Source organism: Amorphus sp. 3PC139-8, assembly GCF_040750475.1.
GTDB lineage: Bacteria > Pseudomonadota > Alphaproteobacteria > Rhizobiales > Amorphaceae > Amorphus.
This window is the reverse complement of sequence record NZ_JABJVY010000025.1, coordinates 1-87,110: the sequence shown is the minus strand read 5'-3', so window position 1 is coordinate 87,110 and position 87,110 is coordinate 1. Positions and strand designations below refer to the sequence as shown.

General features: G+C 64.9%; 81 protein-coding genes. 36 read left to right on the top strand and 45 right to left on the bottom strand.

Features of this window, described 5'->3' with window-relative positions; genetic code table 11:
• Nucleotides 1–154: 154 nt before the first annotated feature.
• Nucleotides 155–1,084, bottom strand: a complete 930-nt coding sequence (locus HNS03_RS20290; protein ID WP_367197871.1) for a YihY/virulence factor BrkB family protein — start codon at nucleotides 1,082–1,084, stop codon at nucleotides 155–157.
• A 230-nt stretch (nucleotides 1,085–1,314) separates the two neighbouring features.
• Between HNS03_RS20290 and HNS03_RS20285 the strand changes: the two genes are divergently transcribed.
• A complete protein-coding gene (locus tag HNS03_RS20285; protein ID WP_367197870.1) occupies nucleotides 1,315–2,997 on the top strand; it encodes an acyl-CoA dehydrogenase family protein in 1,683 nt (560 codons plus the stop codon).
• 19 nt (nucleotides 2,998–3,016) lie between these two features.
• Here HNS03_RS20285 and HNS03_RS20280 read toward each other — a convergent pair whose 3' ends face one another.
• Nucleotides 3,017–3,508 carry a winged helix-turn-helix transcriptional regulator gene (locus HNS03_RS20280; protein ID WP_367197869.1) on the bottom strand — a complete coding sequence of 164 codons (492 nt, stop codon included), beginning with the start codon at nucleotides 3,506–3,508 and terminating at the stop codon, nucleotides 3,017–3,019.
• Nucleotides 3,509–3,599: 91 nt separating this feature from the next.
• Between HNS03_RS20280 and HNS03_RS20275 the strand changes: the two genes are divergently transcribed.
• A complete protein-coding gene (locus HNS03_RS20275) occupies nucleotides 3,600–4,259 on the top strand; it encodes a glutathione S-transferase family protein (protein ID WP_367197868.1) in 660 nt (219 codons plus the stop codon).
• 27 nt (nucleotides 4,260–4,286) lie between these two features.
• On the opposite strand, the gene HNS03_RS20270 is transcribed toward HNS03_RS20275, so the two are convergent.
• Nucleotides 4,287–5,711, bottom strand: a complete 1,425-nt coding sequence (locus HNS03_RS20270) for a glutamate synthase subunit beta (RefSeq protein ID WP_367197867.1) — start codon at nucleotides 5,709–5,711, stop codon at nucleotides 4,287–4,289.
• 211 nt (nucleotides 5,712–5,922) lie between these two features.
• On the bottom strand, nucleotides 5,923–10,587 hold the full coding sequence (gene gltB / locus HNS03_RS20265; RefSeq protein WP_367197875.1) for a glutamate synthase large subunit: 4,665 nt from the start codon (nucleotides 10,585–10,587) through the stop codon (nucleotides 5,923–5,925).
• 675 nt (nucleotides 10,588–11,262) lie between these two features.
• Between gltB and acs the strand changes: the two genes are divergently transcribed.
• Together acs and HNS03_RS20255 are read left to right on the top strand one after the other, a co-directional pair.
• Entirely contained in the window at nucleotides 11,263–13,209 is a 1,947-nt protein-coding gene (gene acs / locus HNS03_RS20260; protein WP_367197866.1) for an acetate--CoA ligase, read from the top strand.
• Nucleotides 13,210–13,213: 4 nt separating this feature from the next.
• The gene (locus HNS03_RS20255; RefSeq protein WP_367197865.1) at nucleotides 13,214–13,942 is read left to right on the top strand and encodes a M15 family metallopeptidase; all 729 of its coding nucleotides are present in this window, start codon (nucleotides 13,214–13,216) and stop codon (nucleotides 13,940–13,942) included.
• Between the two features lie 12 nt (nucleotides 13,943–13,954).
• Here HNS03_RS20255 and HNS03_RS20250 read toward each other — a convergent pair whose 3' ends face one another.
• The gene (locus HNS03_RS20250) at nucleotides 13,955–14,545 is read right to left on the bottom strand and encodes a septation protein A (protein WP_367197864.1); all 591 of its coding nucleotides are present in this window, start codon (nucleotides 14,543–14,545) and stop codon (nucleotides 13,955–13,957) included.
• Nucleotides 14,546–14,803: 258 nt separating this feature from the next.
• Between HNS03_RS20250 and lptB the strand changes: the two genes are divergently transcribed.
• From lptB to leuC, 5 genes are all read left to right on the top strand, one after another.
• Nucleotides 14,804–15,682 (top strand): LPS export ABC transporter ATP-binding protein, encoded by an 879-nt coding sequence (gene lptB, locus HNS03_RS20245; RefSeq protein WP_367197863.1) that lies wholly within the window; start codon nucleotides 14,804–14,806, stop codon nucleotides 15,680–15,682.
• Nucleotides 15,683–15,876: 194 nt separating this feature from the next.
• Complete coding sequence (rpoN, locus tag HNS03_RS20240; protein WP_367197874.1) at nucleotides 15,877–17,385, top strand: RNA polymerase factor sigma-54; 1,509 nt, start codon at nucleotides 15,877–15,879, stop codon at nucleotides 17,383–17,385.
• Nucleotides 17,386–17,678: 293 nt separating this feature from the next.
• Nucleotides 17,679–18,257 carry a ribosome-associated translation inhibitor RaiA gene (gene raiA / locus HNS03_RS20235; RefSeq protein ID WP_367197862.1) on the top strand — a complete coding sequence of 193 codons (579 nt, stop codon included), beginning with the start codon at nucleotides 17,679–17,681 and terminating at the stop codon, nucleotides 18,255–18,257.
• 83 nt (nucleotides 18,258–18,340) lie between these two features.
• Complete coding sequence (gene ptsN / locus HNS03_RS20230) at nucleotides 18,341–18,802, top strand: PTS IIA-like nitrogen regulatory protein PtsN (RefSeq protein ID WP_367197861.1); 462 nt, start codon at nucleotides 18,341–18,343, stop codon at nucleotides 18,800–18,802.
• Nucleotides 18,803–18,905: 103 nt separating this feature from the next.
• Nucleotides 18,906–20,318 carry a 3-isopropylmalate dehydratase large subunit gene (leuC, locus tag HNS03_RS20225; RefSeq protein ID WP_367197860.1) on the top strand — a complete coding sequence of 471 codons (1,413 nt, stop codon included), beginning with the start codon at nucleotides 18,906–18,908 and terminating at the stop codon, nucleotides 20,316–20,318.
• 190 nt (nucleotides 20,319–20,508) lie between these two features.
• Here the strand turns inward: leuC and HNS03_RS20220 are convergent, their stop codons facing one another.
• Nucleotides 20,509–20,865 (bottom strand): hypothetical protein, encoded by a 357-nt coding sequence (locus HNS03_RS20220; RefSeq protein WP_367197859.1) that lies wholly within the window; start codon nucleotides 20,863–20,865, stop codon nucleotides 20,509–20,511.
• Between the two features lie 318 nt (nucleotides 20,866–21,183).
• Between HNS03_RS20220 and HNS03_RS20215 the strand changes: the two genes are divergently transcribed.
• Nucleotides 21,184–21,636, top strand: a complete 453-nt coding sequence (locus HNS03_RS20215; protein WP_367197858.1) for an N-acetyltransferase family protein — start codon at nucleotides 21,184–21,186, stop codon at nucleotides 21,634–21,636.
• 16 nt (nucleotides 21,637–21,652) lie between these two features.
• Here HNS03_RS20215 and HNS03_RS20210 read toward each other — a convergent pair whose 3' ends face one another.
• On the bottom strand, nucleotides 21,653–22,546 hold the full coding sequence (locus HNS03_RS20210) for a polyprenyl synthetase family protein (protein WP_367197857.1): 894 nt from the start codon (nucleotides 22,544–22,546) through the stop codon (nucleotides 21,653–21,655).
• Nucleotides 22,547–22,759: 213 nt separating this feature from the next.
• On the opposite strand from HNS03_RS20210, the gene mtgA reads away from it, so the two are divergent.
• The 4 genes from mtgA to HNS03_RS20190 all read left to right on the top strand — a co-directional run bounded on the left by mtgA (nucleotide 22,760) and on the right by HNS03_RS20190 (nucleotide 24,716).
• Nucleotides 22,760–23,464 carry a monofunctional biosynthetic peptidoglycan transglycosylase gene (gene mtgA / locus HNS03_RS20205; RefSeq protein WP_367197856.1) on the top strand — a complete coding sequence of 235 codons (705 nt, stop codon included), beginning with the start codon at nucleotides 22,760–22,762 and terminating at the stop codon, nucleotides 23,462–23,464.
• 152 nt (nucleotides 23,465–23,616) lie between these two features.
• Entirely contained in the window at nucleotides 23,617–23,799 is a 183-nt protein-coding gene (gene rpmF / locus HNS03_RS20200; protein ID WP_367197855.1) for a 50S ribosomal protein L32, read from the top strand.
• A 104-nt stretch (nucleotides 23,800–23,903) separates the two neighbouring features.
• Nucleotides 23,904–24,323, top strand: a complete 420-nt coding sequence (locus HNS03_RS20195) for a hypothetical protein (protein ID WP_367197854.1) — start codon at nucleotides 23,904–23,906, stop codon at nucleotides 24,321–24,323.
• A 156-nt stretch (nucleotides 24,324–24,479) separates the two neighbouring features.
• Nucleotides 24,480–24,716 (top strand): YdcH family protein, encoded by a 237-nt coding sequence (locus HNS03_RS20190; protein ID WP_367197853.1) that lies wholly within the window; start codon nucleotides 24,480–24,482, stop codon nucleotides 24,714–24,716.
• A gap of 63 nt (nucleotides 24,717–24,779) precedes the next feature.
• Here the strand turns inward: HNS03_RS20190 and HNS03_RS20185 are convergent, their stop codons facing one another.
• Together HNS03_RS20185 and phaR are read right to left on the bottom strand one after the other, a co-directional pair.
• Entirely contained in the window at nucleotides 24,780–25,211 is a 432-nt protein-coding gene (locus tag HNS03_RS20185; RefSeq protein WP_367197852.1) for a heme-binding protein, read from the bottom strand.
• Between the two features lie 193 nt (nucleotides 25,212–25,404).
• Nucleotides 25,405–26,013, bottom strand: a complete 609-nt coding sequence (gene phaR, locus HNS03_RS20180; RefSeq protein ID WP_367197851.1) for a polyhydroxyalkanoate synthesis repressor PhaR — start codon at nucleotides 26,011–26,013, stop codon at nucleotides 25,405–25,407.
• Between the two features lie 313 nt (nucleotides 26,014–26,326).
• Here phaR and HNS03_RS20175 point away from each other — a divergent pair, with 313 nt between their 5' ends.
• From HNS03_RS20175 to HNS03_RS20165, 3 genes are all read left to right on the top strand, one after another.
• Complete coding sequence (locus tag HNS03_RS20175) at nucleotides 26,327–27,508, top strand: acetyl-CoA C-acetyltransferase (protein WP_367197850.1); 1,182 nt, start codon at nucleotides 26,327–26,329, stop codon at nucleotides 27,506–27,508.
• A 420-nt stretch (nucleotides 27,509–27,928) separates the two neighbouring features.
• Entirely contained in the window at nucleotides 27,929–28,657 is a 729-nt protein-coding gene (phbB, locus tag HNS03_RS20170; protein WP_367197849.1) for an acetoacetyl-CoA reductase, read from the top strand.
• A gap of 242 nt (nucleotides 28,658–28,899) precedes the next feature.
• Nucleotides 28,900–29,157 carry a YjhX family toxin gene (locus tag HNS03_RS20165; RefSeq protein WP_367197848.1) on the top strand — a complete coding sequence of 86 codons (258 nt, stop codon included), beginning with the start codon at nucleotides 28,900–28,902 and terminating at the stop codon, nucleotides 29,155–29,157.
• Nucleotides 29,158–29,169: 12 nt separating this feature from the next.
• Here HNS03_RS20165 and HNS03_RS20160 read toward each other — a convergent pair whose 3' ends face one another.
• From HNS03_RS20160 to hemN, 11 genes are all read right to left on the bottom strand, one after another.
• Complete coding sequence (locus HNS03_RS20160; RefSeq protein ID WP_367197847.1) at nucleotides 29,170–29,712, bottom strand: methylated-DNA--[protein]-cysteine S-methyltransferase; 543 nt, start codon at nucleotides 29,710–29,712, stop codon at nucleotides 29,170–29,172.
• Between the two features lie 175 nt (nucleotides 29,713–29,887).
• Complete coding sequence (blaOXA, locus tag HNS03_RS20155; RefSeq protein ID WP_367197846.1) at nucleotides 29,888–30,688, bottom strand: class D beta-lactamase; 801 nt, start codon at nucleotides 30,686–30,688, stop codon at nucleotides 29,888–29,890.
• Nucleotides 30,689–30,755: 67 nt separating this feature from the next.
• Entirely contained in the window at nucleotides 30,756–31,388 is a 633-nt protein-coding gene (gene ureG / locus HNS03_RS20150; protein ID WP_367197845.1) for an urease accessory protein UreG, read from the bottom strand.
• Nucleotides 31,385–32,260, bottom strand: coding sequence for an urease accessory protein UreF (locus HNS03_RS20145; RefSeq protein ID WP_367197844.1), 876 nt, complete (start codon nucleotides 32,258–32,260; stop codon nucleotides 31,385–31,387). The genes ureG and HNS03_RS20145 overlap by 4 nt, the downstream gene beginning before the upstream one ends.
• On the bottom strand, nucleotides 32,250–32,837 hold the full coding sequence (ureE, locus tag HNS03_RS20140) for an urease accessory protein UreE (RefSeq protein WP_367197843.1): 588 nt from the start codon (nucleotides 32,835–32,837) through the stop codon (nucleotides 32,250–32,252). Before ureE ends, HNS03_RS20145 begins: the two co-directional genes overlap by 11 nt.
• Before the next feature lie 253 nt (nucleotides 32,838–33,090).
• Entirely contained in the window at nucleotides 33,091–34,800 is a 1,710-nt protein-coding gene (ureC, locus tag HNS03_RS20135) for an urease subunit alpha (protein WP_367197842.1), read from the bottom strand.
• 103 nt (nucleotides 34,801–34,903) lie between these two features.
• On the bottom strand, nucleotides 34,904–35,398 hold the full coding sequence (locus HNS03_RS20130; RefSeq protein WP_367197841.1) for a GFA family protein: 495 nt from the start codon (nucleotides 35,396–35,398) through the stop codon (nucleotides 34,904–34,906).
• Between the two features lie 58 nt (nucleotides 35,399–35,456).
• Nucleotides 35,457–35,762, bottom strand: a complete 306-nt coding sequence (locus HNS03_RS20125; protein WP_367197840.1) for an urease subunit beta — start codon at nucleotides 35,760–35,762, stop codon at nucleotides 35,457–35,459.
• Nucleotides 35,763–35,836: 74 nt separating this feature from the next.
• A complete protein-coding gene (locus HNS03_RS20120; RefSeq protein WP_367197839.1) occupies nucleotides 35,837–36,139 on the bottom strand; it encodes an urease subunit gamma in 303 nt (100 codons plus the stop codon).
• A 42-nt stretch (nucleotides 36,140–36,181) separates the two neighbouring features.
• A complete protein-coding gene (locus HNS03_RS20115; protein WP_367197838.1) occupies nucleotides 36,182–37,042 on the bottom strand; it encodes an urease accessory protein UreD in 861 nt (286 codons plus the stop codon).
• Nucleotides 37,043–37,150: 108 nt separating this feature from the next.
• Complete coding sequence (hemN, locus tag HNS03_RS20110; protein WP_367197837.1) at nucleotides 37,151–38,503, bottom strand: oxygen-independent coproporphyrinogen III oxidase; 1,353 nt, start codon at nucleotides 38,501–38,503, stop codon at nucleotides 37,151–37,153.
• A gap of 167 nt (nucleotides 38,504–38,670) precedes the next feature.
• Here hemN and HNS03_RS20105 point away from each other — a divergent pair, with 167 nt between their 5' ends.
• From HNS03_RS20105 to ccoP, 5 genes are all read left to right on the top strand, one after another.
• Nucleotides 38,671–39,711 (top strand): AbrB family transcriptional regulator, encoded by a 1,041-nt coding sequence (locus tag HNS03_RS20105; protein WP_367197836.1) that lies wholly within the window; start codon nucleotides 38,671–38,673, stop codon nucleotides 39,709–39,711.
• A gap of 269 nt (nucleotides 39,712–39,980) precedes the next feature.
• Nucleotides 39,981–41,612, top strand: coding sequence for a cytochrome-c oxidase, cbb3-type subunit I (gene ccoN / locus HNS03_RS20100; RefSeq protein ID WP_367197873.1), 1,632 nt, complete (start codon nucleotides 39,981–39,983; stop codon nucleotides 41,610–41,612).
• Nucleotides 41,613–41,627: 15 nt separating this feature from the next.
• Nucleotides 41,628–42,362 carry a cytochrome-c oxidase, cbb3-type subunit II gene (gene ccoO, locus HNS03_RS20095; RefSeq protein ID WP_367197835.1) on the top strand — a complete coding sequence of 245 codons (735 nt, stop codon included), beginning with the start codon at nucleotides 41,628–41,630 and terminating at the stop codon, nucleotides 42,360–42,362.
• Between the two features lie 4 nt (nucleotides 42,363–42,366).
• Complete coding sequence (locus tag HNS03_RS20090; protein WP_367197834.1) at nucleotides 42,367–42,558, top strand: cbb3-type cytochrome c oxidase subunit 3; 192 nt, start codon at nucleotides 42,367–42,369, stop codon at nucleotides 42,556–42,558.
• A gap of 6 nt (nucleotides 42,559–42,564) precedes the next feature.
• On the top strand, nucleotides 42,565–43,437 hold the full coding sequence (ccoP, locus tag HNS03_RS20085) for a cytochrome-c oxidase, cbb3-type subunit III (protein WP_367197833.1): 873 nt from the start codon (nucleotides 42,565–42,567) through the stop codon (nucleotides 43,435–43,437).
• Between the two features lie 189 nt (nucleotides 43,438–43,626).
• Here ccoP and HNS03_RS20080 read toward each other — a convergent pair whose 3' ends face one another.
• Complete coding sequence (locus HNS03_RS20080) at nucleotides 43,627–44,502, bottom strand: aldo/keto reductase family oxidoreductase (protein ID WP_367197832.1); 876 nt, start codon at nucleotides 44,500–44,502, stop codon at nucleotides 43,627–43,629.
• Between the two features lie 106 nt (nucleotides 44,503–44,608).
• Between HNS03_RS20080 and HNS03_RS20075 the strand changes: the two genes are divergently transcribed.
• On the top strand, nucleotides 44,609–45,526 hold the full coding sequence (locus tag HNS03_RS20075; protein WP_367197831.1) for a LysR family transcriptional regulator: 918 nt from the start codon (nucleotides 44,609–44,611) through the stop codon (nucleotides 45,524–45,526).
• A 58-nt stretch (nucleotides 45,527–45,584) separates the two neighbouring features.
• Here HNS03_RS20075 and tsaA read toward each other — a convergent pair whose 3' ends face one another.
• Nucleotides 45,585–46,031 (bottom strand): tRNA (N6-threonylcarbamoyladenosine(37)-N6)-methyltransferase TrmO, encoded by a 447-nt coding sequence (tsaA, locus tag HNS03_RS20070; RefSeq protein WP_367197830.1) that lies wholly within the window; start codon nucleotides 46,029–46,031, stop codon nucleotides 45,585–45,587.
• A gap of 116 nt (nucleotides 46,032–46,147) precedes the next feature.
• On the opposite strand from tsaA, the gene HNS03_RS20065 reads away from it, so the two are divergent.
• From HNS03_RS20065 to HNS03_RS20055, 3 genes are all read left to right on the top strand, one after another.
• A complete protein-coding gene (locus tag HNS03_RS20065) occupies nucleotides 46,148–47,026 on the top strand; it encodes a DMT family transporter (RefSeq protein WP_367197829.1) in 879 nt (292 codons plus the stop codon).
• Between the two features lie 186 nt (nucleotides 47,027–47,212).
• On the top strand, nucleotides 47,213–48,106 hold the full coding sequence (locus HNS03_RS20060) for an amidohydrolase (RefSeq protein WP_367197828.1): 894 nt from the start codon (nucleotides 47,213–47,215) through the stop codon (nucleotides 48,104–48,106).
• A gap of 51 nt (nucleotides 48,107–48,157) precedes the next feature.
• Nucleotides 48,158–48,844, top strand: coding sequence for a dienelactone hydrolase family protein (locus HNS03_RS20055; protein ID WP_367197827.1), 687 nt, complete (start codon nucleotides 48,158–48,160; stop codon nucleotides 48,842–48,844).
• A 37-nt stretch (nucleotides 48,845–48,881) separates the two neighbouring features.
• Here HNS03_RS20055 and HNS03_RS20050 read toward each other — a convergent pair whose 3' ends face one another.
• From HNS03_RS20050 to HNS03_RS20025, 6 genes are all read right to left on the bottom strand, one after another.
• Nucleotides 48,882–49,580: a hypothetical protein gene (locus HNS03_RS20050; protein WP_367197826.1), complete on the bottom strand. Its 699-nt coding sequence runs from the start codon at nucleotides 49,578–49,580 to the stop codon at nucleotides 48,882–48,884.
• A gap of 172 nt (nucleotides 49,581–49,752) precedes the next feature.
• Entirely contained in the window at nucleotides 49,753–50,382 is a 630-nt protein-coding gene (locus HNS03_RS20045) for a class I SAM-dependent methyltransferase (protein ID WP_367197825.1), read from the bottom strand.
• Nucleotides 50,375–51,595 carry a LysR family transcriptional regulator gene (locus HNS03_RS20040; protein ID WP_367197824.1) on the bottom strand — a complete coding sequence of 407 codons (1,221 nt, stop codon included), beginning with the start codon at nucleotides 51,593–51,595 and terminating at the stop codon, nucleotides 50,375–50,377. The genes HNS03_RS20045 and HNS03_RS20040 overlap by 8 nt, the downstream gene beginning before the upstream one ends.
• A gap of 157 nt (nucleotides 51,596–51,752) precedes the next feature.
• On the bottom strand, nucleotides 51,753–52,811 hold the full coding sequence (locus HNS03_RS20035) for a 4-oxalomesaconate tautomerase (RefSeq protein WP_367197823.1): 1,059 nt from the start codon (nucleotides 52,809–52,811) through the stop codon (nucleotides 51,753–51,755).
• A gap of 10 nt (nucleotides 52,812–52,821) precedes the next feature.
• Complete coding sequence (locus HNS03_RS20030) at nucleotides 52,822–53,514, bottom strand: 4-carboxy-4-hydroxy-2-oxoadipate aldolase/oxaloacetate decarboxylase (protein ID WP_367197822.1); 693 nt, start codon at nucleotides 53,512–53,514, stop codon at nucleotides 52,822–52,824.
• A complete protein-coding gene (locus HNS03_RS20025) occupies nucleotides 53,514–54,242 on the bottom strand; it encodes a PIG-L deacetylase family protein (protein WP_367197821.1) in 729 nt (242 codons plus the stop codon). Before HNS03_RS20025 ends, HNS03_RS20030 begins: the two co-directional genes overlap by 1 nt.
• A gap of 372 nt (nucleotides 54,243–54,614) precedes the next feature.
• Between HNS03_RS20025 and HNS03_RS20020 the strand changes: the two genes are divergently transcribed.
• Nucleotides 54,615–55,445: a sulfite exporter TauE/SafE family protein gene (locus tag HNS03_RS20020; protein ID WP_367197820.1), complete on the top strand. Its 831-nt coding sequence runs from the start codon at nucleotides 54,615–54,617 to the stop codon at nucleotides 55,443–55,445.
• A gap of 59 nt (nucleotides 55,446–55,504) precedes the next feature.
• On the opposite strand, the gene HNS03_RS20015 is transcribed toward HNS03_RS20020, so the two are convergent.
• The 7 genes from HNS03_RS20015 to HNS03_RS19985 form a co-directional block, all read right to left on the bottom strand.
• Entirely contained in the window at nucleotides 55,505–56,458 is a 954-nt protein-coding gene (locus tag HNS03_RS20015) for a Gfo/Idh/MocA family protein (RefSeq protein WP_367197819.1), read from the bottom strand.
• A 132-nt stretch (nucleotides 56,459–56,590) separates the two neighbouring features.
• Nucleotides 56,591–58,939, bottom strand: coding sequence for a mechanosensitive ion channel domain-containing protein (locus HNS03_RS20010; protein ID WP_367197818.1), 2,349 nt, complete (start codon nucleotides 58,937–58,939; stop codon nucleotides 56,591–56,593).
• A gap of 145 nt (nucleotides 58,940–59,084) precedes the next feature.
• Nucleotides 59,085–60,596, bottom strand: a complete 1,512-nt coding sequence (locus tag HNS03_RS20005) for a serine hydrolase (RefSeq protein WP_367197817.1) — start codon at nucleotides 60,594–60,596, stop codon at nucleotides 59,085–59,087.
• 295 nt (nucleotides 60,597–60,891) lie between these two features.
• The gene (locus HNS03_RS20000; RefSeq protein WP_367197816.1) at nucleotides 60,892–61,431 is read right to left on the bottom strand and encodes a peroxiredoxin; all 540 of its coding nucleotides are present in this window, start codon (nucleotides 61,429–61,431) and stop codon (nucleotides 60,892–60,894) included.
• Nucleotides 61,432–61,481: 50 nt separating this feature from the next.
• The gene (locus HNS03_RS19995) at nucleotides 61,482–62,039 is read right to left on the bottom strand and encodes a carboxymuconolactone decarboxylase family protein (protein WP_367197815.1); all 558 of its coding nucleotides are present in this window, start codon (nucleotides 62,037–62,039) and stop codon (nucleotides 61,482–61,484) included.
• A gap of 534 nt (nucleotides 62,040–62,573) precedes the next feature.
• On the bottom strand, nucleotides 62,574–64,148 hold the full coding sequence (locus HNS03_RS19990) for a DHA2 family efflux MFS transporter permease subunit (protein WP_367197814.1): 1,575 nt from the start codon (nucleotides 64,146–64,148) through the stop codon (nucleotides 62,574–62,576).
• A 9-nt stretch (nucleotides 64,149–64,157) separates the two neighbouring features.
• Nucleotides 64,158–65,699 carry an efflux RND transporter periplasmic adaptor subunit gene (locus HNS03_RS19985; protein ID WP_367197813.1) on the bottom strand — a complete coding sequence of 514 codons (1,542 nt, stop codon included), beginning with the start codon at nucleotides 65,697–65,699 and terminating at the stop codon, nucleotides 64,158–64,160.
• Nucleotides 65,700–66,000: 301 nt separating this feature from the next.
• Here HNS03_RS19985 and HNS03_RS19980 point away from each other — a divergent pair, with 301 nt between their 5' ends.
• From HNS03_RS19980 to HNS03_RS19970, 3 genes are all read left to right on the top strand, one after another.
• Nucleotides 66,001–66,654, top strand: coding sequence for a TetR/AcrR family transcriptional regulator (locus tag HNS03_RS19980; RefSeq protein WP_367197812.1), 654 nt, complete (start codon nucleotides 66,001–66,003; stop codon nucleotides 66,652–66,654).
• A 457-nt stretch (nucleotides 66,655–67,111) separates the two neighbouring features.
• Nucleotides 67,112–68,494 (top strand): phenylacetate--CoA ligase family protein, encoded by a 1,383-nt coding sequence (locus HNS03_RS19975; RefSeq protein WP_367197811.1) that lies wholly within the window; start codon nucleotides 67,112–67,114, stop codon nucleotides 68,492–68,494.
• A gap of 254 nt (nucleotides 68,495–68,748) precedes the next feature.
• A complete protein-coding gene (locus HNS03_RS19970) occupies nucleotides 68,749–69,909 on the top strand; it encodes an epoxyalkane--coenzyme M transferase (RefSeq protein ID WP_367197810.1) in 1,161 nt (386 codons plus the stop codon).
• A gap of 68 nt (nucleotides 69,910–69,977) precedes the next feature.
• On the opposite strand, the gene HNS03_RS19965 is transcribed toward HNS03_RS19970, so the two are convergent.
• Nucleotides 69,978–70,772: an IclR family transcriptional regulator gene (locus HNS03_RS19965; RefSeq protein ID WP_367197809.1), complete on the bottom strand. Its 795-nt coding sequence runs from the start codon at nucleotides 70,770–70,772 to the stop codon at nucleotides 69,978–69,980.
• Nucleotides 70,753–71,196: an acyl-CoA thioesterase gene (locus HNS03_RS19960; RefSeq protein WP_367197808.1), complete on the bottom strand. Its 444-nt coding sequence runs from the start codon at nucleotides 71,194–71,196 to the stop codon at nucleotides 70,753–70,755. Before HNS03_RS19960 ends, HNS03_RS19965 begins: the two co-directional genes overlap by 20 nt.
• A 210-nt stretch (nucleotides 71,197–71,406) precedes the next feature.
• Here HNS03_RS19960 and HNS03_RS19955 point away from each other — a divergent pair, with 210 nt between their 5' ends.
• From HNS03_RS19955 to HNS03_RS19945, 3 genes are read left to right on the top strand one after another with little or no spacing between them, the layout of a single operon-like run.
• Nucleotides 71,407–74,172 (top strand): benzoate-CoA ligase family protein, encoded by a 2,766-nt coding sequence (locus HNS03_RS19955; protein WP_367197807.1) that lies wholly within the window; start codon nucleotides 71,407–71,409, stop codon nucleotides 74,170–74,172.
• A gap of 54 nt (nucleotides 74,173–74,226) precedes the next feature.
• Nucleotides 74,227–75,267 (top strand): cupin domain-containing protein, encoded by a 1,041-nt coding sequence (locus HNS03_RS19950; protein ID WP_367197806.1) that lies wholly within the window; start codon nucleotides 74,227–74,229, stop codon nucleotides 75,265–75,267.
• Nucleotides 75,264–75,971, top strand: coding sequence for a fumarylacetoacetate hydrolase family protein (locus HNS03_RS19945; RefSeq protein ID WP_367197805.1), 708 nt, complete (start codon nucleotides 75,264–75,266; stop codon nucleotides 75,969–75,971). Before HNS03_RS19950 ends, HNS03_RS19945 begins: the two co-directional genes overlap by 4 nt.
• Before the next feature lie 196 nt (nucleotides 75,972–76,167).
• Here HNS03_RS19945 and HNS03_RS19940 read toward each other — a convergent pair whose 3' ends face one another.
• From HNS03_RS19940 to HNS03_RS19910, 7 genes are all read right to left on the bottom strand, one after another.
• Nucleotides 76,168–76,383 carry a hypothetical protein gene (locus tag HNS03_RS19940; RefSeq protein WP_367197804.1) on the bottom strand — a complete coding sequence of 72 codons (216 nt, stop codon included), beginning with the start codon at nucleotides 76,381–76,383 and terminating at the stop codon, nucleotides 76,168–76,170.
• A 146-nt stretch (nucleotides 76,384–76,529) separates the two neighbouring features.
• A complete protein-coding gene (locus HNS03_RS19935) occupies nucleotides 76,530–77,540 on the bottom strand; it encodes a dipeptide ABC transporter ATP-binding protein (protein ID WP_367197803.1) in 1,011 nt (336 codons plus the stop codon).
• Nucleotides 77,537–78,511 (bottom strand): ABC transporter ATP-binding protein, encoded by a 975-nt coding sequence (locus HNS03_RS19930; protein WP_367197802.1) that lies wholly within the window; start codon nucleotides 78,509–78,511, stop codon nucleotides 77,537–77,539. Before HNS03_RS19930 ends, HNS03_RS19935 begins: the two co-directional genes overlap by 4 nt.
• Nucleotides 78,511–79,008 carry a hypothetical protein gene (locus tag HNS03_RS19925; RefSeq protein WP_367197801.1) on the bottom strand — a complete coding sequence of 166 codons (498 nt, stop codon included), beginning with the start codon at nucleotides 79,006–79,008 and terminating at the stop codon, nucleotides 78,511–78,513. The genes HNS03_RS19930 and HNS03_RS19925 overlap by 1 nt, the downstream gene beginning before the upstream one ends.
• Before the next feature lie 2 nt (nucleotides 79,009–79,010).
• Nucleotides 79,011–79,865 carry an ABC transporter permease subunit gene (locus tag HNS03_RS19920; protein WP_367197872.1) on the bottom strand — a complete coding sequence of 285 codons (855 nt, stop codon included), beginning with the start codon at nucleotides 79,863–79,865 and terminating at the stop codon, nucleotides 79,011–79,013.
• Nucleotides 79,866–79,947: 82 nt separating this feature from the next.
• Nucleotides 79,948–80,955, bottom strand: coding sequence for an ABC transporter permease subunit (locus HNS03_RS19915; RefSeq protein WP_367197800.1), 1,008 nt, complete (start codon nucleotides 80,953–80,955; stop codon nucleotides 79,948–79,950).
• Nucleotides 80,956–81,045: 90 nt separating this feature from the next.
• Nucleotides 81,046–82,647, bottom strand: coding sequence for an ABC transporter substrate-binding protein (locus HNS03_RS19910; protein ID WP_367197799.1), 1,602 nt, complete (start codon nucleotides 82,645–82,647; stop codon nucleotides 81,046–81,048).
• A gap of 268 nt (nucleotides 82,648–82,915) precedes the next feature.
• Between HNS03_RS19910 and HNS03_RS19905 the strand changes: the two genes are divergently transcribed.
• Together HNS03_RS19905 and HNS03_RS19900 are read left to right on the top strand one after the other, a co-directional pair.
• A complete protein-coding gene (locus tag HNS03_RS19905; protein WP_367197798.1) occupies nucleotides 82,916–83,551 on the top strand; it encodes a TetR/AcrR family transcriptional regulator in 636 nt (211 codons plus the stop codon).
• Entirely contained in the window at nucleotides 83,548–84,054 is a 507-nt protein-coding gene (locus HNS03_RS19900; RefSeq protein ID WP_367197797.1) for a GNAT family N-acetyltransferase, read from the top strand. The genes HNS03_RS19905 and HNS03_RS19900 overlap by 4 nt, the downstream gene beginning before the upstream one ends.
• 150 nt (nucleotides 84,055–84,204) lie before the next feature.
• Here HNS03_RS19900 and HNS03_RS19895 read toward each other — a convergent pair whose 3' ends face one another.
• A complete protein-coding gene (locus tag HNS03_RS19895) occupies nucleotides 84,205–85,704 on the bottom strand; it encodes an MFS transporter (protein ID WP_367197796.1) in 1,500 nt (499 codons plus the stop codon).
• A gap of 108 nt (nucleotides 85,705–85,812) precedes the next feature.
• Between HNS03_RS19895 and HNS03_RS19890 the strand changes: the two genes are divergently transcribed.
• Nucleotides 85,813–86,652, top strand: a complete 840-nt coding sequence (locus tag HNS03_RS19890; protein WP_367197795.1) for a universal stress protein — start codon at nucleotides 85,813–85,815, stop codon at nucleotides 86,650–86,652.
• The last annotated feature ends 458 nt before the right edge of the window (nucleotides 86,653–87,110 follow it).

Sequence of the window (87,110 nt, the reverse complement as noted above, 5' to 3'; positions counted from 1 at the left end):
ACCGGTTTTCCGCCCGCATCCCGCTCTAAGAATGAAAGGCGATCAACTTATCCCTTCGGTCCGAAGGGGTTGATCTTGCGGGATGAGGAAAAGTGGGCACCGGTTTTCCGCCCGCATCCCGCTCCCCAGGGTCTCGGGCCAATGAAAGCCGAATTCACCGTGATCGAGGTTCCGGTGGCGGCTGCAGCGCGCGGTTGGCGAGATAGCGCAGCCGCGCGGCGTTGATCTCCGCCCCCAGGATCAACAGTCCTGCGGAAAGGTAGAGGAACACGATCGAGGTCATGACCCCGGCGAGCCCGGCATAGGTGGCAGCGTAGTTGGCGAAATCCTTCAGGTAGTAGCCGAAGCCCGCCGCGCCCGCCATCCACAGCACCAGCGTCGCCAGAATGCCCGGCAGCAGGTCCACGAAGCGCCGCCGGCCGGCCGGCAGCCAGACGTGCGCGGCAATCAATGCAATCACCAAGATCATCGCAGCCAGAAAAAATCGGCCGAAATGGAACACGCCGGAAAAGCTGCCGAGCCAGGGCACATAGCTAAGTGCCGTCGACCAAACGATCGGCCCCAGCACCAAAAGCAACCCGACCACCAGTAGCGCGATCGAGCCCATGGCCACGAAAGCGAGGCTCTGGAGCCTGCGAAACACGGGATTGCGGTCCTCGCTCGAGCGATAAGCGCGATTGAGCGCCAGCCGGAGCGCCTCGATGCCGTTGGAGGCGACCCAGATAGAGGCCAGAAAGCTGAGCGTGAGCAAGCCGCTGCGTGGGCGCTCCAGCACGGCATTGACCTCGCTGGAAATCGGATCGGACACTCCTTTCGGCCAGGTGGACAGCACCAGCTGGGCGGCTTCCGTCGCCATTTCCCGCGTTCCCACCAGGGCTGCGAGCGTTCCCAGAATCACCAGGAACGGAAACAGAGACAACAGCATCGACAGCGCGACGTGGCTTGCGATCGCCCATCCATCGTCGACGTTGAAGCGCACGGCGGCGCTCGCCACCACCGACCAGGTGGCGCCAAGCACCGGGATCCGGCGGACTGCCCGCCCGGCCCGATCGCTCCATGACCCGAAGGAGTGTCGAAACGCCATCACCTTCCCGTCGCACCTCCCGTTGCCCTGCCCGGCCGGTCCCATCGCAGTGCACAATAAGATTTGCCCCGACCCGTGCCCTGTCTATATCGTCTCCTCGTGTCGATGCCACACCGCGCCTGGTTCGGAGAGGGCCGGATTTCAGAGGCGGGATCGGTCGACGGATCGATTTTCTCCCGCGATCGAGCTTGTACTCGTGCTCGAAAACGTGGGTTGGCTGGGAGGTTGCCATGCTCGCCGAAGGTCTCGCGACCGAGATTTCCGATGAGGCGCTCATTGAGCGCGCCCGCGAGGCCGTTTCGGCCATCGACGGGCTTGCCGTGCGCGCGAAAGGCGCGGTGCGCGAACGGCTCGTGGTCGACGGCAAGATCGACCCGACCCGGCTGGAAGCCGAGCAGCACGCCGTCCACGGCCTCGCCTGGCTGTCCACCTATGCCGAAGCGCTACGCCAGCTTGCCGACTACGCCGCCCGGCTGAGCGATGAAGGTCGCCTCACCGCCGTCGAAGGGCTGATCGTGCGGGTCGGTTTCGGCGAATATCTGGCTCAGGTCTTCGGCGGCATTCCGATGAACCAGGGCGAGATCATCCGGCTTGCCGATCTCGGCCTGGACGAGGCCAACATCGCGGCCGCCCGCAGCGAGGCCGTCGGCTGGTTCCTGTCCTCCGGCAACACGCGCGAGACCCGCGCCGCGTTGGCCGATATCCTGAAAGCTCACGATGTCGGCGAGCCCGTCGGCGCGCTCGGGCTGGACGAGACCATCTCGGCGATGCGCAACGAGATCCACCGCTTCGCCGAGGCTGAGGTCGTCCCCTACGCGCACGACTGGCACCTGGAAAACGCCTACATCCCGATGGATGTGGTGGCGAAGATGTCGGAGCTCGGCGTCTTCGGCCTGACCATCCCGGAGAACTATGGCGGCCTGGAGCTGGGCAAAGAGTCCATGTGCGTGGTCTCCGAGGAGCTGTCGCGCGCCTATATCGGAGTCGGCTCGCTCGGCACCCGCTCCGAAATCGCCGCCGAGCTGATCCTGGGTGGCGGCACGGAGGAGCAGAAGGCGCACTGGCTGCCGAAGATCGCCTCTGGCGAGGTGCTGCCGACGGCCGTGTTCACCGAGCCCAACACCGGCTCCGACCTCGCCTCGCTGAAGACCCGGGCGACGAAGGACGGCGACGTCTACAAGGTCACCGGCAACAAGACCTGGATTACCCATCCCGTCCGCGCCGACCTGATGACGCTGCTGGCGCGCACCAACCCGGAAGATCCGGGCTATCGTGGCCTGTCGATGCTTCTGGCGGAAAAGCCGCGCGGCAGCGACGACAACCCGTTCCCGGCCGACGGCATGTCCGGGGGTGAGATCGAAGTCCTCGGCTACCGGGGCATGAAGGAATACGAGATCGCCTTCGACGAGTTTGAAGTCCCTGCGGGCTCGCTCCTTGGCGGAGTCGAGGGCCAGGGCTTCAAGCAGCTCATGCAGACCTTCGAGTCCGCCCGCATCCAGACCGCCGCGCGCGCCGTCGGCGTTGCCCAGTGTGCGTTCGAGCTGGGGCTGCGCTATGCCCGCGAGCGGATTCAATTCGCCAAGCCGATTGTCGCCTTCCCACGAGTGGCCGACAAGCTGGTGATGATGGCGGTGGAAATCGCGATCGCCCGTCAGCTTACCTACTTCTCCGCTCGCCAGAAGGATTCCGGCCGGCGCTGCGACCTGGAAGCGGGGATGGCCAAGCTGCTCGCCGCCCGCGTCGCCTGGGCCGCGGCCGACAACGCCGTGCAAATCCATGGCGGCAACGGCTTCGCGCTGGAATATCCGATCTCCCGCGTGCTGTGCGACGCGCGCATCCTCAACATTTTCGAGGGTGCCGGCGAGATCCAGGCTCAGGTGATCGCGCGGAGGCTGTTGGACGGGACGAATTGATTGGAGAATTTTGCTCCGCTCATTCCCGCTCCGCCATCGCCTCCTCATAGGCGGCCCGCAGCTCGCCGAAGACGGAGCGCTCGGGCTTGGGTGCGCCCAGATGCAGGTGGCGCAGCTCATCCATGAAAGCGTCCCAGAGCTCCGGCCCGCCTTCCTCCAGAAGCTCGGCACGCACCGAAAGCTCCCGGCTCGGCCGCGTGTGACGTATGCCCCACGCTCCCATGTGGGCGAGCAACGGCACGAGCTCGATTGATGCCTCGGTCAGGCTGTAGATCGCCTTCTGCCGATGAGACGGGTCTGGTGCGCGGTCCAAGAGGCCGGCTTCGACAAGCCGCTTCAGCCGATCCGCGAGGATGTTGGAGGCAATGCCCTCCTCGTTCCGGGACAAGAGCTCGCCATAGCTGCGCCGATTCCCGAACATGACGTCGCGGATGACGATCAGGCTCCAGCGGTCGCCGAGGTGCTCGAGGGTGAGATTGATCGGACAGCCCGATCGACCTTTCTGCGACATGCGACTCACTCCGGAGGAACTACTTGCAAAACGCAAGTTGATGATTTAGCCCTCATCCAGTTGCAATATGCAAGTGGATTGGAGGTCCGCCATGTCTCTCGCGCTCTATGGTCACCCATTCTCTTCCTACACACAGAAGGTCCTGATCGCGCTCTACGAGAACGAGACTCCGTTTGAATTCCAGCTGATTGAACCGGATCAGTCTGAGAATACCGCCGAATGGCTGCGCCGCTGGCCCCTGCGCAAGTTTCCGCTGCTGGTCGACGGGGATCGCACGGTTGTGGAATCCTCCATCATCATCGAGCACCTTCATCTGAGACACCCTGGACCCGTTCGGCTTCTCCCGGACGATCCTGCGGCCGCGCTCGACGTTCGCTTTCTCGATCGCTTTTTCGATTACCACGTCATGGACGCCATGCAGGTCGCCGTCGAAGCGGCAATCGATCGGCTGCCCATGTCGACCGAAGCGGGACTTGCGATCGCCACAGAGCGTCTCGAGAGGGCTTACGGCTGGCTCGAAGGCGCGCTCACCGAGCGCACATGGGCCGTGGGCGAGGACTTCACGATGGCCGATTGCGCAGCCGCACCTTCGCTCTTTTATGCGGACTGGACCTATCCGATCCCCGAGGGCTACCCCCTTGTCCGCGCATACCGGGCGCGCCTGCTCGCCCGCCCGTCATTTGCACGCGCGGTCGAGGGCGGTCGGCCGTACCGGAGCTATTTCCCGCTGGGCACACCCGAGCGGGATTAACTCAGCCCAAAAGCTTCAGGGGCCCGATTACCTCGGCAGCGTCGACGAGCCCATCAAATATTCGTCGATGGAGCGGGCCGCCTGGCGGCCTTCCTTGATCGCCCAGACCACCAGCGACTGGCCGCGCCGAACGTCGCCGGCTGCAAACACCTTGTCGATGTTGGTCTTGTAGTCGGTCATGGTGGCGGCGACGTTGCCGCGGCGGTCGCGCTCCAGCCCGGAGAGCTCTTCCAGATAGGTGCCCTCGGCCGGACCGGTGAAGCCGATAGCGATCAGCACCAGGTCGGCCTTGATCAGGAACTCTGTGCCGGGGATCGGCGCACGCTTTTCGTCCACCCGCGAGCACTGGACATGGGTCGCCCGCCCGTTCTTGCCGACCACGCCGAGGGTGGCGGCGGAGAATTCGCGCTCGGCGCCTTCCGCCTGGCTGGAGGAGGTGCGGAACTTCGTCGGCCAATACGGCCAGACCGTCAGCTTGTCCTCCTTCAGCGGTGGCATCGGGCGGATGTCGAGCTGGGTCACGCGCAGCGCGCCCTGGCGGAACGAGGTACCGATGCAGTCCGACGCGGTGTCGCCGCCGCCGATCACCACGACGTGCTTGCCGCCGGCGAGGATCGGCGCCTCGTGGATCGGCTCGCCGCCGATGCGACGGTTCTGCTGCACCAGGAACGGCATGGCGTAGTGGACGCCGGACAGCTCCATGCCCGGCAGGCCGGGATCGCGCGGCTTTTCCGCGCCGCAGGCGATCAGCACGGCATCGTGGCCGTCGATCAGCTCCTGCATGGTGGTGGAGACGCCGATATTGGCCCCGAAGTGGAAGGTCACGCCCTCCGCTTCCATCTGGCGCACGCGGCGCTCGATATGGTGCTTCTCCATCTTGAAGTCGGGGATGCCATAGCGCAGCAGGCCACCGGCCTTCGGCTCGCGCTCATAGACATGGACCGTGTGGCCCACTCGGGCGAGCTGCTGAGCTGCGGCGAGTCCGGCCGAACCGGCACCGATCACCGCCACCTTGCGGCCGGTGTGATGGGTCGGCGGCTGCGGCCGCACCCAGCCGTTCGCCCAAGCCTTGTCGGCGATCGCCTGTTCCACCGTCTTGATGGCGACCGGCACGTCTTCCAGGTTCAGCGTGCACGCCTCCTCGCACGGGGCGGGGCAGATACGGCCGGTGAACTCCGGGAAGTTGTTGGTGGAATGCAGGTCGAACGCCGCATTCTCCCAGTCGCCGGAGTAGACCAGATCGTTCCAGTCTGGGATCTGGTTGTCGACCGGGCACCCTTGCGGTCCATGGCAATAGGGAATGCCGCAGTCCATGCATCGCGCCGCCTGGCGCTGCACCTCCGGATCGGTGAGCGGCAGGGTGAATTCCCGAAAATGGCGCACGCGGTCGGCAGCCGGCTGGTACTTCTGCTCCTGCCGGTCGATCTCGAGGAAACCCGTCACCTTACCCATTCGGTCAATCCCACCTTACCCACGCCCGCCGTCAGCTTCGGTCGAACGCACTTTTAGTTGGATGAAGTCTAAGACGCCAGCAGTCCAGTCCCGAAGGTGCCGACACCATCGGCGCCTCCGGCTTGAATGGCCGCTGGCCCAGCTTGTTCATTGATCGGCGATCAGCCGTCCCCCGAGGAGGACGGCCAACCGTTCAGGCACGGCTGCCGCCTCACTCGGCCGCCACGCCGACGCGCGCCTGCTCCATCTCGCGAAGCGCCCGGCGATACTCGACCGGCATCACCTTCACGAACTTCGGCCGGAAGGTCTCCCAGTTGTCGAGGATCATCTGGCCGCGGGTCGAGCCGGTATAGCGCACATGCGCCGCGATCAGCATGCGCAGCCGCTCGTCATCGTGATGGGTCATATCGCTGGAGACGTCGACGCGGCCCTTGGTTTCCACGTCACCACCATGGTGGTGCAGCTTCTCCAGGAGGTCGTCTTCCTCCACCACAGGCTCCAGATCGACCATGGCGAGGTTGCAGCGCTCCTTGAAGTCGCCGGCCTCGTCGAGCACGTAGGCGACACCGCCGGACATGCCGGCCGCGAAGTTGCGCCCGGTCTGGCCGAGCACGACCACCACGCCGCCGGTCATATACTCGCAGCCGTGATCGCCGGCGCCTTCCACCACCGCGATCGCGCCGGAGTTGCGCACCGCGAAGCGCTCGCCGGCAACGCCACGGAAGTAGCACTCGCCCTCGATCGCGCCATAGAGCACGGTGTTGCCGACAATCATCGAGTTCTCCGGCACGAACTGCACGTTGTCCGCCGGCCGCACGATGATCTTGCCGCCCGAAAGGCCCTTGCCGACATAGTCGTTGCCGTCGCCGATCAGCTCCAGCGTCACGCCCTTCATCAGCCAGGCACCGAACGCCTGTCCCGCCGTGCCGGTGAGCGTGATGTGGATGGTGTCGTCCGGCAGCCCGTCATGGCCGTGATGTTTGGCGATTTCGCCCGACAGCATCGCGCCCACCGAGCGGTCGACGTTGGTCACGTTGGTTTCGATCTTCACCGGCGTCGCATGAGCAATGCCCGACACCGCCTGCTTGATCAGCGTACGATCGAGCACCTCCGCGATCGGATGGCTCTGATGGGAGGTGTGATAGAGGTCCTCCGGCCGGGCCGCTTCCGCCTGGAAGAACACCCGCTCGAAATTCAGGCTCTTGGCCTTGAAGTGGTCGATCAGCTTGGCCTGGTCGAGATGCTTGGTCTTGCCGATCAGCTCGTTCAAGGTCCTCACCCCCATCTTCGCCATCAGCTCGCGCGCCTCTTCGGCGACGAAGAAGAAGAAGTTGATGACGTCCTCGGGCGTGCCCTTGAAGCGCTTGCGCAGCACCGGGTCCTGGGTGGCGATACCGACCGGGCAGGTGTTCAGGTGGCACTTGCGCATCATCAGGCAGCCGGTCGCGATCAGCGGCGCCGTCGCGAAGCCGAATTCGTCGGCCCCGAGGATGGCGCCGATGACCACATCGCGGCCGGTCCGCATGCCGCCGTCGACCTGCAGCGCCACGCGCGATCGCAGGCCGTTGAGCACCAGAGTCTGGTGCGCTTCCGCCAGGCCCATCTCCCACGGGCTGCCGGCGTGCTTGATGGAAGTCAGCGGCGAGGCGCCGGTGCCCCCCTCGTAGCCGGCGATCGTGATGTGGTCCGCCCGCGCCTTGGCGACGCCGGCCGCAACCGTGCCCACGCCCACCTCGGACACGAGCTTCACGGAGATGTCGGCTTCCGGGTTCACGTTCTTCAGGTCGAAGATGAGCTGGGCCAGATCCTCGATCGAATAGATGTCGTGATGCGGCGGCGGCGAAATCAGGCCGACGCCCGGCGTCGAATGCCGCACCTTGGCGATGATGGCATCGACCTTGTGGCCGGGAAGCTGACCGCCCTCGCCCGGCTTGGCGCCCTGGGCCATCTTGATCTGGATCTGGTCGGCGTTGACCAGATACTCCGTGGTCACGCCGAACCGGCCGGACGCCACCTGCTTGATCGCGGAGCGCTTGGAGTCCCCGTTGGGAAGCGTCAGGAACCGGTCGGATTCCTCGCCGCCCTCGCCGGTGTTCGACTTGCCGCCGATCCGGTTCATGGCTACCGCCAGCGTCTCGTGGCTCTCCTTGGAGATCGCCCCGAACGACATGGCCCCGGTCGCAAACCGCTTCACGATCTCCACCGCCGGCTCGACTTCGTCGATCGGCACCGGCTGAGCGCCGAGTTCCTCCGCCGGCCGAAGACGGAACAGACCGCGGATCGTGTAGCGTCCGGCCTCCTCGTTCACGAGCCGGCTGTAGGTCAGATATTCGTCGGTCTGCTTAGTGCGCACGGCGTGCTGGAGGTGAGCGATCACCTCCGGCGTCCACATGTGCTGCTCGCCGCGGGTGCGATAGGCGTACTCGCCGCCGGTCTCCAACGTGCGGACCAGAAGCGGATCCTCGCCGAACGCCGAGACATGCCTGCGCACCGTCTCCTCGGCGATCTCAGCAAGACCCATGCCGTCGATGGTGGTCGCCGTGCCGAAGAAGAAGCGGTCGACGAGTTCGTCCGACAGGCCGACGGCATCGAAAATCTGCGCGCCGCAATAGGACTGGTAGGTGGAGATGCCCATCTTGGACATCACCTTCAGGATGCCCTTGTCGATCGACTTGATGTAGCGCAGCACCACCTCTTCGTCGTCGACCTCCTCCGGGAAGCCCGACTTCATCGCCGCCAGCGTCTCGAAGGCGAGATAGGGGTTGATCGCCTCCGCGCCGTAGCCGGCGAGGACGCAGAAATGATGGATCTCGCGCGGCTCGCCCGATTCCACCACCAGACCGACCGAGGTGCGAAGCCCCTTTCGGATCAGGTGATGGTGCACGCCCGCGGTGGCGAGCAGCGCGGGAATCGCGATCCGCTGTCTCGAGACCAGCCGGTCCGACAGGATGATGATGTTGTAGCCGTCGGCAACCGCCTTCTCCGCCCGCTCGCACAGCCGCTCGATCGCCGCCGCCATGCCGTCGGCGCCGAACTGGGCGGAATAGGTGCAGTCGAGCGTAATGGTCTGGAACTGGTTGTCGGCGATGTCGCCGATTTCCCGGATCTTCTCCAGATCATGGTTGGTCAGGATCGGCTGGCGCACTTCCAGCCGCTTGCGCGTCGACAGCCCCTTGAGGTCGAACAGGTTCGGCCGCGGACCGATGAACGACACCAGGCTCATGACGAGCTCTTCGCGGATCGGGTCGATCGGCGGGTTCGTCACCTGGGCGAAGTTCTGCTTGAAATAGGTGTAGAGCAGCTTCGGCCGGTCGGAGAGCACCGACAGCGGCGTGTCGGTCCCCATCGAGCCGATCGCCTCCTGGCCGATCGTCGCCATCGGCGCGAGCAGGAACTTCAGGTCTTCCTGGGTGTAGCCGAACGCCTGCTGGCGATCGAGCAGACTCTCGTTGGTGGTCGGCGTGCGTCCGCGCACCGGCACCATCTCTTCCAGCACCGTCTGGGTGCGGCCGAGCCACTCGCGATAGGGGTTGGCCGTGGCGAGCTGACGCTTCACCTCCTCGTCGGAGATGATACGGCCCTCCTCGGTGTCGATCAGGAGCATGCGGCCGGGCTGTAGCCGCCACTTGGACACGATCTTCTCTTCCGGAATCGGAAGCACGCCCGCTTCCGACGCCATCACCACGAGGCCGTCCTCGGTGACCACGTAGCGCGCGGGACGCAGGCCGTTGCGGTCGAGGGTGGCGCCGATCTGGCGACCATCGGTGAAGGCGACGGCGGCCGGCCCGTCCCACGGCTCCATCAGAGCTGCGTGATACTCATAGAAGGCCTTGCGGTCGTCATCCATCAGCGGATTGCCGGCCCAGGCTTCCGGGATCAGCATCATGACCGCGTGGGCGAGCGAGTAGCCGCCCTGAACCAGGAACTCCAGCGCGTTGTCGAAGCACGCCGTGTCGGACTGTCCCTCATAGGAGATCGGCCACAGCTTGCTGATATCGGAGCCGTAGAGTTCCGATTCCGCACTCGCCTGACGCGCCGCCATCCAGTTGACGTTGCCGCGCAGCGTGTTGATCTCGCCGTTGTGGGCAACCATCCGATACGGGTGGGCAAGCCGCCAGGACGGGAACGTGTTGGTGGAGAAGCGCTGATGCACCAGCGCCATCGCGGATTCGAAGCGCGGGTCGGTCAGGTCGTCATAGTAGCTGCCCAGCTGGTGGGCCAGGAACATGCCCTTGTAGACCACCGTGCGCGAGCTCATGGAGACGATATAGAAGTCCGTCTCCTCGCCCTCGGTCTCGCGATAGATCGTGTTGGAGATGACCTTGCGCAGGATGTAGAGGCGACGCTCGAAGGTCTCGTCGTCGACATCGGCCTCGCCGCGTCCGATGAAGACCTGGGTGTGGACCGGCTCCACATCGGTCACGAGCGAGGACAGGCCGGAGTTGTCGACCGGCACCCGGCGCCAGCCGATCAGCGAATGGCCTTCCTTCTCGACCGCCTGGGTGATGATCTCCTCGCAGTGGGCCCGCAGCGCGTCGTCCTTCGGCATAAACACCATGCCGACGGCGTATTGGCCGGGCTCCGGCAGCGTGAAGCCGAGCTCCGCGCAAACCTCCGTGTAGAAGCCGTGCGGGATCTGGCAGAGCATACCGGCGCCGTCACCCACCAGCGGATCGGCCCCAACGGCACCACGGTGCGTCAGGTTGACCAGGACTTCCAGGCCCTGCTCCACGATGCGGTGGGACTTGCGGCCGTGCAGATCGCAGACGAAGCCGACGCCACAGGCATCATGCTCCTTGCCGGGACGGTAGAGCCCGGCTTTGGCGGCTTGAGACCGAGCATCGTGGGAAGTGGTCGAACGGGTCGCCGCATTCATCGCCGCAACGCCGCCATAGTCACCCGTTCTTCTCTCACTCATGGTCCGCATGCCTCGTCTGGAGCCGCGCGCAATCGGGCCCTCGGCCAGATCCGCCCTGTCACTCGCTTTCCAAAGAGCCAGAACCGTGCGGTCTTGCTGCCGCGAAGGCCCTGACGGCGGGCGTCCGGCCGACCTCCGTCATCGGGTCGCATCTCCACCCGGGAGATTGCGGCTCGATCGATCGGTCGACCGGTGCCGGTGCAATGCGCGAATTCAGCCATCGCTTCGGAAACGCTCGCGCTGACGTTCCGTTTGGGTTCGGCACTGACGTATCTGAAACCACGTCGGCGCCGAGCCATCGGCTCCTGCCATCATCCAACCGGTCCGCGCGAAATTCCAGCCCCGACGCGTGATCCGGCCACTTTACGACAGTAGTCCTGTCCTAATGCGAGCGCGAAAGGTGCCAGAAGTGGGCCGCGACCGCAAGATCTTGTGTAAGTCTCCGTGCCGTTCAGCCCGCCAAGTGGCCGCAGAGCCGGAGTTCGCACCCAAACCGATGCCACGACTTTCTTCTCCGCGACTGGTTCGCGCAAGCCGCCGCCACGTGTAGACGTGGCCGGGGCGGATTCGCATAATGCGCGCCAACGTCGGAGCCGGCCCTGCAAAGGGTCCGCCGCTTAAGGGAGGAAACGCATGTCGGAGACGATCATTCCCGTGCCTGAGGCGACCGCCAAGGCGGCCTATGTCGACCAAGCCGGCTACGAGGAGATGTACCAGAAGTCGGTGCAGGATCCGGTCGCTTTCTGGAGCGAGCAGGCCAAGCGGATCGAATGGATCAAGCCGTTTACGAAGGTGAAGAACACCTCCTTCGACCCGCACAACGTGTCCATCAAGTGGTTCGAGGACGGAACCCTCAACGTCTCCTATAACTGTGTCGACCGGCACGCGGAGACGAAGGGCGATCAGCCCGCGATCATCTGGGAAGGCGACGACCCGAACGAGAGCCTGGTCATCACCTATCGCGAGCTGAAGGAGCACGTCTCCCGCTTCGCCAACGTACTCAAGGCCCACGGCGTCGGCCGTGGCGACCGGGTCACCATCTATCTGCCGATGATCCCGGAAGCGGCCTACGCCATGCTCGGCTGCGCCCGCATCGGCGCGATCCATTCCGTGGTGTTCGCCGGCTTCTCCCCGGACTCGCTCGCCGGCCGCATCCAGGACTGCGATTCCAAGGTGGTGATCACCGCCGACGAAGGCCTGCGCGGCGGGCGCACCATCCCGCTCAAGGCTAACACCGACGCCGCCTGCGACAAGTCGCCGAGCGTGGAGACTGTCATCGTGGTGCGCCGCACCGGCGGCACCATCGACATGAAGGACGGCCGCGACGTCTGGTATCACGAGGTGGCGGAGAACGTCTCCTCAAGCTGCCCGCCGGTGGAGATGGGCGCGGAAGATCCGCTGTTCATCCTCTACACTTCCGGTTCGACCGGCAGCCCGAAGGGCGTGCTGCACACCTCCGGCGGCTACCTCGTCTACACCTCGATGACGCACCAGTACGTGTTCGACTACAAGCCGGGCGAGATCTACTGGTGCACCGCCGACGTCGGCTGGGTCACCGGCCACTCCTACATCGTCTACGGCCCGCTCGCGAACGGCGCGACCACCGTGATGTTCGAGGGCGTCCCCACCTACCCGACCGCCGCGCGCCATTGGGAGGTGATCGACAAGCACGATGTGGCGATCTACTACACCGCGCCGACGGCAATCCGTGCGCTGATGGGCGCCGGCGACGACTATGTGAAGAAGACCTCGCGCGCCTCGCTGAGGATTCTCGGCTCGGTCGGCGAGCCGATCAATGCCGCCGCCTGGATGTGGTATCGCGACGTGGTCGGCGACGGTCGCTGCCCGGTGGTCGACACCTGGTGGCAGACGGAAACCGGCGGCATTCTGATCACGCCGCTGCCCGGCGCGACGCCGCTGAAGCCCGGCTCCGCCACCAAGCCCTTTTTCGGGGTGCAGCCGGCGGTGGTCGATGCCAACGGCAACGTTCTGGAAGGCGCGACGGAAGGCAATCTGGTCATCACCGACTCCTGGCCGGGTCAGATGCGCACGGTCTACGGCGATCACGACCGCTTCGTGCAGACCTACTTCTCCGCCTATCCCGGCAACTACTTCTCCGGTGACGGCTGCCGACGCGACGAAGACGGTTACTACTGGATCACCGGCCGCGTCGACGACGTCATCAACGTCTCCGGCCATCGCATGGGCACGGCGGAGATCGAATCGGCGCTGGTGGCCCACTCCAAGGTCGCCGAGGCGGCCGTGGTCGGCTATCCGCACGATCTGAAGGGCCAAGGCATCTACGCCTATGTGACCCTGATGGAAGGCGAGGAGCCGACCGAGGAGCTGCGCAAGGAGCTGGTGCAGTGGGTGCGCAAGGAGATCGGCCCGATCGCCTCGCCGGACCTGATCCAGTTCGCGCCGGGGCTGCCGAAAACCCGCTCCGGCAAGATCATGCGCCGCATCCTGCGCAAGATCGCCGAGGATTCGTTCGAGAATCTGGGCGACACCTCGACGCTGGCGGACCCGACGGTGGTCGACAGCCTGGTCGAGCACCGGATGAACCGCGCGGCCGGGTGACGCCGTGCGGCGAACCGGTCCGGCCGCTCTTGCGTTCGCCATTCTGGCCGCGGCGGCACCCGCCGCGGCAGACGGGATGCCGGACGACTTCGTCCGCCTGTCGGAGGCCGCCCCGACGGTCCGCCAGGATATCCGCTATTTCGGGGCGGACAACTTCACAGGCGCGCCGGTGCCCGGCTACGAGGCACCACAGTGCGTGCTCACGCGGCCGGCTGCTGCAGCGCTCGCCAAGGTCCAGACCGAACTTGCCGACAAGGGCTACGAGCTGATCGTGTTCGACTGCTACCGGCCGGAAAAGGCGGTTGCCGCCTTCATGGACTGGAGCCGCTCGGACAATCCCGGCAAGCCCTACTTTTATCCCGGCATCGAAAAAAGCGCGATCATCCCCGACGGCTATGTCGCCGAACGCTCGGGACACTCGCGGGGCAGCACCGTCGATCTCGGCATCGTGAGGCTCGACCGCGACACGGACACGTTTCCGCCGCGCGCTCAGCGTTGCGACGAAAGCTCGATGAGTTCCCTCGGCTTGGAGATGGGGACCGACTTCGACTGCTTCTCGCCGCGATCGGCAACCGCCACCGAGGAGGTCTCGGAGGACGCCCAAGCCAACCGCAAGGTCCTTCTCGACGCCATGACCGACGCCGGGTTCGTGAACTACCCGAAGGAATGGTGGCACTACACGCTGGGCAACGAGCCCTACCCGGACCGCTATTTCGATTTCGACGTCGAATAGAGCGTCGAGAGCTCAGGACCCGGATTCAGACCCGTCCGAGGAGCTGCCGTCGAGCCGATGGCGCTCGATCATCGGGATCTGGGCGAGCGCGAACGCCATCGTGATCGGCATGATACCGAACACCTTGAACGACACCCAGGTGTCGGACGAGAAATTGCGCCAGACGATCTCGTTCAGAACCGCCAGGAACAGGAAGAACCACGCCCAGCGCAGGGTAAGCTTGCGCCAACCGTCGGCATCGATGGCGATCACGGAGCCGAGCACGAGGCCCAGCAACGGCTTCTTCCAAATCAACAGCCCGCCGAACAGAACGGCCGCGAACAGGCAGTTCACGATCGTCGGCTTGAGCTTGATGAAAAGCTCGTCCTGCAGGACCAGGGTCAACCCGCCGAACACCAGCACCACCACTCCGGTCACCACCGGCATCAAGGGCAGCGTGCGTTGCAACGCATAGGAGACAGCCAGCGCGATCAGCGTCGCCACCATGAACGCGCCCGTTGCCACGAACAGGTCGGCCCGGGCATTGGCGACGAAAAAGACAGCCAGCGGCCCGAGTTCGAGCGCAAGCTTGAGGAGGGGTTGGATCGGTTTCGCGTCTTCCATGCCCTCATCTGACAAGGCGCGGCCGTGCGATCAAGCCGAAATTCCGATCGCGCTTTGCCGGGCCTCCCGAAATTGTTGGCTGTGCGGCGGCGGCGACGTTCCTATATGTCCGGTTCGTCGATTCGGGTCTCTCCTTGTCGTGGAGAGGCCAGCCGCCTGCGGCGTCCCTGCCATCCGTTTTCCTCAAATCGGGTGTTTTCACCGCGGTGCGGGATGGACTAACAGGTTTAGAATGAAACCAATTTGGGAGCGCACGACGTGAACAGCCAGGAGCCGCCGCGCCGCCGCCGTCCGGCCTCACGTCCCGCCGATGTTCAGCCCGCCGAGGCCGGCGAACAGACGCGGCCGGTCCGTCCGAAACGCCGCCCGCAAGGCCAGCGGCCGCGGCGCCCCAGCTGGCAGGACACGGCTCGCGAGGGCATTCTCGCCGTCCACGCAATTGCAAAGAGCTATCGCCGACGCACGGTCGCCCACGGTATTTCCATTCATGTCCGCCGCGGCGAAGCCGTTGGCCTGCTCGGCCCGAACGGCGCTGGCAAGACCACGGTGTTCTATATGATCACCGGGCTGATCAAGCCGGACGCCGGCAAGATCAGCCTCGACGGCTTCGACATCACCGGCCTGCCGATGTACCGCCGCGCCCGGCTTGGGATCGGCTATCTCCCCCAGGAAGCCTCGATCTTTCGCGGGCTGACGGTGCAGAACAACATCATGTCGGTACTGGAGGTGGTGGAACCCAACCGCAAGAAGCGCAAGGCGGAGCTGGAGAGCCTGCTGTCGGAGTTCGGCATCACCCATCTGCGCGATGCGCCGGCCACCGCGCTTTCGGGCGGCGAGCGGCGACGCTGCGAAATCGCCCGCGCGCTGGCCAGCCGACCGTCCTTCATGCTGCTCGACGAGCCGTTCGCTGGTATCGACCCGATCGCGGTGGGCGACATTCAGGATCTTGTCCGCCATCTGACCCAGCGCGGAATCGGTGTCTTGATCACCGACCACAACGTGCGCGAGACCCTCGGTCTGATCGACCGCGCCTATATTATCGCCTCCGGCGAGATGCTCACCGAAGGCAGCCCCGACGAGGTGGTCGCCCATCCCGACGTGCGGCGTCTTTACCTTGGCGAACAATTTACGCTTTGACTCGCCTGCGGTTGTCGCTACCAATATGCAGGTACGCAAGAATTGGACCAGGCTGGGGTGAACGAAGCTGACCGGGGTCCGATCCGCCACTCGCGCCCCGCTCTAACTCGCTCGCGGGGAAGAGGTTTGTGCATTTTCTTCGTTGTGAATTGAATTCTTGTTAACCTAGGAAATCGTGGCGGCCACCTGTGCCGATCAGTCTCGCGCCTCGCCTTGATCTGCGGACCACGCAGACCCTGATCATGACACCGCAGCTGATGCAGGCCATCAAGCTGCTGCAGCTCACCAATTTGGAACTGTCGGCTGTCATCGATCGGGAGCTGGAGGAAAATCCCCTCCTGGAACGGGCCGACAACGACGTCGACGAGGGCGCGGATGCGCCCGACGATGCTCTACCCGATCGCAGCGGCGATGTGGTCGAAGCCGGCACCGAGGGCTTCGAAGGCGAAGCGCTGGCCGATCTCGACGTGCCGGCGAGCGCGATCGATCCGGAAGGCGAGACGAGACAGGACGTCAGCGCCGAGGCGCTGGCCGGCGATCCCTGGCGCACGGTCGGCGCCGGCGGAAACCTGCCCGACGAAGGCTTCGAACCCACGGAGACCCGCCCGCCGAGCCTGCGCGATCATCTGATCGAACAGATCCGGCTCGGCTTCGCCGACGACGCGACCCGGGTGGTCGCGCTGTACCTGGTCGACTGCCTGGACCCCGACGGCTATCTCCGGGACGATCCGGACGATCTGTGCCGACGGCTCGGCCTCGACGCGGACGGGCTCAATGCGGTGATCGAACGCTGCCAGGGCCTCGATCCTGCGGGCGTATTCGCCCGCGACCTCACCGAATGCCTGGCCCTGCAGCTTGCCGACGCCGGCTGTCTCGACGGCCCGATGCGCCAGCTTCTCGCCAATCTGGAGCTGGTGGCGCGGCGCGATTTCGTGGCGCTGGAACGCACCTGCGCGGTCGACGGGCGTCAACTCGCCGAGATGCTCGCGGAACTGAAGGCGCTGGACCCGCGCCCCGGCCGGCGCTTCGACAGCGAACCGGTGCGCGCCATCGTGCCCGACGTCCTGGTGATGCCGGACGGCGAAGGCGGTTTCCGTATCGAACTCAACAGCGAAACGCTGCCGAAGGTGCTGGTGAACCGCGGCATCTATCAGACCGCCGTTCATGCCTCCCGCAATCCCGACGACAAGGCCTATCTCAGCGAGCGCCTGCAGGCCGCAAACTGGCTGGTCAAGAGCCTCGACCAGCGCGCCAACACCATTCTCCGGGTCGCCGCCGTGATCGTGAAACAGCAGCGCGGCTTTCTGGAGCACGGCATCTCGCAGTTGAAGCCGCTTACGCTCAAAATGGTCGCCGACGAGATCGGCATTCACGAATCGACCGTGAGCCGCGTGACCGCGAACAAATATCTCGCCTGCCCTCGCGGGCTGTTCGAGCTCAAGACTTTCTTTTCCGCCGCGATCGCGGCCTCCGACGGCAACGAGGCACACTCAACCGCGGCGGTGCGCCACCGGATCCGGCTCATGATCGAGGCGGAGGGCGCCGACAGCGTGTTGTCGGACGATCAGATCGTGAAGCAGCTCAAGGCCGACGGCGTCGACATTGCCCGGAGAACCGTGGCGAAGTATCGCGAGGCGATGCACATCCCCTCCTCCGTTCAACGCCGGCGCGAAAAGCTGCACGCACAGAGGACCTCGAGCTAGAAGCTGGCGGTGTGGACGCGCCGGCGTTGACAGCACGATGACACACTCGTAGAACCGCGCGAATTTCTCGGGCCCGCCGCTGCAGGCCTGGTGAGGATATGCGGGAACTTTTGTTCCGCCCGCATGCTATTGTAAGCGAATTCATCCGATCACGATCCTTGACCTTTTTTGGGTCGAGATTTTCGTGATCCTGGATCATTGAGCAGCCGGCGAGTGCAACATCGCGCCGGTCCGACGAATCGACAATAAAGGGCGCGGCGATCCGCGACCCGGTGAGCGACCGACATCTCCCCATGTTGAAAATTTCCGGCAAGAACCTCGATATCGGCAACGCCTTGCGCGAGCGCATCCAGGAGCGGATCGAAGAGGCTGTCCGCAAATATTTCGATGGTGGCTACAGCGGCCAGGTGGTCGTCGAGCCGGAAGGATTCGGTTTCAAGACCGATTGCGCGATCCATCTCGACACCGGCGTGGTGCTGAAGACGTCGGCGAACGCCGCCGATGCCACCGTCAGCTTCGACCAGGCCGCCGAGCGTGTGGAGAAGCGTCTGCGCCGCTACAAGCGCCGCCTGAAGTCGCATCATCCGCAGCAGAATGGCGAAGCCATCGAGGCGCAGAGCTTCGTTCTCGCCACTCCGGAGGAGGACGAGGAGGTTCCGGTCGACTACTCGCCGGTGGTGGTTGCGGAGACGGCAACGCACATTCGGACCATGACCGTTGGCATGGCCGTCCTCGATCTCGACTTGACCGAATCCCCCGTGGTGGTGTTCCGCTCGGCCGCGAACGGCACCATCAACGTCGTCTACCGGCGCTCCGACGGCAATGTCGGTTGGATCGATCCGGCCTTCGATAACGACACGCCCAAGAGCTGATCCCGAGTCTATCGATCGGCCCGCAGCCGCAGCGCGAACGTCCACCGTGTCGGAAACCGCCGCGGCCGGTTAGGGATATCGTCATGGAACTCAACGACCTCTTGAGCCTCGAGGGTGTCGTGCCCGCCCTGAAAGCGCAGAGCAAGAAGCAGGTGCTTCAGGAGCTCGCGGCCAAGGCGGCGGCCATTACCAAGCTGCCGGAGCGCGAGATCTTCGACACGCTCCTGCAGCGCGAGCGGCTGGGCTCCACCGGCATCGGCGACGGGATCGCGATCCCGCACGGCAAGCTGGTCTCGCTCAACGGGATCGTCGGCGTGTTCGCCCGGCTCGATCGTCCCGTGGAGTTCGATGCCCTGGACGAGCAGCCAGTCGATCTGGTGTTTTTGCTGCTCGCGCCTGAGGGCGCCGGCGCCGATCACCTTAAGGCGCTCGCCCGCATCGCTCGGGTGCTGCGCGACGGAGAGACAGCGGCTAAACTCCGCGCCTCGCGCGATCCGGCCGCCCTCTACGCGCTCCTGACCCAGCCCTCGGCCACGGTCGAGTGAGCCGTAAGGCCGGCCACGGTCGAGTGAGCCGTAAGGCCGGCCACGGTCGAATCCGAGTATCGACGGACTTGCCTTTTTCTTCGAGGCGACAGAAGTAAGTGCCATGACGAAGCCACGCACACTCTACGACAAGATCTGGGACGACCATGTGGTCGAGCGTCAGGAGGACGGCACCACCCTCCTGTACATCGACCGGCACCTGGTTCACGAGGTCACAAGCCCGCAGGCCTTCGAGGGTCTGCGCCTCACCGGGCGCAAGGTGCGCGCGCCGCAGCGTACGCTCGCCGTTGTCGACCACAACGTGCCGACCACGGACCGCAGCCACGGCATCGAGGATCCGGAATCGGCCGTGCAGGTCGCGACCCTCGGCGACAATGCCAAGCAGTTCGGGATCGAGTACTACAACGAGCTCGATCCGCGGCAGGGCATCGTGCACATCGTCGGTCCCGAGCAGGGCTTCACCCTGCCGGGCATGACCATCGTGTGCGGCGACAGCCACACCTCCACCCATGGCGCGTTCGGCGCGCTTGCCCATGGTATCGGCACCAGCGAGGTCGAGCATGTGCTCGCCACGCAGACGCTGATCCAGCGCAAGGCGAAGAATATGCGCGTCTCCGTCGAGGGCGAGCTGCCCGAAGGGGTGACCGCGAAGGACATCGTGCTGTCGATCATCGGCACCATCGGCACCGCCGGTGGCACCGGCCACGTGATCGAATACGCCGGCGAGGCCATCCGCGCGCTTTCCATGGAAGGCCGCATGACCGTCTGCAACATGTCGATCGAGGGCGGAGCCCGCGCCGGCATGATCGCGCCGGACGAGACCACCTACGCCTACATCAAGGATCGCCATCGGGCCCCGAAGGGCGCGGCCTGGGATGCCGCTCGCGCCTACTGGGAGAGCCTTCCCTCCGACGAGGGCGCGGAGTTCGACACCGAGATCAAGCTCGACGTGGCGAGCCTGCCACCGATCGTGACCTGGGGCACTTCGCCGGAAGCGGTGGCCTCGATCGAAGGTGTCGTGCCGGATCCGGCCGACGCGCCGAACGAGCATAAGCGGCGCGCCATGGAACGCGCGCTGGAGTATATGGGTCTGGTTCCGGGCACGAAGATCACCGACATCGCTATCGACCGGGCCTTTATCGGCTCGTGCACGAACGGGCGCATCGAGGATCTGCGAGCCGCGGCCAAGATCGTCGAGGGCCACAAGGTTCACGAGTCGGTCAACGCGCTCGTGGTGCCGGGCTCCGGCCTGGTGAAAGAGCAGGCGGAAGCGGAAGGCCTCGACAAGATCTTCCTGGCCGCCGGCTTCGAGTGGCGCGAGCCGGGTTGCTCCATGTGCCTGGCCATGAACGCCGACCGGCTTTCGCCCGGTGAGCGCTGCGCCTCGACCTCGAACCGCAACTTCGAGGGCCGTCAGGGCTTCCGCGGCCGCACGCATCTGGTGTCGCCGGGCATGGCGGCGGCGGCGGCGATCGCCGGCCGCTTTGTGGACGTTCGCCAGTTCGGCCGGGACTGATCGCACCTGTCGCGTTTCGAGGCCAAGTGGACCCCGTTGGCTGTCCGGAAGCGCGTCGAAACGAGAACTTAGACCGACTCCGCGCTTCCGATAAACGCGGAACGGGCCCTGAGCTCAGGTGACTGACAAATCGGGCCGCTGCGTGCAAATGGCGCAGCGGCCCGTTTTCTATTGGCAGCATTGGATTGCGTCAGCGCCAATGCCGGCGGGGACCACCGAAGCCGCAGGTCTTCTGACGTTCGATCCGGACGACCTTACCGAACGGGGTCCAGCGCACGACCTTCACCGGACGAACCGTGCAGCCCCGGGAGAAGCGCGGGCCGTGGTGGTATCCGCGGCCGTGGTGTCCGCGACCACGGTGGTAGTCGCGCCGGTCGCCTCGATAGTCGCGGCCGTGTCGGTTGCCGACCTTGATGACAGACGCTTCGCTCGACTGTGCGATCGCGGCGACGGGTCCGGCCGAAGGACCTGCGGCAAGGGCGGGCGACAACGCCGACGCACCCAGCGTGGCGGCGGTGGCAAGAGCAATCAGGGTGGAACGGATCATCGTTTCGTCTCCTCTTCGTTTCCGGCAGCGCCGATCGCTGCCAACGAGTGGGAGACTAGAGGGCCGGGGCTGAACCCGATCTGAGCCGACCATTTAGGCACTGTTCAGAATTGGAAGGCTCCCAAGCGGGCATGGCGCCCCCCCCTCGTGCACCGCACAAAAGGCCGCTATGGTCGCGCCGCTTAAGCGTTTCCAGGCCAAGTGGAAACCGGTCGGCCGTCCGGAAACGCATCGAAATAATAACCCAGAGCCGCTCTGCGAATCCGTGAAATGCGGAACGGCCCCATGTGCACGAGACATCCTTTCGGAAGGAGAGCCATGCAGCTCGAAATCGGCAAGATCGGCCAGGAATCAGCTCACCAGCTCGCTCCGCTGATTGCAGCCTATGCCCAGGAGATGCGCCGTGGCGCGCCTCGCCGGCCCGACGAATATTATGCCGAGCTCCTGCTAGCCGACCCCACCGCCGAGCTTCTCGGCGCCCACAGCGACAACGCCCTGGTCGGCTTCGCCATCTATTTCGACCTGCCGGAGACGATCACCGGCCACCGCGCCGGCCAGCTCGACGACCTCTATGTCGCGCCAGGCGCGCGCGATCACGGCGTGGCGAGGCGCATGATCGAGGCGCTGGTGGAAATCGGCCGGGCCCGGGAATGGGCGCATCTGCGCTGGCTGGTCCCTGAGACCAACGCCGCCGCAATCGGGCTCTACGAGCGCGTGGCGAAACCGGCGCCGTGGAAAAGCTACGTCATCCCGATCATCGAGCGGGACTAAACCCCACGAAATTTGTTCAGGCTTTCCGCTCGGCGACGAAGCGGGCAGCCGCCACGAGCGTTTCGGCCCTGGCGCCATAGGGCGCCAGGATCTCGGAGGCTTCGGCGACCAGTTCGGCCAAACGCGTCCTGGCCCAGGTCTCCCCGTGGATGGACACCAGCGTCGCCTTGCCGCGATCGGCGTCCTTTCCGATCCGCTTGCCGACCGCCGCCTCGTCGCCGGTCACATCGAGCAGGTCGTCGGCGAGTTGAAACGCCGCCCCCACGATCTGTCCGAACCGCACCAGGCGCGCACGATCGTCCGCAGAAGCACCTGCCAGGATCGCTCCGGCCTCGCATGCGGCCGCGATCAGCGCTCCGGTCTTCATCGCCTGCAGGCGGCGAATGTCCGCCTCTCCCAGCGGAACGTCCGCCGTTTCCGCAGCGAGATCCAGCACCTGACCGCCAACCATGCCGCCCGCGCCGGCTGCCCGCGCCAGACACAGCGCGAGCTCGGCCCGCGCGCTTGGATCCGACACCTGTGCCGGGTCGCCGAGGATCTCGAAGGCAAAGGTCAAAAGCGCGTCACCCGCCAGGATCGCTGTCGCCTCGTCGAATGCCTTGTGCACGGTCGGCCGCCCACGGCGCATATCGTCATCGTCCATCGCCGGCAAGTCGTCGTGAACCAGGCTGTAGCAGTGCACGCACTCGAACGCGGCACCGACCGCCACCGCGGCCTCTGGATCGCCACCGGCCAGCCGAGCCGATTCGATCGCCAAAAACGGGCGGAACCGCTTGCCGCCGCCAAGCGTTGCGTAGCGCATCGCCTCGGCGAGCGTTTCGGGAACGACGGCCACCGTCGGCAGCAGCCGTTCCAGGGCTGCCTCGACAGCGGCAGCGGCCGATTCCAGCCGAGTGTCAAACGCGGTCATCGATACGGGTCCGCCTCTGGATACGCGACACGGGAGAAGGCTGGCGCAGCGGCCCCTTCCTCGCTTTCGTGTGGGCCGGAGAGGGAGACACGTCAAGCACATGCCTGTCGCGCGCCATTCGGCCGCTTTCAATTGACCGAACGCCCCGTTGCCGCCACACCCGTCGCGATGACGTCGCCGACGTCGCCCCCCCGAGAGATCCGGATCATCGTCTTGGCCAACCGCAAAGCCCGCTCGCGCTTCGGGATCTTTCGCCGCCTTAGGCAAGCGCTCGTCATTCTGATCGCGAGTCCGCTCGTGCTGTCGATGCTCTATTCCGTCGTCAATCCGGTCTCCACGTTGATGCTGGCGCGCTGGGCGACCGGCCAGCCGGTGGAGCGAAGCTGGCTCCCACTCGACGCGATCTCGCCGAACCTGATTCGGGCAGTGGTGATCTCGGAGGATGCCCGCTACTGCATGCATTGGGGCGTCGACCCGACGGAGCTTCGCAAGGTTCTGGACGCTTTCATGGCCGGCGAAGAGACCCGCGGGGCAAGCACAATCTCCATGCAGACCGCCAAGAATCTCTTCCTCTGGCCCGGCCGCTCCTATGTCCGCAAGGCGTTGGAGCTCCCGCTCGCGCTATGGCTCGACCTAGTGCTTTCCAAGGACCGGCTGCTCGCGATCTACCTCAATGTCGCGGAATGGGCGCCGGGCGTGTTCGGAGCAGAAGCCGCCGCACGTCATTATTTCAACCGGTCCGCCGCCGAACTCGGTCCCAACCAAGCCGCGTTGCTGGCCACCACCCTCCCCGACCCGGATGGACGCAATCCGGCCGCCCCCTCCGCAGGCCAGCGCCGCCTGGCCCAGCGGCTCAATCGCGAAGTCGCCCGCTCGGACTGGGTGTTCGATTGCCTGGGACCAAATATCCAACCCTGATTTTTTGGCGCAACCCGTCTTTCCAAGCCGCTTGGCAGTTTGTATATACACCGGCTCGATATCCAACTTTGAATGGATGGTGGATCACGCTCGGGCTTCGGCTCTGGGCTGCGGGGTCGGTTTGGCCCGCACCGTCCGATAAGGAGACGACGATGGCAGTTCCGAAGCGCAAAACGTCGCGCATGAAGCGGGGCTTTCGCCGTTCGGCTGATGCGCTGAAGCAGCCGAGCTACATTGAGGACAAGCAGTCGGGCGAGCTGCGCCGGTCGCATCATATCGACCTGAAGACCGGGATGTACCGCGGTCGCCAGGTTCTCGAGCCGAAGGGCGAGTGACGGTCACCCCCGTCCCGTTCCGGCGTGCGCGGCGACTTCGTCGCCGATTCGATTATTGATCGAAAGCGCGCCCAAGCTCCGCGAACCGGCCCTCGGAGGTCCGCATGATCGCCGCAGTCCCGCTGACCATCGTCCCGTTGATCCTCTACAACGTGATTGCGTTCGTATTTGCGGGTGGCAGCGCGACGTCGCCGATCTGGCAGAGCGAACTGTTCACGCTGACGCTGGTCTCCGGCCAGGCGTGGGTGCCGAATCTTGCCGACCTGATCGCCGTCGTCGCCGTGATCCTCCTGGGTACGGAAGTGATCAAGGCGACGCGGGTGCATCGGCGCTCGGTGTTGGATCACCTGGTCTCGACCGTGGTGATGGTGGTGTACGTGGTCGAATTTCTGGCCGTCGGCGCGGCCGCGACCTCGACCTTCTTCCTGCTGACCGTGATTGCCGTCGTCGATGTGATGGCCGGCTTCACGATCTCGCTCGGCGCCGCCCGGCGCGACATTTCCGTCGACCAGGGCGAAGCGTAGAGCCTCCGACCTTCTCCCCGCGAGAAGGCTCCAAGCCGTATCTTGAAACCACTGCGGGTGGGGCATCAGTCCCACTTTCCTGGACTGCGCTCAAATGGCCGCCGATCTCTGTCGGCCCCGACCCGACCTTCGAAAAAGAAAAGCTGAGCACGCGCGATGTCGAACACGCCCCACGAACTGGCGGAAGAATTTCCCGAGCACGTCGAAAAGATGCATCGGCTGAAGGCAGAAAACGCCCACTTCGCCAAGCTCTTCGACGAGTATCATGAGGTCAACCGCGCCATCCACCGTGCCGAGACCGACGTGGAGCCGACTGACGACGCGCACATGGAAGAGATGCGCAAGAGCCGGATGGCGCTGAAGGACGAAATCTACGCGCTTCTGAAAGCCTAGGGCCAGGACGCCGGCCTTCGCCGGCATCGGCGAAGGCCCCGTTTCTGCTTTTCCAAAGTGGGCTCAGTCCACGATGGCCACGAGGCCGGCTGCTTCGATACCGGCAACGGCGCAGGCTTCGTCATTGTCCGAGGTGTCGCCGGATACGCCAACCCCGCCGAGCGCCCGACCCTCGGTATCCTTGATGACGACTCCGCCCGGCACCGGGACCATGCGTCCCCCGGCCACACCCGAAAGGGCCGCGACGAAGTGCGGCCGCTCGATCGCCGCATCGTTCAGAAAGCGGCTGCCGCGTCCAACGCCGATGGCGCCATAGGCTTTGCCGCCGGCAATATCGAGACGCATGAAGCTCGAGCCGTCCTGGCGCATCATCGCGACCGGGTGGCCGCCGGCGTCGAGCACGACGACGCCCAACGGCTTCAGGCCGAGCTCCTCGCCCTTGGCGAAGGCGGTTTCGATAATCGTCCGAGCATGGTCGAGGGTCAGTTCCGTCATCGACGGCCTCCGATAACAGTCAGAATCTAAGAATTCGGGCGGCTTGGAGCAGATCCGCTCGCTCTGATGTCTCCATCTGAGCGGAAAGGCTTAGACTCGTTCCGCTTTTCTCGGAATCGCAGAGCGGGTCTAAATTATTGTTTCGACGCATTTCCGGACGGCCAACGGTTTCCACTTGGCCTGTGAAAACGCTCTAGGACGACGAGGACGAGCCGCCGCCGGCCAGGTTGTTGAGCTGCTTCTGCATCTCCGCAAGCTGGCGTTTCATCTCGTCAAGGTCGCTTTTGGATTCGCCGGGTGCCGTGGCTTGACCGGGATCGGCATGTCCCGGTCGCTCGCCGCCCTCGCCACCGGCGCCGAACGGCATGAACATGCGCATGGCACGCTCGAACATCTCGGTGTTGCGCCGCACCTGTTCGTCGAGCGTATCGAACGGACTGACGCCGAAGGTCGAGGCCATCTGCTGGCGGAACTTCTCCTGGTCGCGCACGAACGATTCCAGCGAATATTCCAGATAGGGCGGCACCAGCGTCTGCATGGAATCGCCGTAGAAGCGGATGAGCTGGCGCAGGAAGGAGATCGGTAGCAGATTCTGCCCCTTGTTCTCCTGCTCGAAGATGATCTGGGTCAGCACCGAGCGCGTAATGTCTTCGCTGGTCTTGGCATCGAAGACAATGAAGTCCTCCTCGGCCTTCACCATCTCGGCGAGGTCCTCGAGCGTGACGTAGGTGCTGGTCCCGGTGTTATAGAGCCGCCTGTTGGCGTACTTTTTGATGACAGTGGGCTCGTCTGTCTTCGCCATTGCGTGCGTCGACCTCCCTTTACCCGGCCCGGTCGGGCCTGTTGGGGGTACGATACGGGTTCGCTTGCCGCGATGCCACATCACAATTTGCAATGCCGCAACAGAGCCAGTCCGCAGGCATGAGCAGCGACGTTGACAGGCGGGCGATGGCCGGTCTCTAGTCAGCGCGAACCGACGCCTCAGGGGGCAGGTTCACCGGCGGACCAAGACGCCCCACATAAGGACCACGACCTCGACGGGTCGCCGATCCGACCGCCGGAGAGGCGGTCGAGAGGCTGCGGCCCCAAGCTCTCTCAACCCTCGGAGGTATCCGATGAGCCAGGATTCAATCGTGATTGCCAGCGGCGCCCGCACGGCGATCGGCGCGTTCAACGGCTCCTTCGCCACCACCCCGGCGGCCGATCTCGGCAAGATCGCCATTTCCGGCGCGATCGAGCGTGCCGGCATCGCCCCGGACGAGGTCGACGAAGTGATCATGGGCCAGGTGCTGACGGCGGCACAGGGCATGAACCCCGCCCGCCAGGCGGCCATACATGCCGGCGTGCCGAAGGAGAAAACCGCCTGGACGCTGAACCAGGTTTGCGGCTCGGGCCTGCGCACCGTCTGCATCGGCATGCAGCAGATCGCCACCGGCGACGCCGACATCATCGTGGCCGGCGGCCAGGAGAACATGACGCTATCGCCCCATGCCGCCCATCTGCGCGCCGGTCACAAGATGGGCGACGTGTCGTTCATCGACACCATGATCAAGGACGGTCTCTGGGACATCTTCAACGGCTACCACATGGGCGGCACCGCGGAGAACGTGGCGCGCCAGTGGCAGATCACCCGCGAGATGCAGGACGAATTCGCCGTCGCCTCCCAGAACAAGGCCGAAGCCGCTCAGAAGGCCGGTAAGTTCAAGGACGAGATCATTCCCGTCACCATCAAAGAGCGCAAGGGCGAGAAGATCGTCGAGGACGACGAGTATATTCGCCTCGGCGCGACCCTCGAAGGCGTGGCCAAGCTGCGCCCGGCGTTCGAGAAGGACGGCACCGTGACCGCCGGCAATGCCTCCGGCATCAACGACGGCGGCTCGGCCGTTGTGCTGATGCGCGGCGCGGATGCGGCCAAGCGCGGCGTGGAGCCGCTTGCGCGAATCGTGTCCTGGGCGACGGCCGGCGTCGATCCGTCGATCATGGGCTCCGGCCCGATCCCCGCCTCGCGCAAGGCGCTGGAGAAGGCCGGCTGGAAGCCGGAAGATCTTGAGCTGGTCGAAGCCAACGAGGCCTTCGCCGCTCAGGCCTGCGCGGTCAACAAGGACATGGGCTGGGATCCGGCGATCGTGAACGTCAATGGCGGCGCGATCGCGCTTGGCCACCCGATCGGCGCCTCGGGCAACCGCGTGCTCATCACGCTCCTGTTCGAGATGAAGCGCCGCGGCGCCAAGAAGGGTCTCGCCACGCTGTGCATCGGCGGCGGCATGGGCGTGGCCATGTGCGTCGAGCGCGACTGACGTTTCGTCCCGGATCCGCAAGCACGGGGGCCGTCCGCAGGGCGGCCCCTTTTTTGTGCGTGAGCAATCCGGTTTCGGACACCTTATCGCTTTACGCCGCGTCTCGATCGGCTACGGTCCCATTGACCGTTGGACGACCGCGCCAATCCGACGCAACGGTGTAGCAGGCGGAATTTGCGCGCGATCAAACCAGCGGCACGTCAGGGAGGTTAGCGGAAGGTCGGAGCGGGCGGCGGCGTCCACTTCGGGTTCGGCCTGCGAAGAAAGCGGTTCCGGATCATGAAGTTAAGGCACGTTCGCCGCATTATTCGGCATTGGAATGTCACGGTTCCGGGTTAGATGTACGCGCGCTCGCACAGCCCGCGGCATCATCATCACCCACCCAAATCGCAGACAGTCCACCAATTGGAGGGAGGCAGTATGAGTAAGGTTGCGCTCGTCACCGGGGGAACCCGCGGTATCGGAGCCGCCATTTCCAAAGGCCTGAAGGACGCAGGCTATACCGTCGCGGCCAACTTTGCCGGCAACGTCGAAAAGGCCGAGGCATTCAAGGCCGAAACCGGAATCGAGATCTTCAAGTTCGATGTGAGCGATCACGAAGCCGCCGAGGCCGGCGTGGCCCAGGTGGAGGCCGCGCTCGGCCCGATCGACGTGCTCGTCAACAATGCCGGCATCACGCGCGACGCCACGCTCCACAAGATGAGCTGGGAGCAGTGGAAAGAGGTCATCGACACCAACCTGTCGTCGATGTTCTGCATGACGCGTCCGGTGATCAACGGCATGCGCGATCGCGGCTATGGTCGCATCGTCAACATTTCGTCGATCAACGGCCAGAAGGGCCAGATGGGCCAGGCCAATTACTCCGCCGCCAAGGCCGGCGTGATCGGCTTCACCAAGGCCATCGCCCAGGAGAATGCTCGCAAGGGCATCACCGTCAACGCCATCTGTCCAGGCTATATCGATACCGACATGGTCGCGGCCGTGCCGGAGAAAGTGCTGGAAAGCATTGTCGCCCAGATCCCGGTCGGCCGGCTCGGCAAGGCGGAAGAGATCGCCGCGATCGTGGTGTTCCTGGCCTCGGAGGGCGCATCCTTCATGACCGGCTCGGTGGTCACGGCCAACGGCGCCCAGTACATCGCCAACGGTTAAAGCCTTATCCGATCAGGTGGAGACGGCTGGATCCGTTCCACGATTGACGTGAAGCGCCGGCACTCTTGCGTTTGCCGGCGCATACACCACCTAACGCTTCTCATTCTCGGAGCGTTTATGCGCACATTTTCGGAGTCCCAGTAAGGGCCCGGTCGCACTGGCCGGGCCTTGCGAAACAACAGCTCTCGCATGCGTCGGCTGCGAGACGCGTCGTGTTGTCCGCATGTGGGCTTCGAATTCTCATGGATATTTCAAAGGACGAGCAGCGGGTTCTGCACCTGCTCGCTCAAGGCGGCGTGCTCCAGGTCCAAAAGGACGACCGGGGCAAAGTCGCGGACTGCATCGTCGTCACTCGTGACGGCTGGCATTGGCGCGGATGCTCCCTCCCGCTGTTCCGGAAGTTGAAACGTCGCAGGCTCGTGATCTCGCGGGGCGGAGCGCCCTACCGGATCACGGAACTCGGTCTCAGGCGCGTGCGCGCGCAACTCGATAACCGGTAACCGGAGACCACCCTACCCGAACAGGTCCGCCTGGTCGGGTAGGGCCCCTTCGATCACCAGAATTCGGCGCTTGAGCGCAACGCCGCCGGTGGCGGAAAAGCCCACCATCCTACCGTCGGCGCCCAGCACCCGATGGCACGGCACGATCGGCGGAAAGGGGTTCTTTCCGAGCGCCACGCCGACCGCCCGCGACTGAGACACATCGCCAAGCCGGAACGCGACATCGCCGTAGGTGAGCGTCTTCCCGCGCGGGATCTCCCGGCAGATGCGATAGACGCCGCGCTCAAACGCCGCCAGCGCGCTGGTGTCGATCTCAACCCAAGACAGGTCGGCGTTCTCCCCACGCAAAAGTGCCGACACCTGATCGGCGGCAATCCGCAAGCCTTCGGGAAGCGGCGCGACCACGATCCGGTGTCCATCCTGGCCAAGACGGGCCAGAACCGCCTCCGGGTCCGCCTCTGGCAGGCACGCACGCACGATGCCGGCCTCGCCCCAGGCAAAGCCGCACCAGCCAAGCGGCGTCTCAAAGGCCGCACCATTGACCGAATCCGTCATCTTCATCTCCGCTCCGACACCGAGCGGTCGAAGCCGGGGATTAGACGGCGGGGCCGTCCCACTCGCAACCCGATTAGAGTCGTTCAGCTTTTCACGGAATCGCGGAACGGCTCTAACCCTTTATTTTGGCGCATTTCCGGACGGCCAACCGGTCTCCACTTGGCCTGGAAATGCTTTAGAGCCGTTCAGCCCGCTCCGGCCATGCCGCAATGAAGGCATCGCGCGCGCGAAAGCCGGGCGGTGAGGACTGTTTGCTCTCGTCCCGAATCAAATGGGCGAAGACATAGGTCCGATCCCCTTTGCTCGCCCAGCCGACATACCAACCCCAGGGGCGGCCGCGCACGATCTCGCCGGCGGCCGTCTTCGAGGCGGCGGCCCCGGTTTTGCCGTGGATGGTCCAGCCATCCCCCGCCGGCCGGGTCTCGACAATCTCACGGGTCAGCGCCATCGCCTGCTCAGACACCGGGAGCCTTCCGGCGACGAGCTTCTGCAGGAAGGTCACCTGCTCCCTGGGTGCGATTTTCAACGACGAGGCGATCCAGGCACGATCGAGGCCGTTGTTCTTTCCAAAATCGCCGGAGACGTCGGCATTCCCGTAGTCGAACGCCTGAGCGTAGCGACGGAACCTCTCCATGCCGAGCGAATGGGCGATTTGCTGGGAGTACCAGACCACGGAATATTTCAGCCAGGAGGTGGGATCGGTCGGCTGTTTCCACTCCTTGCGCCAGGCGACGTAGCCCTCTTTGAACGGGAGCACAGGATCGTGCGACCCTTTCAGGACACCCGCATCGAAACCCATGACGGCGAGCGCGACCTTGAAGGTGGAGGCCGGAGTCACGCGGGTGTCGCAGTCGCCCTCCTCCAGAACGACTCCACCGCTGGCCGCATCAGCCACGATCGTGCAGACGTCCGCCGCCCGCGCCGAGAGTGTCCCGCACCACACCAGGATAAAAACTGCCGCCGCCCGTAAAATCATCCCGTTCGCTCCATTTGCGCCTCCGATGAACGGGCAAGTGGCAGCGAAAGGCGGCGAGGATCGGATATCAGGCTGCCTTCGACGGCGTCAGCCCACCCTTTTCGACCAGGAAGGTTAATACCGTTTCCAGCCCCTCCCCGGTTTTCAGATTGGTGAAAACGTAAGGCCGCTCGCCGCGCATACGCTTGGTGTCGGCGTCCATCACCTCCAGCGAGGCGCCGACCATGTCGGCAAGGTCGATCTTGTTGATGACCAGAAGATCGGAGCGGGTGATGCCGGGGCCGCCTTTGCGGGGGATCTTTTCACCTGCCGACACGTCGATGACGTAGATGGTGAGGTCCGCCAGCTCAGGCGAGAAGGTGGCGGCGAGATTGTCGCCCCCGGATTCGATCAACACCACGTCGAGGTCTGGAAACTTACCGCGCATTTCAGCGATCGCGGCGAGATTGATGGAGGCGTCCTCGCGGATCGCGGTGTGCGGGCAACCGCCGGTTTCCACGCCCAGGATCCGCTCCACGGGCAACGCGCCGGCGCGCGTCAGGATCAGCGCGTCTTCCTTGGTGTAGATGTCGTTGGTGATCGCCGCGATGTCGTAGCGCTCGCGCATCGCCTTGCACAGCGCCTCCATCAGCGCCGTCTTGCCGGAGCCGACGGGACCGCCGATGCCGACGCGAAGAGGACCGTTCGGGGAGCTGGTCATGTGCGGAACAACCTCGTGTACTGGGTCTCGTGACGCATCGACGCGATGTCGGCGAGGAGCGCAGAGCCACCGAGATCGTCGAGGGTGGAGGCGTTGGCGGCCGCGGCGACTTCGGCAATCGGGCGCTCGAGCTGGGCGATCGCGCGCTGACCGTCGCTCTGGCCGAGCGGGATCAGCCGAACCCCGGCGGACACGATATTGGCGGCGAAGGCGTGCAAATAGGCCGTCAGCGTGGCGGACAGGCCGACCTCATGGTCGGCGGCAGCGATCGCAACCGCGACCGGATAGGCGAGCGGGCCCTCGGGCCAGGGGTGGGCAGCGGGCCAGGCGGTTTCGGTGATCTTTTTGAAGGCCTCACCCTGGGAAATCGTCTCCGTCCGGCGTTCCTTCGACGGGTTCAGGGCCGCGGCAAGCTCGATGACATCGGTAAGGGAGAGGGCCTCCCCCCAATCTCCGCTCATTCCCGCGAAAGCGGGAATCCATAGGGCATCTGCCGTAGGGCTCGACGTCCAAGGCGTTTGCGCATGGCCAGCCGGACCTTCGGAGGTATCAACAAACCCTTGAGCTCCACCTTCAGCTCCCCACGGCTTCCCGCTGTCGCGGGAATGAGCGGAGGATGGGGCCAAGTCCTGAGGTAGATGGCCGACATCACGCCGCCGTGCCCGCCAAGCCTCGGCAAGCAGGATGGCATCCTGCCGGCCGGCACCATGGGCGAGGACATCTTCGACCCAGGCGACCAGAGCGTGGACGTCACCGACCGTGCCCTCCTCCACCACCCATTCCAGGCCATGGCTGAGGGTGAACGCCCCCACCGGATAGGAGGGCGAGAGCCAGGCCATCAGCCGGTAGAGGCCAGCGGCGTCAGTGCTCATGGCCTTCGCCGGCCCCATGGGCGTGCGCATGGCTGTGGCTGTGGCTGTGCGAATGCCCGTGACCATGGGAATGGCTGTGCGTGTGGCTGTGGGTCTCGCTGTGGCTGTGGGCGTGGCTGTGGGTCTCGCTGTGGCTGTGGGCGTGGGAATGACCGCCATAGGCGCCGCCTTCGGGATCGAACGGCGCCTCGATGTCAGTGACCTCGCCGCCCAGCCCGCGCACCATGTCGGAGATGACGTGATCGCGCCGGATCAGGATGCGGCCGTCTTCGATCATCGCCGGCAGGTGCCGGTTGCCGAGATGCCAGGCCAACCGCAGCAGATGATGCGGATCTGCGGCCGTGACCTGGGTCAGCGGTTCCGGTGCGGCTTCGACGGCCACCACCCGGCCGTCCTCCAGAAGCAGCCCGTCGCCATGGCGCAGCGCCACTGCTTCCGGCAGATCCAATAGGAAGGAGAGCCCGCCATTGCCGGTGAGCGCGATCCGGCGGCGATGCCGGCCGTCATGGTCGAGCGTGACGGCGTCGACGGGATCGGCGTAGCTACCGGCGAGGAGGACGGTGGAGGCTTTCAGCATGGCCCGGTCATCTCACACTTGGGAGAATGAGCGCCGGCAGGTCCACACACTCCGCTCATTCCCGCGAAAGCGGGAATCCATCGGGCTGCTGCGGTCCGACGGGGCGACTGCGGCTTTCGTTCCACAAGAAGAAGCCCACGACACTCACCGCCGAAATGCTGCGTTCTCTCTCCAACTCCCCATGGATTCCCGCTTTCGCGGGAATGAGCGGAGATCTGATTTTTCGTCATGCCCATCGGACCATCACCAGCACTCAAAACAGAAAATAGCGCTGCGCCATCGGCAGAACCTCCAGCGGCGGGCAGGTCAGAAGCTCGCCGTTCGCCCGCACCTCGTAGGTCTCCGGGTCGACGTCCACCTCCGGCGTGGCGTTGTTGAGCACCATGGAGGCCTTGGAGATGTCGCGGGTGTTCTCCACCCCGATCATCGCCTTGGCGGTGCCGAGCTCGGCGGCGAGGCCCGCATCCAGCGACGCCTTGGACACGAAGGAGACGGCGGACGCCCCGAGCGCCTTGCCGAAGGCGCCGAACATTGGCCGGTAGTGCACCGGCTGCGGCGTCGGGATGGAGGCATTCGGGTCGCCCATTGGCGCGGCGACGATCATCCCGCCGAGCAGCACGAGATCCGGCTTCACGCCGAAGAAGGCAGGATCCCACAGCACCAGATCGGCCCGCTTGCCGACCTCGACGGAGCCGATGTGCGCGCTCATGCCGTGGGCGATCGCGGGATTGATGGTGTACTTGGCGACATAGCGCCGGACCCGCAGATTGTCGTTGTCGCCGGTCTCTTCGGTGAGCCGCCCGCGCTGCACCTTCATCTTGTGCGCCGTCTGCCAGGTGCGGATCACGACCTCGCCGACGCGGCCCATCGCCTGGCTGTCGGAAGCGATGATGGAGAAGGCGCCCATATCGTGGAGGATGTCCTCCGCCGCGATGGTCTCCTTGCGGATGCGGCTTTCGGCAAACGCCACGTCTTCCGGGATCGACTCGTCCAGATGATGGCACACCATCAGCATGTCGAGATGCTCGTCGATGGTGTTCGCCGTATAGGGCCGGGTCGGGTTGGTCGAGGACGGAATGACGTTCCCCAGCCCGCACACCTTGATGATGTCCGGGGCGTGGCCGCCACCGGCGCCCTCGGTGTGAAAGGCGTGGATCGTCCGGCCTTTGATGGCGGCGATGGTGTTTTCCACGAAGCCCGACTCGTTCAGCGTGTCGGTGTGGATCATCACCTGCACGTCCAGATCGTCGGCGACGGAGAGGCAGGTGTCGATCGCCGCCGGCGTGGTGCCCCAGTCCTCGTGCAGCTTGAGCGCACAGGCGCCGGCCAGGATCTGTTCGGCGAGGCCATCGGGCCGCGAGGCATTGCCCTTGCCGGAAAAGCCGATATTGATCGGAAAGCCGTCGGCGGCCTGGATCATGCGTGCGATGTGCCAGGGGCCGGGGGTGCAGGTGGTGGCGTTGGTGCCGGTCGCCGGTCCGGTGCCGCCGCCCAGGATCGTGGTGACGCCGGAATAGAGCGCGTCGTCGATCTGCTGCGGGCAGATGAAGTGGATGTGGGCGTCGAAGCCGCCGGCGGTCAGGATCTTGCCCTCGCCCGCGATCGCCTCCGTCGAGGGGCCGATCACGATGTCGACGCCGGGCTGGATGTCCGGGTTGCCGGCCTTGCCGATGCCGGCGATGCGGCCGTCCTTCAGGCCGATATCGGCCTTGAAGATGCCGGTGTGGTCGATCACCAGCGCATTGGTGATGACGGTGTCGACGGCCCCTTCCGCCCGCGTCGCCTGGGACTGGCCCATGCCGTCGCGGATCACCTTGCCGCCGCCGAACTTCACCTCCTCGCCGTAGATGGTGTGGTCGCGCTCGACCTCGACGAACAGCTCGGTGTCGGCGAGCCGCACCTTGTCGCCCACGGTCGGGCCGAACATGTGGGCATAGGCCTCACGGGAGATCTTGGCGGGCATGGGCGGCTCCGGTTCGGAAGATCTGTCTCGTCTGAATGTCGTTGGAACGGCGTCGACGGAAGACGGACGAAAACACGCCCGCCTTCCCTTCTGCCGGAATCCGTCACTCCACCCACAGACCTCGGCTCTTGTGCCAACCCTCGATTGACTCGTTGGGATAGCCCTCGAAGCACTGGTCGTTGGGGCCGACCTGGGGCTCCACCCAGGACGCCTTGGAGGCAAGCAGCAGGTGCACGCTCTCCGGCGGCACCGGCAGGTCGGTGTCGATCGCGGAGGCGAACGGGTGCATCAGCTCCGGCCAGGCGGCGTCGTAAACCCACAGCGCCGAACCGCATTTGGTGCAGAAGCGCCGCTCGCCGGACGAGATCTCGCAGGAGCCGTCGTCCTCGTAGAGCTTGGCGTGGAACATCCCGATCGCGTCGGCGCCCTCGATCTTCAGCGTGTCGGCATCGCCCATGATGTTGATGGCGTAGCCGCCGCCCCCGCCGGTCTTGCGGCAGATCGAGCAGTAGCAACGCTGATAGGGGTACGGCGTGTGGCTCTCCACGGAGAACGACACTGCGCCGCAATGGCAGGATCCTTCGAGCGTCACGGGCATGATTTTTCCTCGCGTTGCTGTGGTCGTCAGGAACGGGCCGCACCGGGGTTCGGTTCGCTCATAGGGCCCCCATCACCTTGCCCTGGAAACCGTAGATCTTTCGGGCGCCGGACATCGGAACCAGTGTCACATCGCGCGATTGGCCGGGCTCGAAGCGCACTGCCGTGCCGGCGGGAATATCGAGGCGCATGCCCCGCGTCTCCTCGCGGTCGAACGCGAGCGCGTCGTTCACCTCGAAGAAATGGTAGTGGCTTCCGACCTGAACCGGCCGGTCGCCGGTGTTGGCGACCGTCAACGTGAGCGCGGGCTGGCCCGCGTTCAGCTCGATCTCGCCGTCGGCGCAGAGGATTTCACCTGGGATCATGGGGAAAAGCCCTCGCTGGATCTCATTCGTTATAGAGCGGGATGCGGGCTGAAAACCGGTGCCTCATTCCCGCTCTACCGAATAGGACGATGGATGGTGACGAGCTTGGTGCCGTCGGGAAAGGTCGCCTCGACCTGAACGTGATGGGCCATGTCGGCCACGCCCTCCATCACCTGCTCGCGGGTGACGACATGGGCGCCGGCTTCCATCAGGTCGGCCACCGTCCGGCCATCGCGGGCACCCTCCACAACGAAGTCCGCGATCAACGCGACCGCTTCGGGGTGATTGAGCTTCACGCCGCGCTCCAGCCGGCGGCGCGCGACCATGGCGGCCATAGAGACCAGAAGCTTGTCTTTTTCCCGCGGTGTCAGCTGCACCGTTTCCTCCTTCTCCGCCGTCTCCCAAACCCGGAGATCCGGCTAAATTGCCCAGACCCGAGGCACCGTGCCGGCGAGATGGGCAACGAGCGCCGTGACCATCGCCCGCAGCCGTGCCGCATCGGCTGCGACCAGCCGGATCGCCAGCATCCCGTCCCACGCGCTGGCGCCCGCCGTCATGGCCGGATCGTCGAACAGCGCTCGCAACGCGTCCAACCGCTCCTCCGCATCCGGCGCAACCCAAACCAGCGAGGCAAAGGCGCGCGCGCCGGAAAGCGTCGCCGGTCCGCCCGCCCTCTCCGCAATCGCCCCGTCGAGACGAAGCGCGTCGGCATAGACCAGCGCCCCACCCCGGCGCACGCGCCAGCGATCGGTCAGCAGGCCCTCACGCACCGTCTCCCCGTGCGCCGTGCGTCCGAGAACGACCATCTCGCAAAGCAAGATACGGGCCGAGGGATGAAAGGATATGTCGAAAGACCGCGCGAGCCGGCCACCATCGTAGAGAATCGTTTCCTGGGGGAGCCAGAACAGCGTGGCGCCTGCTTCCGCCGCAAGCCGGACATCGAGCCGCGCCTCGCCGTCGAGCGCGCGGTAGACCCGTTCGGCAGCCTGGGTGGTGAGCGTCAGATGGGTGTCGGCGACGGCCGTGGCTTGGAGAGCGAAGCGATCGCCGTCCGTGACGCCGCCGGCGGTGTTGAGCACCACCGCTTCGAGCCCGGCACCGTCATAAAGGCGGGGATAGCGGACCTTGAAAGAGCCTTCCTGCCGGCTCTGATCGATCGCCGTTCCGCCATCGGCATCGGACCGCTTGGTGCGGAGTTGCAACCGGCCGCTGACGCGCTCCAGGCGCGGCCGCGGCCCGGCAGAGATCGTCGCGTCTCCCCCTGGCGCCTTCGCGTCCATACGCACCCTTCTCGTCTTCCCACCGATCGCACGGCGAGAATGGAGGCATTTTACGGCGGTGCAAAGAGGAGGAAACCGTAGGCTGTACAGCGCTGGAGCCGGGCCGCCTCAGACGGCCATGGAATGACGCGCTCGGCCGGTCGCCAGATAGGCGTCGAAACAGGCCGCCAGGATGCGGACATAGGCGCGCCCGCGAGCGGTGACCGTGAGGCGAGCGCCATCGAGCACGGCGAGGCCGTCGGCAATCGGCTCCGCGAGCGCCGACTCCGCCTCGTCCAACAGAGCAAGACCGTCGCCGTAACGCGCAAGGGCGGGATCGGCAAGATCGACTTCATAGGCCGTCATCAGCCGCTCGATGATCGCCGCCCGCAGGCAATCGCTGCTGGACAGCGCAAATCCCCGCACGGTCGCGAGCTGGCCGGCCTCGATCGCCCGCCGCCAGTTTCCGACATCGGCCGCATTGGCGACATAGCCCTGGGGCAGCTTGCCGATCGCCGACGCGCCGAGCCCGATCAGAGCTTCCGCCGTATCGGTGGTGTAGCCCTGGAAGTTGCGCTTCAACGTGCCGCCGCGCATCGCGCACGCCATGGTGTCGTCGGGCAAGGCAAAATGGTCGAGCCCGATCGCGACATAGCCGGCGGCTTCCAGCGCCCGGCGCATGGTCGCTTCCAACTCCAGCCGAGCGTTGGCGTCCGGTAGCGTCGCCTCGTCGATCAGCCGCTGATGGGTTTTGACCCAGGGAACATGGGCATAGCCGAACACGGAGACGCGCGACGGCGCGAACTTGGCGATGGTGTCGACGGTGTGGCGCACCGTCTCGGCGGTCTGGTGCGGCAGGCCGTACATCAAGTCGGCATTGATGCCGGTAAGCCCCGCGGCGCGCAGGTCTTCGAACACGGTCTGCACGATCTCGTCGGGCTGCACGCGTCCGATCGCTTGCTGCACCGCCGGATCGGTGTCCTGGATGCCGAGCGAAACGCGGTTGATGCCCGCCTTCACCAGCGTGCTGGCAAGATTGCGATCGACGGTGCGCGGATCGAGCTCGATCGCCTGCTCGGCCGCATCGGACAGTGCGAAGGCCTCACGCAAGCGGGCGGTCAATTCCAAAAAGACGGGCCCCGGCACCAGGCTCGGCGTGCCGCCGCCCCAGTGCAGATGCGTAACCGGCAGACGCGTTCCGATGGCGGCGTGCACCAACGCGATCTCGCGCTTCAGGGTCTCCACATAGTCGAGCACCGGATCGAGGCGCCGGGTGGCCTTGGTGGTGCATCCGCAATAGGTGCACATCTCACGGCAATAGGGGACGTGCAGATAGATCGAGGTCGGCGTCGCCGCCGGGAGCGCGCCGAGCCACTGCGCGGCGACGTCAGCATCGACGGCGTCAGTGAAGTGCGGCGCGGTGGGATACGATGTGTATCTCGGCACCGCTCGTGTGGCGTATTTTTCCGCGAGCGCATCCATGGATCCACTTTGCCGCGCGGAACCCGATCAAACATTGATCACCGTCAATAATGAGGGGCGAGGAACGCGCTCTTCCCTTCGAATGTCGGATGGTCTGCCGCGCACGACACGGCAGATATGCGCAGGGCAGCCTTGTCTCCGCCGTCTGGGCATCGCATAGAGCCGCAGTGACCCGCGATACCCTCCTCCTCTTTCGCAGACTTCCGCTCACTTTGATCCTCGCCTTGGTCGGCGGCGGCCTGTTCACGTGGATCGGCATTCCGGCCGGCTGGCTCTCCGGTGCGGCCGTGGCCGTGGCGATCGCGGCGATTTCCGGAACGCCGGTCGGCATCCCCAATGCTGTCCGCCAAGTCGCCTTCCTGGTGCTCGGTATCGGCATGGGCTCCAGCGTCACCCCCGACACGCTGGATCGGATCGGCTCCTGGCCGCTGTCCATCGTCTTCGTGCTGATAACGACCGTGCTGGTCACCGCCATCGCCTACTGGGTGCTGCACCGCTTCGGCGGCTGGGACCGGATGTCGGCCTTTTACGGCAGCGTGCCGGGCGCGCTCTCCTACGTCCTGGCGGTCGCCATGGCCGACGGCGTCGATATGCGCCGGGTCGCGCTTGCCCAGTCGGTGCGGCTTCTGTTCCTGGTCGCGGTGCTGCCGCCTCTGATCGGCCTCTTCGGCGCCGATTCCACGCCGCCGACGACCGCGGCCGCCCACCCCGAGGCCGGCATCGGCGATCTCGTGCTGCTCGTCACCGCCGGGGCGGCGGCGGGCTATCTATTCCTGAAAATCGGCCAAAGCGCCGGCGTTCTGTTGGGCGCGCTTCTGACGAGCGGCATCCTCCACGTGACCGGAATCGTTTCGACCTGGATGCCGGGCTGGCTTCTGATTCCAGGCTACCTCGTGCTGGGCGGCGTCATCGGCACCCGCTTTGCCGGCACCGATCGCGGCTTGCTCATCCGGCTCGTCGCCACATCTCTCAGCGCCCTGCTGGCCGGGCTCGCGGTCGCGCTTGCATCGGCGGTCGGACTGATCGCCGTCAGCGGCCTCCCTGCAGGCCAGGTGATTCTCGCGCTTTCCCCCGGCGCCCTAGAATCGATGACGACGCTCGCCTTCCTGCTCGGCTTCGATGCCGCCTACGTGGCGAGCCTTCACTTCATCCGCTTCATCGCGATCACGCTCGCGTTGCCCTGGATCGCCAATCGCTTCCGCGATTGAGCGCCTCAGCGGATCGTCCGACGGCATTTCCGGTCTTCCGACAGCTTTTGAAGGGTCTTCGGCAAGCTTGCGCCAGGCTCGCACGCATCGTTGCTGCGACGCCACGCACACTCGCCCCCGTGGGGCAGCTTGACCTACGTCAAGGCGACCTTATCGGGGCCATCTAGGGTCCCATCGAATGGCCGGCCATCCCGTCGCGCCGTCCCGCCGTCATGCCGACCGGAGTCGAAATTATGGCGCATGCCGCAACAGTTCACGAAAACAAGCTCATGACCCTTGAGGAAGGGATCTACGCCCTCTTCCTCGCTTGCCTCACACTCGCCTGTCTCCTGGTCGCGGGCAAGGCCACCGACACGCCCATGAGTGTTCACGGGGTTATGGGCGCCATTATGGCAGGCGCCGGCCTGTTCTTCCTGATCAAGCGCTACATCGATCGGCCGACGGCTCCGGTGCCACAGGAAATCGACGGGCTGCCCAACTATCATATGGGTCCGGTGCGGTTTGCGACGCTTGCGTCGGTGTTCTGGGGCGTGGCCGGTTTCCTCGCCGGCGTCTACATCGCGCTCGAGCTCGCCTTTCCGCACCTGAACTTCGATCTGTCGTTCTTGAATTTCGGCAGGCTGCGCCCGCTGCACACCTCCGCTGTGATCTTCGCGTTCGGCGGCAACGTGCTGATCGCGTCGTCGATGTACGTGGTGCAGCGGACCTCGCGCGTGCGCATGTTCGGCGAGGTCACTCCATGGTTCGTGGTGTTCGGCTACAACGCCTTCATCATCATCGCGGCGACCGGCTACCTGATGGGTGTCACCCAGTCGAAGGAGTACGCCGAGCCGGAATGGTACGCCGATCTCTGGCTGACGCTGGTCTGGGTGCTTTATCTGGCGGTTTTCGCCGGTACGGTGATGCGGCGTAAGGAATCCCACATCTACGTCGCGAACTGGTTCTACCTCGCCTTCATCATCACGATCGCGATGCTGCACGTCGTGAACAACCTGACGCTGCCGGTGTCGGTGTTCTCGTCGAAGTCCTACATCGTGTGGCCGGGCGTTCAGGACGCCATGGTTCAGTGGTGGTACGGCCACAACGCGGTCGGCTTCTTCCTGACCGCCGGCTTCCTGGCGATCATGTACTACTTCGTGCCGAAGCGGGCGGAGCGGCCGGTCTATTCCTACCGGCTGTCGATCGTGCACTTCTGGGCGCTGATCTTCCTCTACATCTGGGCCGGTCCGCACCACCTGCACTACACCTCGCTGCCGCAGTGGGCCTCCACGCTCGGCATGACCTTCTCCATCATGCTGTGGATGCCGTCCTGGGGTGGCATGATCAACGGTCTGATGACGCTCTCGGGCGCATGGGACAAGCTGCGCACCGACCCGGTCATCCGCATGCTGGTGGTCTCGGTCGCCTTCTACGGCATGTCGACCTTCGAAGGTCCGCTGATGTCTGTGCGGGCGGTCAACTCGCTCAGCCACTATACCGACTGGACCATCGGCCACGTGCACTCCGGCGCGCTCGGCTGGGTCGGCTTCGTCTCCTTCGGCGCCATCTACTGCCTGGTGCCGTGGCTCTGGAACAAGAAGTCGCTCTACTCGCTCAAGCTCGTGAACTGGCACTTCTGGATCGCCACCATCGGCATCGTTCTCTACATCACCTCGATGTGGGTGTCGGGCATCCTGCAGGGCCTGATGTGGCGGGCCTACAACTCCTACGGCTTCCTCGAATACTCCTTCATCGAGACCGTCGAAGCCATGCACCCCTTCTACGTGATCCGGGCCCTTGGCGGCATCCTGTTCCTGATCGGCGCGCTGATCATGGCCTTCAACGTCTACATGACCATCCGTGCCGGAGAGGCCGTGGACGTCGAGGCCGACGCGACCGCGCGAGCGCCTGCGGCCGCGTAAGAGAGAGACGAGACAATGTCGATTTGGCAAAGACACCAATTCTTCGAAAAACACACGGTCTGGCTGATGGTCGGCATCCTGATCGTGGTTGCGATCGGCGGCCTCGTCGAAATCGCCCCCTTGTTCTGGCTGAAGAGCACCATCGAAAAGGTGCAGGGCATGCGGCCCTACACCCCGCTGGAGCTGGCCGGTCGGGACGTCTACATCCGGGAGGGCTGCTATCTCTGCCACTCTCAGCAGATCCGTCCGATGCGTGACGAGATCGAGCGCTACGGCCACTACAGCCTGGCGGCGGAGTCGATGTACGACCATCCGTTCCAGTGGGGCTCCAAGCGGACCGGTCCGGATCTCGCCCGTGTCGGCGGCAAATATTCCGACGAATGGCACCGCGCGCACCTGATGGATCCGCGCTCGGTGGTGCCGGCCTCGGTAATGCCGGGCTATCCGTTCCTCGCCGGCGAGCGCGTCGACGACAAGCTGATCGCAGAACATGTCGCCACCAACGCCGAGCTCGGCGTGCCCTACACCGAGGCGCAGATCAAAAACGCGCGGATCGACTTCCGCACCCAGGCCAATCCCAACTCCGACGACGTCGATGCCTTCCTGGAGCGCTGGCCGAATGCGGTCGTGCGCGATTTCGACGGCGATCCGAACCGTGTGACCGAACTCGACGCGGTGATCGCCTACCTGCAGATGCTCGGGACGCTCGTCGACTTCAGCGTCTACGACGACCAGGCCAACTACAGGTGATGCCATGACCTATGAGGACGTTGCCTCCTTCGCCCAGACTTGGGGTCTGGTCATCTTCGTCGCGGTCTTTGTGGTGATCGTCGCCTACGCCGCATGGCCGAAGAACAAGAAGAGCTTCGACGAGGCCGCGCGGATTCCGCTCGACGAAGACAGGAAGACCAACAGCGACCGTTCAAACGGGCGCGATCAGGAGTAAGCCGCCATGGCCAAGAAGGAAATCGATGCCGTTTCGGGCGTCGAGACCACCGGTCACGAATGGGACGGTCTCAAGGAATTGAACAACCCGCTGCCGCGCTGGTGGCTCTGGGTCTTCTACGCCTCGATCGTCTTCGCCATCATCTACTGGATCCTGATGCCGGCCTGGCCGCTTGCCAACGGCTACACGCCGGGCCTGCTCGGGGAGAACCAACGCAAGCAGGGTGAGATCGCCTACGAGGAGGTCGTCGCCCAGCGCTCCGAGCTCGGCAAGGAGATCGCGGCGGCCGATCTGAACGCGATCAACGCCAATGCCGGCATGCTGGAATTCGCCATGGCCCAGGGCCAGGCGGCGTTCGGGGACAACTGCGCCCCCTGTCACGGCTCCGGCGCCACCGGCAGCCCGGGCTATCCCAATCTGCAGGACGACGCCTGGCTGTGGGGCGGCACGTTGGACGCCATTCACACCACCATCCAGCATGGCATCCGTTCGGAGGCCGATCCCGACACCCGCATCGGCGACATGACGGCGTTCGGAGATTCCGGTATTCTGGATCGCAAGCAGATCCGGGAAGTCGCTTCCTATGTCCGGACTCTCTCCGGCCTGGAGCCCGCCTCCAATGTGGACGTAGAGGCCGGCAAGCAGATTTTCGCGGAGAACTGCGTCGTCTGTCACGGGCCGGAAGGCAAGGGCAACCAGGATCTGGGCGCACCGAACCTGACCGATCAGGTCTGGCTCTATGGCGGCGACATCGAGACGATCCAGCAGACCGTCACCCACGGCCGCGGTGGCGTCATGCCGAACTGGGGCGAACGCCTCGACGACACGACGGTCAAGTCGCTCGCCGTCTACATTCACAGCCTGGGCGGCGGCCAGTAGAGCGTTTTAGACTCGTTCCGCTTTTCGCGGACTCACGGAGCGGGTCTAAGTCATTGTTTCGACGCGTTTCCGGACGGCCAACCGGTTTTCACCTGGCCTGGAAACGCTCTTGCTGCGGGCGGCGACCCGCAGGGGCAAAGGGCAGAGCGGCGGACGAGCGATCGTCCGCCGCTTTTTCATGCCGGCTTTTTAAAACGCGCCCGCGGCAATACCGTCCAGCTCTCCGATGGCCGCGTCCGGCAGCACCAATTCGGATGCGGCCAGGTTCTCGCGAAGATGGGCGAGCGAGGACGTGCCGGGAATGAGCAGGATATTCGGCGCGCGGCGGAGCAACCAGGCAAGCGCGACTTGCATCGGCGTCGCGCCCAATCGTTCGGCCACGCTCGACAGCACCGAGGACTGCAACGGGGTGAAGCCGCCCAGCGGGAAGAACGGCACGTAGGCGATACCATCCTCGGCAAGGCTGTCGATCAGCGCATCGTCGTCCCGGTGCGCCAGATTGTACTGATTTTGCACGCAAGCGATGGAGCAGATCTTCCGACCCTCGGCGATCTGGGCCGCGGTGACGTTGCTCAGGCCGATATGACGCACCAGGCCCTTTTGCTGCAACTCGGCCAGAGCGGTGAGCGGTGCCTCGATCGAGCCTTCGGCCGGCTTGTGAACGTCGAACATGATCCTGAGATTGACGACATCCAGTATGTCTCGTCCGAGATTGCGCCGGTTGTCCTCGACCGCCTCGGCCACCGCCTCCGGCTCGAAGGCGGGCAGCCAGGACCCGTCGCTCCCGCGTTTTGCGCCGATCTTGGTCACGAGAACCAGATCCTCCGGATAGGGCGAAAGCGCTTCCCGGATCAGTTGATTGGTGACGTGCGGGCCATAAAAGTCGCTGGTGTCGATATGGTCGACACCGCTTTCGATCGCCGCGCGAAGTACGGCGATCGCCGCCTCCGGATCCTTCGGCGGACCGAAAACACCGGGACCGGCAAGCTGCATGGCGCCATAGCCAAGCCGCTTCACCGCCCGATCGCCGAGCGTGTACGTGCCAGATTGATCGATACTGGACATGAGTGGTTTCCCCTACTGTCCGTTGCGAAGACGGACCAGAGTTAGGCGTTGCCCGCTTGTGCGATAATAGGAGACAATCCGCACAGGCTGTACGGGATACGGAACGGTGCCGATCGATCTTGGTGATCTCAACGCCTTCATGGCGGTTGCGCGCGCCAACGGCTTCCGCGAGGGCGCGCGCACCAGCGGGACCAGCGCGTCACGGCTGAGCGACGCGGTCAGGCGGCTGGAGGCCGATCTCGGCGTGCGGTTGCTCAATCGGACCACCCGCAGCGTGGTGCCGACGGAAGCCGGACAGCGCCTCTTGGAGCGGCTCGAGCCCGCGCTGAACGAGGTGGAAGCCGCGCTCGATGTCGTCAACCGCTTCCGGGACCGACCCGCAGGCACTCTTCGGCTCAACGTTCCGGTCAGCGCGGCGCGGCTGGTGTTGCCGACGATCGTTCCCCCGTTTCTGGCCGCTTATCCCGATATTCGTCTCGAGGTGATCGCGGACGAAAGCTTCGTCGACGTGCTTGCCGCAGGCTGCGACGCGGGCATCCGCTATGATGAACGGCTGGAGCAGGACATGATCGCTGTCCCCATCGGCCCAGCGACCCAACGCTATGCAACGGCGGCTTCGCCGGCCTATCTCGATCGCCATGGCCGGCCAGAGCATCCGCGCGACCTGCTTCGTCACGCCTGCCTTCAGGGCCGCTTCGCGAGTGGGGCGATGCTGACTTGGGAATTCGAACGCGACGGCGAAGAGATCGAAATCGAGCCAAAAGGCCCGTTGCTGGTCAGGATTGGGGGCGCAACCGATCTGCTCGTCGATGCCGCGGTCGCCGGAACGGGCATCGTGGCGCTCTTCGAAGACTGGCTGCAGCCCTATTTCAACGATGGCCGGCTCGAACCCGTGCTTGAATGCTGGTGGCCGCGGTTCACGGGCCCATTTCTATACTATCCGGGACGCCGGCTGGTGCCGGCGCCGCTGCGCGCCTTCATCGACTTTGTGAAAGCCTTTCCTGCCAGTCGACAGCCGGAATGAGAGGGCGCCCGGCCGGTGCAGCGGCGACGTGGATCTCAAGGAACCGGCGGTCCGGCGTTCACCGCTTGCGATCCGGCTTGAGATCGAGAAGTGGCGTGCCGTCGAGACAATCCAGACCGCGCACGTACAAGGTCGCGCCTTCGCGCCGGTCCAGCGTAACGATCGACGTTCCGATCGGGTTGGGGCGCACCGGCGAGCGCAGCGCGAAGGTGCCTTTCGGCTCGCCGTGGCTCCTCGGGACCTGCCACACCAGATCGCGGCGGGAGCGATCAAGCCAATAAAGCACCTCCAGCCTGGCGTTGGCCTCGATCCCGTCGAGCGCCTCGACCCACGGCGAAAACACCTCGATACGGCAGACCGGCCCCTCCGCTTCGCCCTGGCGCGGCGTATCGGCGCGCGAGGTCCATGGCGTGTGGATCCGTCCGATAAAGACGAGGCCGGCATCGTCGGGCGGTGGCGCGTCGACAGCCTTCTCGCCGTCACGGATCTCGCTTGCCTGATCCATCGAATTTCCTCCGATTGATGGTCGCGCTATTGATGCCGACGCGCGTCCCGGCGACAACGCGACCCAAAGGCGCGACCCGCTCGCGTCCCCTGCCTTTTCCCGACGACAACGGTACCATGCCCTCTTCCTCTCCCGTCGCCGCGACCCTGGTCGGGCTTACCGCCGTTCTGATGTGGGCCACGCTGGGCCTGTTCACGGCCGCCTCCGGCGAGGTGCCGCCGTTCCTGATGAACGCGCTCTGCTTTGCCTTTTCCGGAACGCTGGCGCTGATCGTGGTCCGGCTCCGGTCCGGATCGTTCAAAGCGTTGCGCCAGCCGCTGGCACCCTGGCTCGTCGGCGTGCTCGGCCTGTTCGGCTTCCACTTTCTCTATTTCACCTCGCTCCGGAATGCCCCGCCGGTGGAGGCGAACCTGATCAACTATCTCTGGCCGTTGTTGATCGTTCTGTTCTCCGGGCTTTTGCCGGGCGAGCGACTGCGCTGGTTCCATCTGGCGGGCGCGGGGCTCGGTCTCGTGGGCGCCGCGCTCCTGGTCACCAAGGGCAAAGGTTTCGCCCTGGAGCCGGAATATGCGCTCGGCTACGGCGCGGCGATCCTCTCAGCGCTCACCTGGTCGAGCTATTCGGTGATTTCGCGGCGCTTCGGGCAGGTCCCCACCGATGCGGTGGCCGGCTTCTGCCTGGCGACGGCCGCCCTCTCCTTCCTCTGCCATCTGGCGCTGGAGAAGACCATCTGGCCGGCCAGTCCGGGCCAATGGGGCGCGATCCTGGCCCTCGGCCTTTTGCCGGTGGGCGCGGCCTTCTTCACCTGGGACTACGGGCTAAAGCGCGGCAACATCCAGGTGCTGGGCGCCTCGGCCTATCTGGCGCCGCTGCTCTCCACCCTGCTTCTGATCGCGTTCGGCTATGGCGCGTTCACCTGGCCGGTGATTGCCGCCTGCGTGCTGATCACCGTCGGCGCGCTGGTCGCCGCCAAGGAAATGATCTTCTCCAGGTGAGCCTTGAGCGTTTCCAGGCCAAGTGGACACCGGCTGGCCGGGGGCCTGGGCCCCGGAGCCCCATCGCGAGCTCCCCCATTTCGACATGCCTGCTGTCGCTTTCCATCCACGATCGGTTGATTTAGACAGTTGTCGAAATTTCGATCGACGCGATCGAGCTCCGGACGACGTGAGGATAGGACCGCGATGAACGCCCCAACCGAACCGGCCGCCGGCGGCCTTCCCTACGACACGCACCCGAAGACGCCCGAGACCAAGCTGCCTGCCGGCGCCTGCGACGCGCATTGCCATGTGTTCGGCCCCGGCGATCGCTTCCCGTATGCGCCCGGCCGCACCTACACCCCCGTCGACGCCGGCAAGGAGACGCTGTTCGCGCTCCACAAGCATCTGGGCATCGAGCGCTCGGTGATTGTTCAGGCGAGCTGCCACGGCAAGGACAACACCGCCATGCTCGATGCGATCGCTGCCGGGGGCGGCCGCTACAAGGGCATCGCCATGGTGGATGCCGATGTCTCGTTGGACGAGCTGAAGCGCCTCGATGACGGTGGCATCAAAGGCGTGCGCTTCAACTTCGTGAGCCATCTCGGCGCCGACGCCGACATCGACGGCGTGCTGCGCGTGGTCGACAAGATCGCCCCGCTCGGCTGGCATCTGGTGGTCCACTTCGACGCCGACCGGCTGGAGACCTTGGCACCGATCCTGAAACGCATCCCGCTCGTGATGGTGATCGACCATATGGGACGCGTGGACGCCAGCCGCGGGCTCGACCAGCCGGCCTTCGGCTTGTTGCTCGACCTGATGAAAGACGAGCGCTTCTGGGTGAAGGTCTCCGGCTCGGAGCGAATTTCCCGCGCCGGCCCGCCCTTTCACGACGCGATCCCGTTCGCCCGCACCCTGGTCGAGACCTTTCCGGACCGGGTGCTGTGGGGCACCGATTTCCCGCACCCGAACGTGAAGAAAAATATGCCGAACGACGGCGACCTGGTCGATCTCCTGCCGCTTATGGCGCCGACGCCCGACCTGATGCAGGCGCTGCTGGTCGACAATCCGACCCGGCTCTACTTTACGGATCGCGCCTGATCTGCAACCTGCTCCCTGACAATCGACCCTCCCCTTCATCGGAGACGAGACATGGGTGAACAGATCACGCTGACCGCCAGCGACGGCCACACGCTCGGTGCCTACGTTGCCAAGCCCGCGCCCGACTTTCCCCGCAAAGGTGGCGTCGTCGTCGTGCAGGAAATCTTTGGCGTGAACCAGCACATTCGCGAGGTCTGCGACTGGTTCGCCAATGCCGGCTACGAGGCGGTGGCGCCGGCGTTGTTCGACCGCCAGGAACCGGGGTTCGAATCCGGCTACAGCGAGGAGGAGATCCAGCGGGCACGCGGCTTCATCGCCAATCCGGACTTCGATGCCTTCATGCGCGACACGCAAGCCGCGAAGGACTATCTCGCCGCCAAAGGCCCGGTCGCCGTGGTCGGCTACTGCCTCGGCGGCTCGGTGGCGTTTGCCTCCGCCACCCGGATGCACGGCCTGGCCGCCGCAGTCGGCTACTATGGCGGCCAGATCGTGAAGATGGCCGACGAGGTCCCGATGTGCCCGACCATGCTGCACTTCGGCGAGACCGATCACTCCATCCCGATGGAAGACGTGGAGACAATCAAGCAGAAGCGGCCGGACGTGGAAATCTACGTCTACCCCGCGGGCCACGGCTTCTCCTGCGACCATCGCGGGTCGTTCCACGCGGAATCCGCGCGGATCGCCGGCGAGCGCACGCTGGCGTTCCTGGAAATGCACATGGGCCGCTACGAAGTCTGAGACGATCCGACGCTCGCCTTGCGGCGCGCCGCTCTCCTCACAGCTTCCCCGACAGCATCACGCCGTAATTGCGGCAGAGCTCGTACACGGTCCAGGTCGACTGGTCGTCGGTAGCGAGGCTGACCGACGTGAAGCGCAGGTCCGGGCTACCGGGCCTGCCGACGAGCAGGCCGAAGAAGGGGACCGCGTCTTCCTCCGGGTGGGCATAGCCGCAGATCGGCAGCGTCTGCTGGCCGCGCATGGAAAGCGCGGTCAGGCCCGTCACCGGCACCTCGCCGGGAATGCTCAGCGCAGCCGCCACGCCGTTGCGGATCGCCCATTGCTGGGTCGCATCGAGCGGCAGCCCGCCGCCGAGACGGCCATTGAGCAGCGACGGGGTCGGCACCGCCTGCCATTCGGCCAGCTCCAGGCCGCGCCCACGGCAGGTGCGATAGACCTCGAACGCATCATCGGGTCCACTGGCAATGCCGACGCGCCAATTGCCGAGCTCCGGCTGATAGAGCGCCCAGAACGGTTGGTTGCCCGACGGCAAAGCGGCGATCCCACATGTAAAGGACGAGGAGTACAGCGGGTCCTTGGTGACCTTGATCTCCGTCAGCACGACGGGCCCGGACACCCCGGCGGCAACCGCCACGTCGCCGGCGAGCACGTCGCGCTGGCTTTTCGGGATCAACTGGCAGCCGGCCAGGAGCAGAAAGCCGACCAGGCCCACGATCATAGGGACGCTCGGACGCATGTCCGTTTCCTCACCTGCGCGCATCCGAGCGAAACGGGAACCGGCTCGCCACCCGGAAACGCGTCAAACCAATGACGTCGAGCGCCCTTTCCTCGTGGAGGATCGGGCGATCGGAAACGGCCATAAACCGACTGGATTGCGCGAGGATGCCTCTTTCCGGATCGAGGCTAAATCAGCAAACCGCAGGAGCGTCCTTGCGGGCGAGCAGGATCGTATGGAAGTCGCAGTCCGGGTCCTCAGCGACGAAGTCGATGACGGTGAGGCCGTGGCCGGCGAGGAGTACGCGATAGGCCGCCGGCGACAGGCTTGAATGATAGACGCGGTCGTCGCCGACATGGCCGTCTACCTCCCCGTCCTCCGGCCCGACCGTCAGCATCAGACGGCCGCCGGTGCTAAGGTGGCGCGCCAGCAGCGGCAGCACCACGCGCTGTTCATCGCGCGTCAGGTGGAAGAACGAATCCCAGCCGACGATGCCGTCGAATCTCTGACCGAGATCGAGGGCCCTCATGTCGGCAACGCGCCAGTCCCGGTCGGGACGCTTTTCGCGGGCCAGGGCGATCATCGCTTGGGAGGCATCGACGCCTGTGACCCGGAACCCGCGCGCCTCCATATAGTGCGCAATCGGATCCCCCGTACCGCAGCCGAGATCCAGGATGGCGGCGCCAACCGGTAGGCCGTTTAGAAAGCGATCGAGCCAAGCCTGCTCGAACAGAACCTTCGCGCGCTCGGCATCGAACCTCGCGGCGTTGCGCTCGTAAACTGCCTGGGTCTGCGTTGCCAGTGACGCAAGATCGTCAGCCATTGCCTTCCTCGGCCACAGCGCTTCTCAACTCCGCCAGGAAATCCGCCTGGAGCGCGGTCGGCTGCCAATCGGCCCGCAAGGTGAGCCCGATCGGCCGTGCCGCCTCCGACAGGCGAACCGGCAGCACGATCAGGAAGCCGGCCTTTTCCTCATAGAGGATTTGCCGGCGCGACAGGATGGTCAATCGATCGGACATCATCAAAATGCCGCGCAAGGCTACCAGCGAGCCGGTTTCGATCACGCCGGCGAGCGGACGATCCGGCGGAAAATTCGCCGCCAGCCGCTCGAACACGAGGCGGCTCGGCGTCTCCGGTCGGGGCAGCAACCAAGGATAACGCGCAAGATCGTCGGAAGTAATGCGGGCGCGGCCGGCAAGCGGATGTCCCGCCCGGGCGACGATGGCCAGATCGTCCTGAAACAGCACCTCCTGGGTTAATTCGGAGGCTGGGACGTCTTCCCGCAGGGCGCCCACCAACATGTCGATCCGGCCGTTGGCGAGATCCTGGATCAACGTGTCGTAAGGCCCGTCGACCACCTCGATCGTCGCTTCCGGACGGCGGGCGGCAAGGGCGACCACGGCCGCCGGTACGATCTGCGTGCGCACCAGCGGCAGCGTTCCGACCACCAGGCGGCCATCATAGGCGCCGGCAAGCTCGCGCACTTCATCGAAGGCGGCATCCAGCTCCGCCATCACCAGATTGGCATGGCGCGCGAACACCCGGCCGGCCGGCGATAAGATCAGGTGGCGGGATGGTCCGGTAAAAAGCGCAACGCCGAGGATCGCCTCCAGCTCGCGAGCTGCCCGGTGAACCGAGGGTTCGGTGAGGCCGAGCCGGCGCGCGGCGGCGGAGAAGCTGCCGGCATCGGCGAAGGCCGATAGCGCCCGCAGATGCACCATGCCGACTTGCGCCTCGGCGAGGTCGACGCCGCCGGCATGATGTTTGGCAAAGCGCGCGAGCTTCCCCTGCCCCGCCTTCAGAACCGACAAGGCCCGTTGCGCGCGCCGAACCACGACCCGTCCGCGCGCGGTCGCCAGCGCGCCCGACTTGGAGCGTTCCAGAAGCCGCCCGCCGAAGGTCGCCTCCAGCTTGGCAAGCGCCTGGGAGGCCGCCGGCTGGGAGATGCCGACCGCCTCGGCCGCTCGGGACAAGGCCCCCAGCCGGACCGCGGCGGCAATCAGGCGGATATGGCGGAGGTTCGGATAGTCGCGCATCGTCTCGATGGAACACCGACGGAAACGGAGCGCGCGAGCGTAGACCGTTCGTTGGCGTGTGTCGCCAACACCCGACACCCCGCTCGTTTCCTCGAACGCAAAGCTATGCGTAAGGCTCCGCTCATCCCCGTTTGCGTGGAAATGTGCGGAGCGTGACTTACCCGAACACCACCCCGTCCATCAGCTTACGGGCGGTGCGCAGCACGCCGGCGGACGCAACCTCGCCGGCCTCGTCGAGGGTCGCGATCACGGTGAACTCGCCGGTCGGATGCTCGATGGAGAGCGCCTTTTCGCGACCTTCGGGAACATTGGCGATCTGGGCCGCCGGCCCATCGTCCAACAGGCAGGCCGTGCCGACGGAGACCGCACCGAGCACCCCAATCGCCTTATGGATCCTGTGCGGAATGAAGGTCTGCGTCGAGATCGCCCCGCCCGCTTTGGCCGGCGAGACCAGCGTCATCTTCGGAACCGACTTCTCCTTGACGTCGCCAAGATTCATCATCGGCCCAACCGCCAGCCGGATCGCTTCCACCCGCGCCTTGAGCTCGGCATTGGCTTCCAGGTCCGCCGGGCTCTCATCGCCGGACAGCCCGAAATCGGAGGCCCTCAAGATCACACACGGCATACCGTTGTCGATCAGCGTGACCTCGACCCCTTCCACCGTATCCACCGCGTTTCCGGTCGGCAGCAACGCGCCACATGACGAGCCGGCGGTGTCCTGGAATACGATCGGGATCGGTGCGGCCGTGCCCGGCACACCATCGATACTGGCATCGCCCTGATAGCGAACCACGCCACCCGGCGTCTCGATCGTGGCGATCGCGATCTGACCGGTATTTTCCATGAAGATGCGGACCTCGGTCCGCCCATCCTGCGCGGACACCAGCCCGCGTTCGATGGCGAACGGGCCGACGCCGGCAAGGATGTTTCCGCAATTCTGGCTGTCGGTGACGATCGCCTGGTCGACGAACACCTGCAGGAACAGGTAGTCGACGTCGCAATCGGCGCGCTCGGACTTGGAGACGACGGCCACCTTGGAGGTGAGCGGGTCGGCCCCGCCCATCCCGTCGATCTGGCGGTCGTCCGGCGAGCCCATGACGCGGAGCAGGAAGGCGTCGCGCGCAGCAAGGTCGGCCGGGAGATCGTCCTTCAGGAAATAGCCGCCCTTGGAGGTTCCGCCCCGCATCCACATGCAGGGCACGCCATTTTCGGACATCTGGTCTTCCTCAGATATATTTGAGGCCCTTGGCGGCAAGCTGTTCGCGCATGCCGTAGATGTCGAGGCCGAGCTCGCCGGCTTCGAAACGGGCACGCTTCTCCGCCTCGTTCGCTTCGCGCGCCTTCGCCTTCTCAAGCACGCTCGCGGCCTCTTCCCGACGGACCACGCAGACGCCGTCATCGTCGGCAACAATCACGTCGCCCGGATTGACAAGCTCGCCGGCGCAGACGACCGGGACGTTGACCGAGCCAAGCGTCTCCTTAACCGTCCCCTGAGCGAAGACCACCTTCGACCAGACCGGGAAGCCCATTTCGGTCAGGTCGCGCGTGTCCCGCACGCCGGCATCGACGATCAGGCCCTTGCAGCCGCGCACCTTGGCCGATGTCGCCAGGAGATCGCCGAAATAGCCGGCATCGGACGGCGATGTCGGCGCGAGGACGAGAATATCGCCGGCCTTGAGCTGCTCGATGGCGACATGGACCATCCAGTTGTCGCAGGGCGGGGCCGAGATCGTCACGGCGGAAGCCGCGAGCCGCGCGCCGGAATAGATCGGCCGCATATAGGCGGCGAGCAGACCCTTGCGGCCCTGCGCCTCGTGCACGGTGGCCACACCGCATTCGCCGAGCCCATCGATCACCGACTGATCGGCCCGCTCGACGTTCTGGACAACGATGCCCGCTTCTGTCGTCGACCCGGCCATCACAGCGTATCCACGGTGCGCGGGAAGATCGACTGGAACGCCTCGGCGTACTTGGAGTCACGTCCTCCCGACTGGCCGCCGGAGTTGCGGCGGAAATGGTTGGCCCGGTTCTCCGCGACGTTCTGGTAGAAGTGCCACAGGTGCTCCTGGCCCTGCATGCACTGGATCGCGGCCCACTTCTTGTCCCACACCTCGGTGATGTCGAGGATGGTGTCCGGCTTCCATTCCATCTGTTCGGTCTGGTGCGGCTCGAACAAATAGAGCTGCGGCGCACCCAGCACCTTCTGGCCGGGATTGTGGCCCCAGGCCTGGGCGATCATCCGGCAGGTGAGCGCGAAGTCGGTCGTGTACATGTGGTCCGTGTTGTACGGGTCCCACTTGGAGTGGCTCATCATGAAGGCCGGCTGGACGGCGCGGATCACGTCGACCATGCGGTCCTGGGTCTCGCGGCCGAGATCGAGCGGATAATCGCCGACATCGAAGAACTGGATGTCATGAACGTCGAGCGCCTTGGCCGCGTTCTCGGCCTCCTTACGGCGTTCGGTCTTCACCTTCTCCAGCGTCATGCCCTCCTGCTTCCACAGCTTCGCGCTCTCGCCGCGCTCGCCATAGGATAGGCAGACCACGGTCACCTCGTAGCCCTGCTTCTGATGCAGCGCGATCGCGCCGCCGCACCGCCACACAAAGTCGGCGGAATGAGCGCTGATTACGAGCGCCGTCTTGCTCATCGGATGTCTCCTCTTGGATCGCGGTCACGCCGGGTCGGAGCGACCGTTGGTCAAACCGCAATCGATACCAATCGTTTCGACCGCCGGCCGGGGCCGGTCGTTCCGGCACCGCCCGCGTTCCGCGTTCGACCGGCGCCAACACAACCGCCTCGCTCGAACGCCGGCCACACTAGCCGCGCCCGCGCGAGGACCCAAATTCAAAGCCGATCCATATCATAAGTTTTTTCGATAGACCTGCTTGAGCCGGCGCACGGACGCAGCCCGTTCCGGATTTCGCCTTGCCCCAAACCGTCGCATGCCTATTCTGCCGCCACCTTCCGGTCCGCCATTCGCACGGGGCCGACCCGTCTCTTAACTCAATCAAGGTCCACTATGGATTTCGATGGCTTCTCAACCGTCCTGATTATCGAGCTCGTGATCGGGCTTCTGGCCACCGGCGTGGTCGCGGGCATCCTCGCCGGACTGCTCGGCGTTGGCGGCGGGATCGTCATCGTACCGGTCCTGTTCTGGATCATGACAACCCTGCACTTCGCCGCGGAAGTAGCGATGCCGATCGCCGTGGCAACCTCGCTCGCGACCATCATTCCGACATCGATCTCCTCGACCCGCGCACATCGAAAACGCGGCTCGGTCGATTTCAATCTTCTGAAGCTGTGGGGCCCGGGCGTGGCCGTGGGCGCGCTGATCGGCGGCTTGCTCTCCCACGTCATCGACGGTGAGGGCCTGCTCTTCATCTTCGGCTTCATCGCCCTGGCGGTCTCCATCAACATGGCGATCCCGAAGACGCTGGTTCTGAGCGGTCACCTGCCGGAGAACCCCTGGATCAATCGGGCCATCGCCGCGGTGATCGGCGTGTTCTCCTCGCTGATGGGCATTGGCGGCGGCACGCTGTCGGTCCCGACCCTCTCCGCCTTCTCGTTTCCGATTCACCGCGCCGTGGGAACGGCTGCGGCGATCGGCCTGCTGATCGCGGTTCCGGGGGTGCTCGGCTTCATCTGGTCGGGGCTCGATGCGGCGGGCCGTCCGCCGCTGTCGCTGGGTTATGTCAGCGTGCCGGCCGCGATCGTGATCTTTCCGGTGACGTTCCTCTGCGCGCCGATCGGCGCCAAGCTCGCCCACAGCCTGAACCAGCGCTATCTGAAGCTCGCCTTCGCCGTGTTCCTGGCGATTACCGCGATCAAGATGCTGTCCTCTGCGTTCTGAGGTGTCCTTCAGGCGGAATACCGCGGACGAAGGACGTTCCGAATGAGACCAGGCGTCTGTCAGCCCTCGCGCAGCAGATCGAGGACCTCGTTGACCGCGACGGCCTCCTCCGGCGGGACCAACGCACGCCCAGAACCTCTCCCCAGGGCGGCAAAGAACTGCCTTATCCCCTCGCCCGCGTCGAGTGGCGAGAGGTCCGCCGACCATATGAGGTCGGACGAGCCCCGGTGCCACATTCGGACCCGACCGTCGGCGAGCGCGGCAGCGCCTTCGGACCCGACCAGATCGAGTTCCAGGCGCAGGCGCGTGTCGGTCCATCCGGCCTGAACGGTCGCGGTGGCCCCATTGGCGAAGCCGAACACGGCCGCACCATGATCGTCGACAGGCCACCCGAGCACATTGCCGAGGTGCGCCCGACCGGTCTCGATCGGGCCGAGCGTCCACTGGAGCCAGTCGATCGCATGTACGGCCTCGTCGGCGAACCCGCCGAACCCGGCGAGCGCCGGATCGGTCATCCAGCCGGACAGGTCGAGCCAGTCTGCATAGCCGCCGTCATGGGAGAACCGCATCCGCGCCTCGACGACTTGGCCGATCGCACCTTCCAGCACGCGGTCCCGGAGCGCGTTCAGAGCGAAATTCGTCCGCAGGAAAAACGCCGTATCGAGGAGAAGGCCGGCGTTCCTGGCGGCCTCGTTCATGTTCCGGGCGGCTTCGGTACGAATTCCGAGCGGCTTTTCGCAGAAGACCGGCAGGCCGGACGCAAAAGCGGCAAGCGCGTCATCCTCGTGATAGGCCGTTTCGGAGCAGACGATAGCGGCGTTCACGCCAAGGCTCAGAGCTTCGTCGGGATCGGCGACTGCGGTCGCCCCCTCGCTCCGGCAGATGGCGGCACGCCGATCGGCATCGCGCTCATGCACGGCGGCGATCCGCCATCCCTCCTCCGCGGCCACGCGGAGGTGATCGCCGGTGTGAGCGTGAGCGGCCCCCATGAGAAGCAGGTTTTGATCCACCATGCCCGATCAACGCGGGCGACGGTTCCGTGTTCCTGACCGATTTCGCGCGCGCAGCGAACCCGGCGCGCGAGATCTTTTCACCACATATTCCGGCCGCAAAACGCGTTTCCGCTTATCTCAGGCTCTATGCGATCAACGTCCGCCGTCCGCTTCGCCGGGAGGCGCGTCCTGGGTCGGCACGGAGGTCGATCCCGTCTCCGCTTGCGGCGTCGGCTCGGGCTCGCGCGGCGCGGCCTTCTCCTCGATCTGCTCCTTCGCCCGCGGCTTTTCGTTCAACACCCGCATCGGCGGCGCGTTGCCCTGCTTGTCCTCGCCCATATAGAGCGTGACGTGCGGATACGGGATTTCGATACCGCGTTCGTCGAAGACTTCCTTGATGACCTCGTTGTAGGCGCGGCCAACAGCCCACTGGCTGCCGGGCGGCGTCTTGATGCGAGCGCGCACGATGACGGCGGAATCGGCGAACTGGGTGACACCGCTCATTTCCAGATCGCCGATGATCGAGCCGCCATGCTCGGTCAGCTTCAGACGCTCGAAGGCCTCGAACATCGCCTGCTTCACCTCCGGGATACGCTCCCGATAGGCGACCCCGATCTCCGCGACGTGGAAGCTGTACCCCTTCATGAAATTGGAGACGGCGTCCACAGACGAGAACGGTACAAGGTGCAGCGTCCCGTCCAGCGAACGCAGGGACACGGAGCGGATGGAGAGCTTCTCCACCACGCCGGTGATGCCGCCGGCTGTGACCACGTCGCCGGTGTTCATGGCGTTCTCGAACTGGATGAACACGCCGGTGACCACGTCCTGCACCATCTTCTGGGCACCGAACGAGAAAGCCAGCGAGAGCACGCCGACGGAGGCGATGAGCGGGCCGATATTCACGCCGATTTCCGACAGGACCAGCATGAACACGATCACCGACAGCACGATGGTGAAGGCGTTCCTCAGCAGCGACAGCAGCGTGATCTCGCGGGCCGTGGGCGCCTTCCCCGCGTCGGGATTGAGCCTGTATTCGATCCAGGAGGTGACGGCCAGATAGATGCCGCCACCGATCGCCAGCACCACCAGAACCGACAGAATCATGCCCAGGAAGCCCTGGCCGTCCTCCGAGCCAACCCATTCCAGGACCTCCAGAAGGTTCCAGGCATCGGCAATGGCGAGCAGCACGCACACCAGCACGATCATCCGGACGACCTTGAGAACCGTCGGGACGAAGGCGTTCAGCCGGGTTTCCAGCAGAGGAAGGCTCTTGCGGATGTCCGGCGGCAGGCGCAGACCGAACGAGATCGTGCGGGAGATGAACGTCGTCACCGCCGCGCCGATCACGATCGCGATCAGCGATTCCACTGTGGCCCGCAGCATGAACGGCAGCGCCTCGAGCGGATTGACCAGCCAGACGATGAAGAAGGCGATCAGATAGAGGATCGCGATCCGATGCCAATGATTGCCTAGGAAAGAGAAGAAACGTCCGAGGGAGTCGGTCTTGCCCGCCTCCATCCGCCGGTTCAAAAAGGCCCGCACCCGCGTCTTGTTCTGCAGCACGATCAGGATCGTCATGATGATCGCGGTCAGCACCACAACCACTTTGACCGCCTCGGAGAAGCGCCAGGACACTTCCGAGGCCGCGACCGGCACCACGAACAAGAGACCGTAGCCCACCAGGCTGATCACTCGGGAAAGCCAGAAATACCAATAGGCCGCGCCGGTATCGCCAAGCGGCAGGAACCGCAGCGCGTTGTAGCTCGGCATCAACACGAGCCGGACGGCGAGCTTGATCGCCTCGATCACGAGGAAGGCGTTGAGGAAGAGCGTCTGATAGATGCTCATCTCGCCCCTCGTTCCGAAGAACAGGGAAAAGACGTAGCCGGCGAGCCAGGCGAGCACCACGGTGACGATTTCGACGATCAGCGCCGGAATGAGGTACATGATCCGGGCGACCCAGCCCTTGCCCTCCGCGCGCTGCGCGAACATGTACATCATGCGTCCGGCGACCAGCCGCAGCACGAAGAAGCTGCCGAACACGATCGCCATGGACGAAACGAGATTGATGATCGTCCGACCGATGCGCATCAGGTCGACGTTGCCGGTATCGGTGAAGGCATCACCGAGATCCGACCCCACCCGACGCAAGGTCACCACGAGCTGTGCCGCCTGAGAGGCGATGGTGCGGGTATATTCGGCAGCAAGTCGCGCCGGCCCCAGCTCTTCGGCCGTCGGTTGCGGCGCGGACGCGGCTTCGCCGTCCGTCGCCGTCGCCTTCAGCTTGGAGATCAATTCCGCGCGCGCCTCGTCATTCTCCAGGATCTGGATCAGCGCATCCACCGAGGTCGGCGGTGCCGCCTGGTCCGGATTGGCCGCCTCGCTGCTTTCCGCTGTATCGCCACCGCCTCCACCCGATCCAATTGGAAGACCGAGCTGTGCGGACGCACCTGTTGCAGTCATGAACAGGGCGACAGTCAGTGCAACGAGGAAAGCACGCATTGACGATCTCTGCGATTTGATCTGGCCGGGCAGGAATGACACGATCGCGAACAGGCGGACCTTGAGGGGCCGGATCGCGACCGTGAGATTACGAGTCAGATTGTCTTGTCGCAGAGCATCGCCGGTTGGGCAACCGCGCGAAGACCTATCGATCGAAAGTGCCGAACCCGTTTTCGTCGAGATAATCGATCGTCAATGCCGTGGCGGGCTCGTCTCCATCTAACGAAAAAGTGAGCGCGGCGACCGAACCTTCCGGCTCGTTTTCGGTGATCGGCCGATAGGCGAACATCGGCCCGTCCCAATGCGTCAGCTTGTACAGAATCGGCTTCGGACCAAGGGCGATCTCAAGCCCGCCGTCGGTTTCGCGGATCTCCACCGGACCGAAATAGGCGTTCTGATAGGTCCCCACCAGCGCGTCGACGGCTGGGGCCGGCGCCGGATCGGCCGGCGGCGTCTTGCCGACCAAAGAGCCGGCGGGCGCGGAGAGCGGCAACATCCGCGGACGATAGGCGGCGTACCAGTCGCGGCGAATTTCGCCGAACTCGACGAGATCGATAAAGCTATGGGCGACCGATTCCGGCACACCGGTCGGTGACGCGTTGCTCAACACCCCGATCGCCACCTTGTCGAGCGGCAGGAGTTGGAAGTTGGTGGCAAAACCCATGGCAAACGCTCCGGAATGGCTCAGCACCACCCGGCCCGAGGCATCGACCCCTGTGCCGAAGCCGAACCCGTAGAGCCCCGGACGGGCGGCCGGATCGGGAATCGCACCGGAGATCATCTGAGCCTGGGTGGCCGGAAGCAGCGCGTCGGACGCAATCACCTCTTCGCCGTCCACGTCCCCGCGATCCATGACCATCGCCAGCCACTTGCCAAAATCGGAGACGGACGCGCTAACCCCGCCGGCCGGCGCCTGAGCATCGGGCTTGCGCACATATTTGGCCTGCCAGCTTCCATCGACATCGACATGGCCGGCTGCACGATTGTCGTGCGCGAGATAGTCGGCGACCCGGTAGCTTGCCGAAGCCATGCCCAACGGCTTGAACAGCGTGTCTTCGCCCAGCATGGCCCAGTCTGTGCCCGCCGCCACCGCGACCGCTTCGGCCGCCGCCGTCAGGCCGATATTTGTGTAGGCGTAGCTGTCGCGAAAGCTGGCGAGCGGCAGCACCCGCAGGCGCTCGAGGATCTGGCGTCGGTCATAGCCGAGATCCTCCAGGTCGTCGCCGGCATGCTCCGGCAGGCCGGAGCGATGGGCGAACAGATCGCCGACGGTGACGTGAGACGTCACATAAGGGTCGGAGAGCGCAAACCATGGCAGGTGGTCGACCACCGGCGTGGTCCAGTCAACGACGCCCTCGCCGACGGCGCGCGCGACCACGGTCGCGCTGATCGGTTTCGACAGGGAGGCAAGCTGGAACACCGTGTCGGTATCGACCGGCTGATCCTCACCCGCCTTACGCACGCCGTAGCCTTTCGCGAACGCCGTCTCGCCATCGCGGACCACCACGACGGCAAGCCCAGGGACTCCCGAGCGCGCCATCACGTCTTCAACGATTTCGTCGATTTTGCCGATTGCCATATCGATCCGGCCGGGTGGAACGGGTGCGGCCGGTGCAAGCGGCGGCGGTAGATCCTCGGCGGCGGCCGAGCCCGCCATCGCGGCCGCGAGAAGGACGGCCCCCAGGCCAAGACGGGCACGATATCTCTTTGAAGTGGAAACGAGCAACCGAGCCACGTGACGACCCTCCCCTGAGCAAGACCAAGAATGGACTTTGCCGCTACTCCCTTTCTTCAAGGATGGGAGGCCGGCGATCGCGGGATCGTAGTGACCGCGGCGAACCAGGCAAACGCAGCCTTCGGAAAAAACTGGAAGTCCGCGGAAAGCGCATGAAAAAAGCCTGCGGCCGGGTCGGCCGCAGGCTTCGCAATGGTCTCGCAGAGGCTGGCCGCAATCAGGCGGCGGACAGAACCTCGTCGCCCTTCTGCCAGTTGCAGGGGCAGAGCTCGTCGGTCTGCAGCGCGTCGAGGACGCGCAGGACCTCGTGCGGGTTGCGGCCGACATTCAGGTCGTTGACCGAAACGAAACGGATGATGCCGTCCGGATCGACGATGAAAGTTGCGCGCAGGCAGACGCCCTCTTCCTTGTGCAGCACGCCGAGGGACTGCGACAGCTCGCGCTTCAGATCGGCCAGCATCGGGAACGGCAGGTCCTTCAGGTCGGCGTGATTCTGGCGCCAGGCCAGGTGCACGTACTCGCTGTCGGTTGACACGCCGTAGATCACGGCATCACGGTCGACGAACTCGTCGTTGAGCTTGCCGAAGGCCGCAATCTCGGTCGGACAAACGAAGGTGAAATCCTTCGGCCAGAAGAAGATGACCTTCCACTTGCCGGCGTCGCTCTTGTCGGTGAAGTCGGCGAACGCGGACTTCGGGTCGAGCGAAACAACGCCCTGCATGGCGAACTCGGGCAGCTTGTCTCCAACGGTCAGCATGACGGATGCTCCTTGTGGGTTGTCTTGGGGAGGGAATTGAGGCAGCGCGATCAGCCGACTTCGGCGAGCGCGGGCTCGTCCAAGGTGTCGAGAACCGTCGCGGTGGCGTGCAACACCGCCGCGAGCCTGATCACGGCCTGGATGGTTTGAACGGTGACGCCGTGTTCCTTGGCACCGGCGACATGGGCGCGGGTGCAGCTCTCACAGCCCTTCACCACGGAAGCGGCAAGCTCGAAGAGCTCGAAATCGGCCTTGTCGATGCCGTGCTTGGCGAGTCCATTCATGCGCAGCCCGGCCGGCAGACCGGCGAGCTCGGCGTCATGGGCCATGTGCATGGCGCGATAATAGACGTTGGTCATCGCCATGATGGACGCGGCGATGCGCGCGCCCTCAAGCACCTGGGCGCTCGTCTGTGCTCCGGCGAGCGCTTCGATCGTGCGGGTCAGACGCAGATTGCGCGCGGCGATGGCTGAGGCGAGCGCGGCGCCCCATTTCTGGTCCGTCGACAGCTCCGGAAGCCCGTCGTTGCCGAGCATGGAACCGAGATTCAGGCGGATGTCGCGCGCCGAATCCGGCAGCGCCTGACGGATGTCGTCCAGTTCGCTCATCGGCGACCTCCTTGCGGCCGACGGTTCGTGCCGCCGCCCGTTTCATTGAAGGATCCCCGACGTTTCCCCCAGTCCCTACCGGCCTTGTATCCAGCCGGAATTGTTGACTTGTCGTCTTAGGAGCGGCCGCGCCCCCGCGCAATCCCTGCTTCTGCGAGGCCCCTACGATCGCTCTATTTTAAGTCGCGATTCCAGGGACTTCCGGCTGTGGCAGATCGCCGCGCTCAGTTGCGAGGCCCGCCCGTCGCGGCTGGCGAAGCCACATGCGAATTGGGCGCGCACGCGCAGTGAATTTTGCGCGCGCAAACCGCTGCGCAAAGCCATGCGCAACCCGCACTGGGCGAGTTGGCGGCAGCGAAAAATTCCTGCGGAAAACCGGTTCCCACTTTTCCTGGCTTCGCTTGCACCAAAGCGCGACCGCGCGCCGGCCGGAGGCCGCCCTCGCGGAGCCGCCAGCGAAGCGAGTTCGCGCGAGCGATATTTTTTCACCGCGAAGCCGGACGGAAAACCGGTTCCCACTTTTCCTGGCTTCGCTTAGTGCCCCCCTGCCCCGGCGGGGACGGGGGCCGGCTTGCGCATCAACGGAGTCGCGAGGATCAACAGGGCGAACAGCACGGTCAGCGCGAAGAACACGTCCGCGAACGACATCACCGTCGCCTGTTGCGAGACGATCTGGCCGATCTTGTAGATCGCGGCCGTCTCTGCGTCCGGACCGAGCTGGGAGAGCCCCTGGGTGATCGAGGCGATCGCCTCTTCCGCCGCCGGACGCCCCCAAGTCACGCTTTCGGCAAGCCGGGCGGCATGCAGGTCCGCTCGGTTCGACAACATCGTGTTGATGATCGCAAGTCCGACCGCGCCGCCCAGATTCCGGGTGACGTTGAACAGGCCCGAGGCGTTCTTCAAGGACGTAACCGGCAGCGTTCCCAGCGACAGGTTGGTGATCGGCACCATGCAGAACATCAGCGACACGCCGCGCAGGATCTGCGGCACGAACAGCTCCCAGAAGTCCCATTCGGATGTGATGCCGGAGGCCATGTAGGTTCCAAGCCCGAAGCCGAAGAAGCCGAGCGCGATCATCAGGCGCGGATCCATCTTCATGGACACGCGTCCCGCGACCGGCGCCGTCAGGAACATGGCAATGCCGGTCACGAACATGGTCTCGCCGATCATCAAGGCGGAATAGTCCCGTACCCGGGCGAGATAGATCGGGTAGAGGTAGGTCAGGCCGTAAAGCCCGATCCCCATGGCAAAAGAAAAGGCCGAACCGGTCGCGAAGTTGCGGTTGGAGAAGGCTTTCAGGTCCACCACCGGTTCGCGCGCGGAAAAACAGCGCCAGAAAAAGCCGACCGCACAGCCCACCGTGACCAGCGTAAAGAACACGATCAGCCCGTCGTCGAACCAATCGTTCGCGGCGCCCTCCTCCAGGACATATTCCAGACTGCCGAGAAAGCCGGCCATGAAAAGCAGGCCCGACCAGTCGAACCGGTCCAGGAGCGACAGATCCGGCTCGTCGAAGTCGACCAGCGCAATGGTGGCGATGGTGACGAAGATGCCGGGAACGATGTTCACCAGGAACAGCCAGTGCCAGGAAAACAGCTCGGTCAGGTAGCCGCCGACGGTCGGGCCGATGGTGGGCGCAAGCGTGGCCACCAGGCCGATGATCGGCGCGACCACCGGCTGTTTTTCGCGCGGGAACACGGCATAGGCGGAGGCGAACACGGTCGGAATCATGCCGCCGCCGATAAAGCCTTGCAGCGCCCGGTAGACGATCATCTGGTCGATCGAGGTGGCGGTCGCGCACATGAAGCTCATGAACGTGAAGCCGCCAGCCGAAATCGCGAACATCCATTTCGTGGAGAGCGCGCGCGATAAGTAGCCCGACAGCGGAATCATGATCACTTCGGCGATCAGATAGCTGGTCTGGACCCAGGAGATCTCGTCGGCGGAGGCGGAAAGCCCGGCCTGGATCTCTGCAAGCGAGGCCGACACGATCTGGATGTCCAGGATGGCCATGAACATCCCGAACACCATGCAGATGAAGGCCACCATCTTGCGGCCTTCGGTACCGGCCCCGGCGCCCGGTTGCGGCTGCGCGGTCGTCTCGCTCATGAGCGCGCTCTACTCGCTTTTGGCCGGCGTATCCGCCTCGCCCACGTCCACCTCGGCCGGCGCGGAAGCGAGCCCGAGCGCCGACCGAGCCTGGACGATCAATCCCCAGGCGCGTGCCTTCAGGTTGGCGAGGGTTTCTTCGGCTTGCTTGCGCTCCGCCTCCGTGCGGGTGTCGACGCTGACCACCGCCGACATGCCCGGTCGAAGCGCGTGTGCCGCTGTCGCCTCGGGCGCAAGCGTGATGCGAACCGGCAGCCGCTGCACCACCTTGGTGAAGTTACCGGTGGCGTTTTCCGGCGGCAGCAGACTGAACAGCGCACCCGATGCCGGCGAGATGCTGTCCACGGTGCCGTGGAACACGCGTCCCGGGAACGCATCGACCTCGACATCGACCTCCTGGCCGGACGTCATCCGCGCAAGTTGGGTCTCCTTGAAGTTCGCATCGACATAGACCGTGTCGAGCGGAACGATCGCCGCAAGCCGCGAACCGGGCTGGACCAGCTCGCCGACATCGGCGGCCCGGTTGCCGACGACACCGTCCACCGGTGCCCGCACCTGGGTGTAGGCGAGATCCCGCTTGGCCTGGTCGAGCGCCGTGCGCAGGCTCTTCAAGGTCGCGACGGCTTCCAGCCGCTGGGACTCCAGGACGGCGACGTTGACCTGGGCGGAGGTGAGATGCGCCGAGGCGCCATCGACCGCCGCCTCCGCCTCGTCGCGGTCGGCCTTCGCCGTATCCAGCGCCTGACGACTCGCGAAGTCGCGCGCCACCAGCGTCGTCTTGCGCGAAAGCTCGTTCTCGGCGAAGGCAAGCGCCGCCTGGGTGCTCTTCAGGTTCGCGTGCGCCTCGTCAACCTGGGAGCGGGCGGCACTGATCTGATTCTCGATCATATCAATGGTCGCCTGCTGCACGTCGATGCTGTCGCGCGCCGACTGAACCGCGAGCCGATAGTCGGTGTCGTCGATGGTGGCAATCACCTCGCCGGTCCGGACTTCCTGATTGTCCGCAACCTCAATGGTCGCGATATAGCCGCCGACCTTCGCGGAGACGATCGAGATGTCGGTCTTCAGATAGGCGTCGTCGGTCGACATCTCGAAACGCCCGACGGTCCACCAGTGGTAGCCCTCGTAGCCGCCACCGATGAGCGCCACCAGAAGCACGACAAGCAGAATCCGGCGCTTGCGACCACGCTTGCGCGGCGCTTCGGAAGGCGTGGCCGCGGAGGTCTGTAACGGCCCGCCTTCCGAGCGCCCCACCGCGGGAGCAGGGGGAGACCCCGCATCCCCCGCCGGAGGAGACGTCAATTCCTGTTCCGGTGCCCGCACCGGCGACGCGCCGCCGGGGGCCGACCGAGCCTGCGGGGACGCACTACCCACTCCCGCGGCCTCGGTCGGCCGGCCCGACGCGGCACCGGCAAAATCATCGTCGTGGTCGTTGCGACCCGACGCACTCTCTGGCGTCGGGTCGAAATCCGGATCGCGCCGGTCGTCGCCGGCGCCCGGCGCGTCGCTGCTGCGCTTCATGTCGAGCCGTGTCTTGTCTTGGGAGGTCACTCGAACGGTATCCTGCCGAATTGGTGGCGGGGATTTACCGAACGGTTCGGTCAATTTTGCGGCAAGCTAGCATTGACTGAACGGTTCGGTCAATGCACATTACGAGAAGGAATGGAGATCGCGTTGCCTTACGGTCAGACCCCTGTGAGGGGGCGACAATGCGTCGATCTTCAAACAGCTGTGTAGGGCCCGCTCGGCCCATCCGGGCGGTTGGTTCAATGCGACTCCATTCCCAAGTAAAATCCGGCGTTACCGAAAATCCGGATCAACCTTCCAATTGGGTCCGCACCGAGAGAGCTTGATGAACAAACCCGAACCCGCACCGATTCCGGCGCCAGCCCCGCCCGGGCCGAAATGCAAGGAAATCCTCGACGGCGCGCGCCGGGTGTTCCGGGCGGAAGGGTTCGACGGCGCAAGCATGGACAAGATCGCGCGCGCGGCGGGCGTCTCCAAGGGCACGCTTTACGTCTACTTCCGCAACAAGGAGGAGCTGTTCAAAGAGCTCGTCGCGCTCGATCGCAGCGAGGCCGCCGAACAGATCTTCCTAGGCGAGGACGACGAGGCGGAGATCGGCGACCTGCTGCAGACGCTCGGCGAGAAGTTCCTGACCATGATGGTCGCCCCGTCCCATGTCTCCCTGATCCGCATGGTGATCGGAGCGGCGGAAAAATGCCCGGAAGCCGGGCGCGCCTTCTTCGAGATGGGTCCTTGTTTCGGTATCGACAGGGTGGCCGCCTATCTGGAGAGACAGGCCGCTCGCGGCCGGCTCGATCTCAACGACGACCCGAAACTCGCCGCCGCCCACTTTTTGAATCTCTGCCACGGCGAAGTCGCCAAACGGCTCCTTTTCGGGTTCGGCGATCAGCCGTCCAAGGAGCAGATCGAGGCGACGGTTGCCAGCGCGGTGCGCGTATTCCTGTGCGCCTACGGAACCAAGGCACAGCAACGCGCTTAGAGCCCGTTCCTGCGAAAAACCGGTGTCGGCTTTTCGCCCGACTTCCGGTAGAGCGGTCGGGGTTGGATGGCACCGCCCAAGCGGTTTGCCACTTATAGGTGTTTCAAAACGCCCCCCGATTGCATTAGGCTCTGCACTCAAGAGTGCCTTTCCGGACACGCCCCAACCTGTCGGGGCCGTCCAATCCACCCATGTCGGGTGGCCGCGCCGCGCCTCGCATCTCAGCGGAGCGGGAGCTGTATACATTGCAGCACCTGCATGCGGATCCGGCCTTGCCGGCCGGACTTTCCACCCTTGGGCACTCATTCGCGACGGTGTCGCGCTCGCCTGGTCGAGTGCGTCGACGCAGCGCGTTTCCTGCGCAGTGTCACCGTCTCTTCCTCGGCCGATCGATCCGGCCCGAGCGGCGGCTGTTCCTCCCAGCAGCCTCGCTTCGAGAACCCGCGAAGAGGACCGAATGGACCAAAGTAACGTCAGTGCCGCGATGTTCCGCGGCGATTCCGCCACCTCTGCAGAGGACCGGCCCTATTGGGATCCGGAGCTCGAGACCCAAAGCCGCGCCGACTGGGATGCGCTGAAGCTCGACCTCCTCAAGGCGCACTTGCATCACGCCTACGATAACTCCCCCTACTATCGGGAAAGCTTCGATGCCGCCGGCGTGAAACCCGGCGACCTGAAGACCTTCGACGACCTCCGGCGCTTTCCGACGCTGAACAAGACGGTGCTGCGCGAGCGCCAAGAGGCCAAGCCGCTGCTCGGCGATCTCGCCGCCGTGCCTGAAGACGAGGTCGTCTACGTCTCGGCCTCCTCGGGCTCCACCGGCGTCCCGACCGTGTCGCCCTTCACCCAGGGCGACTTCGACGCCTGGATCGACTACGAGGCGCGCCAATTCTGGTCGTCCGGCCTGCGCCCGAACGACCGCTACGCCCACTCGCTGAACTTTTCGCTGTTCATCGGCGGACCGTGCGTACTCGGGGCCCAGAAGCTCGGCGCCTTGTCGATCCATGCCGGAACGGTGCCCTCGGAACGGCTGCTCACGATCCTGCAGACATTCCAGGCAACCGCCATGTGGACCACGCCGTCCTATGCCTGGTATCTCGGCGAGACGGCGCTGAAGGAGGGCATCGACCCCAAGACCGACCTTGCCGTGAAGCGCATTTTCGTCGCAGGCGAGCCGGGAGGGTCGATCCCCGAGACGCGGTCGCGCATCGAGGCGCTATGGGGCGCGGACGTCTACGACTACTACGGCCTCTCCGACATTTTCGGTGCCTGCGCCGGCATGTGCGAGGCGAAAGACGGGCTGCACTGGGCGGAGGATCACATCCACGTGGAGGTGATCGACCCGGAGACCGGCGAGCCGGTGGCCCCGGGAGGCCGCGGCGAGATGGTGCTCACCACCTTGAAAAAGCAGGCCCGGCCGCTGATCCGCTTCCGCACCGGCGACATCGTTTCCTTCACGGAGGAAAAGTGCACCTGCGGTCGCACCTCCATGCGGCTGATGGGCGTGCACGGCCGGCTCGACGACATGCTGGTGATCCGCGGCGTCAACATTTTCCCGTCCGACGTGGAAGCGATCATCCGCAAGGATCATGACTTCACCGGCGAGTACCGGCTGTTGGTCGACCGGGTGAACCATCTCGACCAGCTCACGGTGGAGGCGGAAAAGATCGCCGGCTTCAACGGCACCGACGCCGACCTCGCCGACCGCCTGAAGCATCACATCAAGGCGGTGACCGGCGTCGGCGCCAAGGTCTCCATCCTGGAGCCCGACGCCCTGCCGCGCGCCACTCATAAGGCCAAGCGCGTGGAAGACCGGCGCGACCACGTCTGGACGCCTTGACCACGTTGGTTTCGGGTCTCAACGACCCGAAACCATAAAACATGATCAATTCGCTTTTTGCGTGCTGGAGGAAGGCCGCCAGCCGGCCTTCCTCCAGCCCCCCTCCCCGTGTATACATGGGCAACTTCCCATAGCCATTCGGCCGTGATCGGCGCGTTTGCCGGCCCTTTCGGGGCAGTGTGAGGAATTTACCCACACGTGAGCGAACGCGCGGGGGCACGCCGGATGATCCGACCACGACAAGGAGGACTTCGATGAAGCGCAGCAACGAGCGCATCCTGACCACCCATGTCGGCAGCCTGCCCCGCCCCGAGACGCTTCTGGCGGATGCGGCCGCCGCACGCGCGGGCAGCGGCAAGGAGATCTACGAGCGCGATCTTGCGGCCGCCGTGGCCGAGATCGTCGCCAAGCAGGCCGAAGTCGGCCTGGACATCGTCAATGACGGCGAATTCGGCAAGTCCGGCTGGGCGAACTACGCCATGGAGCGCATGAGCGGCTTCGAGCCTCGCCCCGACACGCTCTATCCGGCGATCTGGCTCGGCGAAGACCGGCTACGCTTTGCGGATTTCATGAAAGAGGACTTCCCGCGCGGCTACGAAGGCACGGCGGGCCACGCCTGCACCAGCGCCATCAGCTACCAGGACAAGGACAGCGTGCGCCGCGACATCGCCAACCTGAAGGCGGCTGTCGGGAAGGTGAAGGTGGAAGAAGCCTTTTTCACCTGCGTCGCCCCGGCAAGCGTGGGCTATGACGCCGCGAACGAATTCTACAACAACGAGACGGACTACGTCTTCGCCATCGCCGACGCCATGCGCGAGGAATACAAGGCCGTCGCCGACAGCGGGTTGATCCTGCAGGTCGACGATGCCGTGCTCGCCAACATGTACGATCACCTGGTCCGCCAGAGCCCGGACCGCTACCGGGAATGGGCCGAGCTCCGGGTCGCGGCGCTCAACCGGGCGCTGGAAGGCATTCCGGCAGAGCAGATCCGCTACCACGTCTGCTTCGGATCCTGGCACGTTCCGCACGTGTCGGACGCCCCGCTGGAATCGATCATCGACCTGATCATGAAGGTGAACGTGGGTGCCTTCGCCATCGAGGCGGCCAACGTGCGCCACGAGCACGAATGGCGGGTGTGGGAGAAGGTCGGATTGCCGGAGGGCAAGATCCTGATCCCCGGCGTGATCACCCACCACACCATCACCGTGGAGCATCCGCAGCTCGTCGCCGACCGGATCGTGCGCTTCGCCAAGATCCTCGGCCGAGAGAACGTGATCGCCGGTACCGATTGCGGCTTCGCCCAGGCGGAGGGCATCCGCCGGGTCCACCCGTCGGTGATGTGGGCGAAATTCGAAAGCCTGGTGGAAGGCGCGCGGATCGCCTCCAAGGAGCTCTGGGGCAAGGCCGCGGCCTGACCTGACGCAATCACGGCCGGCCCGTTCCGTCGGGCCGGTCATCTTGGGAGAGAGCTTCTTCCGTCCCCCTATCCGGCAGGAAGCGAATGGCGCGCGGCAAATGCCTTTAGCGCCTTCACCGCCGGCGAATCCGGCTCGACGTCGTCCGGCCCGCTTCCAATAAGCGCCACGACCGCCACCGCCTCGTTCTGCCAGTCGAGCACCGGAGCGGCGGCCGCCACCAGCCCCGGAATGAAGCGCCCGTCCACCTTGGCATAGCCGGCTTCCCGCACGCGTTCGGCGAGCGCACGAACTCCCTTCATATCGAGGCTCAGCTCGGGAAACAGCCCCGGCTGCGCCTTCAGCGTGCGCAACTCGCGCTTGATTTGCGCCTCCAGCATCGCTTCCGGGAGATAGGCGAGAAATGCCCGCCCCGTGGCCGAGGTCAAAAGCGGCAACGTGGTCCCGAGCCCGAGCGAGGTGATCACAAAGGTGGGTGTGCGCTCCCAGCGCACCACCGTCGCACCGGAATTGGCCCAGACGCACAAGAGCGCCGTCATGCCGGTGTCGGCGGTGAGCGCCGGCAGCTCGTCGGCGGTCCAATTCACGAAGTCGTGGCGATGCAGCGCCGCCAGCCCCATCTCGATCGCGGTGGCGCCGAGATCGTACTTGCCGGACCGCCCGGCTTGGCGCGCCAGGCCGACATGCAGGAACGAGGCGAGGTAGCGGTGGACCTTGGACACCGGCATATCGCACTCGCGCGCGAGCTCCGACAGCGCGACCGGCCCTTCCAGCCGCATCATCGCCAACAGCACCCGAAGCGCGGCATCCAGGGACTGAATGCCGCCCGTCGCCTCGCTCGCTCTATCCGGCCCTGTCGCCATCGATACTCCCACCTTCCAAAAACGCTTTCAGCGGCGCCACGGACCCGAGCTTGAGGCGATCGCCGTCGCGCACGAACAACCCCCTGAGCTCGTAGCCCTCCACCAGGAGCCGTTCGCCAACCGTGCCGCGATAGGCGAACCGAACCGCCTTGTCACGCCAATCGTCGGCCCAGATGGAGATGACGAGATCGTCGCCGTCCTGTCCGGGCGAGCGAAACGTCGCTCCGACATCCATCAGCCCGGTTCCGACAAGCCCGTACGCGTCGCAGAAGGCTTCGTGGCGTTTGCCGCGGGCGCGCAGGAGAGCGTGGAAGGTCGCGTCGAACCAGCGCAAATAATTGGGATAAAACACGATTCCGGCGGGGTCGCAGTCCCCGAAGCCGATCGTATAGGCCCACTGGAAGAGCGGATTGTCTCGGTCCATATTTTCCACCTTGCGGAATTCGTTGCGTCATCTGAAATCATCTCTTATGGTCCGACGCAATAGATCACGATGATTTCCGGCTCCAATGACCCGAAGTCATGAACGTGACCGATTCAAAGGCCCAAGGGCGGGATACGGACGGAAAAAACCGGTTCCCACTTTTCCCATCCCGCTTCAGGCACAGATAAGCCACCCAATGGGAGGATGAGCTTGGCTACGCTTCGCAACATCGAAATCGTCGGCGGCGGACCGTCCGGCCTCTATGTCGGGATCCTGCTGAAGGAAGCGTTTCCGGACGCCCGCATTAACGTCACCGAACAGAATTCCGCCGACGCCACGTTCGGCTTCGGGGTCGTCTTCTCCGACGAAGCGCTGGATTTCCTCGCGGCCGACGATCCTGCGACCCATGCGCTGATCACGCCGGAAATGGAGCGCTGGCGGAACATGACGCTCGTCCATAAGGGCGAGACCGTCGTGATCGACGGTGTCGGCTTTTCCGCCATCGGCCGCCTGGAACTCTTAAAGTTGCTGCAGGCCCGTGCCGCGGATGCCGGGCTCGATGTGCGCTTCAACCAGCGCATTTCCTCCATTGATGAGCTCGAAGCCGATGTCATTATCGGCGCCGACGGTCTGAACTCGCTGGTGCGCACCTCCGACCCGGCCGCCTTCGGCACCACGATGGAGCACTTCGAGAACCATTTCGCCTGGTTCGGCACCACGCTGCCATTCGACACGCTAACCCAGACCTTCGTGGCGACCGACCGGGGCACCTTCAACGCCCATCATTATCGCTACGCGCCGGGCATGAGCACCTTCATCGTGGAGTGCGACCACGCAACCTACGAGGCGTACGGGTTCGCCGATCTCGACGAGACGGAAACCGCGCGGATTGCGGAAGAGGTCTTTGCCGACACGCTGAAGGGCCATCGCCTCGTCGCCAACAACTCCATCTGGCGGCAATTCCCGCGGCTTTGGTGCGAGAAATGGGTTGCCGGCAACCGCGCGCTCCTGGGCGACGCGGTCCACACTGCCCACTATTCGATCGGCTCGGGAACGCGTCTTGCGATGGAAGATGCGATCGCGCTGGTGAAAGCGCTGCAGAGCGAGGCGAGCGTCGAGGCCGCCCTCGCCGCCTATCAAGCGACCCGTCAGCCGATCGCCCATAAGATCGTCAATGCCGCCAACACGTCGGCGCTCTGGTACGACAAGTTCGCGGAGTGGATGAAGCTCGAGCCCTACGACTTCGCCTTCTCCTACATCACCCGGTCCGGCCGGGTGGACATGGAGCGGCTGAGGCGGATCGCGCCGAAATTCATGACCAACTACGAGGACTACCGCGCCCGCGTGGCCCGGTCGGCCGAGGCCCCCGCGATTGTCGATCCGGTTCCGGACGATGCCCCCGGTGCCCGAGAGATCGGCTTTCAGCGGACCGCCCATCCCAATTGCAGCGCAACGCTGTTCGACAATCTCGACCGCAATCCGGACGCCGTGGCCGTCACAGGGCCGGCCGGCACCCTCACCTACCGCGAACTCTGTGCGGAGGCCTCGCGCTGGGGCAACGCGTTCGCCGCCGCCGGACTGACGCGCGGAGAGCGGATCGTCTTCTTCCTGGACGACACGCCGAGCTACCCGGCCGCCTTCTTCGGGGCGGTGCGCGCCGGCTTCGTGCCGGTGCTTCTCAACACCCAGGCGACACCGGATCTCCTGCGCTTCTTCGTGGCCGACACGGGCGCGCGGATTGCCCTTTGCGAAGCGCCGCTAACGGCCATTTTCGAAGACCCGGAGATGCGCGCGGCCGGCCTGGAGCGAGTGATCGTCGCGAACGCCGATGGCTCCGTACCGGAGGGGTTCCAGCCGGCCGCGGCCTTTTTGGACGGCCAGCCCGACACGCTCGCCGTGGCCGACACCGGCCCGGACGATATGGCGTTTTGGATGTATTCCTCCGGCTCCACCGGCCGCCCGAAGGGTATCGTCCACCTCCATCACGACATGGCCTATTCCGAGGCCTCTTATGCTCGCTCGATCCTGGGGCTCACGGCCGAGGACGTCTGCTTCTCCGTACCGAAGATCTTCTTCGCCTACGGCTTCGGCAACGCATTCACCTTCCCCTTCTCCGTCGGCGCGACCACGGTGCTGATGCCTGGCCGCCCCGAAGCGCAGGCCGTGCTCGACACGGTAGAGACCTACAAGCCCACGGTGCTGTTCGGCCTGCCGACGCTCTACACCGCTCTTGCCCGCGCCGATGGCGTCCGCGACCGCGATCTCTCTTCGATCCGGCTGTCGGTCTCCGCCGCCGAGATCCTGTCGGAAGACGTCTTCACCGCCTGGAAGGACTTGACCGGCAAGGGTCCGGTGGAAGGTCTGGGCTCCACCGAGCTCCTGCACGTCTACCTCTCCAACACCGTCGACGCCCAAGAGCTCGGTTCCGCCGGCAAGCGGGTCCCCGGCTACGAGGTCGTGCTACGCGATCCGGACGGCAACGAATGCGCACCCGGCGAAGAGGGCGTGATGTGGGTACGCGGCCACTCCTCCGCCCCGCTTTACTGGAACCGGCCGGAGCAGACCGCCAAGACCATGCGCGGCGAATGGATCTACACCGGCGACCGGTTCGTTGAAAAAGACGGCTTCTATTTCTTCCAGGGCCGTGCCGACGAACTGATCAAGGTGTCGGGTCAATGGGTCTGGCCGTTGGAGGTCGAACGCTGCCTGAACGAGCATCCACACGTGCAGGAATGCGCCGTCTTCGCCCACCAGCTCGACGACAAGCGGATGACGCTGAGAGCCGTGGTGGCGCTGCGCAACGGCCACGCCGCCAGCGAGGACGAAACGCGATCGCTGCAGTCCTACGTCAAGGACCACCTGATCGCCTACAAATATCCACGCATCGTCGACTATGTGGACGAGTTGCCGAAGACCGGCACCGGAAAGATCGATCGCCAGGCGCTGCTGCGCCTGTCCAAAGACGGAACAGATTGACGGCGCGTCGACCAGCGCGCCGCCTGTTTCCGACCAATCCCTAGGAGCAAAGCCATGTCTCAGACCCTCGGAACTCTGGAGGAACTGCCGGCGGAATACCGGCAGGCAATGACCGATGCCGGCGTTGCACCGTTGTGGCCGATGATGCGCAACGTGCTGCCGCACGGCCAGCCGCAGCCGGTTTCGAAGGCACACCTTTGGGCCTTCGACGCAATCCGCCCGCTGCTGCTGGAAGCCGGTGAGCTGACGCCTGTGGAGAAGGCGGAACGCCGGGTACTGGTGTTGTCCGATCCTGGGCGCGGTAACGGCGCCATGCAGGCGACCGCCTCGATCTATGTCGGGCTACAGCTTCTTTTGCCGGGCGAAACCGCACCCGCCCATCGCCACACGCCGAGCGCGGCGCGTGTGATCGTGGAAGGCAAGGGCGGCTACACTGTCGTGGGCGGCGAGAAGCTGCCGATGGACGACGGCGACCTGGTGCTGACGCCAACCGGCGAGTGGCACGACCATGGCCACGAAGGCACCGAGCCGGTGATCTGGCTCGATGCTCTCGACCTGCCGCTCTACTATTATCTGGAGGGTTCCTATGCGATCGAAGGGCCGCTGCAGGCCCAGCGCAATCGTCCCGACGCCTCTCAGGTGGAGTATCAGGCCGCCGGCCTGACCCCGACCCGCCGGCTCGGCCAACCGGCGCCGCGCTTCCCGCTCCTGCGCTTCCCCTGGAGTCGGACGGAAAAGGCGCTCAACGATCTCGCCGCCTTCGGCGGGGCTGAATCGGTAGAGATGGACTACGTCAATCCGGAGACCGGCGGCGACCTGCTGCCGACATTGGGCTTCACCGCGTTGATGCTGCGTCCGGGCGAAAAGCTGTCCCCGTCCCTTTCCTCCGCAAGCGCGGTGTTCCACGTCGTAAAGGGCAAAGGGACGACCAAGGTCAACGGCGAGGCTTTTTCCTGGGGACCGAAGGACACGTTCTCGGTTCCCGTCTTCGCCGAAATCGATCATACCGGCGGCGATGAGCCCGCCTATCTGATCCAAGTGCACGACCGCCCGCTCCAGAAAAAGCTCGACTACTATGAGGAGCGGCCGCGGTGAGCGAGGAGACCGCGATGTTGTTCGACCTTCCGACCACCCCCGCCGTCCCGGTTGCCGGCGAAGCGGCCACCTATCCCGTCCGGCGGATTTTCTGCGTCGGCCGCAATTATGCCGCCCACGCCGCCGAGATGGGCTATGAGGTGGACCGCGAGGCGCCGTTTTACTTCACCAAGTCGGCAACCGCGATCGTGCACTCCGGCGCGACGGTTCCCTACCCGCCGGGCACGGAGAACTACCATTTCGAGATGGAGTTCGTGGTCGCGATCGCGAAGCCGGTGTTCAAGGCCGACCTCGCCGAGGCGGAAGCCGCCGTCTACGGCTACGCCGCCGGCCTGGACATGACCCGTCGCGACCTCCAGCTCGCCTCGCGCGAAAAGGGCCGGCCGTGGGATCTCGGCAAGGATTTCGAGCAGTCCGCCGTCATCAGCGAGATGACGAAAGCCACCGATTTCGGCGAGATCGGACCGCAGCGAATCTGGCTGTCCGTCAACGGCGAGACCAAGCAGGACGCCCACCTCACCGATCTGATCTGGAAGATCCCGGAGCTGGTGAGCCATTTGTCTGGCTACTATCACCTCGCCCCCGGCGACCTGATCTATACTGGCACGCCGGCCGGCGTCGGCCCGGTCAAGGCCGGCGACAAGATCGAAGGCGGCATCGACGGCCTGGCCCCGATCGCACTCACCATCGGCGATCCGGAGTAGACCTGCGTTCGCTTCCGCCTCCCAAGGTGAAACGAGATAGGCGAGGTGCTCCGCACCTCGCTTTTTTTGCGCCGACCGGGCCGAGGAAGTCCCGCGCCCGCGCAGCCGCGAACAAAGCGAGCTGGCGAGAGCGAAAAGCTTCTTACCCGGCAAATCCCGGACGGAAAACCGGTCCCCACTTTTCCTGGGATTTGCTCTACCGCGCAGCCGTCAGGCGCACCAACGTCACCAGCATGGCGCCTGTCATGAACAGAAGCGGATAGATCAACGCCGGATAACCAAAGAAATAGATCGCAAGGAACCAGATCATCGCAAGATTGGCGATGAACCAAGCGCGCGCGCTCGGTCGACCCTCGACAGCATCACGAAGAAGCCAGCCGATGACGGGAACGGCGTAAGCAACACGAAGCATCTTGAAATCCATCTACGCGGAACGGGAGTGCAGCCACCTGCTTTGGCGACCATCGGTTCGCGCAGTCAGATAGGGTGTGCGCCGGCATCTGAACATGCGACACAGTCGCAGTTGCAAACAGGGCGTCCGCATTTCCGACATTCCTGTTAGGCAGCGCTTTCGCCCCAGCCGGCGTCCGGATCGATCCAGCCCTCGGCGATGCCGTGACAGGCAACCTCGGCCCCCTCGAACTCATAGAGCGGCGGCCGCGTCTCCACGCAGACATTGCGGGCATAAGGACAGCGCGGATGAAACGCGCAACCCGAAGGCGGACGGATCGGCGACGGGATCTCGCCGGTCAGCTTGATGTTTTGCCGCTTGCGGCGCGGATCGGCGACCGGCGTCGCGGAGAGCAGCGCCCGCGAATAGGGATGCAGCGGCCGGCGGAACACCGCCTCGGCAGACGTGATCTCCACCGGGCGGCCGAGATAGAGCACCAGCACCTCATCAGCCACGAAACGCACGACGGACAGATCGTGACTGATGAAGACGTAGGTGAGTCCCAGCTCCTCCTGCAGGTCGGCCAGAAGGTTCAAGACCTGGGCCTGGATCGAGACATCGAGGGCGGAGACCGGCTCGTCGAGGACCAGGATCTTCGGGTCCAACATCAGCGCGCGGGCGACCGCGATGCGCTGGCGCTGACCGCCGGAGAACATGTGCGGGTAACGCGCATAGTGCTCGGGCCGAAGCCCGACCTTCTCCAGCATGGCGAGCGCCTTGTCGCGCCGCTCGGCCATAGAGAGCTTGGTGTTGATGACCAACGGCTCTTCCAGGATGGTGCCAATCTTCTGGCGCGGATTGAGCGAGCCATAAGGGTTCTGGAACACGATCTGCACCAGCCGGCGCAGCTCGGCCGCCTCCGTCGCGCTGTGAACGCCTTCTCCGACCACATGCCCGTCGATCACCAGCCGGCCCGCCGTCGGCGGTTCGATCATGGTCACCAACCGGGCGAGCGTGGACTTGCCAGACCCGGATTCCCCCACCACCGCCAAAGTGCGACCACGCTCGACGGAAAAGGTCGCGCCGGCGACCGCCTTCAAGGTGGCAACATCGCGGAACATGCCCTGCCCGATCTCGTAGTGACGCGCGACGTCGGTCGCCTCGATCATGGCGCTCATGCAGCGGCCTCGCCGGGATTGAGGGGATAATGGCAGAGCGCTTCGCCGAGCTCCGGCGACTGGCGCGGCGGCACGACCGTGCGGCAACGGTGGTCGGCGAACGTGCAGCGCGGATTGAACAAGCAGCCATCGGGCCGGTCGCCCTGGCCGGGCACCACACCGGGGATCGCCGGCAGCCGGTCGCCCTCGGCGCGGTCGGGCAAAGCCTCCAGCAGGGCTGCGGTATAGGGATGGTGCGGCGTATCGAACAGGCCGATCACCTCCTGGCGCTCCACCTGACGGCCGGCATATTGCACCACCACCCGCTGCGCCGTTTCCGCGACCACGCCCATGTCGTGGGTGATCAGCACCAACGCCATGCCGGTTTCCTTCTGAAGGTCGATCAGAAGATCCAGGATCTGGGCCTGAATGGTGACGTCGAGCGCCGTGGTCGGCTCGTCCGCGATCAGGAGCTTGGGCCGGCAGGCGATCGCCATGGCGATCATGACGCGCTGGCTCATGCCGCCGGAAAGCTGGTGCGGAAAGGCGGAGAGCCGCTTTTCCGGTTCGGGAATGCCGACCAACGACAGGAGCTCCACCGAGCGCTTCTTGCGCTCCGCCCGGCCGAGGCCGAGATGGGTCTTGAGCGCTTCGGCAATCTGGAAGCCGACAGTGAAGCACGGGTTCAGGCTCGACATCGGCTCCTGGAAGATCATGGAAATGTCGCGGCCGATCACCTGGCGCCGCTTGCGCGACGGCAGGCTGCGCAGATCTCGGCCGTCGAAGGCCATCTGGGACGCGGTGACGGTCGCCGTCGGCGGCAGCAGGCCCATCACCGCCAGCATGGCGACCGATTTGCCGGAGCCGGACTCGCCGACGATGGAGAGCACCTCGCCGGGATCGACGGAGAGATCGACGCCGTCGACGGCCGCAAACGGCCCCTGGGAGGTGGCGAAGGTGACGGTCAGGTCGCGGATATCGAGAAGCGGCATCACAAGTATTTTTTTAGATCATTGTCAAGATTTTTTCTTATTTTTACAATATCATTAACAGTTTCTTTCATCATATCCTTCATTTTAGAGAGAGAATATTCATCAATATTACCTTTTTTTATATGAACAAAAGCAACATTCATTCTATTAAATAAAAAATATATCAGAACAATATCAGAAACGACCGAAGAAGGAAGCATCCCTAAATGAGATACATTCTGTTCATAAACTTTATAGTACGGCATTACCAAAGTATGATTCGAAATTTCATCGATAGTTGCATTTTCGATCCATTTTTCGAAATCCTCTTTGCTTGACGCTAATCCAGAAACCTGCATAACGCTACATATTTCGGAATATATTCCCTTTGCAAGATTCTTCCTGCTTCGTCGTTGAGAATAAATACTTACGCCAAGATGAATTGCTTGTGTCAAAACGAACACAAAAGCAGCCACCACAGCAGTCATACTTAGAGTAACCGAAGATTCGGCGTCCATATTCAGCTCCGCTTCAGCTTGGGATCGAGAGTGTCGCGCAGGCCATCGCCGACCAGGTTGATGGCGAGCACCGTGATCAGGATCGCAAGACCGGGGTAGGTCACGACCCAGGGCGCGCGCGTGATGAACTCGCGGCTGTCGGCGAGCATGGTGCCCCATTCCGGCGTCGGCGGCTGCGCGCCCATGCCGAGGAAGCCGAGGGCGGCGACATCCAGGATCGCGGTGGAAAAGGCCAGCGTCGCCTGCACGATCAAGGGCGCCAGGCAGTTCGGCAGGATGGTCTTCGTCATCAGCCGAACGTTGCCGGCCCCCGCCACCCGGGCGGAGATGACATATTCCTTGTTCTTTTCCGACAGCACGGAGGCCCGCGTCAGCCGAACGAAGTGAGGCTGCAGCACGACGGCGATCGCGATCATCGCGTTCAAAAGCCCCGGCCCCAGCACCGCCACCAACACCAGCGCCAGAAGCAGCGACGGAAACGCCAGGATGACGTCCATCACCCGCATGATGACGGTGTCGATCCAGCCGCGGAAGAAGCCCGCGACCAGGCCGATAAGGATGCCGCCGATCAACGCCAACGTGACCACCACCAGGCCGATGAAGAGGGAGTAGCGGGCGCCGAAGATCAGCCGGGAGAGGAGATCGCGACCGACGGCGTCGGTGCCGAGCAGAAAGCCGGCGCGCCCGTTTTCGTCCCAGATCGGCGGGACCAGAAGCGCATCGCGAAATTGAGCGTCGGGGTTGTAGGGCGCCAGAAGCGGCGCGAACACGGCGACCGCGATCAGTGCGAGGAACACGGCAAGGCCGGCGACGGCCCCGCGGTTTTCGGAGAAATAGAACCAGAACTCCGCCAGCATCGCCCGTCGCGCCGCACTGGCGGAGCGAGCGATCGTGGTTTCCGATCCGCTCGGTTGGTCGGCGGTTTGATCGCTCATGTCGTCATCCCTGCCGAATGCGCGGATTGATCAGGCCGTAGAGGACGTCCACAGCGAGATTCACCAGCATGACGATGGCCGCGATCAGGAGCAGACCGCCCTGGACCACCGGGTAGTCCCGTTTGAAGACGGAATCGACCATCCACTTGCCGACCCCCGGCCAGGAGAAAATCGTCTCCGTCAGGATCGCGCCGGCCATCATGACGCCGACCTGCAGGCCGATCACCGTGACCACCGGAATGAGCGCATTTCTGAGCGCATGCAGCCCGACCACCCGAAAGCCGGGCAGTCCTTTGGCGCGCGCGGTGCGGACATAGTCCTCGCCCAACACCTCCAGCATGGCCGAGCGCGTCTGGCGGGCGATGACGGCGAGCGGGATCGTGCCGAGCACGATGGTGGGCAGGATCAGATGGCTGACCGCGGAGGCGAACGCTCCCTTCTGCCCGGACAGCAGGGAATCGATCAGCATGAAGCCGGTCACGTCGGGGAAATAGTACATCAGCGAAATCCGCCCCGAGACCGGGGTCCAGCCCAGGTTGACGGAAAAGAAGATGACCAGGAGCAAGCCCCACCAGAAGATCGGCATGGAATAGCCGACCAGGGCCGTGGTCATGATCGTCTGATCGAAGATGGAGCCGCGTCGGACGGCGGCGATTACGCCGGCGGGAATGCCGACGACGACCGCAAACAGCATCGCGCAGATGGAGAGTTCCAGCGTGGCGGGAAAGCGCGCCAGGAATTCCGAGAGCACCGACTGCTTGGTGACCAGCGAGGTCCCGAAATCGCCGTGCAGGAGCCCCCAGAGATAATCCAGATATTGGATCGGCAACGGACGGTCGAACCCGAGCATATGTTCAAGCTGGGCGTAGCGTTCCGGATCGACACCGCGCTCCCCGGCAAGCAGCAGGATCGGGTCGCCGGGCAGAATGCGAATAAAGGCGAACGTGACGATCGACACGCCGATGAAGGTCGGGATCAGGATCCCGACACGATTCACGAGAAAGCGGAGCATGGAGCCTCATGAGGTCGCGCCACGCCGAGGGACGATGCCCCGGCGTGGCGACCGCTGGCTCGGGCGGCGCGAACGCTGCCCGTTTCAGACCTACTGGGCGATGTCGACGCCGTAGAAGATGTGGCCGCCGAACGGGTCGATCTTGTAGTTCTCGACCTTATCGCTCATGGCCTCGTTGACGACGGAGTGAGCGATCGTCGCCCAGGGGGCCTGCTCCTTGAAGACCACCTGTGCCTGCTCGTAGAGCTTGGTGCGCTCGTCGGTGTCGGAGACGACCTTCGCCTTCTGGATCAGGTCCTCGAAGGGCTGATAGCACCACTGAGCCCGGTTGGAGCCGCCGACGGCATCGCAGCCGAGCAGCACGGCGAGGAAGTTGTCCGGGTCGCCGTTGTCGCCGGTCCAGCCGAGCAGCACCGCACCATCGCGGTCTTCCGCCTTGGAGCGCTCCAGATACTCGCCCCACTCATAGGAGACGACTTCGGCATCGACTCCGACCTTGGCGAAGTCCGCCTGAATGAGCTCCGCCATGCGGCGGGCATTCGGATTGTAGGGACGCTGCACCGGCATCGCCCAGACCTTCATGGACAGGTCGGTAACGCCTTCGTCCTCCAACATCTTCTTGGCGGCGTCGGGATCGTACGGATCGTCCTTCAGGTTCTCGTTGTAGGACCACATCGTCGGCGGAATCGGCGCAACGGCGGCCTTGCCGGCGCCCTGGAACACCGCGTCCAGGATCGCCTGCTTGTTGATGGCCATGTTGAGCGCCTTGCGAACCTTCGGGTTATCGAAGGGGGCCACTTTGGTGTTGTAGGCGAGATAGCCCACATTGAGGCCTTCCTGGCTCTTCACCGTCAGACCCTCGGTCGACTTGAGGGCGTCCACGTCGGCCGGGTTCGGATACGGGTCGTGCATGCACTCGCCGGCCTTCAGCTTCTGCATTCGAACCGCCTGATCGGTCGTGATGGCGAAGACGAGATCGTCGATCGGCGCCTTGCCGGCCCAGTAGTCCGGGTTCGCCTTGTAGCGGATCACGGCGTCCGGCTGATAGGCCACGAACTGAAACGGACCGGTGCCCACCGGCTTCTGGTTGAGCTGCTGCTTGTTGTCGGCCTCGGCGAGCTGGTCGGCATATTCCTTCGACTGGATGGAGGCGAAATCCATCGCCAGGTTCGCGATCATCGGCGCTTCCGGCCGGTTGAGCACGAACTTCACCGTCATATCGTCGACCTTCTCGATCGATTTGATCAGATCCGGCATCGACATGCCGTTGAAATATTCCCAGGACGCACCTTCCACGTACTGGTGATAGGGATTTTCCGGGTCGAGCTGGCGCTCGAAGGAAAAGATCACGTCGTCCGCGTTCATATCACGGGTCGGGGTGAAATAGTCCGTCGACTGGAACTTCACGCCGGGGCGCAGATGGAAGGTATATTCCAGGCCGTCGTCGGAAATGTCCCAGCTTTCCGCCACGCCGGGAACCACCTTGGTGGTCCCGCGCTCGAACTCCACGAGCTTGTTGAAGACATTCTTCGAGGTGGCGTCGAAGGTCGTGCCGGAGGTGTAGAGCGCCGGATCGAAGCCTTCCGGCGAGCCTTCCGAGCAGTAGACGAACGTCTTCGCTTGCGCAGCGCCGGCGGATGCAAAAAGTGCGGCACCGAGCGCCGCGGCCGTCAGGGCCGATATCCGTTTCATGCAGTTCTCCCTCTGGTAGTTCGTGAAAACCTGTCACGTCACCAGAGACAGGACAATCTCATTTGATCTCGAAATCAATCCGATTGGTTCGCAATCGCGCGCACCAAAGGGTGATCGCGGAAAATTGTCCTTGGTTGGAGGCTCCTGGAGGCGGTTATGAACTTCGAATAGGGCTGCGCCGTTGCCGCACGAGGAACTGGTCTCCGCATCGAAACAAAACTAGACGTCTCGTCTCGATTTTGGCATCATAAGACTCATGTCCGAGCCGATGCCCCAACTGGAAACCGAGCCTACCGCCCCGGACCGGGCCTCCGGGCGCGCCGCGGGACGCATCTCGCGCAAGCACAAAGCGATCGTGGAAGCGGCCCTTGCCTGCGCGATCCGCGATGGCGTCCAAGCCACCAGTGTCGACGCGATCGCGGCCCAGGCCGGTGTCGGCAAGCAGACGATCTATCGCTGGTGGCCGTCGAAGGCGGCGCTGTACGTGGATGTCTACAGCGAGATCGTCGGCAAGGATGTGCTGATGCCCGACCCGGGGCCGCTGACGACGCGCCTCGCCGCCTTCCTGAGCAAGTTGTTCCGGCTTTACCGGGAGACGCCGGCCGGCCGCATTCTCGCCGGTCTCGTTGCCGCCGCCACATCCGACCCCGAAACCCGCCGCGCCCTCCAGGAAGGGCTCGTTCTCGGGCGGGCAGAACTGGTGGAAGGTCTGGTCGGCGAAGCCGTCGCCGACGGCACATTCGGGGGTGATCCGGCCATCGCCAACGAGATCGTGGTCGCGGTGGTGTGGAAACGTCTGGTGATGGCGCCGGACAGCCTGGACGACGCGTTCGCGCGGACCCTCGCCGATCTCGCGCTCAGCGCCGCCGCGTCTTCCCCTTACCGGACGGGAGCCGCACCATGACCGCTCACCTCACCTTCGACGGCTACCGCCCCGGCGCCCTGGCGGCGACCATCGCGCTTCATATGGCCTATTACGCACCCACCTGGGGCTTCGGCGCAGCCTTCGAAAGCGCGCTCGCCCGCGAGATGGGCGACTTCATGGCGCGCCTCGACCCGGCCCGCGACCTCTTTCTCACCGCCTACGACCGCGAGAACCATCTGGTCGGGACCATCACGGTGGATGGGGAAAACGCAACGGACGATGGCGCGCGGGTGCGCTGGTTCGTGGTTTCGGAGGCAGCCCGAGGGCACGGCCTCGGCAAAAGGCTGATGGCGGAAGCGATCCACTTTCTCCACGCGCGCGACTACCCCCGCGCCTACCTCACGACGTTCGAAGGTCTCGACACCGCCCGCACTCTCTACGAGCGCAACGGTTTCCGCCTGGTCGAAGGCGGCGCCGCCACCGCCTGGTCGGGCGACGTCCGGAGCCAGCGCTTCGAATGGTCGGGCCGGCCTCGTCCGTAGACGCCGGGGCGCGCCCATGCTCGGCTATTTCTGGCTCCACGACCAGCAGCATCGCCCCCGCGTCTGGCGCGCCCACCGCATTCGCAAACGAGTGCTCGCCGCCCTTTTTGCCCCTCGATATCGCCGACGACGACGTCGATAAGACCGGGCTCAGATCCGACGCATCGGGAGCGTCCACGCCAGATAGAGTGCCAACACGCCAAAACCGGCAATGCACAGGAAGGCGTTTCGAAATGCCGCTTCCAAGCCGCTTTCGATGGCCGCGCGCTGATCGACGGGAAGATTGGCAAGCGCTTCCGGTCCCGCCTGCACGAGCGAGGCGAAAGCGGCGCCGGCTTGCGGATTGGAGACGGCAAGCGTGGAAAACAGAACGGCGCCCACCAGCGCGGTTCCCACGGCCGCCCCGAGCGAACGGGAGAACTGCACCGTCGCCGCCCCTGCCCCGAGCTGCTTGGCGCCGGACTGGAGCTGAACCGTCAACTGCACGACACCCATCACCGTCCCCATGCAGATCGACAGGACGGCGAACGTTGCGGAAAGCTGGCCCGCGCTCAGACGGTGCGCACCAAGCGCCAGGGCGAACAGCACGGAGACGGCGCCGATCAGGCCGACGGAGGGAAAGATCGCGGTCTGGCCGGTGCGACCAACCAGCCGTCCGGTCACCAGCGAGCCCAATCCGATGCCGGCCGTCAACGGCAGCAACAGCAGACCTGTGGTCGCCGCCGATGTGCCGTGGGCGACGCGGAGATAGAACGGGAGGAACGTGATCATCGCCACCAGCATGCCGCCATGGCAGGCGGCCAGCCCGTCGGCCCGCCAGATCGTGGGGTCGCGCAAGAGAGCAAGCGGCAACAATGGCGACGTGGTGCGCCGCTCGCGCCGGAACAGGAGCACCGCGGCTGCCACGGCGGCAAGACCGAGAATGGCCGCGAGATGCCAGGTGCCCAAAAACACGGCCTGGGCCTCCTCCAGGGCAATCAGCACCGTGCTGATAAAGGCGGCGAACCAGAACAGGCCCATTCCGTCGAAGTGCAGCGCCTCGCGGGAGCGGCGCGACCGCGGCAACCGGAGCGCAAGCCCCACGGCGACAAGCCCGAGCGGGAGATTGATCAAGAACACCGACTGCCAACCGAAATGTTCGGTCAGGAAGCCGCCCGCCACGGGGCCGAACGTGCTCGACGACACGGCGACGGCCGCGATGTAACCCTGATAGCGGGCGCGTTCGCGCGGCGTCACCGTCTCGCCGACCAGCGCCTGGGACAACGTCATCAGCCCGCCCCCGCCGAAGCCCTGCAGCACGCGCGCGAAGGTCAGCATGACAATGGACTGGGAGAGCCCGCACAACAACGAGGCGACCATGAAGACGGCGAGCGCCACGAAAATCAGCCGGCGGCGGCCGAAATGATCTCCCAGCCGGCCATAGACGGGCGCGGCGATCGTGGCCGCCACCAGATAGGACACCACGACCCAGGAGAGCCGATCGACCTCTCCCATGTCGGAGGCGATAGCCGGAAGCGCCGTCGCGACAATTGTCTGGTCGACCACGGCCAGAAAGATCGGCAAAATGATCGACGGAAAGATCGTGAAGAACGACCGTCCGGATCCTGCCGGGACCGCCGCTTTTTCAGGGCTCGATCGAGGCTCGGTCATCGGCGTTCCCGTTGCCGGCGGTTGGCGCCAAAGGCCCAGGAACCGTGGACGTTCGGAGCGAAGGAATTGGATGTCGGCCCGGTCGGGACGAAACTGCGGAGAGCAGGCATGAAGACACTTCTCGCGCCGGTCGAGCCGCACGAATCGGCCGGCCAGATTCTTACGTTGGCAGCGAAGCTTACCACGAAGCTGTCGGCGTGCCTCACGGGCTTCGCGCTTAGGCGCGCCCAGATCGCGGCAATCGGATGGGATCCGGCAAGTGTCGCCATCGTGACAGATCCGGAATGGGACGACCAGCATTCAGATGAGGAGGCGCGCGCCCTGTTCGCCCGCATCATGGCCGAACACGGCCTGACGGAAAACAATGGCGGGCTCGGCGAAGGGGCGCGGTGGCGCTGGTACAGCGAGCCCGGCTCGGGCGACGAGTTCCTGGGAAGCTACGGCCGCGCCTTCGATCTCACCGTCGTCGGACAGCCGAGCGCCAAAATCGGCGGCAGCACGATCACCACGCTCGAGGCCGCCCTCTTCGACAGCGGCGGACCGGTGCTCCTGGCGCCGCGCGCGAACGTCGAGGATTTCGGCAAGACGGCCGTCGTGGTTTGGAACGGCTCGAGCGAAACCGCGCGGACCATCGCCTTCGCCAAGCCGCTGCTGCGACAGGCGGAGCGCGTGATCGTTTTCGACGACGACGGCACGCTCAGCCATCGCCCGGATGGCACGGCGGTGGTGCATCGCTTGGCGGAGAACGGCATCAAAGCCGATTTGAAAACCCTGCCGGACGGCAAGGTACGCTCCGGCGAGACCATTTTACGCGAGGCCGCCGCGCTGGGCGCCGATCTGCTGGTCAAAGGGGCCTATACCCAGAGCCGGCTCCGGCAGATGATTTTCGGTGGCGCCACCCGCCACCTGATCGCCGAATCGCCGATCCCGGTGTTTCTGGCGCATTAGGGCAAATCCCAGGAAAAGTGGGAACCGGTTTTCCGTCCGGGATTTGCTCTGAAAATAAGCGCTCACGCTAGCGAGCTTCGCTCGCGGCTGCGCGGGCGCGGCCCATAACGGCCGACGCGCGGTCGCGCGCTGGCTTCGCAAATCCCAGGAAAAGTGGGAACCGGTTTTCCGTCCGGGATTTGCTCTGAAAATAAGCGCTCACGCCAGCGAGCTACGCTCGCGGCTGCGCGGGCGCGGCCCATTAGGGCCGACGCGCGGTCGCGCGCTGGCTGCGCAAATCCCAGGAAAAGTGGGAACCGGTTTTCCGTCCGGGATTTGCTCTGAAAATAAGCGCTCACGCTAGCGAGCTTCGCTCGCGGCTGCGCGGGCGCGGCCCATAACGGCCGACGCGCGGTCGCGCGCTGGCTGCGCGAAATCCCAGGAAAAGTGGGAACCGGTTTTCCGTCCGGGATTTGCTC

What these genes read in the sequence shown, in the direction of transcription:
- HNS03_RS20090 (WP_367197834.1), top strand. Translation starts at nt 42,367, where the DNA reads ATGACCTATGAGGACGTTGCCTCCTTCGCCCAGACTTGGGGTCTGGTC.
- HNS03_RS20275 (WP_367197868.1), top strand. Translation starts at nt 3,600, where the DNA reads ATGTCTCTCGCGCTCTATGGTCACCCATTCTCTTCCTACACACAGAAG.
- HNS03_RS20035 (WP_367197823.1), bottom strand. Translation starts at nt 52,811, where the DNA reads ATGTCCGAAAATGGCGTGCCCTGCATGTGGATGCGGGGCGGAACCTCC.
- HNS03_RS20165 (WP_367197848.1), top strand. Translation starts at nt 28,900, where the DNA reads ATGGATATTTCAAAGGACGAGCAGCGGGTTCTGCACCTGCTCGCTCAA.
- hemN (WP_367197837.1), bottom strand. Translation starts at nt 38,503, where the DNA reads ATGGATGCGCTCGCGGAAAAATACGCCACACGAGCGGTGCCGAGATAC.
- HNS03_RS20000 (WP_367197816.1), bottom strand. Translation starts at nt 61,431, where the DNA reads ATGCTGACCGTTGGAGACAAGCTGCCCGAGTTCGCCATGCAGGGCGTT.
- HNS03_RS20030 (WP_367197822.1), bottom strand. Translation starts at nt 53,514, where the DNA reads ATGGCCGGGTCGACGACAGAAGCGGGCATCGTTGTCCAGAACGTCGAG.
- HNS03_RS20015 (WP_367197819.1), bottom strand. Translation starts at nt 56,458, where the DNA reads ATGGTGGATCAAAACCTGCTTCTCATGGGGGCCGCTCACGCTCACACC.
- HNS03_RS20175 (WP_367197850.1), top strand. Translation starts at nt 26,327, where the DNA reads ATGAGCCAGGATTCAATCGTGATTGCCAGCGGCGCCCGCACGGCGATC.
- ureG (WP_367197845.1), bottom strand. Translation starts at nt 31,388, where the DNA reads ATGACCAGCTCCCCGAACGGTCCTCTTCGCGTCGGCATCGGCGGTCCC.
- HNS03_RS20020 (WP_367197820.1), top strand. Translation starts at nt 54,615, where the DNA reads ATGGATTTCGATGGCTTCTCAACCGTCCTGATTATCGAGCTCGTGATC.
- raiA (WP_367197862.1), top strand. Translation starts at nt 17,679, where the DNA reads ATGTTGAAAATTTCCGGCAAGAACCTCGATATCGGCAACGCCTTGCGC.
- ccoN (WP_367197873.1), top strand. Translation starts at nt 39,981, where the DNA reads ATGACCCTTGAGGAAGGGATCTACGCCCTCTTCCTCGCTTGCCTCACA.
- HNS03_RS20050 (WP_367197826.1), bottom strand. Translation starts at nt 49,580, where the DNA reads ATGCGTCCGAGCGTCCCTATGATCGTGGGCCTGGTCGGCTTTCTGCTC.
- HNS03_RS20080 (WP_367197832.1), bottom strand. Translation starts at nt 44,502, where the DNA reads ATGTCCAGTATCGATCAATCTGGCACGTACACGCTCGGCGATCGGGCG.
- HNS03_RS19910 (WP_367197799.1), bottom strand. Translation starts at nt 82,647, where the DNA reads ATGAAACGGATATCGGCCCTGACGGCCGCGGCGCTCGGTGCCGCACTT.
- HNS03_RS20055 (WP_367197827.1), top strand. Translation starts at nt 48,158, where the DNA reads ATGGGTGAACAGATCACGCTGACCGCCAGCGACGGCCACACGCTCGGT.
- HNS03_RS19890 (WP_367197795.1), top strand. Translation starts at nt 85,813, where the DNA reads ATGAAGACACTTCTCGCGCCGGTCGAGCCGCACGAATCGGCCGGCCAG.
- HNS03_RS19925 (WP_367197801.1), bottom strand. Translation starts at nt 79,008, where the DNA reads ATGGACGCCGAATCTTCGGTTACTCTAAGTATGACTGCTGTGGTGGCT.
- HNS03_RS19915 (WP_367197800.1), bottom strand. Translation starts at nt 80,955, where the DNA reads ATGCTCCGCTTTCTCGTGAATCGTGTCGGGATCCTGATCCCGACCTTC.
- HNS03_RS20060 (WP_367197828.1), top strand. Translation starts at nt 47,213, where the DNA reads ATGAACGCCCCAACCGAACCGGCCGCCGGCGGCCTTCCCTACGACACG.
- HNS03_RS19895 (WP_367197796.1), bottom strand. Translation starts at nt 85,704, where the DNA reads ATGACCGAGCCTCGATCGAGCCCTGAAAAAGCGGCGGTCCCGGCAGGA.
- HNS03_RS19960 (WP_367197808.1), bottom strand. Translation starts at nt 71,196, where the DNA reads ATGGACCGAGACAATCCGCTCTTCCAGTGGGCCTATACGATCGGCTTC.
- HNS03_RS20065 (WP_367197829.1), top strand. Translation starts at nt 46,148, where the DNA reads ATGCCCTCTTCCTCTCCCGTCGCCGCGACCCTGGTCGGGCTTACCGCC.
- HNS03_RS19995 (WP_367197815.1), bottom strand. Translation starts at nt 62,039, where the DNA reads ATGAGCGAACTGGACGACATCCGTCAGGCGCTGCCGGATTCGGCGCGC.
- HNS03_RS20185 (WP_367197852.1), bottom strand. Translation starts at nt 25,211, where the DNA reads ATGACGGAACTGACCCTCGACCATGCTCGGACGATTATCGAAACCGCC.
- HNS03_RS20250 (WP_367197864.1), bottom strand. Translation starts at nt 14,545, where the DNA reads ATGGAAGACGCGAAACCGATCCAACCCCTCCTCAAGCTTGCGCTCGAA.
- rpmF (WP_367197855.1), top strand. Translation starts at nt 23,617, where the DNA reads ATGGCAGTTCCGAAGCGCAAAACGTCGCGCATGAAGCGGGGCTTTCGC.
- HNS03_RS20040 (WP_367197824.1), bottom strand. Translation starts at nt 51,595, where the DNA reads ATGCGCGACTATCCGAACCTCCGCCATATCCGCCTGATTGCCGCCGCG.
- HNS03_RS20160 (WP_367197847.1), bottom strand. Translation starts at nt 29,712, where the DNA reads ATGACGGATTCGGTCAATGGTGCGGCCTTTGAGACGCCGCTTGGCTGG.
- HNS03_RS19900 (WP_367197797.1), top strand. Translation starts at nt 83,548, where the DNA reads ATGACCGCTCACCTCACCTTCGACGGCTACCGCCCCGGCGCCCTGGCG.
- HNS03_RS19930 (WP_367197802.1), bottom strand. Translation starts at nt 78,511, where the DNA reads ATGCCGCTTCTCGATATCCGCGACCTGACCGTCACCTTCGCCACCTCC.
- gltB (WP_367197875.1), bottom strand. Translation starts at nt 10,587, where the DNA reads ATGAATGCGGCGACCCGTTCGACCACTTCCCACGATGCTCGGTCTCAA.
- leuC (WP_367197860.1), top strand. Translation starts at nt 18,906, where the DNA reads ATGACGAAGCCACGCACACTCTACGACAAGATCTGGGACGACCATGTG.
- HNS03_RS19970 (WP_367197810.1), top strand. Translation starts at nt 68,749, where the DNA reads ATGAAGCGCAGCAACGAGCGCATCCTGACCACCCATGTCGGCAGCCTG.
- ccoO (WP_367197835.1), top strand. Translation starts at nt 41,628, where the DNA reads ATGTCGATTTGGCAAAGACACCAATTCTTCGAAAAACACACGGTCTGG.
- phaR (WP_367197851.1), bottom strand. Translation starts at nt 26,013, where the DNA reads ATGGCGAAGACAGACGAGCCCACTGTCATCAAAAAGTACGCCAACAGG.
- HNS03_RS20195 (WP_367197854.1), top strand. Translation starts at nt 23,904, where the DNA reads ATGATCGCCGCAGTCCCGCTGACCATCGTCCCGTTGATCCTCTACAAC.
- tsaA (WP_367197830.1), bottom strand. Translation starts at nt 46,031, where the DNA reads ATGGATCAGGCAAGCGAGATCCGTGACGGCGAGAAGGCTGTCGACGCG.
- HNS03_RS20285 (WP_367197870.1), top strand. Translation starts at nt 1,315, where the DNA reads ATGCTCGCCGAAGGTCTCGCGACCGAGATTTCCGATGAGGCGCTCATT.
- HNS03_RS20145 (WP_367197844.1), bottom strand. Translation starts at nt 32,260, where the DNA reads ATGAGCACTGACGCCGCTGGCCTCTACCGGCTGATGGCCTGGCTCTCG.
- HNS03_RS19980 (WP_367197812.1), top strand. Translation starts at nt 66,001, where the DNA reads ATGAACAAACCCGAACCCGCACCGATTCCGGCGCCAGCCCCGCCCGGG.
- blaOXA (WP_367197846.1), bottom strand. Translation starts at nt 30,688, where the DNA reads ATGATTTTACGGGCGGCGGCAGTTTTTATCCTGGTGTGGTGCGGGACA.
- ureC (WP_367197842.1), bottom strand. Translation starts at nt 34,800, where the DNA reads ATGCCCGCCAAGATCTCCCGTGAGGCCTATGCCCACATGTTCGGCCCG.
- HNS03_RS19975 (WP_367197811.1), top strand. Translation starts at nt 67,112, where the DNA reads ATGGACCAAAGTAACGTCAGTGCCGCGATGTTCCGCGGCGATTCCGCC.
- HNS03_RS19935 (WP_367197803.1), bottom strand. Translation starts at nt 77,540, where the DNA reads ATGAGCGCCATGATCGAGGCGACCGACGTCGCGCGTCACTACGAGATC.
- HNS03_RS20115 (WP_367197838.1), bottom strand. Translation starts at nt 37,042, where the DNA reads ATGGACGCGAAGGCGCCAGGGGGAGACGCGACGATCTCTGCCGGGCCG.
- HNS03_RS20210 (WP_367197857.1), bottom strand. Translation starts at nt 22,546, where the DNA reads ATGACCGCGTTTGACACTCGGCTGGAATCGGCCGCTGCCGCTGTCGAG.
- HNS03_RS20005 (WP_367197817.1), bottom strand. Translation starts at nt 60,596, where the DNA reads ATGGCGGGCTCGGCCGCCGCCGAGGATCTACCGCCGCCGCTTGCACCG.
- HNS03_RS19905 (WP_367197798.1), top strand. Translation starts at nt 82,916, where the DNA reads ATGCCCCAACTGGAAACCGAGCCTACCGCCCCGGACCGGGCCTCCGGG.
- phbB (WP_367197849.1), top strand. Translation starts at nt 27,929, where the DNA reads ATGAGTAAGGTTGCGCTCGTCACCGGGGGAACCCGCGGTATCGGAGCC.
- HNS03_RS19940 (WP_367197804.1), bottom strand. Translation starts at nt 76,383, where the DNA reads ATGCTTCGTGTTGCTTACGCCGTTCCCGTCATCGGCTGGCTTCTTCGT.
- ccoP (WP_367197833.1), top strand. Translation starts at nt 42,565, where the DNA reads ATGGCCAAGAAGGAAATCGATGCCGTTTCGGGCGTCGAGACCACCGGT.
- HNS03_RS19950 (WP_367197806.1), top strand. Translation starts at nt 74,227, where the DNA reads ATGTCTCAGACCCTCGGAACTCTGGAGGAACTGCCGGCGGAATACCGG.
- HNS03_RS19920 (WP_367197872.1), bottom strand. Translation starts at nt 79,865, where the DNA reads ATGCTGGCGGAGTTCTGGTTCTATTTCTCCGAAAACCGCGGGGCCGTC.
- HNS03_RS19965 (WP_367197809.1), bottom strand. Translation starts at nt 70,772, where the DNA reads ATGGCGACAGGGCCGGATAGAGCGAGCGAGGCGACGGGCGGCATTCAG.
- HNS03_RS19990 (WP_367197814.1), bottom strand. Translation starts at nt 64,148, where the DNA reads ATGAGCGAGACGACCGCGCAGCCGCAACCGGGCGCCGGGGCCGGTACC.
- HNS03_RS20280 (WP_367197869.1), bottom strand. Translation starts at nt 3,508, where the DNA reads ATGTCGCAGAAAGGTCGATCGGGCTGTCCGATCAATCTCACCCTCGAG.
- HNS03_RS20045 (WP_367197825.1), bottom strand. Translation starts at nt 50,382, where the DNA reads ATGGCTGACGATCTTGCGTCACTGGCAACGCAGACCCAGGCAGTTTAC.
- HNS03_RS20190 (WP_367197853.1), top strand. Translation starts at nt 24,480, where the DNA reads ATGTCGAACACGCCCCACGAACTGGCGGAAGAATTTCCCGAGCACGTC.
- acs (WP_367197866.1), top strand. Translation starts at nt 11,263, where the DNA reads ATGTCGGAGACGATCATTCCCGTGCCTGAGGCGACCGCCAAGGCGGCC.
- HNS03_RS20215 (WP_367197858.1), top strand. Translation starts at nt 21,184, where the DNA reads ATGCAGCTCGAAATCGGCAAGATCGGCCAGGAATCAGCTCACCAGCTC.
- ptsN (WP_367197861.1), top strand. Translation starts at nt 18,341, where the DNA reads ATGGAACTCAACGACCTCTTGAGCCTCGAGGGTGTCGTGCCCGCCCTG.
- HNS03_RS20025 (WP_367197821.1), bottom strand. Translation starts at nt 54,242, where the DNA reads ATGAGCAAGACGGCGCTCGTAATCAGCGCTCATTCCGCCGACTTTGTG.
- HNS03_RS20125 (WP_367197840.1), bottom strand. Translation starts at nt 35,762, where the DNA reads ATGATCCCAGGTGAAATCCTCTGCGCCGACGGCGAGATCGAGCTGAAC.
- HNS03_RS20010 (WP_367197818.1), bottom strand. Translation starts at nt 58,939, where the DNA reads ATGCGTGCTTTCCTCGTTGCACTGACTGTCGCCCTGTTCATGACTGCA.
- HNS03_RS20220 (WP_367197859.1), bottom strand. Translation starts at nt 20,865, where the DNA reads ATGATCCGTTCCACCCTGATTGCTCTTGCCACCGCCGCCACGCTGGGT.
- HNS03_RS20290 (WP_367197871.1), bottom strand. Translation starts at nt 1,084, where the DNA reads ATGGCGTTTCGACACTCCTTCGGGTCATGGAGCGATCGGGCCGGGCGG.
- HNS03_RS20270 (WP_367197867.1), bottom strand. Translation starts at nt 5,711, where the DNA reads ATGGGTAAGGTGACGGGTTTCCTCGAGATCGACCGGCAGGAGCAGAAG.
- HNS03_RS20130 (WP_367197841.1), bottom strand. Translation starts at nt 35,398, where the DNA reads ATGCCCGTGACGCTCGAAGGATCCTGCCATTGCGGCGCAGTGTCGTTC.
- ureE (WP_367197843.1), bottom strand. Translation starts at nt 32,837, where the DNA reads ATGCTGAAAGCCTCCACCGTCCTCCTCGCCGGTAGCTACGCCGATCCC.